The 115343-nt window shown below is 38.6% G+C and carries 121 protein-coding genes, 2 tRNA genes and 1 pseudogene (2 of these 124 only partly in view); 55 read left to right on the plus strand and 69 right to left on the minus strand.

The window, feature by feature from the left end:
• On the minus strand, positions 1–187 hold the start of the coding sequence (locus HCN_RS07875; RefSeq protein WP_014667164.1) for a D-2-hydroxyacid dehydrogenase. Its footprint begins 734 nt before the window's first position; 187 of the gene's 921 nt are visible here — the first part of the coding sequence; it begins with the start codon at positions 185–187; its stop codon lies beyond the left edge, outside the window.
• 64 nt (positions 188–251) lie between these two features.
• Between HCN_RS07875 and argB the strand changes: the two genes are divergently transcribed.
• Genes argB through HCN_RS07890 form a run of 3 tightly spaced genes read left to right on the plus strand, consistent with a single transcriptional unit; the run spans position 252 to position 3273 of the window.
• Positions 252–1124: an acetylglutamate kinase gene (argB, locus tag HCN_RS07880; protein WP_014667165.1), complete on the plus strand. Its 873-nt coding sequence runs from the start codon at positions 252–254 to the stop codon at positions 1122–1124.
• Positions 1121–1588, plus strand: a complete 468-nt coding sequence (locus tag HCN_RS07885) for a hypothetical protein (protein WP_002955467.1) — start codon at positions 1121–1123, stop codon at positions 1586–1588. Before argB ends, HCN_RS07885 begins: the two co-directional genes overlap by 4 nt.
• 20 nt (positions 1589–1608) lie before the next feature.
• Complete coding sequence (locus HCN_RS07890) at positions 1609–3273, plus strand: hydrogenase small subunit (protein ID WP_002955468.1); 1665 nt, start codon at positions 1609–1611, stop codon at positions 3271–3273.
• Between the two features lie 4 nt (positions 3274–3277).
• Here HCN_RS07890 and HCN_RS07895 read toward each other — a convergent pair whose 3' ends face one another.
• From HCN_RS07895 to HCN_RS07905, 3 genes are read right to left on the minus strand one after another with little or no spacing between them, the layout of a single operon-like run.
• Positions 3278–3793 (minus strand): phosphatidylglycerophosphatase A family protein, encoded by a 516-nt coding sequence (locus HCN_RS07895; protein ID WP_041309541.1) that lies wholly within the window; start codon positions 3791–3793, stop codon positions 3278–3280.
• 9 nt (positions 3794–3802) lie between these two features.
• The gene (locus HCN_RS07900; protein WP_014667167.1) at positions 3803–4702 is read right to left on the minus strand and encodes a response regulator; all 900 of its coding nucleotides are present in this window, start codon (positions 4700–4702) and stop codon (positions 3803–3805) included.
• A 24-nt stretch (positions 4703–4726) separates the two neighbouring features.
• The gene (locus tag HCN_RS07905; protein ID WP_014667592.1) at positions 4727–5932 is read right to left on the minus strand and encodes a bifunctional 2-C-methyl-D-erythritol 4-phosphate cytidylyltransferase/2-C-methyl-D-erythritol 2,4-cyclodiphosphate synthase; all 1206 of its coding nucleotides are present in this window, start codon (positions 5930–5932) and stop codon (positions 4727–4729) included.
• Between the two features lie 178 nt (positions 5933–6110).
• Between HCN_RS07905 and thiC the strand changes: the two genes are divergently transcribed.
• Both thiC and HCN_RS07915 read left to right on the plus strand, forming a co-directional pair.
• Complete coding sequence (thiC, locus tag HCN_RS07910; protein WP_002955472.1) at positions 6111–7490, plus strand: phosphomethylpyrimidine synthase ThiC; 1380 nt, start codon at positions 6111–6113, stop codon at positions 7488–7490.
• A gap of 26 nt (positions 7491–7516) precedes the next feature.
• A complete protein-coding gene (locus HCN_RS07915; RefSeq protein ID WP_002955473.1) occupies positions 7517–7810 on the plus strand; it encodes a YciI family protein in 294 nt (97 codons plus the stop codon).
• 86 nt (positions 7811–7896) lie between these two features.
• On the opposite strand, the gene HCN_RS07920 is transcribed toward HCN_RS07915, so the two are convergent.
• The 7 genes from HCN_RS07920 to HCN_RS07950 form a co-directional block, all read right to left on the minus strand.
• Entirely contained in the window at positions 7897–8643 is a 747-nt protein-coding gene (locus HCN_RS07920; RefSeq protein ID WP_014667168.1) for an energy transducer TonB, read from the minus strand.
• A gap of 25 nt (positions 8644–8668) precedes the next feature.
• Positions 8669–9655 carry a flagellar biosynthetic protein FliO gene (locus tag HCN_RS07925; protein ID WP_230197809.1) on the minus strand — a complete coding sequence of 329 codons (987 nt, stop codon included), beginning with the start codon at positions 9653–9655 and terminating at the stop codon, positions 8669–8671.
• Between the two features lie 31 nt (positions 9656–9686).
• Complete coding sequence (fliN, locus tag HCN_RS07930) at positions 9687–10037, minus strand: flagellar motor switch protein FliN (protein WP_002955476.1); 351 nt, start codon at positions 10035–10037, stop codon at positions 9687–9689.
• A gap of 61 nt (positions 10038–10098) precedes the next feature.
• Positions 10099–10503 (minus strand): chemotaxis protein CheX, encoded by a 405-nt coding sequence (locus tag HCN_RS07935; protein WP_002955477.1) that lies wholly within the window; start codon positions 10501–10503, stop codon positions 10099–10101.
• Positions 10504–10570: 67 nt separating this feature from the next.
• On the minus strand, positions 10571–11242 hold the full coding sequence (gene nth, locus HCN_RS07940; protein ID WP_014667170.1) for an endonuclease III: 672 nt from the start codon (positions 11240–11242) through the stop codon (positions 10571–10573).
• 8 nt (positions 11243–11250) lie between these two features.
• Positions 11251–11484, minus strand: a complete 234-nt coding sequence (locus tag HCN_RS07945; RefSeq protein WP_002955479.1) for a FeoA family protein — start codon at positions 11482–11484, stop codon at positions 11251–11253.
• A 99-nt stretch (positions 11485–11583) separates the two neighbouring features.
• Positions 11584–14601 carry a DUF3971 domain-containing protein gene (locus HCN_RS07950; protein ID WP_232501859.1) on the minus strand — a complete coding sequence of 1006 codons (3018 nt, stop codon included), beginning with the start codon at positions 14599–14601 and terminating at the stop codon, positions 11584–11586.
• A gap of 91 nt (positions 14602–14692) precedes the next feature.
• Between HCN_RS07950 and mltG the strand changes: the two genes are divergently transcribed.
• From mltG to HCN_RS08015, 13 genes are all read left to right on the plus strand, one after another.
• Complete coding sequence (mltG, locus tag HCN_RS07955) at positions 14693–15622, plus strand: endolytic transglycosylase MltG (RefSeq protein WP_002955481.1); 930 nt, start codon at positions 14693–14695, stop codon at positions 15620–15622.
• Positions 15623–15740: 118 nt separating this feature from the next.
• Positions 15741–16688, plus strand: a complete 948-nt coding sequence (locus HCN_RS07960; protein WP_002955482.1) for a malate dehydrogenase — start codon at positions 15741–15743, stop codon at positions 16686–16688.
• Positions 16689–16897: 209 nt separating this feature from the next.
• Positions 16898–17209, plus strand: a complete 312-nt coding sequence (locus tag HCN_RS07965; RefSeq protein WP_002955483.1) for a 4Fe-4S binding protein — start codon at positions 16898–16900, stop codon at positions 17207–17209.
• Between the two features lie 9 nt (positions 17210–17218).
• A complete protein-coding gene (locus tag HCN_RS07970; RefSeq protein ID WP_014667593.1) occupies positions 17219–18343 on the plus strand; it encodes a 2-oxoglutarate synthase subunit alpha in 1125 nt (374 codons plus the stop codon).
• Position 18344: 1 nt separating this feature from the next.
• The gene (locus tag HCN_RS07975) at positions 18345–19172 is read left to right on the plus strand and encodes a 2-oxoglutarate ferredoxin oxidoreductase subunit beta (RefSeq protein ID WP_002955485.1); all 828 of its coding nucleotides are present in this window, start codon (positions 18345–18347) and stop codon (positions 19170–19172) included.
• 1 nt (position 19173) lies between these two features.
• Positions 19174–19728, plus strand: a complete 555-nt coding sequence (locus HCN_RS07980; protein WP_002955486.1) for a 2-oxoacid:acceptor oxidoreductase family protein — start codon at positions 19174–19176, stop codon at positions 19726–19728.
• Between the two features lie 279 nt (positions 19729–20007).
• A complete protein-coding gene (locus tag HCN_RS07985; RefSeq protein ID WP_014667173.1) occupies positions 20008–20325 on the plus strand; it encodes an ATP-dependent Clp protease adaptor ClpS in 318 nt (105 codons plus the stop codon).
• Between the two features lie 10 nt (positions 20326–20335).
• Positions 20336–22588, plus strand: coding sequence for an AAA family ATPase (locus HCN_RS07990; protein ID WP_014667594.1), 2253 nt, complete (start codon positions 20336–20338; stop codon positions 22586–22588).
• On the plus strand, positions 22585–23379 hold the full coding sequence (locus HCN_RS07995; protein WP_014667174.1) for a DUF815 domain-containing protein: 795 nt from the start codon (positions 22585–22587) through the stop codon (positions 23377–23379). The genes HCN_RS07990 and HCN_RS07995 overlap by 4 nt, the downstream gene beginning before the upstream one ends.
• A gap of 71 nt (positions 23380–23450) precedes the next feature.
• Complete coding sequence (locus tag HCN_RS08000) at positions 23451–24116, plus strand: DUF305 domain-containing protein (protein ID WP_014667175.1); 666 nt, start codon at positions 23451–23453, stop codon at positions 24114–24116.
• Positions 24079–25056, plus strand: coding sequence for a S1-like domain-containing RNA-binding protein (locus tag HCN_RS08005; RefSeq protein ID WP_230197811.1), 978 nt, complete (start codon positions 24079–24081; stop codon positions 25054–25056). Before HCN_RS08000 ends, HCN_RS08005 begins: the two co-directional genes overlap by 38 nt.
• On the plus strand, positions 25053–25808 hold the full coding sequence (locus HCN_RS08010) for an SDR family NAD(P)-dependent oxidoreductase (RefSeq protein WP_002955492.1): 756 nt from the start codon (positions 25053–25055) through the stop codon (positions 25806–25808). The genes HCN_RS08005 and HCN_RS08010 overlap by 4 nt, the downstream gene beginning before the upstream one ends.
• A 54-nt stretch (positions 25809–25862) precedes the next feature.
• Entirely contained in the window at positions 25863–27203 is a 1341-nt protein-coding gene (locus HCN_RS08015; RefSeq protein ID WP_014667177.1) for a class II 3-deoxy-7-phosphoheptulonate synthase, read from the plus strand.
• Positions 27204–27409: 206 nt separating this feature from the next.
• Here the strand turns inward: HCN_RS08015 and HCN_RS12410 are convergent, their stop codons facing one another.
• The 11 genes from HCN_RS12410 to HCN_RS08070 all read right to left on the minus strand — a co-directional run bounded on the left by HCN_RS12410 (position 27410) and on the right by HCN_RS08070 (position 38385).
• The gene (locus HCN_RS12410; RefSeq protein ID WP_373277354.1) at positions 27410–29389 is read right to left on the minus strand and encodes a methyl-accepting chemotaxis protein; all 1980 of its coding nucleotides are present in this window, start codon (positions 29387–29389) and stop codon (positions 27410–27412) included.
• Positions 29390–29707: 318 nt separating this feature from the next.
• The gene (ruvB, locus tag HCN_RS08025) at positions 29708–30760 is read right to left on the minus strand and encodes a Holliday junction branch migration DNA helicase RuvB (RefSeq protein ID WP_014667179.1); all 1053 of its coding nucleotides are present in this window, start codon (positions 30758–30760) and stop codon (positions 29708–29710) included.
• Positions 30761–30768: 8 nt separating this feature from the next.
• On the minus strand, positions 30769–31563 hold the full coding sequence (gene panB, locus HCN_RS08030) for a 3-methyl-2-oxobutanoate hydroxymethyltransferase (protein WP_014667595.1): 795 nt from the start codon (positions 31561–31563) through the stop codon (positions 30769–30771).
• Positions 31564–31585: 22 nt separating this feature from the next.
• Entirely contained in the window at positions 31586–31927 is a 342-nt protein-coding gene (locus tag HCN_RS08035; protein ID WP_014667180.1) for a DMT family transporter, read from the minus strand.
• The gene (locus HCN_RS08040) at positions 31911–32348 is read right to left on the minus strand and encodes a DMT family transporter (protein WP_002955499.1); all 438 of its coding nucleotides are present in this window, start codon (positions 32346–32348) and stop codon (positions 31911–31913) included. The genes HCN_RS08035 and HCN_RS08040 overlap by 17 nt, the downstream gene beginning before the upstream one ends.
• Complete coding sequence (lgt, locus tag HCN_RS08045) at positions 32345–33235, minus strand: prolipoprotein diacylglyceryl transferase (protein WP_014667181.1); 891 nt, start codon at positions 33233–33235, stop codon at positions 32345–32347. The genes HCN_RS08040 and lgt overlap by 4 nt, the downstream gene beginning before the upstream one ends.
• Positions 33235–33555, minus strand: a complete 321-nt coding sequence (locus HCN_RS08050) for a hypothetical protein (protein WP_002955501.1) — start codon at positions 33553–33555, stop codon at positions 33235–33237. Before HCN_RS08050 ends, lgt begins: the two co-directional genes overlap by 1 nt.
• 141 nt (positions 33556–33696) lie before the next feature.
• A complete protein-coding gene (locus HCN_RS08055; RefSeq protein WP_014667182.1) occupies positions 33697–34233 on the minus strand; it encodes a hypothetical protein in 537 nt (178 codons plus the stop codon).
• A gap of 8 nt (positions 34234–34241) precedes the next feature.
• Positions 34242–35840 (minus strand): methyl-accepting chemotaxis protein, encoded by a 1599-nt coding sequence (locus HCN_RS08060; protein WP_014667183.1) that lies wholly within the window; start codon positions 35838–35840, stop codon positions 34242–34244.
• A 73-nt stretch (positions 35841–35913) separates the two neighbouring features.
• Positions 35914–36501 carry a Holliday junction branch migration protein RuvA gene (gene ruvA, locus HCN_RS08065; protein WP_002955504.1) on the minus strand — a complete coding sequence of 196 codons (588 nt, stop codon included), beginning with the start codon at positions 36499–36501 and terminating at the stop codon, positions 35914–35916.
• 36 nt (positions 36502–36537) lie between these two features.
• Positions 36538–38385: a hypothetical protein gene (locus HCN_RS08070; protein WP_014667184.1), complete on the minus strand. Its 1848-nt coding sequence runs from the start codon at positions 38383–38385 to the stop codon at positions 36538–36540.
• Between the two features lie 74 nt (positions 38386–38459).
• On the opposite strand from HCN_RS08070, the gene murJ reads away from it, so the two are divergent.
• Both murJ and cysS read left to right on the plus strand, forming a co-directional pair.
• Positions 38460–39944 carry a murein biosynthesis integral membrane protein MurJ gene (murJ, locus tag HCN_RS08075; protein ID WP_014667185.1) on the plus strand — a complete coding sequence of 495 codons (1485 nt, stop codon included), beginning with the start codon at positions 38460–38462 and terminating at the stop codon, positions 39942–39944.
• A complete protein-coding gene (cysS, locus tag HCN_RS08080; RefSeq protein ID WP_172583202.1) occupies positions 39944–41455 on the plus strand; it encodes a cysteine--tRNA ligase in 1512 nt (503 codons plus the stop codon). Before murJ ends, cysS begins: the two co-directional genes overlap by 1 nt.
• On the opposite strand, the gene HCN_RS08085 is transcribed toward cysS, so the two are convergent.
• Genes HCN_RS08085 through HCN_RS08095 form a run of 3 tightly spaced genes read right to left on the minus strand, consistent with a single transcriptional unit; the run spans position 41456 to position 43555 of the window.
• The gene (locus HCN_RS08085) at positions 41456–42322 is read right to left on the minus strand and encodes a bifunctional riboflavin kinase/FAD synthetase (RefSeq protein WP_014667596.1); all 867 of its coding nucleotides are present in this window, start codon (positions 42320–42322) and stop codon (positions 41456–41458) included.
• Positions 42291–43013, minus strand: coding sequence for a 23S rRNA (cytidine-2'-O)-methyltransferase TlyA (gene tlyA / locus HCN_RS08090; protein WP_014667186.1), 723 nt, complete (start codon positions 43011–43013; stop codon positions 42291–42293). The genes HCN_RS08085 and tlyA overlap by 32 nt, the downstream gene beginning before the upstream one ends.
• Positions 43013–43555 (minus strand): hypothetical protein, encoded by a 543-nt coding sequence (locus HCN_RS08095; RefSeq protein ID WP_014667187.1) that lies wholly within the window; start codon positions 43553–43555, stop codon positions 43013–43015. The genes tlyA and HCN_RS08095 overlap by 1 nt, the downstream gene beginning before the upstream one ends.
• An 81-nt stretch (positions 43556–43636) precedes the next feature.
• Between HCN_RS08095 and HCN_RS08100 the strand changes: the two genes are divergently transcribed.
• The 9 genes from HCN_RS08100 (at position 43637) to HCN_RS12415 (ending at position 54183) form a co-directional block, all read left to right on the plus strand.
• Positions 43637–44539 (plus strand): aspartate carbamoyltransferase catalytic subunit, encoded by a 903-nt coding sequence (locus tag HCN_RS08100; RefSeq protein WP_014667597.1) that lies wholly within the window; start codon positions 43637–43639, stop codon positions 44537–44539.
• Between the two features lie 447 nt (positions 44540–44986).
• Positions 44987–46318 (plus strand): outer membrane family protein, encoded by a 1332-nt coding sequence (locus HCN_RS08105; RefSeq protein WP_014667188.1) that lies wholly within the window; start codon positions 44987–44989, stop codon positions 46316–46318.
• A gap of 122 nt (positions 46319–46440) precedes the next feature.
• Entirely contained in the window at positions 46441–47439 is a 999-nt protein-coding gene (locus tag HCN_RS08110; RefSeq protein WP_014667189.1) for a phosphatidate cytidylyltransferase, read from the plus strand.
• A gap of 12 nt (positions 47440–47451) precedes the next feature.
• Positions 47452–48555, plus strand: a complete 1104-nt coding sequence (dxr, locus tag HCN_RS08115) for a 1-deoxy-D-xylulose-5-phosphate reductoisomerase (RefSeq protein WP_014667190.1) — start codon at positions 47452–47454, stop codon at positions 48553–48555.
• A gap of 23 nt (positions 48556–48578) precedes the next feature.
• Positions 48579–49766, plus strand: a complete 1188-nt coding sequence (locus HCN_RS08120) for a M20 metallopeptidase family protein (RefSeq protein WP_014667598.1) — start codon at positions 48579–48581, stop codon at positions 49764–49766.
• 72 nt (positions 49767–49838) lie between these two features.
• Positions 49839–50666 (plus strand): hypothetical protein, encoded by an 828-nt coding sequence (locus HCN_RS08125; RefSeq protein ID WP_232501860.1) that lies wholly within the window; start codon positions 49839–49841, stop codon positions 50664–50666.
• A 295-nt stretch (positions 50667–50961) separates the two neighbouring features.
• The gene (locus tag HCN_RS08135) at positions 50962–53133 is read left to right on the plus strand and encodes a TonB-dependent receptor (protein WP_014667192.1); all 2172 of its coding nucleotides are present in this window, start codon (positions 50962–50964) and stop codon (positions 53131–53133) included.
• A gap of 498 nt (positions 53134–53631) precedes the next feature.
• The gene (locus HCN_RS08140) at positions 53632–53892 is read left to right on the plus strand and encodes a hypothetical protein (RefSeq protein WP_014667193.1); all 261 of its coding nucleotides are present in this window, start codon (positions 53632–53634) and stop codon (positions 53890–53892) included.
• Between the two features lie 165 nt (positions 53893–54057).
• Positions 54058–54183, plus strand: coding sequence for a hypothetical protein (locus tag HCN_RS12415; RefSeq protein ID WP_002955561.1), 126 nt, complete (start codon positions 54058–54060; stop codon positions 54181–54183).
• A 252-nt stretch (positions 54184–54435) separates the two neighbouring features.
• Here HCN_RS12415 and HCN_RS08145 read toward each other — a convergent pair whose 3' ends face one another.
• The 14 genes and pseudogenes from HCN_RS08145 to HCN_RS12655 form a co-directional block, all read right to left on the minus strand.
• Positions 54436–54615, minus strand: a complete 180-nt coding sequence (locus HCN_RS08145; RefSeq protein ID WP_002955559.1) for a DUF1653 domain-containing protein — start codon at positions 54613–54615, stop codon at positions 54436–54438.
• Entirely contained in the window at positions 54612–54974 is a 363-nt protein-coding gene (locus HCN_RS08150; RefSeq protein WP_002955558.1) for a hypothetical protein, read from the minus strand. Before HCN_RS08150 ends, HCN_RS08145 begins: the two co-directional genes overlap by 4 nt.
• Before the next feature lie 177 nt (positions 54975–55151).
• Positions 55152–55844, minus strand: a complete 693-nt coding sequence (locus HCN_RS12130) for a hypothetical protein (RefSeq protein ID WP_014667195.1) — start codon at positions 55842–55844, stop codon at positions 55152–55154.
• Between the two features lie 115 nt (positions 55845–55959).
• Entirely contained in the window at positions 55960–56220 is a 261-nt protein-coding gene (locus HCN_RS08160; RefSeq protein ID WP_014667196.1) for an ADP-ribosyltransferase-containing protein, read from the minus strand.
• A gap of 34 nt (positions 56221–56254) precedes the next feature.
• Positions 56255–56686, minus strand: coding sequence for a hypothetical protein (locus HCN_RS08165; RefSeq protein ID WP_230197819.1), 432 nt, complete (start codon positions 56684–56686; stop codon positions 56255–56257).
• A 76-nt stretch (positions 56687–56762) separates the two neighbouring features.
• A complete protein-coding gene (locus HCN_RS08170) occupies positions 56763–56993 on the minus strand; it encodes a hypothetical protein (RefSeq protein ID WP_231900430.1) in 231 nt (76 codons plus the stop codon).
• Positions 56994–57039: 46 nt separating this feature from the next.
• Positions 57040–59343 (minus strand): putative barnase/colicin E5 family endoribonuclease, encoded by a 2304-nt coding sequence (locus HCN_RS08175; RefSeq protein ID WP_014667198.1) that lies wholly within the window; start codon positions 59341–59343, stop codon positions 57040–57042.
• Positions 59344–59354: 11 nt separating this feature from the next.
• Positions 59355–61679, minus strand: a complete 2325-nt coding sequence (locus HCN_RS08180; RefSeq protein ID WP_014667199.1) for a PBECR2 nuclease fold domain-containing protein — start codon at positions 61677–61679, stop codon at positions 59355–59357.
• A gap of 414 nt (positions 61680–62093) precedes the next feature.
• Complete coding sequence (locus HCN_RS12135; RefSeq protein WP_231997540.1) at positions 62094–63272, minus strand: hypothetical protein; 1179 nt, start codon at positions 63270–63272, stop codon at positions 62094–62096.
• Between the two features lie 47 nt (positions 63273–63319).
• Complete coding sequence (locus HCN_RS12140) at positions 63320–63553, minus strand: hypothetical protein (RefSeq protein ID WP_014667201.1); 234 nt, start codon at positions 63551–63553, stop codon at positions 63320–63322.
• Between the two features lie 73 nt (positions 63554–63626).
• The gene (locus HCN_RS08195) at positions 63627–64583 is read right to left on the minus strand and encodes a hypothetical protein (RefSeq protein ID WP_050982848.1); all 957 of its coding nucleotides are present in this window, start codon (positions 64581–64583) and stop codon (positions 63627–63629) included.
• Between the two features lie 17 nt (positions 64584–64600).
• Positions 64601–64798: a hypothetical protein gene (locus HCN_RS12145; protein ID WP_014667203.1), complete on the minus strand. Its 198-nt coding sequence runs from the start codon at positions 64796–64798 to the stop codon at positions 64601–64603.
• A gap of 177 nt (positions 64799–64975) precedes the next feature.
• Complete coding sequence (locus HCN_RS11300) at positions 64976–65284, minus strand: hypothetical protein (protein ID WP_014667204.1); 309 nt, start codon at positions 65282–65284, stop codon at positions 64976–64978.
• 366 nt (positions 65285–65650) lie between these two features.
• Positions 65651–67407: pseudogene (locus HCN_RS12655) on the minus strand (portal protein).
• Positions 67408–68015: 608 nt separating this feature from the next.
• Between HCN_RS12655 and HCN_RS08215 the strand changes: the two are divergent.
• Entirely contained in the window at positions 68016–68198 is a 183-nt protein-coding gene (locus tag HCN_RS08215) for a hypothetical protein (RefSeq protein ID WP_041309544.1), read from the plus strand.
• A 541-nt stretch (positions 68199–68739) separates the two neighbouring features.
• Here HCN_RS08215 and HCN_RS08220 read toward each other — a convergent pair.
• Positions 68740–69504, minus strand: a complete 765-nt coding sequence (locus HCN_RS08220) for a hypothetical protein (RefSeq protein ID WP_014667208.1) — start codon at positions 69502–69504, stop codon at positions 68740–68742.
• Complete coding sequence (locus tag HCN_RS08225; RefSeq protein WP_014667209.1) at positions 69491–70708, minus strand: hypothetical protein; 1218 nt, start codon at positions 70706–70708, stop codon at positions 69491–69493. Before HCN_RS08225 ends, HCN_RS08220 begins: the two co-directional genes overlap by 14 nt.
• Before the next feature lie 437 nt (positions 70709–71145).
• Between HCN_RS08225 and HCN_RS08230 the strand changes: the two genes are divergently transcribed.
• The gene (locus HCN_RS08230) at positions 71146–71376 is read left to right on the plus strand and encodes a hypothetical protein (RefSeq protein WP_002955533.1); all 231 of its coding nucleotides are present in this window, start codon (positions 71146–71148) and stop codon (positions 71374–71376) included.
• 2 nt (positions 71377–71378) lie between these two features.
• Here HCN_RS08230 and HCN_RS08235 read toward each other — a convergent pair whose 3' ends face one another.
• The 16 genes from HCN_RS08235 to msrA all read right to left on the minus strand — a co-directional run bounded on the left by HCN_RS08235 (position 71379) and on the right by msrA (position 77976).
• On the minus strand, positions 71379–72113 hold the full coding sequence (locus HCN_RS08235) for a hypothetical protein (RefSeq protein WP_014667210.1): 735 nt from the start codon (positions 72111–72113) through the stop codon (positions 71379–71381).
• Between the two features lie 297 nt (positions 72114–72410).
• Positions 72411–72614: a helix-turn-helix domain-containing protein gene (locus HCN_RS08250; RefSeq protein WP_002955530.1), complete on the minus strand. Its 204-nt coding sequence runs from the start codon at positions 72612–72614 to the stop codon at positions 72411–72413.
• A gap of 406 nt (positions 72615–73020) precedes the next feature.
• Complete coding sequence (locus HCN_RS08255; RefSeq protein WP_002955528.1) at positions 73021–73455, minus strand: hypothetical protein; 435 nt, start codon at positions 73453–73455, stop codon at positions 73021–73023.
• Between the two features lie 39 nt (positions 73456–73494).
• On the minus strand, positions 73495–73839 hold the full coding sequence (locus HCN_RS08260; protein WP_002955527.1) for a hypothetical protein: 345 nt from the start codon (positions 73837–73839) through the stop codon (positions 73495–73497).
• Positions 73840–73911: 72 nt separating this feature from the next.
• Entirely contained in the window at positions 73912–74181 is a 270-nt protein-coding gene (locus HCN_RS08265; RefSeq protein WP_014667212.1) for a hypothetical protein, read from the minus strand.
• The gene (locus HCN_RS08270; protein WP_002955525.1) at positions 74178–74546 is read right to left on the minus strand and encodes a hypothetical protein; all 369 of its coding nucleotides are present in this window, start codon (positions 74544–74546) and stop codon (positions 74178–74180) included. Before HCN_RS08270 ends, HCN_RS08265 begins: the two co-directional genes overlap by 4 nt.
• 16 nt (positions 74547–74562) lie before the next feature.
• Positions 74563–74754 carry a hypothetical protein gene (locus HCN_RS08275; protein WP_002955524.1) on the minus strand — a complete coding sequence of 64 codons (192 nt, stop codon included), beginning with the start codon at positions 74752–74754 and terminating at the stop codon, positions 74563–74565.
• Positions 74755–74997: 243 nt separating this feature from the next.
• Positions 74998–75438, minus strand: coding sequence for a helix-turn-helix domain-containing protein (locus tag HCN_RS08280; protein WP_014667213.1), 441 nt, complete (start codon positions 75436–75438; stop codon positions 74998–75000).
• Between the two features lie 21 nt (positions 75439–75459).
• Positions 75460–75582 (minus strand): hypothetical protein, encoded by a 123-nt coding sequence (locus HCN_RS12420; protein WP_267891737.1) that lies wholly within the window; start codon positions 75580–75582, stop codon positions 75460–75462.
• 116 nt (positions 75583–75698) lie between these two features.
• Positions 75699–75974, minus strand: coding sequence for a hypothetical protein (locus HCN_RS08285; protein ID WP_231900405.1), 276 nt, complete (start codon positions 75972–75974; stop codon positions 75699–75701).
• A gap of 174 nt (positions 75975–76148) precedes the next feature.
• Positions 76149–76529, minus strand: coding sequence for a hypothetical protein (locus HCN_RS08290; protein WP_014667215.1), 381 nt, complete (start codon positions 76527–76529; stop codon positions 76149–76151).
• 3 nt (positions 76530–76532) lie between these two features.
• Complete coding sequence (locus tag HCN_RS11480) at positions 76533–76679, minus strand: hypothetical protein (RefSeq protein WP_014667216.1); 147 nt, start codon at positions 76677–76679, stop codon at positions 76533–76535.
• A gap of 2 nt (positions 76680–76681) precedes the next feature.
• Positions 76682–76834 carry a hypothetical protein gene (locus tag HCN_RS11670; protein WP_002955521.1) on the minus strand — a complete coding sequence of 51 codons (153 nt, stop codon included), beginning with the start codon at positions 76832–76834 and terminating at the stop codon, positions 76682–76684.
• A complete protein-coding gene (locus tag HCN_RS12425) occupies positions 76831–76962 on the minus strand; it encodes a hypothetical protein (RefSeq protein ID WP_267891738.1) in 132 nt (43 codons plus the stop codon). Before HCN_RS12425 ends, HCN_RS11670 begins: the two co-directional genes overlap by 4 nt.
• A 25-nt stretch (positions 76963–76987) precedes the next feature.
• Entirely contained in the window at positions 76988–77149 is a 162-nt protein-coding gene (locus tag HCN_RS11675) for a hypothetical protein (protein ID WP_002955519.1), read from the minus strand.
• Positions 77150–77469: 320 nt separating this feature from the next.
• Entirely contained in the window at positions 77470–77976 is a 507-nt protein-coding gene (gene msrA, locus HCN_RS08295) for a peptide-methionine (S)-S-oxide reductase MsrA (protein WP_014667217.1), read from the minus strand.
• A 104-nt stretch (positions 77977–78080) separates the two neighbouring features.
• Here msrA and selA point away from each other — a divergent pair, with 104 nt between their 5' ends.
• The 7 genes from selA to HCN_RS08330 are packed head-to-tail and all read left to right on the plus strand — an operon-like array spanning position 78081 to position 87552.
• Entirely contained in the window at positions 78081–79496 is a 1416-nt protein-coding gene (gene selA, locus HCN_RS08300; RefSeq protein ID WP_014667218.1) for an L-seryl-tRNA(Sec) selenium transferase, read from the plus strand.
• On the plus strand, positions 79489–81498 hold the full coding sequence (gene selB, locus HCN_RS08305; RefSeq protein WP_014667219.1) for a selenocysteine-specific translation elongation factor: 2010 nt from the start codon (positions 79489–79491) through the stop codon (positions 81496–81498). Before selA ends, selB begins: the two co-directional genes overlap by 8 nt.
• Positions 81499–81500: 2 nt before the next feature.
• Entirely contained in the window at positions 81501–82589 is a 1089-nt protein-coding gene (locus tag HCN_RS08310) for a cysteine desulfurase NifS (RefSeq protein ID WP_014667220.1), read from the plus strand.
• Positions 82590–82634: 45 nt separating this feature from the next.
• Positions 82635–83870, plus strand: coding sequence for a molybdopterin molybdotransferase MoeA (locus HCN_RS08315; RefSeq protein ID WP_014667221.1), 1236 nt, complete (start codon positions 82635–82637; stop codon positions 83868–83870).
• Positions 83871–83901: 31 nt separating this feature from the next.
• A complete protein-coding gene (locus HCN_RS08320) occupies positions 83902–84318 on the plus strand; it encodes a universal stress protein (protein ID WP_002955572.1) in 417 nt (138 codons plus the stop codon).
• Positions 84319–84350: 32 nt separating this feature from the next.
• Positions 84351–85997, plus strand: coding sequence for a conjugal transfer protein TraF (gene traF, locus HCN_RS08325; RefSeq protein ID WP_041309547.1), 1647 nt, complete (start codon positions 84351–84353; stop codon positions 85995–85997).
• 1 nt (position 85998) lies between these two features.
• The gene (locus HCN_RS08330) at positions 85999–87552 is read left to right on the plus strand and encodes a glycosyltransferase family 2 protein (protein ID WP_014667223.1); all 1554 of its coding nucleotides are present in this window, start codon (positions 85999–86001) and stop codon (positions 87550–87552) included.
• Positions 87553–87555: 3 nt separating this feature from the next.
• On the opposite strand, the gene HCN_RS08335 is transcribed toward HCN_RS08330, so the two are convergent.
• The 5 genes from HCN_RS08335 to rpsU form a co-directional block, all read right to left on the minus strand.
• Positions 87556–87768 (minus strand): hypothetical protein, encoded by a 213-nt coding sequence (locus HCN_RS08335; protein ID WP_231997542.1) that lies wholly within the window; start codon positions 87766–87768, stop codon positions 87556–87558.
• The gene (locus HCN_RS08340) at positions 87737–88615 is read right to left on the minus strand and encodes a glycosyltransferase (protein ID WP_014667225.1); all 879 of its coding nucleotides are present in this window, start codon (positions 88613–88615) and stop codon (positions 87737–87739) included. Before HCN_RS08340 ends, HCN_RS08335 begins: the two co-directional genes overlap by 32 nt.
• A gap of 138 nt (positions 88616–88753) precedes the next feature.
• Positions 88754–90523 carry a phosphoethanolamine transferase gene (locus tag HCN_RS08345; protein WP_014667226.1) on the minus strand — a complete coding sequence of 590 codons (1770 nt, stop codon included), beginning with the start codon at positions 90521–90523 and terminating at the stop codon, positions 88754–88756.
• On the minus strand, positions 90520–92490 hold the full coding sequence (locus HCN_RS08350; RefSeq protein WP_014667227.1) for a phosphoethanolamine transferase: 1971 nt from the start codon (positions 92488–92490) through the stop codon (positions 90520–90522). Before HCN_RS08350 ends, HCN_RS08345 begins: the two co-directional genes overlap by 4 nt.
• A 216-nt stretch (positions 92491–92706) precedes the next feature.
• Positions 92707–92919: a 30S ribosomal protein S21 gene (rpsU, locus tag HCN_RS08355; protein ID WP_002955579.1), complete on the minus strand. Its 213-nt coding sequence runs from the start codon at positions 92917–92919 to the stop codon at positions 92707–92709.
• 127 nt (positions 92920–93046) lie between these two features.
• On the opposite strand from rpsU, the gene HCN_RS08360 reads away from it, so the two are divergent.
• The 3 genes from HCN_RS08360 to HCN_RS08370 all read left to right on the plus strand — a co-directional run bounded on the left by HCN_RS08360 (position 93047) and on the right by HCN_RS08370 (position 94192).
• Positions 93047–93123, plus strand: a tRNA-Arg gene (locus HCN_RS08360).
• A 48-nt stretch (positions 93124–93171) separates the two neighbouring features.
• Positions 93172–93828, plus strand: a complete 657-nt coding sequence (locus HCN_RS11485; RefSeq protein WP_014667228.1) for a hypothetical protein — start codon at positions 93172–93174, stop codon at positions 93826–93828.
• A 16-nt stretch (positions 93829–93844) separates the two neighbouring features.
• Positions 93845–94192, plus strand: a complete 348-nt coding sequence (locus HCN_RS08370; RefSeq protein ID WP_232501861.1) for a hypothetical protein — start codon at positions 93845–93847, stop codon at positions 94190–94192.
• A 61-nt stretch (positions 94193–94253) separates the two neighbouring features.
• Here the strand turns inward: HCN_RS08370 and ftsZ are convergent, their stop codons facing one another.
• The 5 genes from ftsZ to HCN_RS10865 form a co-directional block, all read right to left on the minus strand.
• The gene (gene ftsZ / locus HCN_RS08375) at positions 94254–95393 is read right to left on the minus strand and encodes a cell division protein FtsZ (protein WP_002955582.1); all 1140 of its coding nucleotides are present in this window, start codon (positions 95391–95393) and stop codon (positions 94254–94256) included.
• A 10-nt stretch (positions 95394–95403) separates the two neighbouring features.
• Positions 95404–96777 carry a cell division protein FtsA gene (gene ftsA, locus HCN_RS08380; protein ID WP_014667230.1) on the minus strand — a complete coding sequence of 458 codons (1374 nt, stop codon included), beginning with the start codon at positions 96775–96777 and terminating at the stop codon, positions 95404–95406.
• Positions 96778–96785: 8 nt separating this feature from the next.
• Positions 96786–98276, minus strand: a complete 1491-nt coding sequence (locus HCN_RS08385; protein ID WP_014667231.1) for a peptidylprolyl isomerase — start codon at positions 98274–98276, stop codon at positions 96786–96788.
• A gap of 292 nt (positions 98277–98568) precedes the next feature.
• Positions 98569–98645 (minus strand) — tRNA-Ile (locus HCN_RS08390).
• Positions 98607–99749, minus strand: coding sequence for an FtsW/RodA/SpoVE family cell cycle protein (locus tag HCN_RS10865; RefSeq protein WP_014667232.1), 1143 nt, complete (start codon positions 99747–99749; stop codon positions 98607–98609). The genes HCN_RS08390 and HCN_RS10865 overlap by 39 nt, the downstream gene beginning before the upstream one ends.
• Before the next feature lie 42 nt (positions 99750–99791).
• Here HCN_RS10865 and HCN_RS08395 point away from each other — a divergent pair, with 42 nt between their 5' ends.
• From HCN_RS08395 to HCN_RS08445, 11 genes are all read left to right on the plus strand, one after another.
• On the plus strand, positions 99792–100871 hold the full coding sequence (locus HCN_RS08395) for an RluA family pseudouridine synthase (RefSeq protein ID WP_014667233.1): 1080 nt from the start codon (positions 99792–99794) through the stop codon (positions 100869–100871).
• Positions 100801–102057: a fibronectin type III domain-containing protein gene (locus tag HCN_RS08400; RefSeq protein WP_002955587.1), complete on the plus strand. Its 1257-nt coding sequence runs from the start codon at positions 100801–100803 to the stop codon at positions 102055–102057. The genes HCN_RS08395 and HCN_RS08400 overlap by 71 nt, the downstream gene beginning before the upstream one ends.
• A gap of 21 nt (positions 102058–102078) precedes the next feature.
• Positions 102079–103362: a tRNA (guanosine(46)-N7)-methyltransferase TrmB gene (trmB, locus tag HCN_RS08405; protein WP_014667234.1), complete on the plus strand. Its 1284-nt coding sequence runs from the start codon at positions 102079–102081 to the stop codon at positions 103360–103362.
• Between the two features lie 3 nt (positions 103363–103365).
• Positions 103366–104034, plus strand: a complete 669-nt coding sequence (locus HCN_RS08410) for a cell division ATP-binding protein FtsE (RefSeq protein ID WP_002955589.1) — start codon at positions 103366–103368, stop codon at positions 104032–104034.
• Positions 104021–104830, plus strand: a complete 810-nt coding sequence (locus HCN_RS08415) for a hypothetical protein (protein WP_014667235.1) — start codon at positions 104021–104023, stop codon at positions 104828–104830. Before HCN_RS08410 ends, HCN_RS08415 begins: the two co-directional genes overlap by 14 nt.
• Positions 104830–106041, plus strand: coding sequence for a murein hydrolase activator EnvC family protein (locus HCN_RS08420; protein WP_002955591.1), 1212 nt, complete (start codon positions 104830–104832; stop codon positions 106039–106041). The genes HCN_RS08415 and HCN_RS08420 overlap by 1 nt, the downstream gene beginning before the upstream one ends.
• A 126-nt stretch (positions 106042–106167) precedes the next feature.
• Entirely contained in the window at positions 106168–106497 is a 330-nt protein-coding gene (locus HCN_RS08425) for a FlaG family protein (RefSeq protein WP_331709127.1), read from the plus strand.
• A gap of 59 nt (positions 106498–106556) precedes the next feature.
• Positions 106557–108605: a flagellar filament capping protein FliD gene (gene fliD, locus HCN_RS08430; RefSeq protein ID WP_014667236.1), complete on the plus strand. Its 2049-nt coding sequence runs from the start codon at positions 106557–106559 to the stop codon at positions 108603–108605.
• A 17-nt stretch (positions 108606–108622) separates the two neighbouring features.
• Positions 108623–109006 (plus strand): flagellar export chaperone FliS, encoded by a 384-nt coding sequence (gene fliS, locus HCN_RS08435; RefSeq protein WP_002955594.1) that lies wholly within the window; start codon positions 108623–108625, stop codon positions 109004–109006.
• Entirely contained in the window at positions 108990–109226 is a 237-nt protein-coding gene (locus HCN_RS08440) for a hypothetical protein (RefSeq protein ID WP_002955595.1), read from the plus strand. Before fliS ends, HCN_RS08440 begins: the two co-directional genes overlap by 17 nt.
• 148 nt (positions 109227–109374) lie before the next feature.
• On the plus strand, positions 109375–109662 hold the full coding sequence (locus HCN_RS08445) for an HU family DNA-binding protein (RefSeq protein WP_002955597.1): 288 nt from the start codon (positions 109375–109377) through the stop codon (positions 109660–109662).
• A 21-nt stretch (positions 109663–109683) separates the two neighbouring features.
• Here HCN_RS08445 and HCN_RS08450 read toward each other — a convergent pair whose 3' ends face one another.
• Both HCN_RS08450 and HCN_RS08455 read right to left on the minus strand, forming a co-directional pair.
• A complete protein-coding gene (locus tag HCN_RS08450; RefSeq protein ID WP_002955598.1) occupies positions 109684–110616 on the minus strand; it encodes an NAD(P)H-dependent glycerol-3-phosphate dehydrogenase in 933 nt (310 codons plus the stop codon).
• Positions 110617–110651: 35 nt separating this feature from the next.
• Entirely contained in the window at positions 110652–111365 is a 714-nt protein-coding gene (locus HCN_RS08455) for a hypothetical protein (protein ID WP_231900439.1), read from the minus strand.
• A gap of 187 nt (positions 111366–111552) precedes the next feature.
• Between HCN_RS08455 and gatB the strand changes: the two genes are divergently transcribed.
• The 3 genes in view from gatB to HCN_RS11315 are tightly spaced (each overlapping or abutting the next) and all read left to right on the plus strand, a layout consistent with a single transcriptional unit that may run on beyond the window.
• Complete coding sequence (gene gatB / locus HCN_RS08460; protein ID WP_014667599.1) at positions 111553–112980, plus strand: Asp-tRNA(Asn)/Glu-tRNA(Gln) amidotransferase subunit GatB; 1428 nt, start codon at positions 111553–111555, stop codon at positions 112978–112980.
• Positions 112977–113297, plus strand: coding sequence for a DUF7149 domain-containing protein (locus tag HCN_RS10775; RefSeq protein WP_014667238.1), 321 nt, complete (start codon positions 112977–112979; stop codon positions 113295–113297). Before gatB ends, HCN_RS10775 begins: the two co-directional genes overlap by 4 nt.
• Positions 113251–115343, plus strand: partial view of a type IIG restriction enzyme/methyltransferase gene (locus tag HCN_RS11315; protein ID WP_014667239.1) — the 5' portion only. Its footprint extends 1735 nt past the window's final position; only the first 2093 of its 3828 coding nucleotides appear in the window; its start codon is at positions 113251–113253; its stop codon lies beyond the right edge, outside the window. Before HCN_RS10775 ends, HCN_RS11315 begins: the two co-directional genes overlap by 47 nt.

Below are 115343 nucleotides of genomic sequence, written 5' to 3' on the forward strand. Positions count from 1 at the left end.
CCGGCAGTTGTGATAACACAGATTCATCAAGCATAACTTTATTTGTCAGCACCACATCTGCCCCAGCACATCGCTCTATCCGCTGGTGTGGGAGTGTAACCCCATAGCTTACAAACTCGCCTAGGGCTTTGAATCTGCTCAAATCGCAATCGCCCAAAGTATTTGCATCAAGCAAAACTATTTTCATCATATCTCCTTTTTTGCGTATTTTGGGATATAATACATTTCATCTTTGAATAAGGGGCAAAATAATGCAAAAAAATGCAAGGGTTGTGAATATATTGCTAGATTCTCTGCCATTTATTAGAATCTTTAGGGGGGAGATTATCGTCATCAAATATGGCGGAGCAGCACAAAGTAGCCTAGATTTAAAAGAGAAATTTGCCCTTGATATTGTAATGATGTATATGCTTGGATTAAAGCCTGTGATTATCCACGGCGGGGGCAAACGCATAAATGAAATGCTTGAAAGTCTAAAAATCCCAAGTGAATTTAGTAATGGCTATCGCGTAACTTGTGCAGATTCTATGCGGGTGGTGGAAATGGTGCTAAGTGGGGAGATTAATAAGGAACTCACTGCATTTTTAAACTTCCACGGTGCCAATGCAGTAGGCATAAGTGGTAAGGACGCAAACCTACTTCAAGCAAGGGCAAAGGATAATGGTGTATTAGGCTATACCGGGGAAATTACAAAAGTGAATCCGGAGTTTTTGCTTAAAACTATCAATGAAGGCTTTGTGCCTGTTATCGCCCCTATTGCTAATGGCGAGAACGCAAGGCATTTAGGCTATAACATTAATGCTGATTTATGTGCGTGTCATATTGCTAAAGCGTTAAAGGCTAAAAAAGTCATTTTTCTAAGTGATATTCCGGGTGTGCTAGATGAAAATAAAGAGCTTATCTCTTCGCTCACACCAAGCGAGATTAAAAAGCTTGAATCTAGGGGTGTAATCAGCGGTGGTATGATACCCAAACTTGAAGCCTGTGTGGATTGCGTGGAAAATGGTGTGCAAAAGGCTCATATTATTGATGGCAGGGTGGAGCATTCCTTGCTTTTGGAGCTTTTTACCACGCAGGGTATCGGCACGGAGATTTGCAATAACACGACAAAAGAAAACAAATGAAACTAGAATCGTATCATTATGGGTTTTTAGAGCGGCTGTGGCTGAAGCTTGAAGCACGATCAATGGACAAAAATATAGAACGCATTGTAATACTCCTGCCCGTGCTACTTTTTATGCAGAAAGAGCAGGTTGAATCTTTGCTTGATGAACTGCCAAAGATTCTAAGCTCCTATCTTAAGCCCCATTTGGTGCAACGCGTCTTTGCCCACATTGTGCTAAAACTCAAAGAATACACCAAAAACGAGCAGCTTTTTATCCAAGAGCGACAAAAAGCATTTGAGTGTTTAGCTGAAAATATTCAGCTTTATGCGATTGTGCTTGATATGTTTGATAACAATAAAAGCCCTGATAGCCTTGATTTGATTGAACAAATCGTGCGGAAAAAGTTTGATAAAGACTATCAATTAGATAAAAAGAATCTCCGCCTTTTGAGCTACCAAGAAAAGCATTGCGGTGCTAAATGATTATACCTAAAGGAGATGCAATGGATAAAGCACAGATTTTAGAGCGGTTAAAGACACATTTGCAACAGCTTAAAAACACACACAAAGCCCCACGAAACGAAGTGAGCATCGAGTGGGTTACACAAATATGCAATCTTATTGGAATCCCAAAAGACTATGCTCCGCTTTGTGAGCAGATTCTATCATATAAACCGCTTACACGCCTTGTATGGCTACATATGGCAGAATGCACCGGGTGCAGTGAAAGCTTTTTGCGACTTGATAAGCCCGGGGTGGAATCTTTGCTTTTAGAATATATCTCACTTGAATACCACGAGACTATTATGGGAGCGGTTGGCTTCAATGCGAAACAATGCCTACACGATACGCTTAAAGAGGAGTTTATACTTGTGATTGAAGGGGGCGTGTCTTTGGGGGAGAATGCGTATTTTCTCACTTCCGGGGCTGATAGCACAAATGGCGAGAATGAATGCCTTGAAGTAGCGCGACACGCACAAGCCATTTTTGCCATTGGCACTTGCTCTAGCTTTGGCGGGGTGCAAGCTGCATATCCTAATCCTACGCAATCTCAAGGCATTAGCACCTTTTTAAGACAACCCATTGTGAATATCCCGGGCTGTCCGCCTAGTGAAGCCAATATGATAGGCTCACTAATGTATTATATTTTGCTCCAAGAGATTCCGCCTTGTGATAGTCTAAATCGCCCTTTATGGAGCTATGGTAAGAACCTGCACGAGATGTGCGAACGCAAGGCAAAATTTGAATCTGGGGATTTTGTAGAATCTTTTGATGATGAGCGTTTGCAAGATGGTTATTGCTTATATAAAGTGGGTTGCAAAGGACCTTATGTAGCAAATAACTGCCCAAAAGTGAAGTTTAATGCTAAGACAAGTTGGCCTGTGCGGGCGGGACACGGCTGTATTGCTTGTAGTGAGCCTGATTTTTGGGATAGCTTTGGCAAGATTGAAGAGCCAATCAATAATGCCAATGCTTATATTAAAGACAAAAAGCCCCTTAAATCTCTACCCTTAGTCCATAGGCTAGATGATACCCTATTAGATTCTACACTATGCCTTGAGCTTGATAGCTTGAGTGATACGCGTATTTATAGTCAAGAGAAGCAGAATCTCAATCTGCTTGCTGTGAGTTTTTATGCCAATCTCTCCGCACTTTTGCCATATTTAGCGAGTAAAAATAAGCTTGGAGCAAGACTTGTGGAGAACTACCACAAGTGGCGTTTAAAAGAAGAGTTAGAATCTGTGCTAGATTCTGAATCTGCTGAAGATTCTATCTCGCATAATGCAAGTGATATGCTAAAACTTGTTGGAATGATGTTTGGTAAGAGTTTAAATCACGCTCAAGTTTTGGACTTAGCCCAAAGCTACTTATTTCCACATATCAGCAAACTTGATTTTAAGCTCACTACAAAAGACAATGGCGGTTGTGAAATTGAAGTCAATAAATCCTTGCGACTACCACTGTGCTACTTACTTGGTGGGCTAGAGATAGAGGGTGTGGCATATAGTGTGGTAAGCTCAATCTGTGAGATTTTAGCCCTTGCTCTTGTGGAGCTATGCAAGATTTACAATATCAGTCAAGTGGCGTTTAAAGGCGATCTTATGCAAAATCCGCTTATACAAGATCGCCTTGCTACCTATTTGCCAAAGTGGCTTAAGGTTGTGTGAGTTTTTAGACGAGATAGGGCTGTATAAATTTTAAGCTATCTATTGTGTTTGAGAGAAATACTAAACCTTGAAGTGTCAGCACACTACAGATTCCAGCTAAGATTCCAGCTAGGGCATCATCGCCTACAACGCCTAGTCCGCCTTTCCATTCCCTATCAATTTTGCCAATAAATGAGGGTTTAGACACATCAAAGATTCTAAAAAACACAAAAGCTAAAAGGCTGTGTGCCACCCCAAAGCCTACAATCGCCATAGCTAACCACATACCCACAAACTCATCAATCACTATGCTTTTATCATCGTGGGTTTGTGTGGTTTCTTCGTATTTATCAATATGCTTAATGGCAATAAACCCTATAAGAATGCTTAGCAAAAAAATGCTCTCTTGTGAAAAATACACTATAGGCAACCCCAAAAGCAAAGCCACCACACTCCCCATAGTGCCGGGAGCCTTAGGCGAGTAGCCGCTATAAAATAGGCTTAAAAACAAGTCTTTAATCAATTTTTGTTTTTTAGTCATTATGGGTTTTTAGGGATTAGTCTTATTTTTGCGGATAATGCCATACTTCTTGCGTTTTTCCCACAAGCTTTTGCGGCTCATTCCAAGCTTTTTAGCAAGCTCTATATCTGGATAGCGACTTTCATATTTGGTAATAATAATCTTTTCATACTCTTTGACTGATAGAATCTCTCCGCTTAGCTCTACGCTATTAGACTGCCGAGAAATATCAATCACTTGTGGGAATGCAACCTTTTCGCTTGAAACAATGCTAATAATCACATTGTGCTTTAACGCCACTTCAAGGAAATCCTTTCTATCGCTCTTTTTTAGCTCTTCAAGGTTGGTGATGTAATAAATCTCATTCTTTTTTGGTGGCACACTGAATATACTTTTCCAAGTATCCTCTTTTAGGGAATAAAATTGAAAATGGACGCGTTTTTCCCGTGCATACCGCATAGCATAAATATCCGCTGCTCTCTGCGTGTTTGTCTTAATCACAAATGGAGGATTATACAAAAATGGCTCTGGTGTGCCTAGCTCTTTTTCAATAAAGCTAAAATAGCTTCTATAAAAGCTAATCTCTTCATTAATCTCCCTATACGCCTTGTAGTGTGTGATTTTACGGATAAGCTCATCAACGATAAAAGGCTTAACAATATAGTCTGTTACGCCATTTCGCAAAGGCTTAATCACGGTATCATCATTAATATACGCAATCATTAAAATAATAATGGCTTGTGGATAGGCTTTACTTAGCTCTGTGTAGCCCTCATTAATCGTGCCAAATGAGGCTAAAATCACATCATAATGATCCTTTTGCACTTCTTTGAGTGAATGTGCGATAACGCACTCCAAGCGTGAATCGCTAAGCTTATTTGCAATACTTTGAGCGAGATAAATCTCATTTTCAATGATTAAAACTTTCATTTTCTCTCCCTTTTTAAATATGTCCTAGTCATTCTCTCCCTTTAAATTATGATGATTTAACTCTCCGTTTAATATCTCTTGCCAAGGGGCAAAGCCCATACTCACACTTGCCTGAACACACACGCCCTCTTTTCGCCCTACAAAGCCTAGAGATTCAGTTGTAGTTGCCTTAATATTCACACGCGATTTTGGCAAATGTAAGATTCTAGCGATACACTCACGCATTTGTGATTTGTATGGGGCGATTTTAGGCGTTTGTGCCATAATGCTTATATCCACATTATGCAGTTCATAGCCGACACTTAAGACAAAATCATAAATGTGCTGCAAAAGTTTTTTGGAATCTGCGTTTTTATACGCTTCATTAGAATCTGGAAACCACTGCCCTATATCGCCCCCACCAATAGCACCCAAAATCGCATCACTTAATGCGTGAAGTGCGACATCGCCATCACTATGGGCTTTAAACCCAAATGAAGATTCTATTTTCACCCCACCAAGCCACATTTCTTTATTATCTTCAAAGCTATGCACATCAATGCCATTACCTACAAAAACACGCTTTGAAGGGGCTTTGAGATAGGGCATATGAGTGAGTAAATCGCCCTTAAAGGTAAGCTTATTCATAAGAGAGCTGCCTTTTATAAAAGCTATCTTTTTGCCAAGCTTATGAAGTGCGGAGCTTTCATCACTAGAATCCGGGCTAGATTCTAGAGCAAGTTTCAAATCCTTTGTCTTACTAAGCTGTGGCGTTTGGATAAGCTTAATCTCATCGCGGTTAAGATACCCTCCATTATAAAAGCTCGTATCGCTTACCTTTATATAAGGCACGATACAAGCCGTGCTTTCATCAATCTCATCTAGTTTAGCAAATAACGCCCTAAGCACAGAATCTTGAGTATTCCACCTTGCTACATCACTCACAAGCACAAAGGGCGTATCTACATATTGCATGGCATTACGCAAGGATTGTGCACGACTATCCCCACCCTGCACAACTTTAAAAGGACTTATATCAGCCATATAGGCAAAGTCATTTTTTGAGGCGGTAATAAGAATCTTTTTAAAAGAAAACTGCTGTGTTATCTTGCGTGTAGCTACAAGCCACAAAGGCTCTTCACCAATGCGAATCCACTGCTTTTTACAAGCAAAGTCATCGCAAAAACGCGTAGAATCCCCAGCTGCCATCATAATGAGTGAGACATTATCTAAAACCGAATATAAAGCCAAAATCTTTCCTATAAAAGTGCGTATTTATTTTTGAAAATCCGCATTCTACCATAAAAAACAAAAAATAAGCTAAAAATTGTTACTTAAATTCCCATATTGTTTAACTATTTTTTAAATAATCAGTGTATATTTTGCAAGTTTAGATAGCGTAAGCACAAAAAATAAAAAAGGATTTTCTATGAGAACACAATGGGTGCAAGAGAGATTGATGCAAGAACGCACCAAGGATTCAATCCGCACACAGCTACACTACGCCAAAAAGGGCATTATCACTAAAGAAATGGAATATGTCGCTAATGTCGAGAATCTAAGCCCAGAGCTTATCCGCCAAGAGATTGAGCGGGGGCGGCTCATAATCCCAGCAAACATTAATCACACCAACCTTGAGCCTATGGGGATTGGCATAGCCACACGCACGAAAATTAACTCAAATATCGGTAGCTCCTCTCTTGCAAGCTCCATTGAAGAAGAAGTTGAAAAGGTTAAAGTTTCTATCAAATATGGTGCGGATACGATTATGGATCTAAGCACGGGCGGGGATTTAGATGAGATAAGAAAAGCAGTTATCAATGCTTCAAGTGTACCTATTGGCACGGTGCCTATGTATCAGATTCTCTATGATGTGAAAAATGATGTCTTAAAGCTAGATATACAAACTATGCTTGATGTGCTAAGAAAACAAGCCAAACAAGGGGTAAGCTACTTTACTATCCATTGTGGATTCTTACTTTCACATATGCCTTTTGTGGCGAAGCGAAAAATGGGGATTGTCTCACGCGGTGGAAGCCTTATGGCAAGCTGGATGATGCACTATCACAAAGAGAATCCATTCTATGAATATTTTGATGAGATTCTAAAAATCTGCCAAGAGTATGATGTGAGTTTGTCTTTAGGGGATTCTTTGCGTCCGGGCTGCTTGTATGATGCAAGTGATGAAGCACAATTTGCTGAACTCAAAGTGCTAGGGGAGTTAGCAAAAAGGGCGTGGGAAGCTGATGTGCAAGTAATGATAGAAGGTCCCGGACATGTGCCGCTTAATCAAATTGAACGCAATGTAGAGTTACAAAAGCAATACTGCAATCAAGCACCCTTTTATGTGCTAGGACCGCTTGTTACAGATATTGCTGCTGGGTATGATCACATCGCAAGTGCCATTGGTGCGTGTGTGGCGGCGTGGAAAGGTGTAGCAATGCTCTGCTATGTAACGCCAAAGGAGCATTTGGGGCTGCCTAATGCTAAAGATGTAAGGGAAGGAATCTTAGCTTATAAAATTGCTGCTCACGCCGCAGACATTGCTAGAGGACGAATTGGCGCAAGAGATAGAGATGATGCGATGAGTGATGCGAGATATAGCTTTGATTGGAATAAACAATTTGAGCTCGCCCTTGATCCTGATAGGGCAAGGGAATATCACGATGAAGCCTTGCCACAAGAAGTCTTTAAAGACGCGGAGTTTTGCTCAATGTGTGGTCCAAAATTTTGTAGCTATAAAATCTCACAAGACATTTTTAAAGCCCACAAGCAAGATGAAAAAGAGCCTATGGCAGTAAATGAATGAAAATTAATAATTTAGAAGGAGCTAAAATGACACTTTTTGTTTGTCTCGTGCATTATACAAAGCCTTTAGAGCAGGTTACGGAGCGTTTGCAAGAACATAGGGATTATCTTAAAAAAGGCTATGAAAAGGGTATTTTACTCGCCTCTGGTCCTAGAATCCCAAAAGATGGCGGCATTATCATCGGCAAGTTTGCAAATAAAGATGAAGCTTTAGCATTTGCAGCAAATGATCCTTATGTGCATTATGATCTAGCAAAATATGAAATATTAGAATTTGAGCCTGTGCTGCACGCAGAGATTTTAAAGGATTTTTTGAAATAAAAAACCTTAAGGACAATGAAGATTCCAAACCCATTTTTCAAACAAAAACGCCTTAGAATCCTTAAGCTTAATGCAGAATCTAAAGTCTAATAGCCATAATAATAAATCCCATAGGTTACAAAAATGCGGATTTTTGTCTTTGTGATTGGGCGTGGGTAGTCCTTGTAGGCAATCTCAATGGTGCGTTCGCTATTGCGGTCTAAAAGCATATAATTTGATGAAACAATAATCTTTAGTCCGCTAATGTCGCCATTTGGGTGCAGATAAAACTCCACTGCACTAAGCCCCTCTTGCCCCAGCCGTATGGCACTTGCTGGATATTCTAAATACTTTTTTGTGATGCGTCCAATATCCCGCAAATTATTGACTAAAAATTCCTGCTCTGCTATGCCATAGTCTCCAAATTCAGCCCCATAAAGCTCCTCTATATCTCTCCTTGTTACCTCATCAACACCCGGAAACTTCGCAAGGGCTTTAACTCTGCTTCTCTGCCTTGTGGTTTGCTGATGTTTGCCCCTACCATCATAAAGGCTTAAAGATGAGAGATCAAGCTCATTCGTATTGCTTTGGGTTTGCTTAGGTGTTGGTGGAGTGGAGCTAAATTTGGGTGCGACAAGTTGATTATGCGTATCCTGCTTAGATTCTAGCTCCCCATCACCTAGAATCTGAAAGCCCGCCACTTTCATTTGCGGATTTGTAGAAGTGCCTTTTTTAAACTGCATTTGTCCAAAACGCACAAACAAAATGCCAAGAATCACACAATGGATAAGAAAAGATATAAGTAACCACGCCCAAAGGCGAGATTTATCCTGCGTTTCAAGCGGATTTTTCATTTCTTAGGGCTTCTCTTCTCATTTTTTAATCCCTCTCATCGTTGGGATATTGAGAATTATGGAGATATTTAGAAAGTCGCTCTTGCTTTTGCTCTAAGAGCTTGGCAAATTGATCATCAAAATGCAGTTGCTCTGCTGTGCTAATACTCTGCGGGATAGGATAACGATCAATAAGTGTTGTGCTTGTTGCACCAATGAGTATCAAATACCGATAGCCATTAGATTCTATAGTTAGGATTCTGTGTTTTGAATCTAAATTTTTCTGTGAAACAACCTCAATTTTCGTTGGGTCAAAGACTTCCTGCTTTTGGGCAAAAGATGAAAAATATCCGCCAAAACTCCTTTTTGCCCCTACCCTATTGCTCCCTGCTTTATTGCCGCCTTTAGCAGCAACATACCGCTTCACATAAAATAGCACAAACACAAGGGCTGCCATAACAAGCAAAACAGCCACATACCGCCAAGTATCAATCCCCATATCCGTTTTGAAAGCAAGGGGATTTTGTGAATCTACCGCTTGAGATGAAGTATTTTGAGAGGGTTGAGTTTGAGCTGTGGGGGCTTGTGTATTTTGACTAGATTTTATCTCAAGGTTTGGAATCTTATGTATCGTTTGGGGCGTTTGCAAAAGTGTGTCAAGCTCACTTTTTGGAGCTTCTATCTTGTTTAGCACCACTTTAATGGCCTTACTTGATTTGCTGACATTTACGCCAATCACACGCACATCGCCAACACCTATGACATACAAATCATTTTGGATATTAAAGACCTGCACTTCACTGATAAAGGAATTTTTCAGGCTTTGATTTTTTGATTTTGCTTGAAGATTTGGAAATATCACGCCTTTATAGCCATCTTGCTCAGTTAGACGCGGGGAGTTTTCATAGCTAGATTCTAAATAAAGCAGCACTTCAACGCTATCTTGCTTTTGTGAAAACTCAATCCCTGCTACATTAGAATCTGCCCCATACAAGGAAGCAAAACACAGCAACACAAAGGCAAATATTCTCATTTTATTCCATCAGTTTTATTCTCTTAGATTCTTACTTCTCACGCGTCAAATAATACACAATCGCATTAGAATCTAAAATCTCATTGATACGAATAGCAAGATTACGCTCATACACCATAACTTCACCCTTGCCAATCACACGACCATTGATAAAAGTCTCTATACTCTCCCCCGCTGGTTTGCCAAGATCTATAATAGAGCCTTTCTCAAACCGCAGAATTTCACCCAAAGCGATTTTTGTATTACCAAGCTCGGCATTAAAAATCACTTCCATATCAAGCAAACCGGTATAGTTTTTCATCATATCTTCAAGATATGTCGCAAGTTCAATTTCCTTTGCGGAGTGAATCCGTTGTTTGTCTAAGATACTCTCTCCTGCCATTTATGCCCCCTGATACAATCCTAACATACCTAAAGTCCCAACATCACTAATCATTTGATGTCTAATGCACTCTCCGCATATAAATGCTACATCGCCCCTGCTTTAATCTAAAATGCAATCCGTGATCGTAGTTTTTAATCAAGCGATGTCCCAAATACTCGGGTGTTGAGATATTAAAATGCTTACCAAGCTCCTGTGTCATCACTTTTGCCCTACCCACGACAAGATTAGCAAGTTCCTTTGCCATATCTTCCAAAGCTTGTTCGCTTGGATTCTCTTCACCCAAAAAATCCACACAAAAAATCCGCAAAAATGCCTTATTAAAAAGCAAAAACACATCATTATGTGCACCTACCATACTAATCCTGCTCAAATATCCCCTTTTAAGCGGCATAATAGAATCATGCGGGGTTTTACTAATGCTCTTTTGCACGACATCAAAAAAGCTATTATGAATAATATCCATTACAGCACCTTTAAGTTTTGATTTTGCGTATTATACTACATTTTTTGGCTACACATTTTTAAACTTTTCAACTTGGCTTAAAATTGCTTTTATTTTGACAATATGCATTGACAAAGCACTCTTCACAAAGGGGTTTTAACGCCTTACAAGTATATCGCCCAAAAAGCACAAAAGCTTGATACAGCACTGAAAGATCTGTTTTAAGCAGAGCTGTTAGCTCCTTTTCAGTCTCAATAGCACTTCTAGCCCCACTTAGTCCTAAACGATGAGACACACGAAAGACGTGCGTATCAACTGCCATATAATTTTGCTCAAAAAATTCTATCAGCACGACATTAGCCGTCTTTTGCCCTACACCTGTTAAAGTCTTTAACTCCTCTTGCGTGGTTGGAATCTCCCCATTAAACTCGCTCATTACCTGATTTGCCATACTGACAAGGTGCTTTGCCTTGTTATTGAAAAACGAAACAGATTGGATAAATTCTTTTACATCTGCAAGGGAGGCTTGGGATAGAGCCTTGACATTAGGATAGGCTCTAAAAAGAGCAGGGGTTACAAGATTAACGCGTTTATCCGTGCATTGGGCTGACAACATAACACACACGAGCAGTTCATACAAATTATGATACACAAGCTCTGTTTTAGCATTTTTGTAATGTTCTAAAAACAAAGCCTTAATAATGGGAATGTTTTTCTTTTTTGCTTTTTTAAAACTTGGTTTTGGGTTAGGCTTAGGCATTTAGAATCCTAAGATTCTAAAGGTTCAACAATAATGCTCTTTGCCTCTACATCTCGCAAAGCTATCTGCGTGCCTTCCACTATCACTGCTACTGCTAAACGCCTGATAGAGTGGCTCACCACGCGACACACCTTGTCTTTTACAATCCCAAAAGACATAAATCTATTTTTTAACGCATTATCTTGCGTTTCAAAAGCCACAATTTTACACTGCTTACCCACATCACAATCATAAAGTGTCATTTTGCCATATTCCTTATTTTTTATTTTGGCGATTATAGCTCAATTTTAGATAACAAGACTGATTTTTATCTTATCAACTCATCTTTGGCAGATTCTATTTTAGGATTTTTCCTTCTCATCTTCCTTTTCATTCTCTTGCAAGTCTTGTTGTGGGAGATTTGGCTCTATATCTTTATCATATTCTGTCTCATTAGCCTCTTGTGTTGGCTCTATCGTGTCTTGCTGCTGCATCTGCTCTATCATAGGATTTGACATAGAATCTTGTGCTTCTTGTTGCTCTTTTGTCTCTTTAGGCTTTGGCTCGGCGACATTTTTATCAATAGCATCAGCCAAGCCGCTTAAAAGATTATCCACCGGCTCTAAGATTCTACCCACCATTTCAAATGGACTAAGTAAAATATCCTTTGCCACACTCACTTCACTTTTTGGCTTCTCAAGTGTGCCTTTCATCACAATCCCGGTTGTAAATTTCCCATCACTTCCCAAAATCACATAATCAACAAGCGGGATCTTATCAATAATGGATGCCAAAGTCTTAAGCGTTGAAGCTTTGAGAACAATATCAAGCTCCTGATTTTTAAGATTGACTAATCCCCCACCCTCCACATCAATAGAACTTCCAACTAGATTAATATTTTCAAGCACCAAAAATTGATCATTAATGACAAAATCCACCTTGCCATTTTTGACCTCATAGCCCTCTGCTCCAAGTCCGGGTTTGCGGAATGTCAGCAATGCCGGGATTGTATCAATGAGTGCGAGAACATTTTGCACAATGGCTAAGTCTCTATAAATCGTATTTTGCATACTGATTTCACCTTTTAACGCTCCCTCGTCATATATGCCCTTAAAGTTAAACAACCCGCCTTTAAAAATCTCTCTCCCCCACACGCGATTTAAAAACGCTGCACTAAAATTACTCAAACGCAAATTCGCACGAGAATACGCCACATCCACATTTGCCACACCATTACCATAAGTAACATCAGCCCGAATCACGCCATCGCGTATAGATACAGACGCCACATCTGAAGGGATAACATAACCACTCAAATAAAAATCCATATCCTTTGCTTCAAGGTATGTGATATGAGGTGAAATCTTATGCTCCCTTTCATATCGCTGCTTGGCTTTGATAAATGCCTCTTGTTCCGCCCTCTGTGCTGGAGTGAGTTTTTCTGTAGATTCACTTTCTTTATTAAGCTCCGCAAGGATAGGAATCTTACTTGAAAACACCTCATCAATCCGCAAATTATAGCCATCAAGAATAATTTTACTAATGTTGCCATCTTTGACAAATAAAAACTTCTTGTTTTTTGAGCTTATGCGGATTCCTTTTTTATCAATCACACCTTCTAAAAAATACCGACTAAGTTTTTTAGCGTCTTTATCATACAGCGGATACTCAAGGTTACTCACCTCGCCACTTAAACTAAAGCTTTCAAAATCACTACTTTGGAGCTTAAGATTCCCACTTGGGATTCCAAAATACTGCAAAATAGGTGAGTAGGGATAAATCTTTGCAATATCACTAAGTTCAAAGACATTGAGCTTATCATTAAGAATAATATTAATGGCAAAATCGGGTAAAGTGATGATTTTTTCCTTGCCACCAAGATATCCATCTATTGTAATTTTTGGCATTTGTTTGGGATTTATTTTTACAATCTCTTCGCTAAAGCCTTTTTGAGATTCCTCATAAATGGCTTGAATAATGCGTTTTGTCAGCTCATCGCTATCTTTTGGGATAACAGGTGGTGTGGAGCTTTGCGACAGGGCTTGTGAAGTCAATGCAAATGCGTCAATAGCTAAATCCCCTTGGAGTTTAGAGCTTTTAAGATTCCACATCATATTAAGTGTGCCTTTAACACTCTTGGCATAATTTACCTTTGTGTTTAGAATCTGTATATAGGCTTTTTCAGGCGTATTTGTGAGATTAAGATTAAGATTATTCACACTAAGTGGAAAACTCCCTAGATTCAAAGTTGTTTGCGGGGCATTGATATTGCCATTAAGAGAGACTTGCGTGTGTTTATTTTTATTCTCTATATTTATATCAAGATTCACACGCAGTTTAGAATCCGCACTCCGTAGTGGCACACTCACACCATACACCTGCAACAAATCATTTAAATCATCACTCATCATCGCATTTTGAGAGCGGATAGCTATTTTGACACTAAGAGGTGGGGTGAAAACATTGCTGATTTTGACTTCCGAGCCATCAAGCTTGATATTTGTAAAAAATGGATCTTTAAGCAAAAAGGTGAGATTCTCATCTCGCATATATAAAATGATACGCGTCGCTTCAATAGGCTTAATATGCGGAGCGAGATAGACTTTTGGTGCTTCTATGGCTAAATCAAGTGCGAGCGTTTTTTGAAGTTTGGCAAAAAACTGCCCATCAAGTGTGCTTTGGAATCTTAATGAGTGGAGCTTTAGCACATCATATTTAATGTTTTTAAAAAGCCAATCATTCAGTGCTTTTATCTTTAGCTTTTCCACATAAGGCTTAATAGCGTCAAGATTGTAAAGATGAGAAGTTGAAGCCTCTAAGTCAATTTTATAAAAATCTGTAATGCTCCGCACATATAATGTCGGCTGATCTAGTGGCGGCTCCACTTCTTCATCGCTTGTTTGAGTATCACTTATTTGATTTGGAGCTTTTGGCTTTTTAGGCTTTGGTGTGGGCTGCTTGATTGGCTCTTTTGGCGAGATAGCTATATCCATTTCAAGTGTTTTTTTCAAAGATTGATATACAAATTTCCCTTGCACCTGCAAACCAAGACTTAGAATCTCAAGCTCGTGGATAAGCAACTCTGTATCTTTGTTACTTTCCTCTACATCAAAATACGCTAAAAACTCCGGAGCATTGATTCTATACTCGTGTCCGTCATAATGCACACTCCGCTTTTGCTCATCGGCAAAAACGACATTTTCAATATCAAGCTTCTCAAAATATGAGATGACAAATAAAAACTTTTTAATCCACCCAAGTATATCTTTAGGATCTAAGGGCGTATCATCATCTGTGCTTTGTTTGTCTTGTTTCTGCAAGGCAGAGATGTCAAGTTTTTCAATATTTAAAATCAGCTTGTTATTTAATCTAAGATACAATCCCTCAACTTGAATTTGTCCAAAACTGATAGAAGGGCTGTAAATGCCATTAGATAGAGTTTTATATCCCATCAGAGAAAGTGTAAGTAAAATGCCCAAAAAAACGACAATACTCACAATATGTTTTGATCTTTTTTTCATCATCGCCATAACCATTTTGTTTTATTTGCTTCAGCCTGTGCAAACGGAGCGGATTTTGAATCTGCCCAAAGGCTCGTTGCCCAAAATTATAACATACTTAAATGAAAATGGGGGGCATTACAACAAGCTAGATTCTCTTTTTATCCGTCTTTTGGGGCAACCACAAAGTGGGTTTATTGATATGAAAGCGGGAGTGTTACCTAAAGGGGCATTTTTCAAAGCTCTTGTCAGCTCAAAGGCAGCCACAAAAGATGTAACGCTTATTCCGGGCGAAACGATGTATTTTTTTATCCGCATTCTTGCAGATACTTTTAATCTCTCACCCGAATCTTTGCAAGTAGCCTATGATAAGTATTTTCCCTACCCTGACGGTATGATTTTCCCCGATACTTATAGTTTGCCTGTTGGAATAGATTCTGATGAGCTAATGAAACTTTTATATGATATATCTATAAAACGCCACGAGCAAAACGCCATAAGACTACTTGGAGCATACAATCAAGAAGAATGGTTTAAAAATGTTAGCATTGCTTCAGTGGTGCAAAAAGAAGCTGCAAATAATCAAGAAATGCCTATTGTGGCAGCGGTTGTATTCAATCGCTTAGAAAAAAATATGCCCTTGCAAATGGACGGCTCACTTAATTATGGGCAGTATTCACACTCTAAAGTTACGCCTGAACGCATACGCAATGATGATACGCCCTACAACACATACCGCAATAAAGGCGTCCCACCCTACCCTGCTGGAAGTGTGAGCATACAAGCCATAGAAGCCGTGCTAAAGCCCGCTCAAGTGGATTATCTCTATTTTGTGAGAGACAGAAGCACCGGAACGCATAAATTTAGCAAAACTTACGATGAACATCGCAGTCATTTTTGATTTTAATTTGCTTTTAAGTTATTTTATCCCATAGTTAGCAAGTTAAATTTTTTTTTAACTTTTTGTGTTTTGAGTTAAAAACCTTAAATGCAAACAAGCTCTCAAATCAAGGAAAAAGATGTTTGGTAAAATTGCTATCATTGGCGGTTCCGGTAATGTCGGCTCTCATATCGCATTTTTAGGTGCGATGAAGGGCATTGCCAAAGAAATTGCACTTTTTAGCATTGATATACCTCGTTGCAAAGGTGTGGGACTTGATATATCTCAAGCCGCAGCAGTTTTTAATATCCCTACACATATTAAAGGCTATGAATCTTATGAAGGACTAAGTGAAAGTGAAGTAGTCATCATCACTGCTGGAATCCCCCGCACTCCCAATATGACACGCGATGACCTGCTTCTAAAAAACGCACATATTATGCGAGAAGTTAGCCAAAATGTCGCCAAAATCGCACCTAATGCCTTGCTTCTTATCGTGTCAAATCCCCTTGATGCAATGTGCCTTGTGGCAAAACACGCAAGCGGATTTGATAAACAAAGGATTATAGGTATGGCAGGCGTGCTTGATGGAGCAAGATTAGGTTATGAAAGCAAAGTGTTGTTAAATGACTTTCAAACACCAATCAAACCTTATGTGATAGGATCTCACAGCGATGATATGCTGCCACTCTTAAGACATTCTTTGTATGGGGCAGAAAATCTCGCAGATAGGCTAGATTTAGACTCACAACAGAATCTCATTAGAGAGACAAAAAATGGTGGGGCAAAGATTGTGAGTTACTATCAGCAAGGTTCGGCGTATTTCGCCCCAGCGAGTGCTGTTGTCAAAATGCTGGAACTTATTGCAAACCCACAAGATGAAGAAGTTGTATGTAGCGTATATATACAAGGCGAGTATGGTTTGCAGGGCATATACATTGGGCTTCCCATTAAACTTGGCAAAAAAGGAGTAGAAAAGATTGTAAATTTGACACTAAATAAGCAGGAACAAGAGATATTAAAAATCTCCGCACAGGGCATCAAAAAACAAGTTGAGATTCTCAAAAATAACGGATTGTTAAATTAGAGAATCTAAGATTATATTGAATTCCAAAAATAAGAAAGGAAAGGAGTAGAAAAGATTGTAAATTTGACACTAAATAAGCAGGAACAAGAGATATTAAAAATCTCCGCACAGGGCATCAAAAAACAAGTTGAGATTCTCAAAAATAACGGATTGTTAAATTAGAGAATCTAAGATTATATTGAATTCCAAAAATAAGAAAGGAAAGGAAAATGGGTATCAAACAAGCACCAGAGAATGTGCCGGTATGGGTTGATGAAACGCGTTGCAAAGCGTGCGATGTATGCGTATCACTTTGTCCAAGCGGTGTTTTAGGTATGAAAAAAGATGAGCACAAGATTCTAGGGAAAATTATCTCTGTGGCTTATCCGGAAAGCTGTATTGGGTGCAGGGAGTGTGAGCTACACTGCCCAGATTTTGCTATCTTTGTAGCAAGTAAAGATGAGTATAAATTTGCCAAAGTTAGCAAAGAAGCACAAGAGCGTGCAGCAAAAATCAAAGAAAACAAATTTATGGTGATATAAGGAGAGAAAATGCGTGAGTTAATTACAGGAGGAAACGAGCTTGTCGCGTTGGCTGCGATAGAATCAGGTTGTCGGTTTTTTGGTGGCTATCCTATCACCCCTTCAAGCGAGATTGCACACGAAATGAGTGTGGAGCTGCCAAAAATCGGGGGGAAATTTATCCAAATGGAAGATGAGATTAGCGGTATTGCTGTTGCTTTAGGTGCATCAATGACAGGCGTTAAAGCAATGACTGCTACTTCTGGTCCGGGTATCTCGCTTAAATCTGAACAAATCGGCTATGGCTTTATGGCGGAGATTCCACTTGTTGTCGTTGATGTTATGCGTGGGGGACCTTCCACCGGACTTCCCACACGCGTTTCACAAGGCGATATTAATCAAGCCAAATCGCCAACTCACGGGGATTTTTGCTCTATCGCACTTTGTGTTGGGAATCTGCAAGAAGCCTATACGCAAACAATTCGTGCTTTTAACCTTGCTGAAAAATATATGACACCCATTTTCTTACTGCTTGATGAAACCATAGGGCATATGCACGGGAAAACTTTAATCCCAGATTTTGAAGAGATTAAACCTACAATCTGCAATAGAGAAGAGTTTAAAGGCGATCCTAAAGATTATCAACCCTACGGCGTGGCACAAGATAAACCTGCTGTGTTAAATCCTTTCTTCAAAGGCTACAAATACCATATCACAGGACTTCACCACGGAGCGAGTGGATTCCCCACAGAAGATGAAAAGCTCTCTCAAAATCTCATTGATAGGCTTTTTAACAAAATAGAATCTCATATTGATGATATTGTTGAGTTTGAGGAATATGAGATGAATGATGCGGAGATTCTTATCATTGCTTATGGCTCCGTCTCGCTATCCGTCAAAGAAGCAATCAAAGATTTACGCAAAGATGGAGTAAAAGTTGGGCTATTCCGCCCCATCACATTATGGCCTAGCCCCGCAAAACAGCTTAAAGCTTTGGGTAAAAAGTTTGAAAAGATTCTAATGATTGAGCTTAATAAGGGGCAGTATAGACAGGAGGTGGAACGCGTTATGCAAAAAGATGTTGTGTTCTTAGGCAAAGCAAATGGACGCACAATCTCACCTGCTGAAATCATTACAAAAATCAAGGAGATGTAAGATGGCTTTTAATTACGAAGAATATCTGCGAATGGATAAAATGCCCACCCTTTGGTGCTGGGGCTGTGGCGATGGTGTGATTCTAAAAAGTGTTATCCGTGCTATTGACGCACTTGGCTGGAATATGAATGATGTTTGTATTGTCAGTGGGATTGGCTGCTCTGGTCGCTTTAGCTCGTATGTGAATTGCAACACCGTGCATACCACTCACGGGCGGACAATGGCGTATGCTACGGGCATTAAACTTGCTAATCCGGATAAAAAAGTCATTGTCATATCCGGCGATGGGGATTCTATGGCAATCGGTGGGAATCACACAATCCACGCTTGTAGGCGAAATATTGATCTCAATCTTGTGATGATTAATAACTTCATCTATGGACTCACAAACTCTCAAACCTCTCCCACAACGCCAAAAGATTTTTGGACGGTTACAGCGCAATATGGCAATATTGATCCAAACTTTGATCCTTGCGAAGTAGCAAGTGCGGCAGGAGCGAGTTTTGTAGCACGAGAGAGTGTGCTTACACCTAAAAAACTTGAAAAAGTGCTAATGGAAGGCTTCACTCATAAAGGCTTTAGCTTTTTTGATATACATAGTAACTGCCACATTAACCTTGGACGAAAAAATAAAATGGGTGAGGCAACTTCTATGCTAAAATGGATAGAATCTCGTCTTGTGAGTAAAAGTAAATTTGATACACTTTCAGCAGAAGAAAGGGTAGGTAAATTCCCAACCGGTGTGCTTAAACATCAAACAGATAGAATGGAGTATTGCGAAGCCTATGAAGGCGTAATCAAAAAAGCTCAAGCTAAAGGGGGACACTAAAATGCATCAGTTACGATTTACAGGTGTAGGCGGACAAGGGGTGCTTTTAGCGGGAGAGATTCTAGCAGAAGCACAAATCAAAGATAAAGGCTATGGTGTCAAGGCTGCCACTTACACAAGCCAAGTGCGTGGCGGACCAACAAAGGTTGATATTTTGCTAAGCCAAGAGGAGATTCTCTATCCTTACGCACACGAAGGCGAAATTGAGTTTATGCTTTCCACCGCACAAGTGAGCTATGATTCTTTTAAAAGTGGTGTCAAAGAGGGTGGTGTGATTGTCGTTGAGCCAAATCTCGTGCGACCAAGTGATGAGGATAGAAAAAAGTTTAAAATCTATGAGATTCCAATTATTACCATTGCTAAAGAAGAAGTGGGCAATGTCGTTACACAATCTGTTGTAGCCCTTGCCATTACAACAACTTTCACACAATGCGTGGATAGAGATCTTGTGTTTCAAACAATGATAGAAAAAGTCCCTGCCAAAGTCCAAGAAGCCAATAAAAAAGCTTTTGAACTCGGCGAAAAATACGCCAAAGAAGCAATGGTAAAAGCCTAAATATTTATAAGCCTAGCTTAGAATCTAGGCTTTTTCTTTCTTATAATAAAAATCTCATTTATAGATTCTACTCTTGGTAACGATTTTTTACTCTCATTTTATAATTCCAACAACCTAAAATCTCCAAATCTGAATACAATATAAACTTTTTAGCAACACTCACCATTTCTTAATCAATTAGTCAAGCCCTATTATATTATTTTTGCTAGAATTTTGGCTTCTAACATTTTTAGTAAATATAGTAAAATCACTTTACAAATCTTACAACAAAGGATTCTCGTGGCATTTTCATCTTTTGATACATCTTTTGAATCTTGGACACATACAGGGACAATGCTAGAAGAGCCAAAACTTTATCGTGTTTTACTCTTAAATGATGACTGGACAGCTATGAATTTTGTCACACATATCCTTATGGAAGTGTTTGATAAAACCAGCCAAGAAGCTAGAGCTATAACGCTCAAAGTCCATAACGAAGGCAAAGGCGTTTGTGGAATCTACCCCTATGATATTGCCGAGCTTAAAACCCAGCTTGTGAGCCAAAAAGCAAAAGAACAGGGCTATCCTTTGCGAGTAATCACAGAGGAACTCCACTAAAGGAATAAAAATGATAGGACAAAATCTCACGCTTATTTTTAATGAATCTATTGATATTGCTAAAGAAATGCACCATAATATCCTTACAACCGAGCATTTATTCCTTGCCACACTCAACAACACTCAAGGCATATCAATCCTACAAAAATGCGGCGGCAATATCCAAGAAATGCGACAAATGACAAATCTATATCTCAAAAAATATATCCCATACTCACAAGAAGTCAGCAAAAGTCCAAAGCAAACCCCAGCCCTTGATAGAATTATAGAATCTATGGTGAGCCACGCTCAAAGTAGCAACCGCCAAAGCATTGATGTAGGCGACTTACTTGCTTCAATAATGGAAGAAAATCAAAGCTTTAGCACACAGATTCTCAAATCTCAAGGTATTGATAGACTAAGCGTGCTAGAAGTCATCACGCAACAAGAACAAGATTCACAAACAAACGAGCAGGAAAGCCACGAACAAAGCTATTTAAAGCAATATACAAAGAATCTTACCCTTCTAGCAAAAGAGGGTAAGATTGACCCCGTTATCGGTAGAGAACAGGAGATTTGGCGTGTGAGTGAGATTCTAGCTAGGCGAAAAAAGAATAATCCCATTTTAGTTGGCGAACCCGGCGTGGGTAAAACCGCCATTGCTGAAGGATTGGCATTAGAGATTTATCACAAAAAGCTTCCAAAAGCCCTGCATAACGCACAGATTTTTGCCCTTGATGTGGGGGCGATGATTTCAGGGAGTAAATATCGTGGCGATTTTGAAAAACGCCTTAAGGGTGTGCTAGAAGAAATGGCACTTATTAAAAATGCTGTGCTTTTTATTGATGAGATTCACACCATTGTGGGAGCAGGGGCTACTTCTGGCTCAAGCCTTGATGCCTCAAATCTGCTTAAACCATCCCTTGCTAATGGCACACTGCGTTGCATTGGTGCAACAACCTTTGCGGAGTTTAAAACACATTTTGACAAAGACAAGGCTTTGTCTCGCAGATTCAGCAAAGTAGAAGTCAAAGAGCCAAGTTTGCAAGACTGCTATGCGATTATTGAAGGATTAGCCCCCATTTATGAAAAATATCATCAAGTAACATATACCAAAAATGCACTCAAAGCCTGTGTAGATTTATCTGCACGATATGTGAGTGATAAATTTTTACCCGATAAAGCCATAGATTTGCTTGATGAAGTTGGGGCAAATACAAAAATCTACCACACCAACAAGCCAAAAATTGAAGTAAAAGATATAGAATCTATTCTCAGAAAAAGTGTGCATATCCCCAAAAGCACCATAAGTAGTGATGAAAGCAAGATGATGAAATCCCTTGCAAATAATCTTAAAAAGAAAATCTTTTCTCAAGATTCAGCCATTATGGAGCTTGCACGCGTGATTAAGGCAAATAAGGCAGGGTTAAGCGAGAGTAATAAACCCATTGGTAGCTTTGTCTTTGCTGGTCCTAGTGGCGTTGGTAAAACAGAGCTTAGCAAGGAACTTGCCAAGCTTTTGGGCATTGCTTTTATTAAATTTGATATGAGTGAATATATGGAGCCACATTCCATTTCAAGGCTCATTGGCGCACCTGCGGGATATGTGGGCTTTGAGCAAGGGGGGCTGCTTGTTGATGCGGTGCGTAAAAGCCCCTATTGTGTGCTATTGCTTGATGAGATAGAAAAAGCCCATAGCGATATTTATAATATTTTGTTGCAGATTCTAGATTCAGCAAGTTTGACTGATAATCTCGGCAATAGGGCGGATTTTAAAAATGTCATTGTGATTATGACAAGTAACGCCGGGAGTAAAGATAGTAACACGCTTGGCTTTAATGCGAGCTTACAGCATAAAAATGACACTGCTATAAAGCTACTGCTTTCCCCGGAGCTAAGAAGTCGCATTGATAGTATTATTTACTTTAATCCTTTGGGATTAAAGGAGTATTTGCTTATTGCTAAAAAATACATTGATGAACTTGCCACTTCTCTTAAATCTCGTCATATTGAACTTAAGATAGATTCTAAAGCATTGCATTTTCTAGCTTCACAGAGTGTGGATACAGCCCTTGGAGCTAGAGAGATAAAAAAAATCATTGATAGTGAGATTAAAAATAAATTGAGTGATGAGATTTTATTTGGCTCACTTAAAAAAGGTGGAGAATGCCTTATCTCACTTGCCACCAAACCACAAGCACACATTGAGCTAATCTACAAAGAGACGCAAAAAAAGCTCAAAATCAAACCAAGCACAAACTTCACTAAAGAAAAAGCAAAATGACACCGCCATTTTATAATCTCTCCACCTTTTCCAGCTTCCCGTGGGAGAGTGAGTTTGCTTGTATTTATCGCCATATCCCAAGCCAAGAATATGGACATTTTAGCGGATATTTTAAAGCAATTAAGGATTTTCATAGAGATTTTACACTTATTGGGCTAGATAGCCAACTCAATGCCCTAAGCAAAAATACCCAAGCCTTTATCAATGGCAAAAAATCATCTAATGCACTCCTTTGGGGGGCTAGGGGCTGTGGTAAAAGCTCGTGTTTGCAGCTTGTTTTAAGCTCATTTTTACACAAAGATTCCCCCTTGCGTGTTATTGAACTCTCTATGGAATGCCTTTATCTTGTGGGATTTGTGCAAGATGTTGTGCGGGAGCTGCCTTATAAATTTATTATTGTATGCGATGATTTAAGCCTTTCACCTAATGAAAATAGCTACAAATCCCTAAAAAGTGTGCTTGAAGGTTCGTTTGAAAATAAGCCAACAAATATACTTTTCTACACCACTTCAAACCAACGCCATCTTATAACCGAATCTTATCCACAAGATACCTTGCATCTCAATGACGCTAAAGATGAGATTCTCTCCCTTAGCGATAGATTTGGGCTTACTCTGGGATTCTACACGCTTGGGCGTTTAGAATTTTTAGAGCTTGTAGCAGAGCTTTTAAATACCCCCTTAGATGAAGAGGCAAAACACAAAGCCTTGCAGTTTAGCACACTGAAAGGTTCAAACGCTCCGCGTATCGCACAAGAATTTTGCACTCTCTACCATAATAAAATAATATAAAAATTTTATCGTTTAGAAAAAATACAATTTTTTTAGCTAAGATTAAAGCACATAAAGCTAAAGGAGATGAAATGAGAGTTTTTATCGCTGTGATTATGCTTTTAACCCTAGCCTATGCCAAAGATGACACCCACACAGGCTCTTCCGCCCCAGCACATACTATGCAACATCATCAAGAAATGCTAGAAGCACAAGCTCCCCTTGCCCTATCTGAAGAAATGTTAAATCTTATGCACGAGCCGATGATGGAAGAGCCATTTTTGGAAGATGATAATTTGGATTTAAACTTCCTTACAAATATGATTCCACATCATCAAGGTGCCATTGATGCTTCAGAGTTTCTCCTAAAACACTCCAAAAACAAGCAGTTGCGCACCATTGCCACACAGATTATTCAAACGCAAAAAGCCGAAATTGATGAGTTTAATGCCATTATCTCCGAACTCAAAGAGCAAAAAAAGCTTTATAGCCCAAAGGAAGTAACGCTTTACAACCAACAAGCCAAAAAAGATATGGAGACTATGCACCAAGAGATGTCAGGACTTGCCCTGACAGAGCATTTAAACCACGACTTTTTGTTGAGTATGATTCCTCACCACGAGGCTGCTATCAAGGCTTCAAAGGAAATTCTTATCTACACGCAAAATGAGCAGATAAAAGCCATCGCACAAAAGATTATCCAAGTCCAAGAGCAAGAAATTGAAGATTTCAAAGCCCTACTCCAAAAAATCCACTAACACCGCAGAATCTGCCTCCATTCTTATGGGCAGAATGCAGACATTACGCATTATGCGTTTTAGCAAAAATGGTGCATATCTTAGCACAACTCAAGCTACACAAGATTCGGTTTCAAAAGTTTCACACACACAAGATTTGCAAAGTTTGCACCCCACAAAATCCCACGGCAAAAGCCCTAGCCATTCACTCCAAGAAGTGCTTTTACCCAATAAATTTTTAACCCCACAAAATGCCATAGGCGATATGATAAAAGTCTTTGTTTTGACAGATTCACAAGATCGCCCAGTGGCTACCACGCAACAGCCAAAGGCACAATATGGGGATATTGCTTTGCTTAATGTTGTTAGCCACTCGCCCTTTGGTTGCTTTTTAGACTTAGGCGTGGATAAGCATATTTTTATGCCTTGCAAGAATCCGCAAAGTTTTACCCTTCATCAAAAGCTGCTTGTTGCCATCACACTTGATAAACAATCTCGCCTTATTGCCAAACAAGGGATTAAAAAATACCTAAAGCCCGTGCCAAAGCTTCACGCAGATTCTGTAAGCCCACTTCAAGCCTATATTTTTGAAAAAACACCGCTAGGCTTTGGCTGCGTGGTAGAAAATGCTCATTTTGGATTACTCTATGCTAATGAGCTGCCCAAGTCTTTTACCCCGCACTTTTACACGCCCATTGAAGTGTATGCTAAGGGCATTAATCACGCTAAATTTGATCTTACGCTCTATCCCCCACTTCAACAAAATCATAAGCAAATGCTGCTTGATTCTATGCCTTTGGCGTTAAATTTTTCTGCCTCGCCAGAGAACATTTTTACATCTTTTCATATAAGTAAAAAGCTTTTTAAACGCCTTATTAATGAGCTTGTAAGAGAAGGAAAAATATATTTTGAAAAAAAAGAACAAAGCTTTAAGCTCATACAAAAGGAGAAAACATTATGACAGCACTTATTACAGGGGCATCTTCGGGCTTTGGGGAGGCAATTGCTAGAACTTTTACGCAAAACAACCACAAAGTTATCATTCTTGCACGCAGAAAAGAGCGATTAGATTCTTTGCAAAAAGAATTAGGTGGCTTGGCTCAAAGCATAGTGTGCGATGTCTGCGATACGCAATCTATCGCAAAAGCCTTATCACATCTCCCTAAAGATTTTCAAAACATAGATGTGCTTATCAATAATGCCGGTTTAGCCCTTGGACTAAGCAGTTCGGATAAGGCAAGTATTGCTGATTGGGAGCGTATGGTAGAAGTGAATGTCATAGCTCTTATGAGGCTTACACATTTGCTTTTGCCACAAATGGTAGCACAAGGACACGGGCATATTATCAATATCGGGTCAATTGCAGGGAGCTACCCTTATCCGGGTGGCAATGTCTATGGAGCAACAAAAGCATTTGTGAAGCAATTTAGTTTGAATCTCCGTGCAGATTTGTATGATAAAAATATCCGTGTGAGTGATATTGAACCCGGACTTTGTGGCGGGAGTGAGTTTTCTTATGTGCGGTTTAAGGGCGATGAGAAAAAAGCTCAAAGTGTATATGAAGGCACAACGCCACTTATGCCTGAAGATATCGCACAAAGCGTGTTTTGGGTAGCCTCCCTACCACAACATATAAACATTAATCGCTTAGAGCTAATGCCCACCACACAAGCTCCTGCCGCCCTTAATGTGTATAAAAATGCTAAAGTTTAATAAGTTTAATCCGCTTAGCTACAATGCGATTTTAATTTAAACAAGGAGAATCCTATGCAATGGCATACAAAAAGTTGGCGTGATAAGCCAATCAAACAGCACCCAACCTACAAAGACACAAAACTTTTAGAATCTGTGGAATCGCAGCTCAAATCCTATCCACCGCTAGTATTTGCCGGGGAAGCTAGGGCATTGCAAGAGCGATTAGCTCAAGCTTGCAAAGGGGAGGCATTTTTATTACAAGGGGGGGATTGTGCGGAGAGTTTTTCGCAGTTTAATGCAATAAATATCCGCGATTTATTTAAAGTCATTATCCAAATGGGGGCGATTCTAACCTTTGGTGCGTCCTGCCCTATTATCAAAGTAGGACGCATAGCCGGGCAGTTTGCTAAACCCCGCTCAAGTGATTATGAGATTCAAGGTGAGATGAGTCTGCCAAGCTACCGCGGCGATATGATTAATGGTATGGAGTTTGATTCTAAAGCAAGAGAACACGACCCAAATCGCTTGATTCAAGCCTATAATCAAAGTGCGGCGACACTCAATCTTTTGCGTGCGTTTGCACAAGGGGGCTTTGCGGATTTAAATCAAGTGCATAAATGGAATTTGAGCTTTGTAAAAAACAATACCTTTGGGCAGAAGTATGAAGAACTTGCCTGTGCTATTACTCAAGCCCTTGATTTTATGAAAGCCTGTGGGATTAACTCCAAAGACTTGCCAACCTTGCGTGAGACGGAGTTTTACACCTCACACGAAGCCCTTGTGCTAAATTATGAAGAACAACTTTGCCGAGAAGATTCTCTAAGTGGAGAATGGTATGACTGCTCGGCACATATGCTATGGATAGGCGAACGCACAAGGGGGCTTGATGAGGCACATATTGAATTTTTGCGAGGTGTTAAGAATCCTGTGGGTGTGAAGATTGGACCAAGTGCGACTAAGGAAGACATTATGGGAATCTGCGATAAGCTCAATCCGCAAAATCAAAGCGGTAGGCTTAATCTCATCGTGCGTATGGGGGCGGAGAGTATTAAGAAAAACTTCCCTACATTATTAGAATCTATCAATAAAGAAGGGCGTGAGATTCTATGGAGTTGCGATCCAATGCACGGCAACACAATCAAGGCAAACAATGGCTACAAAACGCGTGTGTTTGATAGTGTGCTAAGTGAAGTGAAGAACTTTTTTGAGATTCACAAAGCCTGTGGAAGCTATGCAGGTGGGGTGCATTTGGAGATGACAGGAGCTGATGTTACAGAATGCGTGGGAGGATCACAGGCTATCACTGAAGATGGACTAGCGTTCAACTATAACACACAATGCGACCCACGCCTTAATGCTACACAAGCCATTGAAATGGCATTTCTCATAGCAGATATGATTAAAAACCGCTAGTGCTTTTTAGAATCTAGCCTAACAGATTCTAAAAAATAGCACAATATTCAGCGATACCCACAAAATGCTTCAAAACAACAAGCAACATTTTAGCTTCTATAAAAGATTAATTTTTGCTTTGTCAATGGAGTTAAAGATTCTAAAAAAGATAAGAATCTAAAAGAGATTTGCAACAAGCAAAAGGCTATCTTGCTTGTTGTGTGATGTTAAAATTTCTTTTTCTTCACATCTTCTAGGATTTGTCCAGCTATATCATCAACAGCCTTAGAAATATCTTCAGCGTGTCGAGTAACCTCAACATTCTTATGCGTTACACCCTCAAGGCTAATCACCGCTTCATTAATCTGTGTAATACCAAGCGTTTGCTCATTAATAGAATCTGCCATTTCATTAATGCTTTGCACCAAGAGGTTTGTATTTGCCTCAATCTCGCCTAAGGATTTTTGTGTCCTTTCAGCGAGTTTCCTTACTTCATCGGCAACGACTGCAAAGCCTCTGCCGTGTTCTCCAGCACGAGCCGCTTCAATCGCAGCATTAAGTGCGAGGAGATTAATTTGATCGGCAATATCACGGATAATACCAATGACATTTTTAATATCATCACCTTGCGAAACCACTTCAGCTGTTCGCTCACGCATACTTTGCATTGATGAAGTAATCTCTTCAATTGCACTTGCTGTTTGCTCCAAGCTACTAGCCTGTGAAGTAGAACCTTGTGCAAGGTGAGAAACCGCCTCTTCTAGCTCACTTGCCCTTTGTGCAAGTGTTTGAGCAAAACCACTTGAAACGCGTAGCATTTGTGCGATCTCTTGCCCCAACACATTTGCTGTAATCTCAACATTACCCTTGGCATCTGGAATAGAATTTGTAAAATCAAGTGTCTTATACTGCTCAAAAATGTCGTGGATAAGATTCATATCTGTCCCCACTCGTCTTTGTAAAACATCAAGAAGTTTATTAAGAATCTCTTGGAGTTTAATCAACTGCGGATTATTTGGTTTAACATTCAGCCTTACACTCAAATCACCCATCTCAACCTTATGCACAGATTCTATGGCTTGTTCAATAGCAATGTTATCAATACGCGTATGCTCCTTAATATCCTCAACGGCGTCATTAATGCGTTTTGCCATTTGCCCTAGCTCATCAGTCTTATTCATATCAATACATTCAACATCATTGGCTTCGTGTTTTAAGAATCTAAAGAAACCTTTCAAGCCTTCATAGATTTTTTTAATATCTCTTTGGATATAGAACTTCACATAGCCAATAACCACAAGATTTACAAGCACCATAACAACAAGTAAGACGATAATAACGCTTTTCTCAACAAAACGCAATTCTGCAAGCAACTCATCATAAGGAGCAAAGTTAAACATCGTCCAATACACACCATTCCAAATTTCAAAATTATAGATGGCAGCTACTCCCTTGTATCCAGCTCTTGAAGTCGTCTCAACAATATCACTTCCAAGCTTATGCGTTGCTTGCAATTCAACAGCCTTTTTCACACCCTCTGTATTATTAATATCTAACAGCTTTGTACCAATCTTATCTTCCTCATAATACATTGTCAAAAGCCCATCATTTCCAAGAAGCAGTCGCACAGAGTGTTCAAACGGATTAGTATTCTTTGCTAGGATCTCATCGCTTAGCTCACTCATATTGATAATAGCCCCTACGACGCCTACGCGTTGCCCTTCGTTATATATAGGAAAAGCCATACTGATTGCTTTAATTTCCTGCTTATCATACACAATTGTCGTGGGGTTAGAGAGCATAATCTCCTCTGTCCCAGTCTTTGTTACAGGCACATTCGCAAAGCCATCTACAAGATTCTTGCCATCTTTTGTCTTTATGTCATTCAGTGAAGCTATCCTTACGCCAGAATCGTGCTCATCAGGGTCATCATCAACAAGCGTAAATCCAGCCCTTGTGCGTTCATCATACGCAGGGTGATCAATCTTAATATATGTTGCCACTATAGCTGGATCATAATCCACTACATACTCAAGTAGCCTACTAAGAGCCACTGAAGACATCGCACTTGCATTGCGTCTTAGATTTGTACCTGCGACTTTTGCCGCCGCCTCAAGTCCAGCTCCTGTAACATTGAATCGTGCCTCTACAGCACGAGCATCATTAAATGCACTTGCATACAAAAATTTCTTTGCTTCTTTCACCATACTATCTTCAATATTACTTGAGACGAGCACCACTGCGCCGACATTACCAACTAATAAAATCAGCGTCAAAAGCCCACTGATTTTATTACCAATACTCAAATTGCGAATGTAAGATAACAAAATGCACTCCTTGAAAATTATGAATTAAATCCGTTTCCGTTTTTGTGAAACATTGAAGCAATATTTTCAACTTTACAATAAACTTCTGCATATTATAATGTTTTTTGGCAAAATCAAGCTAAAGCCCATTACAAAAAAAAAAAAACGCCTTTTTTTACACACAAAACGACTTTTAGTTGTAGGAATGATTATTCCACCCTAAAACAGCCCTTTTTGCTCAATAAATGGAATCTTTAATAGCTCATAAGTCTTAGGTGTGGCGATTCTGCCTTTTGCGGTGCGTTCAAAATACCCATTTGCCAATAAATATGGCTCTATGACATCTTCAATAGTCGCTTCATCTTCGCTCATCGCCGCAGCTATGGTATTTAGCCCAATTGCCCTACCCCTAGATTCAGCTAAAATGGCTAAATAATGCAAATCTAGCTCATCAAAGCCTAGCTCATTAACGCCTAGCTCATTTAACGCATAATGCACACACTCTATATCTATCTCGCTTTGTGAATCTCTCACATCAGCAAAGTCCCTCACTCGCCTTAAAAGCCGCAGAGCAATACGCGGAGTGCCTCTAGAGCGTCTAGCAATCTCATTAGCTCCTTCTTGTGAAAGGCTTTTTGAAAGTTTTTTTGCCGCAGTCTGCACGATAAGAGCGAGTTCCTTTGGCTCATAAAATTGCAGTCTAAAGCTCATACCAAACCTATCACGCAAAGGGTTTGAAAGCATACCCGCACGCGTTGTCGCGCCAATGAGCGTAAAAGGGGCTAAATCAATCTTAAGCGTTTGAGCAGCAGGACCAGAGCCAATGATAATATCAAGCCTAAAATCCTCCATTGCCGGATAGAGAATCTCTTCAATGGCTGGGCTAAGGCGGTGAATCTCATCAATAAATAAAATATCCCCCTCATTGAGATTTGTTAAAATTGCTGCTAAATCGCCGGATTTTTCAATCATCGGTGCGGCACTCACCTTGATATTACAGTCCATTTCATAGGCGATAATGTGGCTTAGTGTCGTTTTGCCAAGCCCGGGCGGACCAAAAAAAAGAATATGATCTAAGCATTCATTGCGTCTTTTACTTGCTTCTATAAACACTTTGAGATTCTTTTTTATCTTTTCCTGCCCGACATATTCTTCCCAAACACTTGGGCGTAAAGACAGCTCTTGGCTAGATTCAAAGCTGAATTTTTCAACTTCCACAATACGATTTATTTCAGTGGTTTCTTTTGACTTTTCTAGCGTGATTTTCTCCATTTTCACCCTTAATAGCTTTCATTTTCACTAGGGAATTGCAGGGATTTCACATCTTTAGCGTATGCTCTTATGGCGTCTTTTAGCATTGCTCTGCCATCACAATATGTCCGCACAAATTTTGGCTTAAAGGCTGAAAAAAAGCCAAAAGCATCACTCCATACTAGAATCTGCCCATCACACGCATTCCCCGCCCCTATGCCAATGGTAGGCACGGATAAAGCTTTTGTGATTTTTTCTGCCACTTGTGATTTTACCCCTTCAATCAGCACGGAGCAAACCCCCGCTTCCTGCATTGCTAAAGCACACTCTAGTAGCTCTTGAGCTTCTTTTTCACTCTTGCCTTTGACTTTGAATCCCCCATCAAAACGAGCAAACTGCGGCTTTAACCCAATATGTGCTACAACGGCAATGCCCTCTTCACATAACGCCCTAACAATAGGCAATTTTTGTATATCCACTTCAAGTTTAATCGCGTTAGCAGCGGTGTTTTTATAAAACTTAAGCGCATTTTTAAGAGCGAGTTTTTGCGTAGCATAGCTCCCAAAGGGCATATCCGCTAGGATAAAGGAATGCTTCACGCCCCTGCAAACCGCCTTTGTATGATAGAGCATTTCTTCCATACTCGCCCCCAATGTCTCATTCTCCCCACCAAAGCTAAACTTCAAACTATCGCCCACCAAAATAACATCAACTTCAGCATCAAAAATCTCCGCCATTAACGCGTCATAAGCCGTAATTGCCGTAATTTTCTCCACACCTTTTTTTGCTTGTAAATCTGTAATACTCATCTTTTTTTCTAGCATTTTTTATCCTTTTTGGTAGATTCTAATCACCCCAATTTAATAGCACCACCGCACATACAACCATAGCAATGCCTATGTAGCCAAGTGTGCCGAGATTCTCTTTAAAAAATATATAGCCTCCAAGGGCTGTGCCAATAATGCCAATAGCCCCCCAAGTCGCATACGCTGTGCTTAAAGGCAGAATCTGTATCGCCACAGCCAACGCACTAAAAGCCACCCACACCATCACTACACACGCAATCGTATAGCCTTTATGTGTGAAGCTATTTGACTTTTTCAAAAATAAATTTGCCACAATATCAAGCAGTGCTGCTACAAGCACAAACACCAACGCACCCTCTTTTGTGCTAAAAAGCCAAGTCATTTTTCACCCCATTATCTTTTAAATCTCTAGCCGTTGTAGAATCTTTAGCAGCCACAGAATCTTTAGAATCTTCGTGGGCTTTAGCATTTCTTAGCTCCGCAATATTAATAAGAGCAATGCCACAGAGTGAAAGACAAATACCTAAATACTCCTGCCATTTGAGACTTTCCCCAAAGTAGAAAATCCCTATACATACCACACACAACACACCCAAAACTTCCCATAACGCATACGCCACACTAATAGATAATCTTTTAAGCGAAAGAGCCATAAAGTAATATGACAACACAAGCAGTGCATACATCGCTATAAAGCCAAAGATTCTATTGCCAGATTCATCTCCGGCTTTCATAAAGCTTGTGGCTAGCACTTCGGTCAAAATCGCAAAAGTCAGCAAAATATAGGCTTTTTTGAAACTCATTTTTTTTTCCTTTTATGCTTATTGAGTGTAGCGGTAGTGAGTTTAGAATCTGTATTTCGAGCAAACACTACAAAGGCTAAAATCACACTGACAAGGAGCATTACACCGCTTAGAATCTGCCCCATTGACAAGCCAAAAGCATAATAGCCAAGCTGTGAATCTGCCTCTCTGTAATACTCACATACAAATCGTGCTATGGCATAGAAAAATCCATACGCTACAATCAAACTGCCCGGCTTTTTAGCATATCGCCAAACTATAAGCAAAAGCATAAAGACAACAATGCCCTCCATAAATGCTTCAAAAAGCTGACTAGGGTAACGCAACTCGCCATTTACAAGTATGCCTATGCTTCTGCCAAACTCACTTTCATCTACCAAACGCCCAAATAACTCGTGATTAAAGAAATTTCCCAAGCGTCCAAACACATAGCCTAGCGGAATGGAAATAGCCGATAAATCCATAAATATCCAAAATGAAAGCTTTTTAACATAACAAAACAGCAAAGCAGTAAGTAAAAATCCAAACATCGCTCCGTGATAGCTAAAGCCACTAATACCGACAAAAACGCCATTGTAGTAGGGGTTAAAAATCTCCCAAGGTTGTGTAAGGTATTCCCACCTGTGCGGAGAGTAAATCAGCACATAGCCTAATCTCCCACCTAAAATCACGCCAATCTCTACCCAAATAAAAAATGAATCTAAGCTCTCTTGCGTAATAGGAAAGCGTGTATTGTTATACTTCACAAATGCCTTAGCAATAAGCAAGGCTATAAGCATTGCCCCAACATACATAATGCCATACCAATGCACATTTATGCCAAAAAGCTCAAAGGCTATGGGATCAATATACTCATAGATTCTATTCCAAGTGCTATACTCTTGCATTACACCTCCATAATCTTAATCTTAAACTCATCTACCATATCAATTTCTTCAAAAAACATAAACAATCGCAAGTCATCAACAACAATTTCTATGGGTATCCTATCCACACTCCTTAGTTTAAACAAAAAACCAAGCACATAAGAATTAATCGGGTAAGCTTGAACAAAATAGATTCTTAAAATACTTTCAGCGCTAAGCAGAATCTCTGGCAAAAGATTTTCTAGCTCAATTTTAAAAGTCAAAAACGCATCATAAGTCTTAAGTTTTCCTGTGCTACGCACCATTTGTAAGTCATTGATTGTTTCAAGATGCAACGCCATATCACTCCTTTTTTACAAGGCGTGATTATAGCAGAGTTTATTTTTAAGAGATTAAATAAGGCTAGGAATGAATGTCTCAAACTCTTTGTAATCGTGTGTTGATGGTATTTGTAAAGGATTATTTCCTTACACAAAAACCTTTTATATTTCCACACACAAAGATGAACGCACAAAAGGTGTCTTTGCTCTTTTTATCACAACGCGACTTTTAGCTCCCATAAGATTTAGAATCTTCTTGCCCTTTTTGCCTATTTTTAGTTCATCTCTTTTGTAGCAAGACTTTGGCGTAAATGGATAGCAAGATTCTAGGATAAAATGCGTTGCTCTAACTTTTAGCACACATTCTATATATTTTTTTCTGGCTTTCATATTGTTTTTATATCCATTATAAAGCTGTGTTTTAGATAAGCACAAAATACTATGCTCTATAATATTCCCCACATACTCACATAGCACAAGGGCGATTTTATCCTTGCCTTTTCTTAGAATCTTAATACTATTTACTTTTAAATCTGCTTTAGAATCCGCTACTAAATCTCGCTTCAACCCCCGCTCAACGCCTTGTGGCTGATGATATAGCTTAGATTCTCTCATAATAATATGAGATTCTACCCACGCGATAATTGTATCAATGCTATTAAAATCCGCTTCAAATCTCGCTCTATACACATTAGTCATATGAGGCACTATGTCCTAAACTTCGCCATCGCTCCATCTAGCTCCTCTGCTTTTTGCGACATATCATTGACAACCTTTTGGATATTATGCCCCACACTTTGCGTAGATTCAGAAGATTTAGCAATATCTTGCATCATACTTACCAACTGTTTTGTGCTTTGAGAGATTGAGCTGCTTATCTCTGTCAAACGAATGGAATTTTGCTTTGTAAGCCTTAGCTTTTCGTGCGTATGATGTGCCTCATCAATAAGCGGTGAAGTCTTTTCGGTAATATGTATCATATCTGCCGCACTCTCTTTAATGGTTTGCCCCATATCATCAATGCTTTGGGTTACAAGATTCACATTTGCTACTATTTCATCTAAAGACTTTTGTGTCCTTTCAGCGAGTTTCCTTACTTCATCAGCTACCACCGCAAAGCCTCGTCCGTGCTCCCCTGCACGAGCTGCTTCAATCGCGGCATTGAGAGCTAAAAGATTAGTTTGATCGGCTATGTCATTAATGATTGATAGCACAGATTTAATCTGCTCTGCGTGATTTGTAAGCTCCTCTACACTCTCTAAAATATTTTGCTGACTTTGGGCAGAAGTGATGATAAGCTCAATAGAATCGCTAAGATTCTTAACAAACTCTTCTAAAATACTCTCCGTTTGATTAATATCATCAGTCGTAGCAGTAGCTGAATCTTTAGCCACTTCAAGATTCTCACTCACATTTTGTGCAAGTGAATTAACCCTATCTACAAGCTCAAATTGCTCATCAGAATTGCGTGAAAGCACATTTGACATATCTAGTAATCCCTTGCAAGTATGCGTATTTTCTAGGCTCACGCGTTTGCTTAGAGAAATAGTCTCTTGTATAGTTTGGATAAATTTATTGACATAGTTTGAGGTAAGCCCCACTTCATCTTTGCTTTTAATGGCTAGTCGCTTTGTCAAATCCCCACTACCGCCATCTGTCAAGTCTTTTGCCATATCTCGCAAACGATTAAGCGGTTTAACCAGCTCTTTTTCAAAAAAGACATAAAGCCCAAAGAGTGCTAAAACCCCTGCCACAAGCATTGTGAGTAAAAGATAATTTTCACTCTCATCAATTTGGTCATAAAAGCTTTGCGTTGAGATTTTAAGCTCAAGCACACCTAGCACATCACCTTCTTTAACCTTTCCATCTTGATGACATGCCATACAACCTTCATCTGCAATCAATGGCTTTTGAAACAAAACGCTATGCTGATTGTTTTCATTGAGTTCATCAAGTTTGGGAAGTTTATTTGTAAAAACTTCTTGAATCTTAGGATCATCACTCACAGAATCAGGTAGATTAAATAAATCAATCACGCTTTGGGATTTATAGATTGTTACAGATTCTACACCCGGTATCTTACCCGCATCAGCTAATCCCGTATCAATCATCTCTCTAATCCCCATATTCATACTCATACGCACGGTTTGAAAAATAGAATCTCCAAGCATTTGCGCACTTCTTTTCCCCTCTTTCACCGCCATACTCTCATACCCAGATGAGATGATTTGATACAACACACCAAAACCTATGATAATGAAAACAAAAAGAGTGAAAAGCACTTTAGAGCGAAATGATTGTAGCATTACGACCCCCTTTTATTTTGTGAGATTCTAGGTATCTGTCTTAATTTTTCTCGGCATATTGTAGCACATTTATTTAAGCTAATTTTTTTAATGCCAACTTCACAAGCTCTGATACACTCTGTGCCTCTATGCCTTGAAGTGCCTTTTGAGCATCTGTGTTTTTAAAGCCAAGTGATTGCAAAGCTAGAAGTGCTTCATTCTTTAAGCTATTTTCTTGAGAAAGTTTTCCATCAGCAAGACTTGTATCACTGATAAGACCAGCAAAGAATCCCGCCACATCAACCATAATCTTCCCCGCTCCCTTTGCCCCAATACCCGGGACTTTTTTCAACGCATCGACATCTTTATTGCTAATGATTTTGGCAAACTCCATTGGCGTATAGGTAGATAAAATGGCAAGGGCGACCTTTGGACCCACACCATTAATCTTAATAAGCCGCTCAAAAGTCTGCTTTTCTATCTCCTCTACAAAACCAAAAAGCAAATGTGAATCTTCGCGGATAATTTGTGTGCAGATAATCTTTACTTCCTTGCCACCCTCTCCCCTAAGCTTTGAAGTAGCATTAAGCGACATTTGCACTCCATAAATCACACCACCTACATCAATATCTATCATCATAGGCTCACTTCTTATAATCACTCCCCGCAATCCAACAATCATACTTTTTTCTCTCCTAATAAGAATCTTTGCCTAAATCTATGAACGAACTTCCCGCACAAGCTTCAAACTCTCTTTGTCAATCCCAATATCCACTTCCTCGCCGTGGCTTAAAAGCATAATGTCCTTTACTTCTGGGAAAAAGCTCTCATAGACAATCTCATTGTCATTTTGCCAAGGGGCATCACTTGTGATTTTAGCATTTTGCGTTTGCAAGTCAAGATTCTCTAAAGCCGAGCTAAAATCCTTGCTTTGAGCTTGTAATGTCAGCAAACGCTCTTTTAAATATTTTGTCCTGCGTAAAAGCACCACATATTGTGCCACACTTTCAGTGATACTGCGTTCATTGGGCTTGTTATTTTTCTTATTTTCCTCCATAATATGCTTGATTTTCTCCACAATGGGCTTTGTCTTACGCACCCTTGCCAAGTCCTTGTTTAGCACTGCTAAAAGCATATTCATTTCTTTGATATTACGCTCAATCTGTGCGTTAAAATGCTGCACTTCTTGCTTTGCTTTGAGTGAAGAGCGGGAATTAATGCTGATATGATTTTCTCCTCCGCTCATTACTTTAATATACAAATGCTCCGAAACGCCAATTCTCGTATGGGAATGCAATGAATTAATCGTAATTTTCCTTGCCTCAATGCTCCCGCCATTGGCTTGTTCAATCACAATCTCTTCACCCTCCACATTGCCAAGCTCCAAGCGATTAATGCGAATCTTCTCTCCAACCGCACTGCCCTTATGTATATCAATACTCATCTCATCTGCTTGAATCACAGCACTTTGGTGTGTTTGCCCATTAATCTCAAGCTTTTTTGCCACCACTTTGGCATTTTCTGCCACAGAGCCATAAATTTTTATATCTTGTGCTTCAAGCACAATACTCGCTCCAATCGCATCTTGATTAGGATCAGCACAGGTTACTTCAACAACAAAGCCCTTTTTGTCCCCACCTAGCAATGAGCCACTTTTACGCAAACTCACTTCGGGGAAATTAAAATCAAGTAAAATCCGTAGCTCCCCCTCACCCACAGACACATAGCCATCTTGTGTTGCATAATATAGCACCTCATCTTCTTTCTCTTCTATGCTAAACTCGCTATCCTTGAATCTTAGCTTTTGTATCTTATCATCGCTTTCACTCTCTTGCTTTTTGACATTGATAAAATCTCCCTTAAGATTCCGCCCACTCATTCCAGCTTGATGTTTTAAGCTTATACCTACGAGTTCGCCACTTTTTGCCGCATAGGAAGCAAATTCAATACTTTCACTATGCGTTTTATTCCACTCTTCTTGTAAAATGAATCTAAAACTTGCCTCCATTTCCGGGATAAAACTCGCCTTTGCAATCACAAGGCTTTGTGCAGATTCTAGCACACCACTTATTTGCAGCTGTGAGAAAAGCTCTTTAAGATTTATAATCTCTTGTTTCACTCCGCTATCAAACAACCTAATAACGACATTGTGCATAATCTTTTTTCGTGTAATCTCCTCATAAAGTGCCTGAAAAAAACTCTCATCATTTTTTACTTCTAGCCCCGCCTTAAGATCTAAGCTCAACTCATAGCAATGTGAATCTAGCCTAAGATCAACAAAAGGAGCTAAGTCGTTTTTCCTTAATCCACGCAATGTAATATCATACACCTGCCGTATTTCAAAGTCATTTTTATTATATTCCGCATCATTGCTTAGAATCTTATCTCTCTCTTCAGGGCTTAATGAAGTAAAATCTTTCTTTTTTTCGCCACGATGAAGGGTGTTAATCTGCAAAATATCAAAGCTAATCATTTTTTCTTCAAGTGCATACAACTCACTGATTTTTTTAATCTCCGCACTTACATCAGCACAGCCCTTGACTGATACAGGCTCAAATAATTGCATAACAACCCCCGTAGCTTAAAGTTTGTTTATTGTAGCTATAATTTTACACTTTCAATCTTTAAAAAGGCAAAAATTTGATTAAAAAAGCATTTTTGACAAATAGCAGTGGTATTCTGCTTTCACGCGTAGCTGGTTTGGTGCGTGATTTATGCACGGCAAAGATTCTAGGGGCTGGAGTATATAGTGATATATTTTTTGCCGCCTTTAAATTGCCAAATCTTTTTAGACGCGTCTTTGGAGAGGGGGCTTTCACGCAAAGCTTTTTGCCAAATTTCATTCGTAGTCGCAAAAAAGGTATGTTTGCCCTCATCACTTTTCTTATCTTTGCTTTTGTTATTCTACTCTTATCGCTTTTTGTGGTGTTTTGCAGTGGGCTTGTTACAAAGCTTTTAGCGTGGGGCTTTGATGAAGAGACAATAGAGCTTGCAAAGCCCATTGTGGTGATTAACTTTTGGTATTTGGAACTTGTGTTTATCGTTACTTTTCTCTCATCTCTTTTGCAATACAAAAACTGCTTTTGGGTCAATGCCTATAATACTTCACTTTTAAATATTGCTATGATAGCAGCCCTGCTTTTAGCCCACGATAGGCAGTCTATACAAGTGGTATATATGCTAAGCTATGGCGTGGTGTGCGGTGGAATCTTGCAGATTCTACTGCATTTCTATCCGCTGTATCGTTTGAGATTTTTTAAGCTTTTGTGGGTGGGCGTGATTGAGCTTTGGCAGTGGTGTAAAACAAAAGAGCCAGATTCTAAACTCAAAGCTAAAATCACTCAAATAAAAAGTGAGTTAAAAACCTTTTTTAAGCAGTTTTTCCCCGCTATGTTTGGTAGCTCAACTGCTCAACTTGCCACCTTTACTGATACGCTTTTAGCCTCATTCCTAGCTGCTGGAAGCATTAGCTCACTCTATTATGCAAATAGAATCTTTCAATTCCCCCTAGCCATTTTTGCCATTGCTATATCCACAGCCCTTTTCCCCCTTGTAGCAAAGGCGATTAAAAACAACGAACAAACAAAGGCTTTACAAGCCTTAAAAAAATCATTTTGGTTTTTATGCGTCATTTTATGTGCTTGTGTGGTGGGTGGAGTAATGCTAAGTGAAGAGATTATTAGCCTTTTATATGAATGGGGGAATTTCACAAAAGAAAATACCATAATCGTAGCAGGGGTGTTTAGTGCCTATATGATAGGACTTGTGCCTTTTGGATTAAGTAGAATCTTTTCCCTTTGGCTTTACTCTCATCAAATGCAAGGCAAAGCAGCTAAAATCTCGGCTATCTCCTTACTATGTGGCATCGGCTTTTCACTCATTCTTATGCACCCATTTGGAGCTATGGGCTTGGCATTTTCAGGCAGTTTAAGCGGATTTGTGCTTTTTGTGCTCACCATTAGAATCTTTGGCTTCAAGCAATTCTTAGCTATAATAGCCCACACAAAAGCGTGGCTACTGCTTGTGATAATTTTAAGCGTTGAAGTGCTGATTCTATGGTTTCTTAAGCCCTATATCAGCGACCTCGTCAATGCCATTCATCTTTTTGTAAGGAATAATGTATGATTACCCTTTTTGATAGTATCAAGAAGCAAAAGCTCAAGTTTGAGCCTATATCGCCAAAACAAGTGCGAATCTATGTCTGCGGACCAACGGTGTATGATGACGCACATTTAGGACACGCGCGAAGTTCTATTGCGTTTGATTTATGGCGGAGATTATTTTTATTCCTTGATTTTAAAGTCATATTTGCTAAAAACTTCACTGATATTGATGATAAAATCATTAAAAAATCCTTGCAAAATGGCATAAGTGTGGAAGAAGTAAGTGAGCGATATATTGAGCTGTATTTAAACGATATGCACGCTTTAGGTATCTTGCGTCCCGATCTTGAGCCAAAAGCTACAAGTAATCTACCTCAAATGCACGAAATGATAGAGCAACTTTTGCAAAAAGGCTATGCCTACAAGGGAGAAAATAACGATGTGTATCTAAGCATTGCTAAAGATAAAGCCTACGGCTCACTCTCTCAACGCACCACACACGAGCAGAATCAAAGTCGTATCACAAATGCCAACGACAAACAAGAAGAAAGTGATTTTGCGTTGTGGAAAGGCTACAAGGGGGAAGATGACATTGCTTATGATAGCCCATTTGGCAAAGGGCGTCCGGGTTGGCATATTGAATGCTCGGCAATGATTGAAAAGCACCTTGCCTATGATATGCGTGAAAAACAAGAATATGAGAAGCAGGAATTTGCCATTGATATACACGCAGGTGGGGCGGATTTGCTTTTCCCCCATCACGAAAATGAAGCCTCCCAAACCCGCTGTGCCACAGGGCGAGAACTCGCAAAATATTGGCTACACAATGGCTTTGTGAATATCAATGGCGAAAAAATGAGCAAAAGCCTTGGCAATAGCTTTTTTATCAAAGACGCACTGAAAGTCTATGATGGCGAGATTCTAAGAAATTACCTGCTTGGGGTGCATTACCGCTTGGCGTTAAATTTTAATGAAGAGGACTTATTGCAAAGCAAAAAGAGGCTTGATAAAATCTATCGGCTCAAAAAAAGAATTATGGCAGAACGCATTGCAGATTCTATCCCACAAACAAAAGCCCTAGATTCAACTGAATTAGCCGATCAGCTAGAATCTTTAAACACTCTTAAAACGCATACCAAAAACGCACAAGATTCTTTTATAAAGCCCTTGCTTGAAGCCTTGAGTGATGACTATAACATCTCAAAAGCCCTTAGTATTATTGAAGAAATGCTTTCCATAAGCAATGACTATCTTGATAAAAATCCAAAAGATAAAGCCTATAAACTTGCCATTAGTGGCAACCTTGCGTGTATAGAATATCTGCTTGGGCTCGGGGACAAAGACCCTACTTTATACTTTCAGCTTGGGCTAACAGAGCAAGAAAGGCAAGATATTGAATCTAAGCTACAAGCACGCACAGAAGCTAAAAAACAGAAAAATTATGTCCTTGCTGATAGCATACGCGATGAGCTAAAATCTCAAGGTATCGAGATTATGGATACTCCACAAGGTAGCACTTGGGAGAAAATCTAGCTACATCTCCACAAATGCCAAAGAAGCAGAATCTAAAATATAATGAGCTTGTGAAATGTCTTTGGCAATGCGAGATTTTAACTCGCCTAAATCACTAAAAGTGCGGTTATCGCGGATTTTTTCAATAAAACATACACTTACAGAATCTACACTTATCCTATCTTCTGCCACAAAGTCCTTATCAATGATATGCGTCTCTATGCTAAATGCCCCATCTGTGCTAAGACGATGTCCCACAAAACACACGCTTTTATAGATTCTATTTTGCAACTTTGTGAAACTCGCATATACGCCATTTTGGGGCAAAACATACCTACTAGTTTCTATATTTATAGTCGCATACAGCTGTGTTGAGCCAAGATTCTGCCCTTTTACAACCCTGCCTTGTATATGATAATACCGCCCAAGTAACGCTTTTGCATTTTTCATATCGCCTTGCTTAATGGCTTGTTTTATCACGCTTGAATGCACCACTTGATCTTTGATACAAAATTCCGGCACGATTATCACTTCTCCACCAAACAAATCCGCCAAGTCCTCCGCATTCCACGCCCTATTTTTCCCAAAGCAAAAGTCATAACCCACCACGAGCTTTTCTAACGCCCTAAACTTTTCTTTTAATTTTTTTACAAAATATGCCCCATTCCATTCTTTAATATCGCTAAATTCCACAAAAATCATCTCTTTATCGCAATATAGCTCTTTATCTAGCGTGAGTAGCTCCCCGCCACTTTCAATGCAAAGCACCGCTCCGCTCTCCCCTAAATGCTTAAAAAGCTCCTTGTGAGCCAAGTGCATACCATCAAACTTCCCCAACGCAAGATGAGTAATACGCCTATCTTCTGGCATAGACAAAAAACTCTTCATTCCCTTCCTTTCCACTTACTACACTTTTTTCACTCGCTATAACACTAAAATGTCGCTTTTTTAGATTCTCACAAAACTCATTTGCTGCCTTTTGCCCTAAACTTTTATCCTTTAGCACCCCTTTTTTATTGCGTTTTGCATTTAATCCCACTTCAAATTGTGGCTTAAAAAGCCAAATATACTCTTTTACATTCAATCGTTCAAAACTCTCCATTAGCTTATACAGCGAGATAAAGCTCACATCACACACCATTAAATCAAACTCTCTTTCATCGCTAAAATCTCGTATATCACACTCTTCAAACACACTCACCCGCTCATCTTGTAAAATGCTAGTATGGAGCTGATTTTTCCCTACATCTACGCATACCACAGAATCTATGCCAGATTCCAAAAGCACTTGAGTAAAGCCCCCTGTGCTTGCTCCAATGTCAATAGCTTTTTTATGAAAGAGATATGCCCTATCCCACAGCCCCTTTTGTACTAAAGATTCTATAAATCCCCGCAGTTTATACCCCGCACGAGAAAGCAGCAAATCTTTGGAATCCACACCCACTTCATCATCTTTTTCAAGCAAAAATGAGCCTTTTTTCACCACAGCACCATTGACTTTCACACAGCCAGATTCTATAGCTTCTTTTGCCTTTGTGCGGGAGCTACACAAAGATTTCACATATATATCAAGTCGCATTATTGTGTAAGCTTACTTTCACGCTTTGCATAGCCAAAGTCAAAGCTCATACGCCCCACACCCTTTATCTCCGCAAAAAGCTTCAAAGTATCCCTACCACGCTCTCCTATACGCTTAAAACTCACAAGATAGACATCATTATAAGCAATATCAGGGGTAAAAGTGCCAAGATTCTTAGAATCTAGCTTTTCTATTTTGCTAGATTCTACGCTATTGTAGGCAGTTTTTAAGCTAAATTTCATATTTTTTTCACTTATCTCATCAAGCTTATCATACACTTCTATCAAAAACACCTCGCCACTTGTATTTTCTAGCCACTCTTTATTAACCTCATTGACATATCGGGCTATCATCAAAACCCGCGTGTGATTATCCTGCAAAATTTGAGATTTTCTCATCGCTTGAATCTCACGCTCTTTTATGGATTTTTCATCTTTTGGCTTATAATAGGCTGAAGCGATATGCACAAAATCTTTTTTATAAAAATCACTACACGAAGTAAGCATAAACGCCACGCCCACGCACACCGCAAAAAACTTCACATCTTTCCTTTATTCTTGTTATTTAAATATTGTATCACAAACTTTGCTACAATGCCTAAACCCAAAAGCAAAAGGATTTGTATGCAAACGCCCACCCTAGCCCCAAAGCACCTACTCCGCACAAGCGACCTTAGCCTATCACAAATTGAATCTATCTTAAATAAAGCCCAAACCTACAAAGATATGCACCACAGGGAGATTCTCAAAAACAAAACCATTATTACCATTTTTTTTGAAAACTCCACACGCACACTTTCTAGCTTTGAGATTGCCGCTAAACGCTTGGGGGCTGATGTTATCCGCCTTGATGTAAGCAAAAGTTCCACGGCTAAGGGGGAGAGTATGTCAGATACCGCGGCAAACTTAAATGCAATGAAGCCAAATGCCATTATTATCCGCCATAAAAACGCTGGAGCAGGATACTATCTCAAGTCCCAAGTGAGCTGTCCTATCATCAATGGTGGCGATGGTGCACACGCCCACCCTACTCAAGCCCTGCTTGATTTGCTGACTTTAAAAGAGCATTTTGACAATGATTTGCATAATCTTAAGGGCAAAAAAATTGCCATTATCGGCGATATAAAAAACTCGCGTGTGGCAAATAGCAATATTGAATTGCTTTCACGCTTTGGTATGGAAGTGATTTTAGTAGCCCCACCGCATTTTCTCCCGCCTACCACCTTACGCACCACACATAATCTCCGTGAGATAGCCAAAGAGGTTAATGTCTTTATGAGCTTACGCACACAGACAGAACGCCACGATAAGCAAATCTATGGCTCACTCAAAGACTACGCCTCACAATATTGCTTGACTTTGGAGATTCTAGGTGATACAAATGCCATAGTTTTGCACCCCGGACCTGTGCATAGGAATATTGATATTGATGATGAATTGCTGAAAGATTCTCGTTGCAAGGTGCTAGAGCAGGTAACAAATGGGGTATGTGTAAGAATGGCGGTGCTAGAATTTTGCTGTGCTTGAGAGCATTAGAAAAAACTGATATAAATCAAGTAGAGAGTAGGATAAGACTAACGCGACCCCTTGAACAAGTCGCGTTATGGCTAAATCTTAGCTACACTTGACTACTATTACGCATAGTAGTATAATCGTAGCCAAGATTTTCTGGTAAATCTTATCCATTGTAACCTCCTTTGTAAAAGTAGGTTACGCTAAGAGAGGTTGCGACTCTCTTAGGCAACCTCTAAGCCACATTATATCACATTCCTAGATTTTACTTTAAGCATTTTATCAGTCTTAATTTTTGTGTTATTTTCGGCTACATCTTATCTCCGCACTTATGATTAAAAGAGAATTAATTAATTTTTGATTAAGTTTTTATTTTTTACAATGTCGCCCTTGTATTGTAAAAAATACATTTACTTTGTGTTAAATCTAGCACAACACCCACAAACAAAATAAGGAAAAAAAATGAAAAAGATTCTATACTCAAGCGTGGTTTTAGGGCTTGTAGCGACAAGTGCAAGTGCCTTTGACTACAAGGTAAGCGGCTCGGCGGAAAGCTTCACAAAATGGGGTTTTAACAATCAAAAGCTTAACCAACAAAGTGGTGCAGCTCCTACTGAAAGCTTTACGACAATCTTTTCACAGCTTAATCTCAATCTTGACTTAGGTGCAGGATTCAAGGCTGGATTTGGCGGGGCTATCGGTGGCTTGGCTTTTGACTCCACAGATGGAAAAGATCCAAATCAGCCTTTTAGTGCGGTGCGTAACGCGTATTATGGCGTTTCTTGGGATAGAAATAATAACAATGGCAAGATTCAAAACTACATGTTTCAAAATGCCTTTGTAGAATATGATAATAACACATTCTATGTCAAAGCTGGTCGTTATGAATCTGGTAAGGTTGGCGAGTGGTTTAGCGGTTACAATCAAGGTGCAGAAGCTGCCCTTAATATCAGTGCATTAAAAGTATGGGGCTTTCTCTCAAACCGCCGTGCATTTGCGTATGATAAATGGTTTAATGACTTCTACCGCGTTCACGGAAAATATAATGACAGCATTGCTACGCGAAACACCTATGCAGCCGGGCTTGATTTGAACTTTGGCGGACTGACTATCGGTGCGTTCTCTTACTTTACACCGGGGCATTTTACTGCACCGGGTGCAAATGTAACCTTTCAGTCAAATCCAAGCTTTGAAGGACAAGGATTCAACGCTACGACAAAAATCCGCTTCCTTGCACCGATTGCTGATGAAAATAAAATTGGCACACAAAGCGGTAGAGATTGGGGCGAAATCGGCAAATACTCCTACACACTTTATATTGATCAACGCTTTGATGTAGATAAGCTCTTCTTTGGTGTGGGCTATTATCAAAACTTTGGCAATGCTAATGAGCTTATCGGGCGTTGGGGGAATCCTATCGGTATAGATATTTGGACAGCTGGAGCGTATGATATAGGCAATGCGTTAAATGATATTATAGGTAGAAATGCCATAACAGGCTTTGGATACCTTGGGGCGAACTATGGTAGCTTTGATTGGAAGTTTATCGGGCGTGGGACAAACAGCCCAAGAAGTGCGGAGCAAAGCGTAGCCTTGCTTCTTAACTATCAAATTAGAGAAGACATTGCCATTGGTGGTAAGCTAGAGTGGTTTAGCGATACCACAAAGGCTGGATACAAATCAATCGTATGGGGTGATGCGAAACAGAGCGAATATGGTGGAGGCAAATCAGATACAAAAAAACGCACAGATGATAGAAGCCACGCATTCTTCTATATCCGCCATACTTTTTAAAATATTTTTGCAGTTAGTCTAAGGGCTAACTGCCCCTTGATGTCTTAATTTCCCCACAACTTCTTAAAAACTCACAAACTTTATGCTACAATGCACCCCCACAAACACAAAAAAGGACACAAATGAAAGAACATACCACACAAGAAAATAGCGTAGAATCTACACAAATAGAATCTACAAAGCAAGATTCTGCCCTTGAGATAAAGCAAGATTCAAAAAAAGTGAAGCAAAAATCAAAACAAAGACCAAAAAATGTGGAGCAAGATTTAGCCCATAATACAGATACAAAAACAGAGCATTCCCACACTTTGCAAGATACGCTAAAAATGAAATTCCTAGCGGATAAAGCACGATTTATTACCGCCTTTATCCTTATTGGAATCTTAGCCCTTGTGCTGATTATAGATTCTCCACTGCTTACTTGCGTGGTGCTTGGAGTGTTGTGCCTTGTAGGTGTGCAAGAATCTTTGAGCTTATACAAGCTAGAATCTGCTCCGCATTATTATATTTTTACCTTTTTTATTTGGGTATTAGCCTATATCAATGAACGCGTTGTAGAATCGGCTTTTATCGTGCTTGTGATGTATGCGTCATTTTTAGCCTATTCTAAAAAAATCTCACCTAAAACAATGCTGCCTTTTATCTACCCTATCATTCCATTTTTGAGTATTTATGCCCTATATAAAGACGCTGGGGGAGCTGGAATCTGGGTGATTGTGTGGCTTATTATCATCGTGGCATTTACTGATACAGGTGCGTATTTTGGCGGTAAAGCCTTTGGCAAAACGCCCTTTTGTGAAACTTCGCCTAAAAAAACCATAGAAGGCGTGATTTGCGGTGTGGTATGTGGCGTGATATTTGGCTCACTTGTGGGGATTGGCACTTGTGGGAGCTTTTTATACTCTATGATGATTACTTTTGTTGTCTCAATCGCTTCCGTCTTTGGCGATTTGTTTGAAAGCTATCTCAAACGCGAAGCGGGGGTAAAGGATAGTGGCTCACTGCTCCCCGGACACGGCGGTGTGCTTGATAGACTTGATGCGGTGCTTTTTGGTGCGGTGGTAATGCACTTTTTGCTGTATTTTCTGCCCGGTTATAGAGAAATGGCGATAGTGTTGTAAAAAAAGAATCTTATGATACTCCTTGGCAGCACAGGTAGCATAGGCACAAACACACTTGAAGTCGCACAGACTTTTAACTATGAAGTAGAATCGCTCTGTGCTGGGAAAAATATCGCTCTTTTAAATAAGCAAATTGACATTTTTAAACCAAAAAATGTTTGCATTGCTGATAAGGCGGATTCTCACAAGCTCATCGCTGGGGATTATAGGCTATTTTTTGGGGAGAGTGGAATCTTAGAGCTTATAGAGCATTCAAAATCCCCCCTTGTTGTGAATGCCTTAGTGGGCTTTGCAGGATTAAAACCAAGTCTAAAAGCGTTAGAATGTGGCAAGAAACTAGCCCTTGCAAACAAAGAAAGTCTTGTCAATGCAGGCTGGCTTTTTAGGAATGCCAATCTCACGCCCATTGATAGCGAACATTTTAGCCTGTGGTATCTCTCTCACACTCGCCCTATTGCAAAGCTTTATATCACTGCAAGTGGTGGGGCATTCCGCGATTATCCGCTTGAATCTATCCCCACAGCTTCCATAGCGGACGCACTCAAACACCCAAATTGGCAAATGGGACATAAAATCACCATAGATTCCGCCACAATGGCAAATAAACTTTTTGAGATTTTAGAAGCAAGGTGGCTTTTTGACACAAACGATATTAATGCCTTTATAGAATCTAGCTCCACAGCCCACGCCCTTGTAGGCTTTAAAGATGGCAGCCTTACAATGCACTTAAGCCACCCTGATATGAAGCTCCCCATTGCCTATGCCCTAGATTCTACTCTAGCACCGCTCACGCCCTTTGTCCCCGAGCTTGACCCACTATCATTGCATTTAGAGTTTAAGCCCATTTGTGAAAAAAGGTATCCGCTTTGGGCGTTAAAGAGTGAGATTCTAAGCACACCACAAAAAGGCATTATTTTAAATGCGAGTAATGAAGTGGCGGTGAGTGCCTTTCTACAAAACAAAATCAATTTTGGCAAAATAAGTGAGCTAGTATTAAAGCTTATGAATGACTTTGCAGGTTTTGACTTCACAAGCTTAACGGATATAGAATCTATTAGTGCTTTAGATTCTAAAGTGAGAGTAAAATCGCAGGAATGGATAAATAAAAATACATAGCAACGCCACAATAAAGGAGTATTATGCAAGATTTTATAATAGATTCTAAACTTTTAGCTATGAAAGAGCTTGGCGAATCCTTCCGCCATAGTCTGCATAAAATCCCAGAAAGCTCTGGGGCAGAGTATAAAACAAGTGCATTTTGTCAAGATGTGCTAAAAAAGGCGGGGTTTAAAATCACCACATTTGAAGGCTACACTGGCTTTTTAGCGGATTTGGATATAGATTCTAAACTCCCACGCATTGCTATCCGTGCGGATATGGACGCCCTAGAGATGAATGACTTAACCAACAACGAGCATACTTCCACACACAAGGGCTTGGCACATAACTGCGGACACGATTTACATATGGCAATCGCCCTTTTGAGTGCGTGTTTTATTATTCAACATAAAGAAAAGCTCTCCTGCAATGTCCGCTTTATCTTTCAAATGGCAGAGGAAAAAGCCCATATCCCCGGGGCTAATAAAATGGTGGAACTTGGCTGTATGGAGGGGGTTAATGAAGTGTATGCCCTGCATAATGACGCCTCACTGGAATATGGCAGTGTGAAAATTAATAATGGCATTATGAGTTCTTTTGGCACGATTTGGAATCTTAGCATTCAAGGCAGAGCCGCTCATAGCTCCACACCACACAAGGGCTTAGATGCGATTTATGAAGGGGCTAGAATCCTAATGGATATGGAGCATATCATCGCTAAAAAGACAAGCCCATTTGCTCCAGCGGTGTTTTCTTGTGGCGTGTTTCAAGGTGGCTCTATCCCCAATGGCATTGCAGAATCCGCCTTGCTTAAAGGCACAATTCGTGCTATGGATAAGGAAACTGATGAGATTTTAAAAAATGCGTTTAAAGAGATAGAAAAGCAAAGTGCATTGCGGGGCTTTAAGACGCGGTTTAGCTATGATGGGTATCCGGCGATTTTTAATCACGCTGTGTGTGTGCAACGCCTTGTAGAATCTGCACAAAAAGTGCTAAAAAACCATAATATGCTTTATCAATCCTGTGAGCCGATGAGTGCGAGTGAGGACTTTAGCTATATGATAGAAGCGTGCAGGGATAAAAAGGGGGCGATGTATTTCCTAGGCAGTGGGAATGCGAAAAAGGGCATTTGTAACTATCTGCATTCAAACCCCTACTATGTGGAGGATAAAGCCATTCTTGTTGGTGCACAAATATGGATAAATCTTATTTTGAGCTTTGGCAAATAGGCTTTGTGTGGGCTTTGGTGCTATGCTAGATTCTAGTAAGTTTAATAGGCTGTGTAGGGAGCAATTGCAGATATGATGATATTGCTTGTTATCCTTGGGGGTGTTGTTTTACTCTATGTGATTTTGCCCTTGCTTGTGCTTTTGCTCCTTTATTTTTTTATTTCCAAACTCAATAGGTATTCTCTCAAGACTAGGCAAAAGCGTTTAGATTCTACTCATTTAGCACAAAGAGGCCAAATGCCCCTGCATATTAGAATCTTTGGCACAAAGCTATGGACTAAGAGTGAAACAATCGCTTATTGTTTGGTGCTAGAATGTGCTTTGGCGATTATGCTTTTTAGCCTAGATTCTATGCTAAGGGTGCAGTGGCATAGTGGCTATGAGCGGTATAATGAGCTTTGCAACATTGCTGAAGGGCAAATGGATTTCCCCTTGCAAGATTCTCCGCAAAAATACAGCCAAATTTTTAAGCTAAAACATCTCTTTTACTCCACGCAGCTTGAGAGATTAGATAAAGATGAAAAAGAAGCCTTTTACTTAGGACGCTTGAAGTTTAGTCCAAAAACGATAACAGAGAAGGAGTTTTTAAGCTATCTTGACCCAAATAAGCCAACATACCCACCTAGAGGCAATCCAACGCTATATAGCTGGGAATTTACAGGCAGCGAAAGTGAGCTGAAAACAGAATCTAGCGTGTTGCAAAGGCTTTTATTTGGAAGCTTTAGCATTTCTTATACGCTTTATGTCTCATCACATTCGCCAAATATAAGCAGTATGCGGGATATTAAGACAATGCGTTTTGGTGTAAAGTGGGAGTATAGGACTTTGCTTCACACTTATTTTGTAGGTATTTTAAGCAATGCCAATAAAGGTGTGCAAACTTGTGGCAAAAAGTGGTGAAAGAGCGTTGTAAATTGAATGATACAAAGCAATCTAGCACAACTAGGGCATTAAAAAGCTAGAATCTAAGGTGGTTTAGGCTTACTTTATCGCAATAAAACAATAAAAGCAAAGATTCTAAGGTGTTTTTTGTTTCATTTTTACCCACACTTCTCTTGCCTTACTCTTTTGTTTATTTTGTTTATAAAATAAAAATAATTCTTATATTTTTTATTTAACTTTAAATTTAGAATATTATACTTCCACTCCATAAATCTAAAAAAAGATTTATATACCACAATACAAAGGAAATATGATGAAAAAGTATCTCTTGTTTTTTGCCGCATTGTCTTCTTTGGCACAATATGCTTTTAGTGATGATTTTAATTCTCAAAATGAAGCCCAAAAAGAAGCTCATAAAAAAGTTAAGCTTGATACTTCCATAGTCAAAGCCACGATGATGAATTCCAAGCTTGATGAGCTAAACCGCAATGTGTATGAGATAGATAAAGAGAGTATCACAGACAAAGGCTATCGCTCAACTGAAGATATTTTCCGCTACACGCCATTTGTGGGACTTAGCAATGTTGGGCTAGGAAGCAACCTTGACTTACGCGGACAGGGCAATCGTGCTAACACCTCCGTGCAGGTGCTGATAAATGGAATCTACTCCAATATGCTAGATTCTAGCCACGGCGTTACTCCGCTTAATACCCTATCCCCCTCAAGTATAGAATCTATTGAGATTCTGCCCGGTGGCGGGGCGGTGATGTATGGGAATGGCACACGCGGCGGAGTAGTCAATATCATCACGCAAAGGCGGTATGAAGAGCCATTTTTCACAGCGGGGTTAAGCTATGGCAACACAATAGCTTCAACTGGACATAGCTACAATGCCGATGCGAAGTTTGGCACAAAACTTGGAGATAGGACTTATATTTCACTAGGAGCAGCTTATATCAATCGTGGCGGACCTAGAAGTGGAGATAAAACAAGTGGCGCACAAGCAAATATGGGGTTAATGTATGATATTACACAGGGGGGGGGGGAGCATAGTGTGAGCTTTGATGTGGATTATTTTAATGGCATTATCCGCACAAGCCCGAATAATTCCTTTATGGATATTAAAAACCCAAGTAAAGATGATAGGAAAAGCCCCGGCAATGGCAGTTTGCATAACACACAGCAACGCCTTGATGTGAGCCTTGGCTACAAGGGCGAGTTAAGCGAAAACTCAAAGCTTGATATAAAAGCCTTCTATCATCTCAATCGTATCAACTATATAGATTCTCTTACAAGGCTAAGTTCATTTAGCGCTATGGGTCAAGTGTCTTACAATGCTTCAGCAGATCAAAGTGGCTCTCTCTTTGATGATCAAAAAGCTGGAATCACCGCAAAATACGATCTCAAACACACAAATGGGCTTTTTATCCTAGGAGTACAATCTATTTGGAATCGCGGCAAACGCACGATGGATCAAATGATTAATGCAGTGGGGGGAAGCTACAAACATAGAATCCTTGTGCCATTTGTTGGCACAAAATGGAGCAATGCCCTTTATGCCTTGGAAAAATACGACTTTAGCAAAAGCTTCTCGCTCACAGGCGGGGCGAGATATGAATACGCGTATTATGATATAGATGTAAGCTATTTTAGTGATATGACTATATCTAATACTACTAATACTACTAATACTACTAATGGCTCACTTACAGACTCACTTCATAACTACGCCCTAGAGCTAACGCCAAGCTATCGCTATTCAGATTCTGGAAATATGTATGCTAAGTATGAGAAAGGCTACTTCTCCCCTAGCCCAAGTTCTATGCTTAGACGCAATGGGAGCGGAAGCGGGGCTTCCTACACTGCCACAAATCTCAAAAAAGAAACATATGATACCTTTGAGCTAGGCATAAAGGACTTTTTGGGAGATTCTGTAATGTTAAGTGCAAGTGCGTTCTACACATTAACACATAATGAATTTTACACGCAGGGCAACGCCCACTCTGTCAGTGGTGTAACTTATGGTAACTATGACAAAACCCAGTGTGCAGGCTTAGAGCTATTCGCTGAACAATATCTCTTTGGTGGGGGCTTAAGTTTGAGTGAAAGCTTCACCTATATAGATGCAAGAATCTTACAAAACAATGGGGCAAGTGCAAATCTCAAAATCCCCTATGTGAGCAACTATAAAGGCACAATCGGTGCAAATTTAGCCCTTGGCAGAATCTTTAGCCTTTGGAGCCAAAATACATTTTTTGGCACAAGCTATGACATTACGCAAGAAAAGATAAAGCCTTATAGCCTTACAGACATCGGGCTAAATGCGAAGTTTGGCGATCTCTCTTTGAGTGCTGGGGTAAGAAATGTCTTTGATACTTTCTATTATAGCTACTATAACCACGATTCTAAAGACCAAATCGCCGGATATGCTTTCCTTATCGGGCAGGGGCGAAGTGCGTTTATTGAGGGACGATATACATTTTAAGGCTTTAGTAGAAACTAGATTCTGCGTTGTGGAATTTTAGTAGAATCTAGATTCTACAAACACCAATTCTTAATCGCAAACCCACTTCCAGCAAAACCCCTAAAATTCCTAAAATAAGGCTTCTTTCATCAGGCTATAAAATTATAGGCTATTTATCATTTTTCACGCTTTACGCTTCGCACACAAGGCATTTGGCACAAAACTTGACACACTTTTCAAAAAACACGATTCCTTAAATCAAAATCGCCGCAGTCATACCACAAATTTGCCACTTTTTGCAAAAATCTCACAAACAAACCGCACAATACCCTTACACTCGCTATTCCAAAGGCTAACATTTCTGCCACCATTACGCATAATCCAGCCTATCCCACCACTTCACACATCATTAACACACTACGCACAAGCACAGCCCAAAGCCAATAAACCACGCTACAAACGCTATTTCAAGCACACTTCAAACCCTAGAGCAAAGCCCAAAAACGCCAAATCGCATTTTTGCATTTGCAATTTTTTTCACAAAAATCAAAAATCTTTGCAAATTATTCCACAATCCACGCAAAACAAATTATTTTAAAAGCAAAAACATACACGCCAAAAATCCCCACCACTTCAAATGTGGGTGATGTGGGCGGAGTGAGAACGGACAAAGCAAATGTGGGTGGCGGACAAAAAGGGCAGCAAGACAAATCAAGGCGAGGCAAGGCAAAATGTGGGCGAGATAGAAAAAGCGATGGTGAAAACACAAAGCAAATGTGAGGCAATACAAAAACACCAAAGCGGGGTAAAGCAAATGTGGGGCAGGTGCAAAAACACAAAACAAAGGTAGAAAAAATGTGTGGGGCTGGGCAATCACGCAATGCAAAAACGCCAACGCAAAGCAATGCAAACAGAGCTAATTAAAATGTGGGTGGGAGCAGGTCAGTGAGTGTTAGAAAAGTGGGGCAAATCAACCAAATGGTTCAAAATGATGGAAATAGGGAAGTTTTAAGGAGTCCGCAAAGATTTAGTTACCAAGAAAAACTCGGCAACTCAAAACAAGAGCAATAAGGAATTGTCTAGATGCTAACAGAGATTTTAGAATCACGCTTTACCTTGCTTCATTTTCTGCTCCTGCTTCTAAAATTTCTCCCAAAGTAATCTCAATATCGTGTATCACTTTATGTAAATAAATAATCTCATCTAGTGTTTTGTTACTTTCTTTTATCCTTTTTATTTTTTCATTTAATGCCACGACAATAGATGCAATAGATAATGTCAAGCACACAATAATGATATTTCAAGCTATATCACACATTTTTTCTACTCCTTAATCTTACTAAATTTGCATATAAACTCCCTTAGCAAACGCACATACAAAACACCATATCTATCAGTATATATCACACAAAGCAAGTCCTGCGTATCGCTTTTAAACTCTGCTAGATTCACCACCTTATACCGACCACCTTTTTTGTTGTGCGTATAAAAATCACCTATCATTCTTTACTCTTATCTATTTCAAAAGCCACCCTAGAGCAAAATATCCAAATCCCAAGCCAAAGATAAAGCTTACAATCATAGCAGTATAAAAAATCGCCCTTTCCGCCTTTTGCACCTGTGAATCTGTGTAGGTTTTCAAGTCTTTTTTTTAAGTGTATTTTATAATTGCCATAACCATCTATAACGCAATCACTTATGGGATAATACCCAACTTCTGCGTATTTTTGCACTTCTGCAACAAAACATTCTTTATTGCTTTTTTCTATTGTGACAAAGGCTTCATTGCTATAGATAGAACGCAAGATAATCACAGCTATAAACAAGGCTATTGCTAAAATTACAATTATGCCTATTATCATACTCTATTACCTTCTTACTTATTTGTTAGAATTTTGTTAGAATCCGCTCCGCCTATGCTAAAAGCGGGGCTTATGGGTTATGATAAACACCACAAGGAAGCGTGTTTATTGTATAAGTATTTTTGATAAAAAAGGAGGGTTAAAATGTGAAAGATGTGTGCAGGTGGTTGTTTTTGATTAATTTCTTATTGTTTTTATAATTTTTTCTGCAAGTAGGCGGTATCTATTAAAGGAATCAAGCCTAGCCATATCATTTCCTATACTGCCATATTCTTTTGCACGAATTTTGTGTAGTTCCTTTTGAATGCTGTTGTCTTGGTCTAAACTTTTATTTTGTTCTTGTAGTATAAAAAAATCTTTAACAATTATCTTGTATAAATCAAGTGCCCCTCTTTTAAAATGATTACAAGCTCTTGCAAGATTTTCTTGCTTACCTGATTTGTAGTAGCGAGAATAGATATGGGATATTGCGTTGTGAAATTCCATTAAAAATTGTCTCGGAATCACCATTTGCTCTAATTTAATCATTTTTTTTTCCTTTGTCTGTTCTAAATATTTGTTGTAAGCCTTTATCTCTTTCTTATGTTTTACAAGGTAGAGATACAATACTTTTATTCTCCGCCTACTATCATACTCCAAAGCTGATAGGATTAAGGTGATAGGCAAACACACCAAAAAGCTCACGCAAGATAATAATTTTAGTATGCAATCCTTGACTTCTAGCAATGGTGAAAAAATATGTCTTAGATTATTTCTCACACTCACTTTTGGGATAGCTCTGTGGTAATGCTCTATCCTATACTCACCAAGCTCATCTGTTTCACCCAAAGCTTCTGCAAAGTCTTTGATTGTGGATTCTTTAAGTTTCATTGTTGCTCTCCTTTTTTTCTTTAAACATCTTGCTCACACACAGGGGCATTATAAAAAAATGGATTTTGAAAACAAAAGGGTTAAATGGTTTTATTGGGGGGTGGGTGTGAAAATATTATGGATTTCTGCTTTTTTTAGATTCATTAAGCGGTGCATTCATTGAAAAAGGATTTTTCATATTCAAAAAGACTTTATAGAGACTGCCTTTATTGGCAGATAATGTGTCTATAGTGTATTTATCAGCAAAGGCTTTATTATCACTAAACCAAAATCCTATATCAAATTTGCCTTTTTCTTGTCTTTCAAATATTTCAAAGCCTTTTTCTTTGCTTCCGTGATAAAACACTTTAGGCACTCCATTTTCATCTTTTGTCAAAGGGCTTGAGTCCTTATGCCATTCTAGTAAGTCTTTAGCTTTTTTGCGGATTAAATTTAAATTTTTCTTGCACCTTTAGTATAGGATTTTTAAATTCCATTTTGTCTTTAAGGTTTCTATCACTATAAAATGTTATAATTTCTTCCGCGGATTCAAGGTGTGAGTCGGAGGTTGTGCCACCACCTTGTATCTTGCTTACTAGTCTAAATCTAACACCCTCTTTGTTTTCCCACTCGTAGATTCTAGCTTCTTGTCCGCTTTTTTGCTTTTCTACAAAAGGCTCATAATCTTTTAAAAAAGTTCTTAAATCTTTCCCTAGATTCACCAACTCTAAATCTGTAACATAGCCCTCTTTTGTAGAATCTTGTAAATGTTCTATTTTGATATGCTTTGCACCCTTTCTCTTTTGTGAATGCTCTAAATGATAGCCTTGCGTCAATTTTAGGGCTTCATCTACCGCTCTCAAATCCTTTTGTATCAAAACAGCATTTTTCCCATTGAACGCTACATTATAGATTCCCTTTTGCTCTTTTTTCTCTAGCTCACTTTATCATCACTTTTGCTTGGACTATTCTACCCCTTTCATTTTGGATTATATAGCGTGGTTCTAACGCACTTAAAAGTGGATATTTTGCCTTTGCTTTATCAAAGCCTTGTGCTAGAGTATCGGCTAGTTCCCTTGCCACCGCTTCTTTTAGCTTTGGATTATTTTTTAAGTATGTAAAGCCTTGAGTAACTGCCTTGCTTCCTATCACTCCACCTAGCAATCCCAACGCAAACTTTTCAGGGCTAAAGGTTAGATTACCATTTTCATCACTCTCAATTCCCGCTCACACTTCCACCCACCAATCCACTGCCTAAATGGGCGTTAGATTGATAGATATTAGGACTAGATTCATTAAAATACTTGCCATTTACGCCTTGATTATCAATATGCTTTATTTGATTGGAATCAAAGACTACAATCGTGTCGCCTAGCTCTTTTATCCCATCGTATCCTAATTTTTTCAGTTCATTTTTAAATACTTCTGCTTTGCTTCTATATCTATCAAAATTTGTATCCTTTAGTATATTGAAAACATTAATTTCATTTCCCCATTTTTGCAAGGTATCCAGCTTAAACTCATAATCCTCTTTGCTAAAAATCTTTTTAAGCACTTCTAAATTTTTCTCATCATTGAAATCAAATATATTTTTTGCTTTGAGAAAAACTTCATATCCGTGCTTCCCTGCTTGATTGCCTCTAGCCATAGCGTATAAATCTGCATCATCCGCATTACTGCTAAACCAAAATTCCCATTTTGTTTGGTCTTTTTCACTTAAAAATACTTCAAAAGGTTTATCAGTTTCGCTTCCGTGATAAAACACTTTAGGCACTCCATTTTCATCTTTTGTTAAAGGACTAGAATCTTTATGCCACTCTAGCAAGTCTTTAGCTTTTCTCTCATCGTAATTAAACTTTTTCATAGTAGATTCTAGGGTTTGTTGTGGTATAATGGCGTTAGAGTTTAAAGGCAGAGTCTCGCCTTTTGTAAAATCGCTAGAGTTGATGGTCTTAGCCATTTCTCTTTCATCTTTATAAGCCGTAATAATCCATTTATTTTGTGTAGGTTCGCCTTTCCAATTTCCTTTTAGTCCTACTTTAAAAATCTCACCATTTTCTTTTGTGTATTGTAAAGTTGCCCTATCGCTATTTTTTACCACTTCCCCATTTTGTATAATCTCATCTAGCTCTTTTGCTATATCCTTAAACTCACTCCCGTGCTTGTCTAAAATATGCTTTAATCCAAAGTTAGAATCTCCCCATACTAAATCAATATCCCCTAATTCTTTGCGATAAAATGCCCCGCTCACTTGCCCTTGTCTTTCTGCTAGTAGCTTTTGTATTGCAGATTCTCCACTATGATAATGTTCTGCATAATTTGTGCCAAATTCTTTTAAAGGTTTAATGTTTAACTCTTCTTGTATTCTTAGCCTATTTTTACGCAGTGAGTTTATAGCAATATGTTCGCTTAAGTCTTGTATGTCCCCTTTTTTAAGCCTTGCTTGAAACTTCCCAAATGCCACTTTAAAGCTAGGTTTGTTTATATCCAGTTCTTTAAAGCCAAGCTCTTGTGCTTTATCTCTAAGGGTATTAAACAATAAAAGCTCCGCGTGTTTGGCTGTATTTTTAAAAGGCTTGTCTTTAAAGTCGTTTAAAAGCTGTGTTGTAACTTCTTGTATTGTATCTGTATCTTTGACATAGGCTTTTAGCTCATTTGCTAAGTGTTGCTCATATAGTCGTGGGAAATCTTGTATAAGCTCTTTATACTCTTGTGGCATTGCTTGATTGAAATATTGCTTTTCTAGCTGGATTATTTCATCAGGCTTGAAAGCGTGGTGTAAATACTCTTTATCAGGATTCTTACTCTTTGCGATTTGTTGCCTTGACTGCTGTATTTTTGTTTGCAATGCACTTAATTGCGGATTGTCTTGTATAGAATCTTTTATGGTTTGTGGCTTACAGAATTCATCAATAATGCCTTTTAGCATTTGATGTTCATCACTGCCTAAAACCTTTGCGTTGTTATGAAAGCCACCCATTAAAATACGCTTATTTTCTAGCTCTTTATATTGTGGCATTTTACTTTCATATATATTGAGTATATCTTGTTTATGTTTGAGCAAATCTTTTGCTAGAGTTTGTTGGTCTTGTGGGAGAGTATCATAATGCTTTTTTGCATAATCTAAATATTCTCTTACTTTTGACAAAGAGTATTCAACATCATATATATTTGTAAGATCTAGCACTTGATTTATCTCGCTTTGTTTAAATCCTATGTCTTTTAATATTCTGCTAAACTCATCTTTTGCGGTGTTGTGCAAGGCTTCATTTGCTTCTTGTATTTTCTCTTTTGCAAAGTGTGAGAGATAAATCGCACTCGGTTCGTGTCCTTCAAAATATTCTAATGCTTTAGGATAAGCCTTTACAAAATCATCTTTAAAATATTGAAAAGTTTTTGCTGGGTCGCTATTATCCTTTGGCATTTGTGGTATAATGGTGTTAGAGAACGGCACTTGATTTGTCTCTGTGAATGCCCCAGATGTCGGTAAGGCTTCCGCATTTTCCGCTTTATATATCATTTTTCCATTTTTTAGCTTATTTGTATTGTTTTATCAGTCTTTGGTGAGTTGCTAATGATAGTTATATGCGTATCAAAGTCTTTCCCTATGCTTGTAAGATATAAATCATCTTTTATTTGCTTAGCAAAAATAAACTCACTTTCATCTTGTAGGACAATCTGTGGCTTCTCTAAAGTCTCTTTTATTTGCGGTATATACTGCTCCCTACCTTTTTCTATAATCTTATACAAACTCCCTTTTGTTAGCTTAATTTCGTTACCTATGGCTTCTTGTAATTCTTGCGATAGTTGTGGTATGTAGCTTTCATCAAGGCTTTTAAGATTAAAAGTTTCTAACCATTGCTGTTGCACTTCTTTTGTAAGCGTGTGTTCTTTACCTTTTGTATCAGTAAAAATAATGTCGCTAGAATCCACTTTTTGCGGTGTAGATTCTAAAGTGTCAGTTTCTATGACTTTAGCTTCTATGCTAGATTCTACTTTGGATACACTGCTTTGTGGATTAGCTATACTTTCCCTTAGCTCCCTTAAGCGTGGCATTAGTTGGCTTAAAGCACTTTGACTTTGGGTAACCTGCCCTTGATTGATAAGATATTCTAAAAAGTCATATATATCTACTTCACTTAAAGCCTTGCCCTGTGTAAAAAATGTTGGCTGTGTGGCAAGTTCTAAGGCTTTTGGAGCTTCTTTTAAGCACTCATATAGAGCAGAGCTTGGATTCTCCTGCCTTGAAAATTTTGCTAGGGCTAATCCAAAGGCTTGAGCGGTGAGATTTTCTATTTTGTTAGAATCTAGCACAAGGGCATTTTTTAAAGCTTCTTTGTCTTTTGCGATATTTAAAAAGCTTTCAATATCACTAATCAAATGTGTATAATCCACTTCCCTTGTAGGATTTTGCTTTGCGGTGTAATACATCGCATCGCTTAATATATCTCTAAATTCTAAGTTTTTAAAGCTAGGATTATTGGCGAGATTATAAAAGCTTCCTGCATTATCTACATACATATTGATGATTTTATTTTTATATTCACTATTGCCTTTTATGGAATCTAGGCTTTGTAAGATATTGCTATTTTTTCCATTTCTCGCTAGGCCTGTTAAAAGGGCTAGATTTGGCTCAAAGGTATTAAGCCCATTGCCTTGCTTATCTATATGTTGGCTCACAAGGCTTTTTAGTCCATTGACATTTTCACTACTCAAAGCTTTTGGCAAGGTAGCGATATTTTGTCTATAAAGGCTAAGGGTGGAGAGAGCTTTTTCGCCCATTGTGCTTTCTCTACCGATATTTGAGCTAAAAGCAAGTTGAAGTATTTGCTTATCACTCATATTTTCTTTTAATCTTCGCACGATGATTTCATCATTTTCTAATGCCACGCCGAGAAACTCTTTTGCCCCTTGCTTATACTTTTGCTGTGCAGTCTCTGCATTATGTGTTTGTGCGTTAAAAATCTGCCTTAAGGCTTCGCTTCTGTGATTCCTACTTACGACCTTGCCATCTCTTGTGATGATAGGCACTCCATTTACTCCGCCCTCTTGGTAGAATATAAGTTCAGGTTTAAAGTCATTAACAATATTTGCTATTACACTCTCTTGTTTGATAAGTCGCCCCTGCGTGTTTGAGTTATCAAAGTTTGGCTTTATATCACTAAGTTTAACTACTGCAAACTCCGCTTCAAATGGAGCAGTCTCATCATTTAGCACTATACTTGTATCTCTTATGGGCTTGTAGAGTATATCCTGCCCCTTATCTAATGGCACTTCATCAGCATTTTTGCCAAGTCTAGCTTCTTTTAGAGCGATAATCTCATCTCTTTTAGCTTGAGTTTGTGCAAAATACTCTGCCATCTCTTGTTGTGCTTTGGCTTCTTTTTGTATTTGGCTTTGTATTTGTGTGGAATCTAGCTTTTCTATTCCAGCTTTGCTACTCTTTTGTGGTATAATGTTCTTATCGGTTGCGTTAAAAGTCTGTAACGCATTAAGGCTTTCAGCAGAAATAGTTTTGTTAGCACCGATTTTTTCTAACTGCGAGATAGATTCTATTTGTCTAGCAAGTTTATTTTCTAGCTCATCTTTGGCAAACTTCTCTAAGCTTTCTTGTAAGATGAGTTCATCATAGCTATTTACTTGCTCTATGTGATTGCTTTGGATATAGACATTTTCTAGCCTATCTTTTGAAAGTAGGAGTTTTTCTCCATTATCTAGCTCTACTACACTGCGTAAAACATTCCCATCTTGTTGCCATTTTAGGTTGTTTGTGGTAGAATTTGTATTGCTAAGGTGATATTGTTGTGGGTAGCCCTGCTCTAAACTAGGATTAGAGATAGATTCACTCTTTGCCACTTCATCTGCATTGTGCGGATATGGGTTAGCCTTAGCATTTTTGAGTAAAACCTCCTTATTGTAATTTCCCTTAGTTTTCCATAGACTTTAAAAATGAGTTTATCCTGCCCTAATAAAGCTTCCTCAATGGCTATATGATACCCATTAATTTGTTTTACATAAATCACGCTTTTATCTGTGAAAAATTGCTCGTCATATTCTTGCGTAATGCGTGGGTAATTTGCTTCTATATCTGCCCTTGTAATAGCGATATTACCCCTTGTGATTCTTTTGTCTCATCGCCGTGTGATTTTAAAGCGTGGGCGATTTCATTTTCTCGCAATTCTCTTAAAAGTGGTTTTTTGTTTTTAAAATTAAAGTGTTTTTGAAGTTGCTCTGCTTCGTGTAGCTCAACTTCAAAAGTTTGAGTAGCTTTTAAATTAGCAGATTTACTTTTATTCCCCCACTTTCCACCACTTCTTTTAACTTCTCCACCTGCTCTTTATTGACCTTGCCATTACCTATGGTGGTATAAATGAGTGTATCATCATTTATAGCTTTAAGGATATTTTCATCACTTGACGGGGTTAGAGCATTATTTAAATCATAGCTTTTAGCCCTATGTTTTAGCTCATCGGTTAAAATCTTAGGATTTGACACATAGTTTTGTATATCTTTTGCGACATTCTCATTGATATAAGCCTCTCCATTAGGATTGCTTGGGCTTTTTGGATTTGGGCTTGTAGCTTTGGGATTATTGAGCATATCAAGTGTAATAGCTCGTGGATATTTCAGCTCTTGGACTGCTTTTTTAAGGTGATGAAGCAAGGCATCTTTATCGCCAATGTAAGGCACTCTAAAAAATAATGCCTTAAAAAGCCTGTTTGTCATAAACACCTGCATTCTGCCTTCCAGCGTAGTGCTTAAAGCTCCATTACCTGCCCCACTTTTAAAGCCTTTAGCTCTGCTTAGCTTTTGCATAAACTCATAAGTTTGAGCGAGTTCTTTAAAGATATTTAGGGCATTTTGAGCTTTTGGGTGCAGGGGCAGAGATTCTAACTGCTCTATATCTTTTAGGGCTTTGCTTAAGTCTATAAATGCAGAGCCGTCCTTTTCTTTAATATGTCGCTCTAGGCTTCTAAAAATAAGCAAGGTTTGCGTATGCTCTTGCATTCTAGGGTCAAATTTGGCAAAGATTGTATTTTCTAGCCCCACTATTGAATCTTGCCATTGTTTATCTAGCACAGCTTTTTTCCACTCATCTACACTCCGCATTGAATTAATCGTGCTTTTGCTTGGCTGGTTCATAAAGATAGCTTTTGTGAGTTTATCATTGAGCCTTTGTTTTATATCCGCATAAGCGATGTTTGCTTCTCTAAACTCTTCTAGCACAGCTCTTGCAGATGTATCTAGCTCTCCTTTAGCTATACCGCTTTCAATGGCGTTATGAATCTGCGTATCAATGGCATTTTTAAGCTCACTAGCATTATCTTGGAATCTAAATTTTTTTAAGGCATTTGGGTTGTCATTGTAGTTTCTAATAATGGCATTTATATCTTTTCTTTTTTCTAGAGCTTCTTTAATGGTGATATTTCGTCCTTGCAAATTATTCACTTCATTGATTAAAGCTCTACTTATTTCAGCATTTACTCCAAACTCTCTTATGCATAATCTGCTACATTTTTAAAAGGTGTGAGTAAGTCAATGCTTTTGTCTTTGAGTGTAGATTCTAGTTTGCTCACACTTTGTGCGTATTGAGATTTGACATTATGCTCGGCGATTTCTATGGCTTTTTGAAAGGCTTTTGGCAGACTAGGATTTGCTTCATCTTTGAGTATTTCTTTGGCGATTAAGTTTTCATAGCTTTGGCTTAGGGCTTTAAAGTCTTTTGCCATTTTGGCACTTGCTTCACTTAAGATTCTAGCCTCTACATCATCAAGTTGCCCAGCAAGTGAGTCGGCTAAGTCTTTATTCCTTAGAGCCGTGCTTAGTAGCTCTTGGCGTTTTTTGTGCTAGTGAGCTAGGCTCATTGCTTTTTTTAAAGGCTTTTGGAGCATAAGCAGAGACTTTATTTAAGATTTTTTCCGTCAAACTTTCATTTTGAAAGTCTTTTTTTATTAGCTCATCACTTTGTGATTCTTGGAAGCTTTTCAAAATACGCGGGATTTCATCTTTTTTAGCTTGTTTGCTTAAAGCCCTATCAATCGCACCCATATTTTGTCCGCTTAGAGCGAGTTTAGCTTGATTTGTGGCTTCTTTTAATAATCCCAAGCCTTTATCTGTTTTTACCATTCCACCTTTGATTGCCTTATAAGTGGTGGAGATACCTTTAAAGACTAAATCCCCCGCGATATTTAGTCCTGCTTCTTGTGAGCCGTGTATAAGGGCTTGAGCTATATCAAAGTCTTTACTTAGCTTTGCATCTACAAGCAGTGAATCTAATGCACCACCAAAAAACGCTCCTCCAGCTCCATCAAGCACCATATTGCCAAATCTAGCTTTAGCACTTGCTCCCTTGTTTGCTCCATACATCGCTCCTGCTATACCTAGCCCAAAAGAGCCTTTATTATCATTCAGCACACCTAAAAGCTCTTGGTTAAAGTTCTGCTCTACCTTATACGCCCTTTCATCTTTTATAAAATATAGCCCATTTTTATTATAAGCCACCGCTTCAAAGCCCAAAAACTCCGCTACACTCTCAAAATTCTTTATCTTTTCTTGTTGCTTTTCGCTTAAAGATTCCGCATTTGAAAGCAGTCCAAAAAACTGCTCATCTTTTAGCACATTTTCTAAGCTTTTTGAGAGTTTGACATAGTCATTTGTCTGCTCCCTTGCCCTTTGTATATCCATAAACATTTTTTGTTTTTCTTTGCTATCTTTAAAAAGAGAGCTAAAAAAGCCTAAATCATTATCAATTATCGCCATTTGTTCTTTATTTAAAATCACTTCTTTTTTTCATTTTGGGCTTGTTTGATTGTTTCATAGAGTTTAAAGGCTTCTATTTCATCTTGCAAACCTTTTTCGGCTTGGCTTAAGTGGAGATTGTTTTTTAATCCTAGCTCTTTGGCGGCTTCTTTGCTAGGTCGTGTCAAATCACTCACCAAATCATCAGCGGCTTCAAAAAAGTTTTTTTTGTGCACTTTGCCCTAAGTTAAGATATTCTTGTATCTCTTTAAAATGCGGGATATTCTCTACATCTTTTCCTGTCCTTTTTGCATAGAGTGCTAATTCCTTTGTGTCTTTAATCAGCTCTTTTATCTCATCACTCTCATAGCCAAAGGTGCTTATTACACCTTGAATATTTTTGCTTACACCATTTAAAAGCCCTTGTTTGTGTATTTTTCCTTAAACTCGTCTGCCTTTTTGTTTAAATCCCATTCTGCTCTATGTCCGTATAAGCCTTTATTTGTGGCATTGTCTAAATCAAACTCTACTTTTAGATTTTGTTTAATATAGTCGTATTGTTGCTCTTTTGGGAGATTAAGCGAATCTATCTGCTCCCATTGTATATTTGTAGGATTCTTACGCAAAAAATCAATGCTTTGAGATTTAAACTCACTCTCTCCTAAGTTTTTGCGTTGATTTTGGTTACTTTGCTCTAGTTTGTCAAAGTTAAAAATTGCCATTTTATTTCAGTCCTTTTTGGATTCTTTTGCTTTGTGTTATAGTATGTTTTTAAGAGAGAAATTTAAAGGGTTAAAAATGGATTTAAACTTTATTTAGAATCTGCTTTGTCAATGGTAAGAGAAAGGGTATTAGTCTGCCAAGAATGCGATAAAATATAACAAACACAAAATGTAAGTATATGTAGAAAATGGTATAATAATTTGCCCCAATTTATTTGGGGCAATACCACTTAAAAGGCGTTCCTATGAAGCGACATAGCAAACGCTTACTTGTATTATACATTAATTTTAGGCTTTTTAGGTTTAAAATTAAGTTTAAATACAAGCCTTAAGCGTAAGGGGGATTTCCCCCGCCTTTCAAAGTGGCTAACGCATATCCTTCACACTAATTTGCATAGTTTTCTTTGCCATTTTTTGAGCATCACTTTGTGTAGTGGAATTTTGTGGATTATTTGCTTCTTGCTTCATTTGTTCTTGCATTTGCCCCATCACTTTGCTTTGAGATTCTAGCTTTTGGCTTTCTTTTTGGAGTTTTTCTATTTGTGCTTGAAGTTTTGCCATTTCTGGCTCTTGCATTTTTTGACTTATGGGCTGATTTACTTTGTTTGCTTCTTCTTGTGCTTTATCGGCATTTGCTAGGACTTCCTCTATATCCTCTATGATTTGAGAATCTGTATCTTTTAGCATTAAAGGCAAAAGTGAAGTAACAATGTCTGGTCGTATGCTTGAGATAGTTTTGAAAATTTCACTCCAATGAGCAAATCGCTCCTCTCTCCCTTGCTGTTTGAGCTGAGATTTAAAGTCTAAATCAAAATGCCCTATCTCTATTTTATTACTCTCATCAGTATTAATGCTAAAATACCTATCCACTTTCTTTTTATCCGTCATCTTAAACATCTGCGGTTTAGTGAAGTAGTGCTAAATGAAACTTAGCACCTTTTCATATAAAAGCCTATCGGCATTATCCGCAGAATTGACATAATATTGCAGTCCCAAAAGTCCCGTTTCTCGCCTTTGAGCGATAGCTATGCCACTTTGTCTATTTGTCGCCATAGCTAAGGCTTCATCGTTTAGCCCACTTAGGATTTTAGCCATATTTTTCTTTTGCTCACTCTTTTGAGAGAGGGCGGCAATATCTGCGTGGTGTTGCACAAATTGTATTTTATTCTCTTGTAATGCCCCGCTTCTTACACCCACTACGGCATTATCTTGGCTCACTCCCTCTACAAATTCATCTATGTCTTCTACGGCATCAAGCTCATATAATGCCTTAATCGTGCCTAGCATATTCCCCATTTTAATTTCAGCAAAATTAATATAATCCTGTATGGGCTTAATATCTCTAAATAATCCATACCAATTATGCTTTTCATCTATGTTATACCTCGCTATAATAAAAGGGCGTGTGTTATTCTTAAAGGGGCGTTTTTCATATTTGTAGATTCCACCGATGGTATGCCACAAATAGCGATTCCAGCTAAATTTTTCTTCCACTTCTTCATCATATTCCCTTATCCAAGTTTCTATTATATCTACGCGATTATCTACGGTAGTGCTGCCATTTTGAAAAATATCTACATTTTCTCCCAAAAGTAGCCTTGCTTCTAAATAGCTGAGATTCTGCTTTTTATGGAAACGATTAGAATCTAGGGCATTTTTATCCACACTATAAGTATCCACTAAAAAGCTTTCATTATTTAAAGCCTTTAAAGAGATGTGAAAATCGCCTTGTTTGTCTTTATTGACCCAAAGTTCTATCACACTTTGCCCCATAAGCAAGTCAAAATCTCTTTTATAAATCTCTTTTTCATAGTCTTTTTGTGAGTTAAACACCGCAGTAAATCATTTAAAAGATTAGCCAAAGGCTTATCTTGCTCTTGTCTGCCGCTGACTTTTATCTCTTGCAAACTTTGAATCTTATAGCCCAAAATCTTATCGCATATCATTTTATAGATATTTTCATAAATGGGTATTTGCCATCGCCTTGCTAGTTTTTCTAGCTCTTGGGCGGCAAGTTGATGTCCGTGATAGTAAGCCTTAGCTTCTTTATACTCTTTTAGGGCTTTATCATTTGCTAGAGAATCGTTAGTAAGCATTGTGTTGAGTTCATATATTGTTAGCATTTTTATCCTTTTTGGTTGTCGGCTTAGGCTTGTCTCTTTGGTTTAAATCGCAGATTCTACATTCGCCAACGGCGGCACTTACCTTAAGTAAGCTTCTTGTTGGCTCACTTGAAAGCTACGATTTAAACTCAAAGATACTTCGCCCCCTTGTAGTTTTATTATTCTTACTTCCGCTTTGTGTTGTGTAAGTGAGTAAATCGCTCACAAAATGTTTGCATTGTTAGCTTTCCTTGTAAAAAAAGAAAAAAGGAATTACGATAAAGCACCCCTAGCCTTAAAAGCTTTTGCCACCAAACAATAAAAGCATTAAACACAAAAACAAAGGGATTTTAAAGGGTTAAAAGTGAAAAAGCATTGACTTTGTAACGATATTATGTTATAATTACGCTAATTGAATCTTAGATTCAATCGGTAGGCGGTAGGGACAACTTTTTAAAGGATTTGGAATGTTTAGTTTCAAGTTCAAAAAGGTTGTGAGATTTAAGCTTAAAGTCCTTATTCAAGTGGGCAAACTGAAAATAAGGATAAAAGCTTAAGTCTTATACACCTAACCCCACTCTTTGTGGGGTTAGGTGTATTATATCTTTTTTAAGAATCGGAGTCAAACTATGTCAAATATGCTTTGTCCGCATTGCCATAAACCCATCAATCCAGCCAAGCTACTTAAAACACAGGATAAAGAGACAAAAGAATGTATCGTGTGTGGCAAAAGCTTCACGGGGAGTAAAAAGAGTAAGTTTTGCTCAAATGCGTGTAGATGCAAAGCCTACCAACGCAAGAAAAAAATCTAGTTAAAGTGTTGTCTTTACGGCTAAAATCGCGGATTCTACACTTTTTGTTCGCTCACTTACGCTTAAGTAAGCTCCGCTCACAAAAAGCTTGGTGCGTGATGAAGTCAAACCCGTCCCACGCAAAAGCCACGATTTTAACTCGTAAATACTTCCGCTATGGTTTTAAGTAGTGTTAGCAAAACACAAAATAAAAGAATTCTAAAATGCTAAGTGCCTTTGTGATTTTTATCATCTTTACAATCTCTGCATTTGTAGCAATGTGGCTAGGGAGTAGAAAAAATAAGTGATAAGCCATTATTTAGTATTAAAAAAATAATGTGATATAATGCAGTTTGGAGGTTGCCTAAGAGAGTGCGACCTCTCTTAGTGTAACCTGCTTTTCGCAAAGGAGGTTACAATGAGTAAGATTACGACAAAAATCTTAGTTATTATCTTACTATTATGTTTATTAATAGTCAAGTGTTACTAAGATTTATCCATAACGCGGCTTTTTAGCTCAAGGAGCTGCGTTAGTCTTACTCTACTCTCTTACTTGAGCTTTTTACTCCACTTGTCTATTACATAGAATCTTAAAGCTTCTCTGCATAAACTCTTTAGCTAAAAAGTCTTTGCATTGTAGCATATAGGTATAAAGCACATTTTGTGTGATGTCTTTGTAGCTTATAGGTTGGTAGTTGTATTGTTTTTGAAGTTTTCCTAGATAATATGGCTCATCGCAATTAATATATCCACTATTAGGAAATATTACAGGATACCAATAAGGTTCGTAGTTATCCCCAGTCCATTTATACCGCCACTCGCCTATAATATAACTCTCGCAAAATATTGTAGAAAATATCCCATAAGGCACAAAGATATGAGACTTGTTTTTAAGTGTATAATAATTTCCTAAATCCTTATAGAAAAAATAAGGATTTCTTATTTCAAATCTCTCTTGCTCTGTATAATCACTCACTTCTAGCATTTCCCCTTGAGCTATAAAATACTGATGCACGACAGATTCTAAAAACCCCGCTTCTATTGCCTTTCCTACCCAATCGCCTATCTTGTTATCATCTATGGCTTTTAAGGCTAAGAGATACTCCCAATATTTATCTAAGCTAAGGCTCTCTAGCATTTTTCTTTCACTTTGCTTCCATTCTGCCTTGCTCTTATCAAATTCGCCATTTTGCTCTATCCATTCTTCCATATCGCCTAATTCTTGCCTTTCCTCATAAAAAAAGTTTCTTATACAATCCTCATATACAGCAATAGGGTCGCTAGGAGTTTGCTCAATACTCGGCTCATTTACATCAATATTTGGCACATCTACCTTTTTTGCTTACCTTTATCCATTTGCGTTCATCAATACTGCGTGAGTAAAACTCCCCCTTAAATCGCAGGGTTTGATTATATGTTCTCACTTGATTGATAAAGTCCTTAGATTCTACATAGTCACAGTAGGTGCGATAGTTGGCATTATACACCGCTTGTATCCACTCCCCTGAATAATACTCCTCATTGCTTCCTGTAAATTGAGCCAAGTGAGAGTATCCCTCTATAAGCCTTTGATTATGCTGTTTTAGGAAGTTTAGCTTATATTCCATATCATTATCTAGCTCTTTTATTTTTTCTAGTGGGAATAGGGCGAGTTTATCCATGTAGCCATCATTTCCAGCTAGGTTATAATGAGCTCTCCCCTGTGTGTGTTCATCAATGTTATCTAAGGTTTTATTCTGTGTTTTGTGCAAAGGGGCGAAGTTATGTGTAGGATTATAAGCTTGTGTGGGTTTAAAGCTCTCACTCCCAGCAGTCTCTGCCTGATAGCTTTGTCCATTTGCAAAAATCTCATATCCACCATAAAGCAGTGAATCTTTTCCTGCTTGTAGCTTTTTATGGCCCATATAGTAGTTTGAATAACTTGCATAGGAATTGGCTACTTTGTGAGATATGACTTCATATTGCAAAGATTGCAAGGCTGCATCATCGCCTAGCTTTTTGATATAAAGTAGCATACTCATCACCGCCGCTACTAGCCCCATATATGCCGCTGCGGCAGTGCTTACACCGATAGCCTGCATAAAAGGAATACAGCTTAAAGCAATGCCTAGCAAATACCCCGCAACAATCCCCGCTATCACAGCAGGGTCTATTAAATCTATGGCATAGTGCGTTTCACTCCTAGCTTTGAGTTCAGCTAAAATATCCGTATAGTGTTTTAAGCCCAGCTTTGTGATCTGCACATAGTTTTCAGGCAAAAGGGCAAAAGCCACATCATCATAAAACACCACCCTTGAGCTACTCCCATAGCCATCTACAAGCTTTATGGTGTTTCTTAAGCTTTCTCTATCTTGTTGTAAAAGTGTCCTTTCCTTATCAGTCAAAGGACGGGCAAAAGTCTCATCATATAAAGGCACTTGCAGTTTGTATTTTTCAATCACCTTTTTGGCGTTGTTAAATAGCTCTATTCGGTATTGATTGCGTTTTTTATAATACTTTGAGCCGTTGAAATAGTCAAAAAATCCCGCCATCTTGTGCCTTTATATTGTTTTCATTGCCGTGAAGTTTTGCCAAAACTTCACTTAAGAGTGCTTTTGTCATTGCGAGATTTTGCAAAGCAAAATCGTGGCAATCTATGCACTCATCAACTCGTTTTTATTCGTTATCATTGTGGTATAGTTTAATAAAAGCATAAAGATTCTAAAAGGGTTAAATGTGTATTGAGCAAATATTTATATAAATAAAAATATAATAACGCTAATTGAATCCTTTATGGGATTCAGTCGGTAGGCGTAGGGAATCACTTTGAAAGGCTTAAAATGAAAGGTTTTAAGTTTAAAAAAGTGGTTGTGAAGCTCAAAGCTTGGAGTGTGTCCATTACTTTCAAGCTTGAGTTTCAATAATCACCATTCCTCTTGCATAATGCAAGGGGTTGTGTGATTATATCCTTTTACAAAATGGAAGTCAAATGCAAGAAAATAAGCCCTTTTACACCACTTTAAGCTTTGAGCTAGATTTAGATGAGTTTAAGTCCCTCTACAAACAAGCAGGATTTAAAAACAAAAATGAATTAGCAAAGTTTTTAGACTTAAGCCACACTACTATAAATATGTGGGGAAGTGTAACCCCCTTTCCACGCTACATAAAGCCCCTTCTAGTCTGTATGATACAAGCCCAAGAGAATCTCAAAAGCTTCTAGTTTTAGCCCTTTTGTGTGTTGATATTTAGATGTTGATAAGGTTGCCATTTAACTTGTGAATTATTAAGTGATGGGCCTTGCACATTGTGCAAGAAATTATCTTTATGGTTTTGTGCGGTATAAGCATCGTTTATTTGTTGAGATATATCTCTGCTTTGTCCCATTCTCTTTGTCATAGGGTCGTTTTTGTCATTATAGGCTTGATAAGTTTGCGGAGTAGATTCTGTATTTGGCGTATTTGGCGTTTTTGGACTTTGTGTTTGGGGCGTGGGGTTAGATTCTGCGTTTTCTTGTGGCTTGTTGTTTTGAGTGAGAGATTTAAGCTTATCCCACCCAGCTTTTGCTCCCATAGCCAAGCCTCCCACTGCCATTTCTGCCAAGCTATAGTATTTTGTGTTGCTTTTATAGCCACTTGCTGCACGATGAGCTACCAAGTCTTTATCCATTTGCTCTTGGACTTGTTTATCACTCATTCCGCTATCTTTGTAGGCTAACATACGCGTAAATGAATTTTGCTGAAAGCTGTTATCTATGGCTTGATTGCTAGCTATATCGTTTTTCTCTCTTTCAATGGCATTTCTCTCACTCTCACGCAAAGTTTCATTGATTGCATTAAGCGTGTTTGTATTGTTTTGCATTGCAGCTTTATGTGTCTCCATTACAAGCGAAGCAGCGTTATTTGTGTTTGCTAGAGCTTGTTGTATGCTGTGGTTGTAGGCTTCTAGTATATTTGCCATTTTTGCTCCTTTTTTACCTAGCGTTGTCTTTTTGGCTAGAAACGGCGATTGTTCGCTCACAAACTTTGGCACTTACGCTTAGTAAGCTTCTTGCTTGTTCGCTCCAAAACGCCGTTTCTATCTCAAAAATACTTCCGCTATTTGTGCGTTACAAAATTGAATACGCAAACTCTAAATCTTGTTTGTGTGGTATTGCCGATTTTGTTTGATGTTCTTAGAGAATTAAACACAAAAAGCAAGGATTATAAAAGGGTTAATTTTAAAAATTTTGAAACAAGAAGCAGGATAAGGCTCATCTCACTTATATTTCTCTAGTATCTCTAACAAGGAATCTAGCTTTTTGCTTTTCTCATAGTGAAACAAAAAGCACTCCACCCATAAAGGCACACCTTTTTGCTTCCAATTTGCCACAGAGTTATAGTTCATACCCACCATTTTGGCAAAATCATCTCTACTTAAGCTCAACGCCTTAAGTTGTAAAGAAAAATCATCATAGCTCATTCTTACCCCTTATAATTAACTTTTTATGTATTTTAGTATAAAAAATATAATAAATGATTAAAAATACTATTGACTTTTTTAAATTATTAGTGTAAAATATGGCGTATTTAAGGGAGCGACTGCCTTTTGGTATAAAGAAAGGGGGTTGTTGTATGGTGGAAGTAATTATATTACTCTTGCTTCTTATCCTACTTACAAAAAGCCTAAAAGACTTTAAGCAAGCAAAACTATTTCTAAACAAACGCATTTTAGTAAAACCCCGCTAGTTTTGCCCTTAAACACAAAAATTTATACCACTCGTGCGAAGCACTAGTCCATACTTGCAAAAAGGGCGGGGCTTTTGGCTTTAAGTGTTACTTTTTAACCCACTTGCCTATCGCAGAATCTTAAAGCCTTTGTATGCACTCTAAGCCACTTCCGCTTCAAGTCGCTCTAGCTCATCTATCAATGCTCTTATTTCAGGCATTGCATAGATTTCTACATAGCGGTTTCGCTCATTCTCAAAGCTGTCTTTATAGCCATTTACAGAATCAAAAAAACAAACGAGCATAACTTTAAACTCATCTAATGTATAGCTCATTCCCTTGCCTTGCAAATCTGTATAAATCTCGTTGATATTTTCAATCTTAGATACCCACCTAGCCATAGTGATATTCAATCCTGCTTCACTTTCAAAATTTTGACTTGCAGGTATATCATCTAATCGCGTGAGATTAAGTGGATCTAAAATCCACTCTCTAAACCACCCATAAACAATTTGTCCTTGTTCTGCTATTCCTACTATTACTTCATCGCTTAATAAAGTCTCAAAATACTCTTTAAATCTCAAAAACTCACTCACTAACGCATTTTGCTTTATCTCCTCTATTCGTGCGAGTTTCTACTCTTGGGTTTGTGGCTCTTGTGGAGCTTCCACTTCAGGCGGTTCAGGTATCACAGGGGCAATTTGTGGGATAAAGCTTAAACTCACACTGCCATTAAAAAGTGTGTTGATAATATTAGCTCCACCGACAAAGACTATTTTTAGCACCTCTCCAGCTCCTAGATTTAGGGCAAAGCTTTTAGTATCTCCGCTTCCACCTCGTGGAAAAGCCCTATTTGTATAAGTCCAATCATACACATCTCTACTACACCATTTTACCCCGCTTTTTTTAAGGATTAAAAAGCTGCCAATAATGTTTATAATGTCGCTTTTGGCTTTAATCTCAGTAATGTTTTTAATCATTAAGAATCCTTTCTGTATTCATAAACAAGCAAATTGTTTCTACTCACAAACTCCAAATACTCATTGATTACACTAATCAAATAAGCATTCTTGCTTAATTTCTGCTTTCTTGCATTTCTGTTTATACGCCTTATATTTGACTCTCTTAGTAGGAATTTTTTTTTTGTTTTTTTTTGGTTTAATTTTACGCTCCGCATTATCAAATCCTTTCTCTTTTCCAAACACTGCCCTTTCAACAACTATACTTCTACTGACACCTAGAATCTCTGCAATCTCATCTATGCTTTGCAACAAGGCTGTTTCTAAAAAAAAGCTTGAAGTGTGGATTTTTGCATTTTTCATTTTGTATCCCCTTGCAGAATCCAGCTAAGCCCTAATTCTTTTAATCGTTGCTTTGTGAAGCAGTCTTTTAACAATTCCTCTTCCTCAAACCTTGTGCCTTTAAAGTTTTTTATCCTTGAAGTTGTGTATAAAAACTCAGCTTGTTTTTTTACACAATCAAGCAATATGGAGAAAAACTCGCCCACATAAATTCTTGCCTTAGCATTGCGATTGAGACTTAGCACAAAAGATTCTAATAACCCTGTATCTTGTGGATTCTCATCACTTAGTCGTTTGAGAAAAAAATTCACTTGATTAACAGCGTAATCTGTGAGTTTTATTCTCTCATCACTCTTGATTTCTGCAATAAATTGCTCTTTTACCATTGCTTACCTCCTTTGCTTACTGCCCCAATCTTTCAAGGGGATTGTGCGTGGATTGTAGTTTATGGGCGTAGTTTTTGCCCCACACATTTTTAGAGCGTGGCTTGTTAAAGCTTTCATAACGCATTAATGCTTCTTGTGCTTTTAATAAGCCACTCCAACCACGATTAATGCAAGTTTCAACGCAAAGCACAATATCTGCATTTTGCATTTTAAGCGTCTCAAAGTCTTTGATTATGCTATTTATCGTGCTTTTTGCTAAAAAGCCTTTTTCCTTGCGATAGGCAATAAAGTCTTTATAAGCTTGTAGCTCTTGCTCTGTGTAGGATTCTAAACTTAGGCTTTCTTTGAAGTTTGTGCGTTATGCTTTTAGTATCTTTGAAAGACTTAAAGCTTTGAGTGATTTTCAAAAACAAAGCAGTTGGCTTTTGTGTCTTATTAGAGTCGTTTTTACTTAAATTATTATATTACTTAAGTCGCTAGAATATCCGTATGCGGATAAATGTTTAAACGGATAAGACTCCACATTTTCCGTATTTGTAGCTTCTTGTTCTACCAAATCTAGTCTTTCAACTTTCTCACTCACATATTGAAAATCTACAACTTCTAGTGTATTAAAAGTATAAACACTCTCTTGGGTGAGTTTGCCTTTTTCATCTCTTACTTGAGAGTAGGCTAAAAGACTAGCATTGACAAGCTCATTTCTAAACTTTCTCACACTCGCTTCACTCACATTTAAAAGCTTGGCAAAATGCTTAATGTTGATGTTCCAATCATCACTGAAGCTTTGGGCTAGGGCATAAAACATTCTAGCCCCCATACTTAAACTTTTATCATGGAGAATATCGCTAGAAAGTATTGTGAAGTTATTCAGTTGTTGGTTTTTTTGAATCATTTTGTTACTCCTTTTTGTGTTTTATTTTTTAAGATTCAGCTTTTGCAAATTTGCGTTTCGTGCTTCGGCACTACCGCTTAGGTAGCTTCTCGCACGGAAACGCAAACTCCCCAAAAAGCACCTTAAAGACAACGCATTTCTCATACCTCTACTACCTCCAAATCTCTATAATTCTGCTCACTTTCATACATACTAAACTTACCTAGCTCACTATTGAAATTTACTCTTTCTTTATAGTGTTTGCCTGTTTGCTTGTTTTTTTAAATGACAATTCGTGAATCCTCACTAAACTCTCTCACGCTTTCATTTTTAGGTTTATCGTGTTCTATGCGGATTGTGATACTTGATTCGTGTCCGCCCTTTTTGCTCCCCATAGGATTATCTCTATCGCCTTTACTCGTTTGCACGATGAGAAAGACTAAAATCCCTAAGCTATGGCATAATCTAGCAAGAGTTGAAAATTTAAGGCTTTCTTCCTCTTCTATATTCCTACCATTTGGGCTAACTAATCGCATTTGCGAATCTATTAAAAACACTCTCACACCTTGCTTGTAAAGCGTTTTGATATTTTGAGCCACTTGATAAATCTCATAGCCATCATCAATGATGATGAGATTTTCTCTTTTGAGTATATGGGGAATTCAAAGCTAAAAAAACATACTTTATTGGTTTTTGCCATAAATTCTAGCGTCTGCAAACCTAAAGTTGTTTTACCTGTTTCTGGGTCGCCACTGGTTAAAACAAGCTGGGCAGATTCTATCCCCCCCATCAAAGACAGAATCTAAAAAGTTAATGCCTGTTTTATACTTTGGCATTTTGGGCAATGTATCATAATAATCTTGCCATTCCTGCATATTCTTATGAGAGCAAAAATTCACATTAGGGATAAGTGCGTTCATATCAAGCAGAGCATTATTCTCACTTGCTTCAAGGAGCTTTAGTCCTGCTTCTTTTTGCTTTAAAAAGCTTTCATAAAAGCTTTGCGTTAGTCGCACCACATTGGCATTTGGGATATGAGAGAGAATATCTAAGAAATAATCTTGCTCCTGCTCTTTTTTACTTAGCTTACCTACAAAAGCGTTTTTACTCACGCTTTAAGATTCTAAAAGCTCTATTAGAATCTCAAGCGTTCTTTGTCCTTTTTGTGTAAAGTACTCTTTAGGGATTTGGGCTAAAAACTCATCAATTTGTTGTGGATAGGCTAGAAATGAAGCCATAATCTCTTTTTCTAATTCAATCATTGCTAAACTTCTATGATAATATCTTGCCTATTATCACATTCACTACATATACAAGACACAGCCTTTTGGCTATTGAGTTTTATTTGTATATTAATCTCTATACAATCCACTTCATTGATATAGCCACATTCCTTACAAACATACCAAAAACTCATAGGCTATCCTTTTGTGTAGAATGTGTTTTTAGTGTGAAGTTATCTAAAAATGACGCTCTTTTTTTGTTTTGTGGAATGTATTTGACATAATGTTGAAAAGTTGTTTGCAGTGATTTATGTCCTAGCATTGAGCTAACCCACAAAGGCTCTTCACTATTTACTAACTAAATCTTTTGCACTTAGCAGTGTTTTTGCCATATTTTCTTTTGTATCTTTGAGTTTGGTGCTGAATCTCACTCTGCCGATTTCTGTTAGAGTAGCATCTATATAGATGATACCATTCCTTTTGTAGAGGTTTGTGTGTTTGACTTCCATTTGTTCTCCTTTAAAGATAGCCCCACATCAATGGCTTGAAGTGGTGTGATTTTTCATTGCAAAATATGTTTTTTAAAGAAGTGTGTAAGGTTTGTAAATGAAATGGATTTTGTGATACGGAGTAGTGATATGAAAGGGGATTTTCAGGGAGTAGAATAAGGGTGTAAGGTCAAAAAATCAAAAATTTTATAGATTTTGACACAAAATTTGACACACCTATTGGGATTCTTACCCCCAAAATGTCAAAAAATAACCTAAAAAGCCCTAAAATAGAAAGGTTTTAATTATTGATGAATATTTTCTTTCGCAGAATCTAGATTCTACTTATCAAAGCCTTGAAAGGAATGCAGGGCGGATTCTATATCAATATGACAATAGCCATTGGGATTTTTCTCTAAATATTTTTGATGATAGCTTTCTGCTTCATAGAAGTTAGCTAAAGGCAGAATCTCCGTAACCGCCTTGCGATTCTGCCCTTGCTCCCATTTTTTGAGACACTCTCTTATCACGCTTTCACTTTGTGAATCTTCATAATACACGCCGTTGCGATATTGTGTGCCTCTGTCATTACCTTGATAATTTAACGCGCAAGGATCAATAATGGATAAAAACCGCTCTATAATCTCACGCAGGGACAGAGCAGATTCATCATATTCTAGCTTCAAAGTCTCTACCGCCCCACTTGCCCCACTGCATACAAGATCATAGCTTGGATTAGCGATCTTGGAATTTGCATAGCCCACGCTAGAATCTAGCACACCTTTAAGCCTATCAAAATAGCCCTGCATTCCCCAAAAGCACCCACCAGCAAGATAAATCACCGCCATTTTTGCCCTTTCATACAATGAAATTATTTGAAATGTTAAGTATTTGAGATAGAATCCTACTTACATTGTTTGCACAAAGCACAAACAGGTTCAAAGGATTTTCATTGCAACACATATCAAAAGACACACGACAAGACACATTACAACCCACGCAAAAAGCCCTGTTGCGTTCTATCCCTAAAGTTGATACGCTTCTAGCCCACGCTGATTTACAAGACTTTGATAAAGCCTTTATTCTGCCCCTAATCTATGAGTATTTACAAACTTTGCGAGATTCTATCTCGCAAGGAAAAAGCCCAAATACAGATTTAAACACACACGCTAAAACGATAAAAACTAAGGCAATGCAAGCTCAAGCCCCCACAATGCAAAGTGTGATAAACGCCACAGGAGTGGTGATTCACACAAACCTTGGACGCAGTGTCTTTTCACAAGAGATTATGGAACAAATCACCCCACTACTCACCGCCTACAACACGCTAGAATACGATTTGCACAAGGGCAAAAGGGGGGAGCGATATATCCACGCTACGCAGATTCTAGCTCAAATGTTTGGCGTAGAATCCGCCCTGCTAGTGAACAACAACGCCGCAAGCGTGCTTTTAATCCTAAATACCTTTGCTAAGGATAAAGAAGTCATCATCTCGCGTGGGGAGCTTGTAGAGATAGGCGGGAGCTTTAGAATCCCAGAAGTGATGAAAAGTGCTTCAAGCATTTTATGCGAAGTGGGCGCGACAAACAAGACGCATTTACGCGATTATGAAAACGCCATAAACGAACAAACAGCGATGATTATGAAAGTCCACCAAAGCAATTTTAAGCAAATTGGCTTTACCAAAGACTGCCATATAAAAGAGCTTATCACTCTCGCAAAAAAGCATAATCTCATTGATTATTTTGACTTAGGCAGCGGACATTGTGGAATCTTAAGCCTTAAAGATGAGCCAAGTGTGAGTGAAATTTGTAAATACAAGCCTTCACTGCTTAGCTTCAGTGGCGATAAGCTTTTTGGCGGACCGCAGCTTGGCATTATCCTTGGCAAAAAAAAGCTTATAGACAAGCTCAAATCTAATCAGCTTTTACGCGCCTTAAGAGTGGATAAGTTTAGCATTCTTGCCCTTATTGCGACACTTCAAGCCTACAAAGACAAAGCCTATCACAAAATCCCAACCCTTAATATGCTTTCACTCCCGCTAGAAAAGCTAGAATCTAGGGCAAAAGTTTTACAAAGCAAGATTGCTCAATCTCGCATTAGCCAACAAATGCAAGTGGAAGTCTTAAGGCTATCTTCACTTGCTGGGGGCGGGAGTGTGCCGCATATTGAGTTTGAATCTTGGGGAGTGAGTTTGCAAAGCAAGATTCTAAATGCCAAAGCGTTTGAAGAAAAATTGCGTTTGCAAGGGCTTATCACCTGCATACAAAAAGATAAAATCCTGCTAGATGTGCGGACTTTGCTCCCGCACGATGAAAAAAAGATTATGATGATTTTAGAATCTGTTTTGGGGCAAGGCAATGACTAAGCAGCCCATAGAGCAAAATCACAATGACATTCACAATGATGTTATAGTAGGACTTGCTGGGCATATAGACCACGGCAAAACCACGCTTATAAAGGCTTTAAATGACTTTGATGGCGATAGCTTAGAGCAGGAAAAGCAAAGGGGCATTACGCTGGATTTGAGCTTTTCAAACCTTGAGTTTAGAGTCCGCAATGTCGCTTTCATTGATGTCCCCGGGCATAGCAAGTTAGTAAAAAATATGATTGCTGGGGTGTTTGGCATTGATGTGCTTTTGCTTGTAGTTGCGGCAAATGAAGGCATTATGCCTCAAAGCAGGGAGCATATACATATCGCTAATTTACTTGGCGTAAAAAGCTGTATTTGCGTCATCACTAAAATTGATAAGCTTGAAAATAAGCAAAAAGACTTAGCAGACTTAGAATCTACAATCAAAGATTTTTTTAAGCCCCTTGATATGAGCTTAGATTCTATCTTTGCTTTGAGCTTATGCCCCACGCCTAGCACACAGGAGATTGAAAATTTAAAACAAAGGTTAGAATCTATCCCCAAACCGCCAAAAGATGACTATGGAGTTTTTTTGTATTACATAGATAGGAGCTTTGCTATTCAAGGGGCGGGTTGCGTGGTAACAGGCAGTGTGCTAAGTGGGGAATGCCATATTGATGAAAAGCTCTATATTTATAATAAATCTAAGGAAGTGAGCTTAAAAAGTATTCAAGTGCATAAGCAAAAGGCGTTAAAAGCCTATCCCTCACAACGCGTTGCACTCAATCTTTCCGCGATAAGTCATAATGAGCTAAAGCGGGGCTATCTCATCTCAAAAAAAGGCTTTTTGCGTGGATTTGATAGCATTGATGTGGGGATTTTTGGGGAAGTTAGGCACAACGCCACTTATACGCTTCATATCGGTAGCTTTAAACTCAAGGCTAAAGTTTGTGTGCTTACCACGCATAAAGATTCAAAGTTTGCGGATTCAAACGCCACAAATTTAACAAATATGGATTCAAAAGTTATAGTTTCACACGCCTTTGGTAAAGCCCCGCTTACCCTTGCTACACTCAAAACCGATACCCCCATTTTTGGTATCTACTCCCAACGCTTTGTCTTACGCAATGATAATGACACGCTTTGTGGTGGCGTGATTTTAAACCCCATTGCCGATCCTATCAAAAAACACACTCGTTTAATCCTTTTAGAATCCCTAGCAAAAAAAGACTTCAAACAAAGCTTTTATCTCTTAACGCAGATTCACAAAAAGGGCTTTGGACTTGTTAGCTCCACGCAAAGATTCTGCCTAAGCCACGCTCAAAGCCTAGAGATTGCTAAAACTTTAAATCTTTTCCTTGATGAAAAAGTCCTAACGCTCTATCCGCTCTCCCAAGTAGAGACACTCAAAACGCATATTGTAGAGATTTTCTCACGGAATAAAAACGCCCTTATATCCGCTCAAAGCTTAAATACAAAGCTCAAATGGGCGTCCCCTGCCCTGTGTCAAAGGGCATTAGATGAGCTTTTAAAAGAAGGGCAGATAAAAAATCAAAATGGCTTATATCTCTCTCAATGGTGTCAAATACAAAATATCCACACTTACGCAGAGCAAAGCATTTTAGAATCTTTGGCAAATCAAGGCTACGCACCCCTAGCACCCTATAATCTCTATGAAGAGCTAGAGATTGATAGGAGTCTAGGCGATAACGCCCTAAAAGCCCTAACTCACGCTCAAAAAGTCGTGCGTATCACGCATAATCTTTTTATCACCACAACCGCCCTACAAAAAATTGTGAGCTTAATGCGTGAGATTTTACAGACAAATGGCTATATTGATGTGAATCTGTTACGAAACCACACACAATTAAGCCGAAAATACCTTATTGCCTACTTAGAATACCTTGATAAATTTGATGACATTGTGTGTAAAGATAATAAACGCAGTTTAAAATACGCCCCACAAAACCGATACTACAAAGATTCTAGTAAAGATTCCAACCAACCAAAAGGATAACAATGAAACAAGAAAAAGAAGTCCGCCTTGATTTTTTAGCCAACTTCCCACAAAATCACAAAGCAAATACCTTGCTTCATTCACAAAATGTCCCTAATCCAAACACGCTTGATAGCACATATCTCTCACAATTAAGCCAAGATTCTAAAAACCTTGCCTCACTTTTTTCTAAAACCCACGCTCATAGTTTCAACTACACAAGCAGTGATTTTTTCACCCTTTTTTCCATTTTGCAAACACATCATTTTCATATAATCCTTAGTGTCAGTCTCCACCAGCAAAGCCTTTATGCCGCGAGACTTTGCCAAAATATCACGCTTATTTCCCCAAACCAACAAGGCATTATACAGAGCATTCCGCCACTGCCAAATAAAAAGAATCTTGCTTTTTTCCTGCCCTTTGTCAATCAAGATATTTTGACGCAAAATCCCATTGAATCTCTGCTTGAAGTGATTTTGCACACTTATCCAAATGCATTTATTTTCCTTGATATTTCACTCCTTGCAAGTGTGCTAGATTCTACACAGCTCAAGCGTTTAAGCACACTTAGCCACCCGCAGATTCTCTTTTTGTGCAATGCTGAAAGCATAGGTTTATCCCGCCCTAGCGGATTTATTTTAAGTGATTTGAATAAGCTAGAAAACAATCATATTTTAGATGATTTTTTTCAGCTCCAGCTCCTGCGTCCTAATCTCTTTAAAGCCGCATATATCGCCCTGCAAGATATACTTCAAAGCCTAAAGCCCAAAGATAGCAAAAACGAGTTTTACACAAAGCTTAAAAATCTTTTGGGAGAAAATCTCTCCCTTTTTACCCCATTAGAATCCACCCTGCCAAATGCCCTGCCCCTGCGATTTTCCCATATCAAAGCAAGGCTTCTCTTGCAGGCTTTGAGTGTGGAGGGCATTTTTGCCATTAATGGACAGGATTGCTTATTTGGTAATGCAAAACCATCTTTTGTGCTTGCTTCTCAAGGCTATGATGAGCCAAGCACACGAGAGCTTTTAAGCATAAGCTATAATGATGAAATAAAGCTAGATTCTATTACGCAACGCCTAAGCAATGCGTATTTACAACTAACACAATTTTGAATCTTGCACAATTTTAAATCCCACATCATTTAAAAAGGAGTAAAAATGATAAGTTTCACTCAAGCCCTAAAGCTTGGCACTACCCTACCACGCACAAATCGCACACATAAAATCAAGCTTTTTAACGCTCACAACGCCATTTTAAGCCAAGATATTTTCGCTTCTAGGGCGATTCCAGCGTTTGATAACTCCGCAATGGACGGCTATGCGATTTTACTGCAAGATTATGATAAAACTTGTATCAATCGCGGCAAGATTCTAGCCGGGGATAATAGCACGCATATCACGCTGACACAAGGGGAAACCTACAAAGTGATGACAGGCTCAATGCTCCCGCAAAATACCCAAGCGGTTATCCAAATAGAAATGGCACAAGAGCAACAAGGCAAAGTCAGCTTCCACAGCCTAAAACAGCCCTTGCATCAAGGGCTAAATATCCGCTACAAAGGCGAAGAGATACAAGCAGATTCACTTCTTTTACGCAAGGGAAAAAGGCTTAATCACCTTGATTTAAGTATCCTTGCTTCACAGGGTATAAGCGAGATAGAAAGCTTTGTGCCGCTAAAAATTGGAATCTTTTCAAGTGGCGATGAAGTCATTGAGCCACACCAACACGCTAAAGCGTATCAAATCTACAACACAAACGCCACAAGCCTTTATACACTTTTAGCTTCTCGTGGCTTTGCGTGTAGCTATCAAGGGATTTTACAAGATGACAAACTTGCTTTGCATAAGAAAATAGAATCTTTTCAAAGCTTTGATGTCGTCATTACAAGCGGTGGGGCGAGTGTGGGCGATGCGGATTTGATTAAACAAGCTTTGCTTGAGCTTGGGGCGAAATTTATATTTGATGGAGTAAATGTCAAGCCCGGACGACATCTTGGCTTGGCTACTTTGGGAGATACTATCATTATTTTGCTACCGGGCAATCCCTTAGCCCTACTTTTACATACACATACTTTAATCCTGCCGATTTTAGAATCTTTACAAGGGGGCAGTGCCTTTTACCCAAAAGCTTTTACTTTTGAGCTAGATTCAGATTTAAATCTTAAGGCGAATACCACTTCAGCCCTACTAGGCATAATAGAATCTTCTCGCTTCCTGCCCTATAACAACGGCAAAATCGGCTCAAGCTCCCTTGCTACAATGTGGAAAAACAATGCCATTGCCCTTTTTGATAATCCTAGCCCAAAACCTATGAGCTACGCAAAGGGCAGTGCGATTAAGGTAATTATGTATAATGCCGATTTTTGTGATATAATGGATTTTTTCAATGATTAAAACCCCAATTTAAAACTTCATAGGAGTGAATATGACAAAACTATTGTTTGGAGTGAGCGACACACAAGAATGCAGGAGAGCTATTCAAACTATTATCCGCTTTTTTGGCAATAGAGATGAAATTGAGCTAACACTCTTACATGTCAATCCTGAAATCATCGTCTATGCGGAAAGTGGGATTGTGGATTATGGCACGATTGAAAATATTGAGAATGAAAAGTCAAATGCAATGCTTGATGAGTTTGAAACGGAGTTTAATAAACAAGGCATTACTTGCCAAAAGATTCTAAAAACCGGTAATCCCGTTGATGTCGTGCTAGAAATCATCAATGAATATGATTTGCTTGTGATTGGTGCGAGTGAATCTTCACTTTTACACAGAATCTTTAACTCTCATCAAAATAGCTTTATTAACTCCTCTCCTATTCCTGTTTTGGTGGCAAAATAAGGTAAATAAATAAAGGTAAATTGGGTAGGTTTATGAAAAAAATCGTTGCATTCACTATGCTTGGTGGCTTGTTTTTAAGCCGCCTTTGTGCCTTGGAATTTGGCTCAATGGGCAATACTTCTGCGGCAATGGGCGGAGCAGGAGTAGCACTCAAGCACTCCGCTTGGGGGCTATACTACAATCCCGCCCTTTTAAGCTCTGATCCAAAAATCAAGCTTGGCTACTCGCTTGGCGTAGGCTTAAGAGAGCAGAATCTTGCCAAACTCACTACTATTGATATAAACAATATGACTAGCACCGCAGAGCGACTGGTAGCGACTTTTAGTGGTGGAAGCGGCACATCAAGTACAGGGGGGATAACAGATATTATAAAAAAGGGATTGCAAACAGCACTTAGCCAAAATGGAGGTAGTGGAACCGGTAGCACTAATATACAAGAAGACTTAAAAAACTATATAAACAAGAACCCTGATGGTAATTATAGTAGCCTTATTTCTGGAATCTTAGGGGCAGTCAATAGTGATCAAAATATCTCGCAGGATCAAAAAAATTTACTTGGCAATATCGCAGGAAATATTGATTATAAGAATCTTAACTTTAGCAATGGAACGAGTGGAACAAATGCATTATTACAAAATATCACTATAAGCAAAGGCGGAGATAAAGGCTTAGATAAAGCCGTAGAAGACATTAGCTCAATGCAGGAGATTCTAAAAGATAATAATCTTAATATTGTTAGCCAAAATGGCGTGATTTTGCAAATCTCAAGTAAAACAATGAATGAAAAGCTAGGCTCTTTGGGCGTGGCGTATTTTGCTTCAGCCTATTCTAGTATGTCTATCAATGCAGATTCTAGTAAAATGCGACTTATCATCAAAGGCGGAAGTGGTTACTATGAGCTTGTAGATAATGGCGGGAGCTTTAGCTTCAAGGTTTCTGACGAGAATAATTATAACACATACTCGCTTATTGCTTCGCTAGAAGGCAATAGTGATGCACATAAGCTTGTTACCACAGCCTTTATGCTCTCTGAAGTGCCAATCGGCTATGCAAGGACATTCTACCTTAAGCACGGCAATTTGAATCTTGGCATAACCGGTAAGCTAATGAATGCTATCAGCACACAAAAGCAGATTAATATCAATAAAAATACAGATTTTCAAAAGGAGCTTACAAGCCTTGCTTCACTTGAAAATACTATTTCATCAAATAATTTTGGCGTAGATGTGGGAATGCTCTATGAGCTTGATTTGCCAGAGTTTCGCTATCTCACTTTTGGGCTTGTGGCTAAGAATCTAAACTCGCCTACTTTTGAATCAAGTCTCAATAATATCACCATTAAGCCGCAATATCGTATGGGGCTAGGCTACAACTCTAAGTTTTTAAATGTCGCTTTTGACGCGGATCTAACTCCAAATGATTTACTTGCTTTTAGCAATGTCAAACAACAAAGCCAAATGATTGGCGGAGGCGTGGGCTTTGATCTTAAGGCTATGGATTTAAGGCTAGGTGCGATGAAAGACTTGCGACAAGATACCGGGCTTATTCTTACAGGTGGGCTAAATGTGCTGGGATTCCTAGATATTGCCTTGCAAGTAAGCACAAAGACTACTAAGCTTGATGGAATACCCATTCCGCAATACATTAACCTCCGCCTAGGCGGCAGCTTTAGCTTCTAAAATGCAAAAGCTCCCCATAAGCGTTACAATTTTAGTCAAAAATACCAAAAGCACTTTTAGCGAGTGCTTATCGGCATTAGCTGATTTTGATGAAGTGATTGTGCTTGATAATGGCAGTGATGATGGCACTCTTGATATTGCCAAAAAATTTGCTAATGTCAAAATCTATCAAAGCGAGTTCATCGGCTTTGGTGCGTTGAAAAATCTCGCCATAAGCTATGCTACACACGATTATATTTTAAGCATAGATTCAGATGAGATTTTAGAATCTAGCACTTTAGAGCAGATACGCTTAGCCCTAAGCTCCATACAACCCCACCACATCTATGCTATGCCACGCAAAAATCTCTACAATGGCGAGTGGATAAAGGCGTGTGGGTGGTATCCCGACTATGTATGGCGACTTTTTAATAAAACTTTTACGCGTTTTAATGATAACATCATACACGAAAGCATTATGCTACCTAAAAACGCCAAGCTTATTAAACTTAAAAGTGGATTAAAGCATTATGCCTTTAGGGACATTTCACATTTGCTTGATAAACTTCAGCGTTACTCAAGCCTGTGGGCTAAGCAGCACAGCTTCAAACGCTCAAGTCCGCTAAAAGCTCTTAATCACGGGCTATGGACTTTTATAAGAAACTATTTTTTTAAAAAAGGAATCTTATATGGCTACAAGGGCTTTACCATAAGTGTTTGCAATGGTTTGGGAGCGTTTTTTAAATATCTTAAACTTTATGAGTTAGGGCAAACACCGCCAACCTGCTCCCTTATCATCACCACCTACAATCAAAAAGAGCGATTAGCCCTTGTGCTAGATTCTGTAAAAAATTTAGCCTTTTTGCCAAATGAAGTGCTTATTGCCGATGATGGTAGTCTCAAAGACACAAAAGAGCTGATAGAAACTTATCAAAAAAGCTTCCCTTGCCCCCTTAAACATATTTGGCAAGAAGATGATGGCTTTCGCTTAAGCGAAATACGCAATAAAGCCATCAAAGCAGCAAGTGGAGCGTATATCATCATCATTGATGGCGATATGATTTTACATCCGCATTTTGTGAAAGATCATTTACACTTTGCAAAAAAAGGTGTATTTATACAAGGCTCTCGTGTTATCTTAAATGAAAAGAATACACAAGAAGTTATGGATTCTCTCTCCTATCATCTAGCTTTTAAATATGGCGATATGAAAGCTAAAAAAATCCCGCTCCTAGCTAAAATGATTTGTGCAACTTCCACTATCAAAGCATCATATTTTGATAAAAGAGATTTTATCAAAGGCATTCGTGGGTGCAATATGGGCTTTTATAAAGCTGATTGTGTGGCTATCAATGGATTTAGCGAAGAATTTATCGGCTGGGGCAGGGAAGATTCCGAATTTGTAGCGAGATTTTTATTTAATGGTGGAGAGATGAGACGATTAAAGTTTAGTGGCATTGCCTATCATCTCTATCATAAGGAAAACACCCGCTCAATGCTAGAATCTAACCACGCTATCTACCTGCGAACAATCCAAAACAAAAGCACATTTTGCCAAAAAGGGCTAAAAAGCTAGAATCTACAATAAAGATTCTAAACTTTTAGCAGCCTTGGCAACGCTAAAATATTGTGAATGCTCTAAGGCTTTAGCTTCAAGCTCATTTCTCCTTGTTTCTTGGCTATAAATTTCTTGCATATTTTGAGCTAAAGATAAAGCATCACCACTGACAAAAAATGCTCTACAATCGCCCAAAACTTCATTATGTAAAATTTCCTTGCTTGTGGGTATCACTAGCAATAATTGCCTTGCCCAGCACACAAGCTTCAGCTAACACAAGACCATATCCTTCATAATATGACGCCAACACCATACAATCACACATTTTTATGTAAGGGTAAGGATTCTCACAAAAGCCTAAAAACTTCACATTTTTAACCCCCTGTGCTTCTATCATAGAATCTAGCTCTTTTTTATACCGCTCCCCTTCGCCTAAAAGCCATAACTCATACTCTAACCCCTTATCTTGCAATACCTTGTTAGCCTGAAGTAATACATCTAAACCTTTTTGGTGCGTTAGTCTGCCTACTTGCAAAAATGTGAATCTTTGCTTGACTTGAGAGAGTGGAGCTTGGGATTTTTGCAAGATTAAATCCTTATCAACAGGATTATGAATAACCTCTATATGCTTATGTGCTAGCTCCGGATAAAGCTCTAGAAGTGATTGCTTCACATAGTGTGAAACACAGATAATGCTATCAAGCTCTAAATACGCCTTCGTCTCACGCTCATCGCGTTTGTTATTGCGGATTTCTTTCAAAGAAATATGAATGTAGCCTATCTTTTTGCCCCCTTGTTTTTGGGAAATATATATCGTGCTAATCCCCTCTAAAAAGCCAATATTAACATCATATTGCTCTTTAATAAAATAATTAATCAATTTTGGATTCTTCAAAACGCGTCTTTTCCAAAACTTATTTAAAAACCGCACCTTGCCAAAAATATGTGGAAAGCTAAAAACCTTATGGAGATTCTTTTCGCACCATTGCAAATACACATCTTGTTTTTTCTTTTCAATAAGGAATAAATCTATATCTGTTTTAGGATTTATACCCCCCCCCCCTCGCTTTGTTTTTGCCAATAGCTCAAAAAATCAATCAAAACGCGTCAGCCCCACCACCACCAATGCCTAGGTTACAAATAAGTATTTTCATCGCTTCTCCTTGTAATTTTGACTAGATTTTGACTAGATTATAATTGTTCGTTTCTAAATTCTCCATTATTTAAAGTAGTTTTTCACAAGCTCCTTATCATAATCTTTGCGATATTCATCATTTCCTACAACCCTTGGACGCGTTTGCAAAAACTCGTTATCACTCAAAATACTCCGCTTTTTATCATAGTCTTTTATCTCAATGCCTAACATATCTAAAACACTATGCAACAAATCATCATTCATATAGCGTTGATTTTGTGCTTTTTGCAATCGCTTATAAAGCTCTGGGTGCTTATCAATAAACGCATCGCTTACATAAATAATAAATGGAATCTCCACTATAAAACGCGACATTTTGGAATTACTATGTCCAGCAAAATCTCCATTCTCATACACCTCTTCTCCGTGATCACTAAAATACAGCACTAAAGAATCTGAATATTCAAAGCGTTTAATAATCTCTCGTAGCACAAAATCCCCATACAAAACACTATTAAGATAAGCAGACATTTTATTTTTATCGCCAAAATCCTGCCCTATATCCTTTGGACTAAAAATATCAAACTCCTTTGGATAGCGACTTTCATATCGATCGTGGCTCCCCATAAGATGCAGGGCAAAAAACCGCAAAGGCTCATTGTGGGATTTAGAATCCACCAAACTAAATTGTTGAGATTCTAACGGGGGGGGGGGCGATACATTGTATTGCTTAAGATAAGTATCAAGCACTCCTAGTAGCTCCTCATCAAGCCTTGTTAAATCAAAACTATCGCCACAATTTAAGTATTTCACCTCATCCGCCCTATTTAAAATTGTCGCTACACCATTGCCAAAAAAGCTCACTGCCTCTTGATTTGAAATAATCGTGGTATGATAACCCCCAAGACGCATAGCATCAATGAGATTTAAATGCTCATACCATTGCGAATTTTGAGCATTTTCCTGATTTGCAAAGGTTAGCACTTGCGTGAGACTTTCATAGGTTGAGCCTTGAGATGAAATCACATCATTAAAAGCAAATAGATTCTGTGGTTTTTGCTGCTTCAAACTCCCTAAAAGCGGGGTAGTCGGCAGCTCATAACCATACAAGCTCATTTTGCCCCTTTGTGTGCTTTCCCCAATGACAAGCACAACATTTGCAATCTTTTCCTTGCTAGGTTTTACTTCAAATCCTTTGGCAAACTCATCAAAATGTGTTTGCAATCTTTTATACTCCTGCATAAATGCAAGGGCGTATTTGAGCGATTTTGACAAAGAAGTATAGCTATGATACAGCACATCACTAAACCGCAAAGACGGGCTTGAAGGACGCACACTCACAATATGTAGCACCATAACAAGAAGAAGTAACAACACATACACAACTTTTAGCTTCAATGTATTGTTTCTCACGCATTTTGGCACTTGAATCTTAAAACACAGCCAAATACCTAAACCAAAAAGTCCATACATTCCAAGCAATTTCATATCTATGTATGTATGTAAAAATTCAAAACTCTCTCGCATATTGCTTTCAAGGGCAATGCTAATCACATAAGAGTTTAAAAGAGTAGAGAAGTTATAAAAGCAAAAAATTTCAGCCATCATACACAAAACACTAAGAGCCACCACCACAAAAAGCAATAGATTCTGTAAAGACTTCCATTTCAGCATATAAATAATGCCAAACAACGCACCATAGCTGACAATAAACATCATCTCTCTATACGAAAAAGTCAAAAAATAATACATATCAAAATGCGTATGCAAAATAGTCTGCTGAGACATCACAATAAGCAGAGTGTTCATAAGCCACAAAAGCACAAAAGTGCGGAAAAATCGTGTATCACTCATTCTTGTTCCTTTGTTTTTGTAGAATCTGCCCCTATACGCTCATCGCTTTTGCACAATCCCTGCTGATAGTAGCTTTTTTGAGCTTTCAGCTCTTTGTCATAATCTTTTATACTTTTTTTCTCACCAACAAGGCGGATTCTGTTTTTGAGTAAAGTTGTGTCATTACTTATTAAACTCTGCTTGGATTCAAAGCCCTGCATTGTAATCCCTGCAATATCAAGCAAAGTATGGATTAAATCATCATTCATATAGCGTTGATTTTGTGCTTTTTGCAATCGCTTATAAAGCTCTGGGTGCTTGTCAATAAATACATCACTTACATACATAATAAATGGAATCTCCACTATAAAACGCGACATTTTGCTATCGCTATGCCCTATAAAATTCCGCCAATCATAAATCTCTTCTCCGTGATCGCTAAAATACAGCACTAAAGAATCCGAATCTTTAAACCGCTCTATAATCTCATTTAGCACAAAATCCCCATACAGCACACTATTATCATAGTGCATATTTTCTTCCACGCTTGTGGTGGCTAGATTCTCCACATCATTAACACGACAAAGCATATCTTCAGTGCTAAGTTTTGCAAAGCTACTTGGATAGCGGTTGTAATACTTCGCGTGATTGCCCATAAGGTGCAGAGCGTAGAATGTCGGCTTAGAATCTTTAGAATCTGCTATGTTTTGTGGCTCTTGTGGTAGATTCTCGCTTGAGCTTGTAGGCTTAGAATCTACATCGCTAAAATCCTCTTGTAAATCGCCCTGTTCCACGCCTACGCCTAGCTCCTCATCTAAAATATCTAAAATTGCTTCATCAAACTTTGTGGTGCTCATCTTGTCATTGACATTGACAAAATGTGCTTCATCAGCACGCTTAAGAATAGTCGCTGCGGCATTACCAAAAAGGCTAATAGGCTCTTGATTAGAAATAGCAATGGTGTGATAGCCCCCAAGCTTAAAAGAATCAATGACATTCATATACTCATACCACGACTTTTGAATCTCGCTGGGCTTGGTGGATTTTGCCTTTTGCTTGGACTTTATCGTCTCTATACCTTGCGTGTTATCTTGATTAGCAAAGGTGAGACTTAAGCTTAAAGATTCGTGGGTTTGCCCGTGAGAAGCGATAACATCGCTAAAAACAAGTAGATTCTTAGGATTATTTTGTTTGATAGAATCTAGATTCGGCGTGGTGGGAAGCGGATAGCCATAAAGGCTTAAGCGGTCTCTTTGAGTAGATTCACCAATGACAAGCACGATATTTTGGATATTGTTTTTTGCTTTTTTTACCTGAAGTGTGGTGGATAGCTCATCAAACTTACTATTTAGCCGCTCATATTCTTTCATAAAGCCATAAGTGCCTTCAATCGCACGATAGAACTGCTTTGTGTAATTATAAAGCATATCGCTCCAATCTTCATTTAGAGGCTTAGTGTGAGTGAAAATCATAGTAAGCACAATACACACACTCACAACAAACCACATATACACAAACCACATACATTTCTTAAGCTTAATGGAAGGCTGCAAAAGTGGAATCTTAGCCCACATCAACACAGCAATGATAAGAAAAAGGGCATATACGCCAATCAAACCAAAATTCACATAATTATGCAAAAACTCCGCACTCTCTTGTGGATTTGTCTCTAGAGCTACGATGACAAGGTAGGAGTTAAGATTCGTATCAAAAGTGTAGAGCAAAAATATATCTACCACAAAACAAATAATGCTTATGCCAAAGATAGCCCACGCCACATACACGCCAAAAGGCAAGAGTGAAAGAATCCAAAATACGCCAAAGTAGCTCACACACAGCAACAACTCGCGGTAGAAAAATGAGCTAAACCAATACAAGTCCCAATGCTTGGTATAGACAAAATATTGTGAGCCAAAAAGAATAATGGTGTTTAAAAAAATAAGTAAAATAAAAATCTTAAAAAGCACAGGGTGGGTGAAAAGCTTCATTGATATGTCCTGCTTTGATGAAAATATAATGAGATTCTGTTAGAGCATTCTAACTAAAAAGGGCAAGGCTTAAATTAACATCGCTTTTGTTAAGTCATTTAATATAGTAAGGGAGTTTAATAAGGTGAAATTGAAAAATGTTTTAGAAGTATTGTGTGAAGTCTCTTAAACCTCCAAAGCTTAAAGCCTTGAAAGTTTAAGAATCTTATTAGAATCTTAGAGTTTTGACTCGTAGCGTCTTAACATATATAGACGCTTAAGCATTTTTTTCTTAGCGTTAATTTTTTGCTTTTTGCGTTTTTCAGTCTTAGATTCAAAGAATCGTCTCGCCCTTAGCTCCGTTACAACAAGGTTACGATCAGTTTGTTTTTTGAACTTTCTGTACGCTTCTTCAAAAGATTCGCTTTCTTTCACTTTAATACCCGGCATAAGCTCACCCACTTTCTTGTAAAATTTGAAAGCGATATTATAAGGAAAATTTATTTAAAAATGCTTAAATCTGCATTATATAAAGTGAGTTTTAAGGATTTTTAGCTAGAATGCCGACTTTACTTTTGTGCTCGTAGCTCAGCTGAATAGAGCAACAGGTTGCGGTCCTGTAGGTCGGGGGTTTGAATCCCTCCGAGCACGCCATTTGTAACTTTTCAGCAACATCAATTTTTCAGTAAAAGGTTTCATATTATGAAATTTCTAGCACAATATATCTATCAACTTCTCTTACACACAAATAACAGAATCTTAGAAAAATTCTTACTCTTAGCAAGAAAGCTTATCCTTAAAATTTCAAATCCTATCATTACCTTAAGCTACAACAACATCAAACTTGCAATGCCATTTTCCCACACCTTACCACTCAATCAAAAAATATATCCAACATATGATATGCAGCTTCATTCCATAGCTCATCATATCTACACAAAAGATGGCAAACTTAATATGATTGATGTGGGGGCAAATATAGGCGATACAGCCGTTTTGACAAATATGCCAAATGCCTCTTATTTGCTGATAGAGGGCGAAAAAAGTTATGCCAATTTAATCAAAACTAACATTTCTTATAATTTTCACAAAGCAACTATCAGAGATATAAGTATCCCCCCCCCCCCCCATAACAAGAATCTTCCGCTAAATCCTGCTGAAGCTCTCCCATTATTTATCATCTCTCACACTTTTTTGGGTGATAATGATGAGCAAAGTGCATATACCATTTCCTTGCAAGATGGAAGTGGCAAACTTATTAACGACAAACATAACTACTCTAGCGTTCAAATCCAAACTCTTGATTCTGTTGGTGTCAAAGGCAGATTTCTCTCCAAACTTTATAAAAATAGATACTGATGGTTTTGATTTTAAAGTGCTTCGTGGAGCTTTCAAAACTTTAACATATTTTAAGCCCACAATATTTTTTGAATGGGACAAAAATCATCTCCAAGCACAAAATGAAGATTTTCTATCCATATTCCCTAGTCTTAACAAGTTGGGATACGAGCAATTACTCATTTTTGATAATTTTGGCGTGTTACTTTGTGTTTTGCAAAGTGATGATTGCAATAATTTAAAATTACTTATGGACTACACACAAGATTCTAGGCAAAATATTTACTATTATGATATTCTTACCTTTCATAAAGACAGCTCTTTCAAGCTCACAGAGTGGCTTAAAGCCAGAAAAACAGAATCTAAAAATCTCACAGATGTGTGAGAGTGTGAAAACCAAAAAAGTAAGATTCTACACTCACACTTCAATACTTACAAGATATAAATTAGTCCTTTTGATTGCGGAGATAAGTTGGGACTTCAAGGCTTTCATTGTCAAACAAACCAGTATCACCCCCAGAGACCTTTCGTGCAAGACGCAAACTTTGGCGAGACTGCTCCAAACCTTGTTCATCACGCATTTGCGGTTGTGGCTCTGTGCTTACAACTTCTCTTTCAAAGCCCGTGGCAACTACAGTTACCTTGACATAGTCTTTTGCTGCATCTGCAAGTGTGCGTGTCCCAAAAATCACGTGAGCCTTATTATCAACAATAGATTCAATCATATTCATCGCTTCGCCTATCTCAATGAGCGAGTATCCATTCATCTCAAAATTCACAAGCACACCCATCGCACCATTAATAGAAATATTGTCAAGCAATGGAGATTCTATTGCCATACGCACAGCTTCACACGCGGCATTATCACCTATGGCTTCGCCAATACCCATAAGTGCTAAGCCCTTGTGGCTCATCACCGTTTTCACATCGGCAAAATCCACATTGATGTCATTTGGACTATGATGTAATATCACGCCTGAAATCCCATTCACAGCACGAGCCAACACACCATTTACAACTTCAAAACTCTCTTGAACACCATAACTTTTAGGAATGATAGATGAAAGCCTATCATTTGGAATAACAACAATACAATCACTTTCTGCTTTTAAATTACGCAATCCCTCTTCAGCAAGTTCAGCGCGTCTGCCACCCTCCCATTTAAAAGGCTTAGTTACAACAGAAATAGTTAATGCCCCAACTTCTCTTGCTGCTTTAGCTACAACGGGAGCTGCCCCTGTGCCTGTGCCACCGCCAAGACCCGCAGAGATAAATACAATATCCGAGCCACTTAGCACAGCTTTTAACTCTTCATAAGTCTCTAGTGCCGCCTTTTCGCCTATATCTGGCTGCATACCCGCACCTAAGCCCTTTGTAAGTTTCTCGCCAAGTTTCATTTTGATATTTGCACTTGTAGTTTCTAAATGCTGAATATCTGTATTTGTCGCTATAAGTTTGATAGATTTGTGCGGACTTGTCCCCACAAGATGATTAATCATATTTGAGCCACCGCCACCAACGCCAACAGCGGTAATAACCGCACCTTCCTGTCTCACTTCTTGAATGTCTATTTCAATATTTTCCATTGTTACTCCCTTAAAATAGTTGGCTAACCCACTTGTAGAATCTCATAAAGATGTTATCGTGCTTATCCTCCTGTGTGGTTTTAATCCCAGATAAATCACCTGTGTTTTGAGTGATTTTCAAGCTACCCAAATCCGCTTGTGAAGCGTCTTTGGACAGCCCAATACTACCTACATCATTGTTTTCTATAACACTACTTCTTTTATAGAGAATCTTTTTATCAAAATCCATCTCATAGTTTGTGTGTTGCCCCGCTCCGTGTAAAACTAAGCCAACCGCAGTGGCACTCTGCGTGCCTTTTAACCCATCAAAAAGCCCGCCCACAGACATAGGCTTAGAGATTCTCACCGGCTTTCTAAAAAAGATACTTGAAGCAAACTCCTGCATTCCAACAAGATTTGCCATACCGCCAGTAAGTGTAATACCCGCACCGATCTTATCTTTTAATCCACTCTGTTCAATGCTTTTTGCTAAAAGTTGTAAAGTCTCCTCCACTCGTGCAGATATAACTGCGTGGACAATTTCTAAGCTTACATTCGTTGTTGCATTCTCACCTGCCATTACAGGCACTTTTATGGACTTTTCCTTATCCTCATCTGTAAGAATGAGTTTTCCATATTCGGTTTTAATCTGCTCTGCCGTACTCGGGTGAGCGTTAAGAGCAGTAGCCAAATCAATCGTAATATTATGCGAACCAACGCTTAGAAAATCACTATAACGCATAGAATATCCGCTATAAATCATTAAATCACAAGTCTGCCCACCCATATCAATACACGCTACACCAAGCTCTTTTTCTTCATTGCTTAGCACTGCAATAGATGACGCATACGCACTTAGCACAATATTTTCAATCTCCACGCCACTTTCACGCACGGCTCGTTTAAGATTCTCAAGTGCTGTTTTCTTAGCCGTTACAATATGCACAAACGCTTCCAACCTTGAGGCACTCATACCCATAGGATCTTCAGCGTAGTTTTGATCATCTAATCTAAACTCATAGGGCAATGCGTGGATAAGCGTGTGATCTTCTGGAATCACAGCATTATAAATAGCTGTTTGCATTACGCGATTAATCTCTTTTAGTCCAATCTCACTATTTGGCACATTGACAACTGCGGATTCTCTAATGCTTTTGGTATAAGCACCTGAAAGAGAGATGATAGCCTTATCTACCCTTTCCCCCGATACCCTAGCAGCGTCATTAACCGCACTTCTTATAGCACGTGAAGCAAGCTCAATATTTGTAACCGAACCCTTTTTAATCCCATCAGCCTTATGAATCCCTGTGCCTATGATATAAGGTGAGCCATCGTCTTTCACCTCAGCAACAATCGCACAAATCTCACTAGAACCAATGTCAATACCCAATATAATCCGACTCACCCTAGCCCTCACTTACTCACATCAATATAAATAGTTGTCTTATAAGTCTCATTCAAATACTCCGCCAACGCATCAAGCACTGCTTCAGACTTCATACTCTTAAATGCCATTGCATCGCCTTGTTTCGCATTCAAAACAGACTGCTCTACTATACGATACAGCACAGCCTTATCTTCAAGCATTACATAACCCTCTTTTTGCTTAGAAGAAAATAAATGCGAGAGAAAACTCATCTTCTGTCCATCATCAAGTGTGAGTATCGCACCATTATAGAATCTATCCACAAACCCAATATCTGTGCCTTGAAAATTTTTTACCCTTTCTTTAGCAAGGGCTAAGAGCTTTTCCCTTTTCTTACTGCTTTCAAAAAGCACTTTTGCTTCAGCCTTTGCCTCTTCAAAGCTTTTTTGCACACTTGGCTTCTTATCAAGAATCCTAAGCGTTACAAAGCCTTTATCAACCTCAATAGGCTTTAGCACCTGCCCCACTTGTGCTACCTTCATATCTTCAATAACCAAATCCACTCCATTTTTCACAAAAAACCGCTCATTCTCTTTTAGACTTAGAATCTCGCCCTTTTTACTTTTATTTTTCAAATCACGATACTCACGCTTTGCCACACTCTCAGCCTGAATCTTTTGCACATCTTTAATAAGCTTTTCCTTACTCTCTTCAAAACTTAGCAAATTCCCATTCTCATCTAAATAATCACTCTTAAAATCCTGATAATGCTTTGTCAAATCCTCATCTGTAGGATTCTGCGAAGCAAAAGGCACTAAAATATACTCTACTTTAAACTCCATAGGGCTTTTCCAATTTTCCGCATTTTTTTCCCAAAATGCCTTTAGCTCATCATCTTTAATTTCAATATTCACCTTATCCATAGGCAGAATCTCCACCCTTAGCCTATCTCTCACCGCATTTGCCATCTCTAATGCCGCCATCTCGCTTGATGAAATAGGCAGCATAGGACCTACTTGAGTGATGTTCATAACGCTAAAAAGCTTTTGTGTAGTTAGAATCTTACGGACCATCTCTTCAAACTCACTCGGACTCATACCCTGCTCTTTCAAAGCCTTGCGATACACTTCTTGGCTAAACTCACCCTTATCATCTACATACACTTTTGCATTGACTATCTCTTCACCTACTTCCTTATCACTTACAACAAGCCCTAAATCATTGGCGAGATTGAGAATCTGAACTTGCTGAATAAGCCTTTGTAATGCCATCTGTGGTATGCCAAACTGCTTTGCTTGAGCTTCATCTAGCATTCCGCCAAATTGCGAGATTTGACTAAACTCATTTAGAATCCTTGCATACTCTCTTTGAAACTCCGCAAGATGTATATCAATATCTCCAACACGAGCAACCTTATCATTACTTGATCCAAAGCCATAAGAACCCCAATTCACCATTCCAGCACCAATAAACGCAATGGCACTAACCCAAATAGTAACAATAAGCCATTTCTTATGCTTCTGCATCCAAGTAATCATTAATCTAGTAACCTTTTTTGTAGTAAAAATCTAAGTGAGTGTTTTAAAAATGCCTATTGTAGCACAAAACTTGCTAAAAATATGCTAAATAAGCTTAATTTTATCAAATTTTTCCCTAAATCAGCCGATTTGTGGGAATTTTCTCTCAAGATATTCCATCTATCTGCTTTATCAAACCCTTAACTCAACATCATTAAATAATAAAAGCATATCTCAAGCCTAACATTAATGGAATTTTATGGATTTTATTCTCATATTTTGTAGCATTTAAGAAAAAGAAGAAAAACGCAAATGGTGGACCTTGCAGGATTCGAACCTGCGACCAATCGGTTATGAGCCGAGTGCTCTGACCAGCTGAGCTAAAGGTCCCCGAGCGTTAGGGGTGGAATTATACTCAAAAACAAACTTAAAGGCAAGAATGTTTTCAAGAATTGCAAAAAGTGTCATAAATGTAATAAAGCTTGTGCCACCATAGCTCATTAACGGCAGGGGAATCCCAACCACAGGCGCTAAACCTATTACCATACATACATTAATCCCTACATATAAAAAAATCAAAATAGCTATATAGCCCGTTACCGCACGCAGGAAATAATCCCGTTCATACACAAACCCAAGACTTAGCACATACACAATCAAGCAAAAAAACAATGCAAGTAAGCCAAAAGCCCCAAATAACCCAAATCGCTCCACAAAATACGCAAAGATAAAATCCGTATTCGCATAAGGTAAAAATTTAAGCTGGGATTGTGTCGCTTCATCTTTTGACTTCCCTACAAGCCCACTTGCGCCAATAGCAATAAGAGCTTGATTCACCTGATATGGATATTTATCTGATACAAAGTCCATAATACGCTTTTTTTGATAATCTTTCAAAGGATCTACGACATACGCCACAGGTGCGAGAAAAGCAACAACAAGCCCCAAACTTATCCAAATCTTTTTATTCACACCAATTAAAAAAAGTGTGCCAAATCCGGTAAGCAAAATCACCATAGCCGTCCCCAAATCCGGCTCTTTGAGAATAATCACAAAAGGGATAAGGATAAAAGCACTAATGATACAAAACTGCTTGACCCCATAGCCATCTTTTGGGGGAGGATTAGTCGCAATATATGAAGCTAGAAGCAACATTAAAAAAATCTTCATAATCTCACTTGGCTGAATGGAAAAGCTTGTAAAAGGAATATCCACCCAACGCTGTGCCCCAAGCTTTTGTGTGCCGATAAAATGCACCAAAATCAACAAAACAAGACAAATTACATAAGAGACAGCGATAAAGCTTTTTAACTTCCTAAAAGGCACAAAAAAGAGAAAAAATACTAACCCACAGCTCAATGCAATATACTTCACCTGTTTAGAAAACAACACAAAATCTAGCTCATTAATCAAAAATAAAGATAGCCCAACCAAAGGCAAAATAAGAAGCAACAAAATATAATCAAAATGTGCTAGAATCCGTCTGTCAATCACAAAAAACTCCCAAAAATTTAAAAACTTAAATATGGCGGACAAATGCGAGAATCTCAAATACAAAAGTTCATTGTAACAGAACTTGACTTAAATAATGGCAAATTGCGGCTTGATTCTTTCCTTACCCTAAAACTGCAAATGAGCAAAAATCAGATTCAGCAACTTATCCAAGCCAACAATATCACGCTAAATGCCCTGCTTTGTGTCAAAAATGGCACTCTGCTTAAGCTCAATGATGAGATTCATATCACATTCCCAAAGCCTGATAGTTTAGATTCTAATACCCAAAATATAAGCCCATCTTTGCAGAATCTCTATGAAAATCTTAGTATTGATATTTTATACGAAGATGATGATATACTCATTATTAACAAGCCACCACATCTTGTTATCCACGATGCCCCAAGTGTAAAAGATTTAACCCTAACTCAATGGCTAAAGCTCCACGCCCACACATTGCATACGCTTAGTGGAAGGGAACGCTATGGCATTATCCACCGCCTTGATAAACAAACAAGCGGTGTGCTTTGCATTGCTAAATCACTTCTTGCCTACGAGATTCTTCCAAATCAGCTAAAATCTCGTCAAATGGGGCGATACTACCTAGCCATCATTGATACACCCTTAAAGCAGAATCTCCAAGTGCAATGCTTTATGGGGCGATGTCCCACAAACCGCTTAAAAATGAGTAAGATTCATATTGACGAAAATGAGAATCCGCCAAAAGGTGTGCGAGATTCTAAAAGCTCTTTTGTCAAACTTACCACTTCAAATGATGGCTTACTTGAACTCATTGCCATAAAGCTTCATACCGGCAGAACGCACCAAATCCGCACACATCTTGAGAGCTTATCCCGCCACATTTTAGGCGATAGTCTCTATGGCTACAAGCCAAGTGCAAAGAGCTTTTTTTATGAGGGGAGAATCTTGCTTCACGCTTACATTCTCTACCTAGCCCACCCTAAAAATGGGCAAAACCACACTTTTAAAGCCCCCATTTTATTAGATATGCTAGAATTTATACAAAACCACTTCACAAAGGAGCTACCAAATGGTTGCAAAGATGTTATGGAACTACTTGAGATTGATAACATTACCCGTGCTTTTGAGTGTTTTTCTTAGTGCGTGTTTTTCAGCTTTTAATGCTAACTTGCAAGAAGATTCATCACTGCCACGGCTAGATTCTGTCAATACGCTCGTTGATGTCTCATCTGTGGGCTTTGAGTGGAAGTTCATTAATGATGAAAATGTCAAGGGTTATGTCATCTACCGATCTGAATCTGGCGGAGGTAAAGGCTTACAACAAATTGCTACAATCAAAAATCGCTTTGCAACACATTTTTATGATATTAATCTATCCCCCCAAACAAAATACATTTACGCCTTTGCCGTCCTTGGGGAAAATGACACAATCTCGCCAAAAAGTGAGCCTATACATATTCAAACCTCCTTTATAGATCCGGTGGAGAGTGTCTTTGCAATTAATAATCAGCCAAGAAGCATTAAGCTTATATGGTCGCCCCACCCAAATCCTAGCGTAGATTCTTATCTTATTGAGCGATTAAACAAAGCTGGGGAGTTTAAAACGATTAAAACAATCCCGCATCGCCTTGAAGTCGAATACTTTGATGAAGATTTAAAAGATGGCGAAACCTACACTTATCGCATTGTAGCTAAAAGCCACGAGGGTGTGAAATCTAAGCCAACACAAGGCATTAGTGTAAGCACCATTCCCCAACCCGCACCTATTGAAAATATACAAGCTTCAAGTGATTTGCCCCGTAGCATTCACATCACTTGGGAAGCTGCACCAGATTCTTCGGGGGTAAGCAAAAAATACTACAAGATTCTATTCTCATCAAATGATAAAGACTATAAAGCCATAGCTACTACAAATCAAACAAACTACACACACAAGCTTCAAGCCAAAGATGATGGAGCGACTTATTATTATCAAGTTGTGCTTTTAGGCGATAATGGCTTGGAAGGGCGAATGAGCAACAATCCTGCTAAAGGCTCTTCACTTCCACCGCCTAGCACACCCACACAATTTGAAGGCAAAATGATAGATGGCAAGGCGACACTTTCTTGGCAGATTCCAAGTGATGATCGTATTGTAAGCTATATTGTCTATCGCAAAGAGGGGGCGTTATGGACGCAAAGTGCGAGATTCATTGACATTCACGCAAATAGCTTTAGTGATAAAGAAATGCAAAAGGGAAAAAAGTATAGTTATAGTGTGGTGAGTGTAGATAAGCACGGGATAGAATCTAAGCCCACACAAGAAATTGAGCTGATACTTGAATAAAATTTTGGAATAAGGATCTTTGTGCCACATTTTTTAGCCCCAAGCATTGCTTTACCAAGCCTACCCTTTATAAGTGGAGAGTATGAATTTGCCTATGAAGCTAAATGCAGGGTAGATTCTCATCAAAGCCTTATTTTGGTGCGGTTTAAAAAAGATGATACTTTGCAGAATGATACTTTAGGCGATGAGTTTTCACATAATGATTTTTTTTTGCGTAAAGTGGAGCGATTAAACAAAAATAATAGCATTATCAAATGTGAAAAAAGTAGTAAGTCCCAGCCAACAGGCATTATCAAAAATGCCTTAAAAGCCCTTATGGAGCAGCAAAGCAATCAACATCTTATCACGCACAATCTCAATAATAACTCCCCAAGACAGAATCTCCAATCACCCTTTTTTAAATCGGTGCAACATTTTTTGGATTTTTCTCAAAAATATCCACAAAAATGCTTAATTGAAGTGGGCTTTGGCTCGGGGCGACATCTCTTACACTTAGCACAGAGTAATCCACATCTTATGTGTATTGGTATTGAGATTCACAGCCCTTCTATTGAGCAGATTCTAAGACAGATTGAGCTTTTAGGGCTTACAAATCTCTACATCATTCACACCGATGCTAGAATCTTGCTTGAGATTTTACCCCCTTGTATTGCTTTAGGCATTTATGTGCATTTTCCTGTCCCTTGGAATAAAAAGCCCCATAGGCGTGTATTTTGCAAAGCTTTCTTAGAAGAATCTTTGCGTGTGTTAGATGACAATGCACTATTACATTTGCGAAGTGATGATGAGACATATTTCCGTGATGCGTTAGATCTTGCTTTGTCTCACAAACACATTAATTTGCAAGTGCAAAAAAATCACAAAAATGCCATTGTCAGCAAATATGAAGCAAGGTGGGAGCGACAGAATAAGGATATTTTTGACTTAAAGATTTTTAAAACCACAACACAAGGGCAAGATTCTTGCATAGAATCAGCAAAAAACACACAAAATACAGAAAAAACCTTTATTTTTGATAAGATTCTAAGAAAAAATTTGGATAATTACACAAATTTTCCATATAAGAAAATCACTAAGGATTGGTTTTTACACATTGATAATGTGTATTATACGAAAGATGTGTATGTTTTAGCATTGTGTTTTGGAGATTTTAATCAGCCACAAAATAAATTTTTACAAATTTCTTTTGATACATCTTGTAGCACACATTATGTCGGTGGCGATCCTATTCCAACAAAAGCAGCACATAAGGCACATAGGTATTTAATGGAGGTTTTAAGTGTGGATTCTAAAGACAAGGAGTGAAAGTTGAGTGCAATCATAGAAGCGAAAAATCTTAGTCTTGGCTACAATGATGAGCTTGTGATTAAAGAGGCGACATTTAATATTAATGCTAAAGAGTTTGTGTTTATCACCGGGGCTTCAGGAAGTGGCAAAAGCACGATTCTAAGCTCATTTTTTGGGCATTTGGGTGTGAAAAGTGGGCATTTAAATGTCTTTGGTGTGAGTATGCAAAAAGCTTCAAAAGCTCGCATTAATCATCTCCGCCGAAATATTGGCATTGTTTTTCAAGACTACAAACTCATCAAAGAATGGAATATAGAACGCAATGTAATGCTGCCTATGGTGATTAATGGCTACAAAAAAGAGGTGTGTAAATCTCAAGTAGAAAAGCTTTTGGTGCATATTAAGCTGTCCCACAAGGCAAATAAGTTTCCTTTAGAGTTGAGCGGTGGAGAGCAGCAACGCGTGGCAATGGCAAGAGCCTTAGCTCATAATCCAACCATAATCCTAGCCGATGAGCCAACGGGTAACCTTGATGACTATTCCAGTGAGCTTATTTGGAATCTGCTTAAAGGTGTCAATGAACAGCTTGGAATCACCGTTGTTGTCGTAACGCACAGAATGCCAGATAGGCTAAATATCCCTTATAGGCGACTACATATTGAAGAAGGAGTGGTATATGAATTTGCTTAGGAGACATTTGGCACTTATTATTCCGCTTCTTGCACTGCTTTTTAGCCTTGAAAGCATTATGCTTGTTAATCGTGCGGTGGCAAAGCACGAAAACAAACTTTCAGATAATTACTCCATTGTCATTGCATCAAAAAATGCCCTCACACTTGATAAGATAGAGAGCTTTATCCGTGAGGCAAAGGAGCTAAAAGCAATCACACCTGATTATATGATGAATGAGTTAAAAAAAGACCTTAGCCGCGAGAGCTTAGAGACATTGCAAAGGGAGTTGCCATTTTTCTATTCACTAAAACTCTCCATTTTCCCTGATGAAGAGCGTTTGCAAAAGATAAATGCCACACTCTCAAAGCTTAATGGCGTAACAAAAGTAGAATCTTTTAGCAAAAGCCACTCACAAGTGTATAAGCTATTGCTTATTATCAAAAGCTCCATTGTTGTATTTGCCTCACTCATTGCAATTTTAAGCTACATTCTTATGGTAAAACAAATTGAAATATGGAAATTTGAACACAGCGATAGAATGGAGATTATGGCATTTTTGGGTGCGCCAGCGTGGATGAAAAATGGCATTTTATTCCGCCTTGCACTTATAGACTCTATTATCTCAACCATTGCCATTATCACGGGTATGACCTATCTTATCAATAGCAGTAGAATGCAAGGAGTGCTTAGCACACTTGAAGTAACAAGCGATATTTTCCGTATGGGCAGTGATTTTATCATTTTGCTTTTCACATCTATACTTGTATCTATCGTATCAGTTGTGTTTGTTATCATTAAGCAAAAAGACCTCTAATGAAACAAGGCTTTGCCTCTCTTACACTCTGTGCTATTATTAGCTTATCTTTGGCAAATATTGATAAAGACATTGCAAAAAACAAAGATAAGCTAACAATAGCACAGATCCAAGAGCAAGCTATAAGCAAAAAACTTGATGAGCTAGGCAAAGCCATTAATGCCAAAAATGCCGAGCTTACAAAGCTAGGCAAACAAATAGAAACACTCTCAAAAGACATAAGCCAAAATCAAGGCAAATCCCAAAGCCAAGAAAAAACACTTAAAGATTCACAACGCAAACAAAATCTTCTGCTAGAACAAAAGCGTGAGCTTGAATCTCAAATAATTAAGCTTCTCACACAGGGTATCGCCTTTAGTATGATTATGGAGCGTGAAAAACAACTTGATTCAATAGATAGTGTGGTAGAATATGAAATTTATAGAATCCTGCATAAAAATGCTAAAGATTCTATAAAAACACTCAATGCCAAACAAAGCATTCTTAATAATGAAATTGAAAAAATCTCAAATAATATCTCGCAGATTCAAAACTCTATTAAGATTCAAACAAATAAAAAGGATAGTCTCCAAATCGCTAAAGAGCAGCAAAAAGCCACTTTGAGTAAAATGCAAAGCGAGCTTAAAAGCTATGATGAACAGCTTAAAGCCATAGTCAAAGAGCGAAAAAGCCTTGATGAGATTCTCTCTCGCCTTAACATTGTAAAAGAGCAAAAATCCCAAAGCAAGAACCAACAAGCCTTTATTGATAATCAAAAAAATCCAAACAGCATAAAAGCCCCAAAACAATTTGGCACTTCATACCGCGATGTACCAACAATCGCTTACAAAGGGGCAAAGACTATTCCGCCCCTTGATAGCTACACAATTGAAAAAAGATTTGGACCATATTTTGATCCTGTGTATAAGTTTAAAATCTTTAATGCCGCTATTATGTTTAATCCTAAAAACAGCAATGCTAGTGTGAAGAGCGTACTTGATGGCAAGATTGTCTATGCTAAGGACGCTCCGGGGCTAAAAAAAGTCATTATCATTGAGCATAGCAATGCCATTCACACCATTTATGCATATTTAGACAAAATAGAATCTAATATTAAAGTCGGCTCAAGTGTCAAAAAAGGTGCGATTATAGGCAAAGTCAATGAACGACTAAGCTTTGAAATCACCCAAAAAGATAAGCATATTAATCCAGCAGATTTTATAAAACTCTAATTAAAAAATTTTTTTTTAGCCGATATGTCTTTTGCTTTATTTTAGAACTTCAAGGAGGAAGCTATGATTAATAGTATTAATAGTGTTGAAAACAATAACGATGCTGTTAAGAATCGGATCGTAAATATGGTAAATGCGAGTGGAAGGGCGATCACGGAAGACACCCGTCCAACTGAAGTGCGTTTGCAACAAGAAACTGCACAACACCACGACAAGGAAAATAAAAAACAGCTTGAAAGTGAGTTGCGTGAGTTGAGTAAGAAGCTCAATGAGGAGATGAAAAAAATTGGCACAGATTTGAACTTCTCGTATAATGAAAATATTCCGGGACTTATGGTAACGGTTAAGGAATTTAATGGCGATAAAGTCATTCGGGAGATTCCATCAAAAGAAGCTATTGAGCTTATGAAAAGAATGCGTGAAGTGATTGGCGTGATTTTTGACAAGCAGGGTTAAAAAGAGAGATTAAATAAACTTAAAGATTCTAGAATCTAAAATTTGCGAAAGGAGGTTGTATGGCACTTGGTAGTTTGAGCTCTCTTGGGCTTGGAAGTAAAGTCTTAAATCACGATGTGATTGACAAGTTACGAAAAGCTGATGAAAGCACACATATTGATCCTATTGATAAAAAGATAGAACAAAATGTAGAAAAACAAACCGAGCTTGTTACCATCACCTCAACCTTGCGAGATTTGAAATCAAGCGTAAGCAAACTTGCTGATTATTCAACCTACTTGGGACGCTCAAGCAATATCATTGGCGATGCACTGAAAGCTACCATTTCCACTGGTGTGCCAACCCAAGATATCAAAATTGATATAGATTCAGTGGCGACTTCGGATATTAATGAGATAGGATCAAAATATGAGAGCAGAGAATCTGCATTTAGTCAAAAAGATTCCACACTCAAATTTCACTATAAGGGGCAGGACTATAAGATTGAAATCAAAGCAGGTATGGAATTAGCCGAAGTTGCACAGCTCATTACAGACACCACGAAAGGCGAGGTTATGGGGATTGTGATGAAAACAGGTGGCTCAAATCCCTATCAGCTTATGATAAATTCCAAAGATACGGGCGAATCCTCAAGGGTGTATTTTGGCTCAACTGCTACAGGCTCTGTTATCCCAAGTGGGGCTTTTGAACTTAATGATGGGGATTTTAACATTACTTTAAAAGATAAAAAAGGTATTGTTAAAACCCTATCTATCAAGCTTCCAAAGACTGCCACTGAATCTAAAGCACAAGATAACGCACAGGCTTTAAAAGAAGCTGTGATTGCTACCATTAAAGACAATGCTGATTTTGAAGGATTGCTTGATAATGACTTAAACATAGGCATAGGTGGGGCTAATAGCGATATGCTGACCATCAACGATAGGCGGGGCTATGGCATAAAGGTAGAAGGTGCAAAAGCTCAAGCCTTAGGTTTTGGCGAAGATAATAAAAGCACACAAAAAGAAGATCTTATGGTAGCCACCAAAAGTGTGGGTGCTGGGCTACTCACAGGAACGATTAACATAGGCAGTGTCCCACTTGATCTCTCAACCTTAACAAACAAGAAAAATACCGCCAAGCAAAACGCACAAGCCATTGCTGATGCCATTAACAACATCGCTGGAATCTACGGCTCTGTCAATGATGAAGGCAAGCTTGTGATTAACTCCGATACCGGCGAAGTCAATATTTATGCCAACAATGACGCTGAGAGCAAAAAAGCACTAGAAGATTTAGGCTTGAAATCAGGCACAACAATGGACTATGCCAAGACACAAGAAGATTTATTCAAAATACGCAAAGTGCAGACCGCTGAAGATGCGAAATTTTCATATAATGGAATCTCAATGAGACGCCCTACAAATAATATTGATGATATTGTGAGTGGCGTAAATATTGAGCTGCTTACCACAACAGAGCCGGGCAAACCTGCGGTGATTAGTATCACACGCAATGATGAAGAGATAATAGAGAGTGTGAAAAGTTTTGTAGAAACTTACAACGAGCTTTCACTCAAGCTTGATGAAGTAACACGCTATGATGAAGATTCTAAAATCGCTGGAATCTTTAATGGCAATAGTGATATTCGTATGATACGCCCAACTCTCACTAGAATCTTTTCTACAAATATTCCAACTGAAACGGAGATTAAAAGCCTTGTAAAGTATGGACTTGCCCTTGATGAAAAGGGAAAAATGAGCCTTGATACAAGTAAGCTTTCAATGGCTCTAAGCACAGATCCAGAGGGGACACAAGAGTTTTTCTACGGGAGTGTAAAAAGCACAGAGTTTAAGGAGGTGCAAACTGATGGTGTATTCAAAAAGTTTGATCAAGAGCTTGATAAATTGCTTAATGGTGGCAATGCGAGACTTAAGCTACTTGAAGAAAGTCTTACTAAAGATGATAAAAAGCTGCGTGAAGACCGCAAGAAGGCAGTTGAGCAGCTTAACATCCGCTATGACATTATGGCACAGAGATTTGCAGCCTATGATTCTCAAATCTCAAAAACCAATAATGCCTTTAGTAGTGTTCAGCTGATGATTGACCAATCTGTGGCAAAAAAATAAATTCTAAGGAGTAAGCAATGTATGGTAACAACGCGTATAATTTGTATCAACAAAATTCAGTTTCAGTAGAATCTCCAGTTAAACTTATAGAAATGCTCTATGAGGGTATTTTAAGATTCTGTGCTCAAGCAAAGCGGCATATGGAAGCAGAAGATATTGAGAAAAAAATCTACTACATTAACCGCACGACCGATATTTTCACAGAGTTACTTAACACCCTTGATTATGAAAAAGGCGGTGAGGTGGCAAGCTATCTTACAGGACTTTACACACATCAAATCAAGCTCCTTACCCAAGCCAATGTTGCCAATGATACTGCCAAAATTGATATTGTTATCAATGTTGCCAAAGGACTTTTGGAAGCGTGGAGAGAGATTAATCAAGATGAATTGGCACGATAAGCTAAAAGTTGCTCTCCTTAACCAAGATGATAAAAGTGCTTTTGCCCTAGTTAGCAATCTCCCAGAAAATCTCGCCCAAGCACCGCTTGAAGAGAAACTTCAAGCTTTAGAGCTTATCTCTCAAACCAAACGCCTTTTAGAATCTAAACAGCTCCAAGTTAGAATCAATATGGAGCAAATCAAGGCGGCTAAAAAGTTCCTTGAAAACTCTCATCAGTAAGCAATACTTCCGCTCTCAAACCCCAGATATTCCCTATTATATGGCTTTTTTGCAACAAATTTCCCAAAAAATCCGCACATATCCTTGACTTCAAGCCTAAAATCATATAGAATGGGTGCGTTCAAAATTTTAACAACAAGGAGTTGCAATGAACAAGGCAGAATTCGTAGAATTAGTAAAAAAAGTTGGCGAATACGATACAAAAAAAGATGCTGAAAAAGCAGTAAATTCTTTTGTAGATGCTATTTCTCAAGCTCTTACTAAGAAACAAAGCGTTGAGCTTGTAGGTTTTGGTAAATTTGAAACAGCTGTTCAAAAGGCTAAAACAGGTAAAGTTCCCGGAACAAACAAAACTTACAAAACAAGTGAAAAAGCTGTGCCTAAATTCCGCCCCGGAAAAGGTTTAAAAGACCAAGTAGCTAAGGCTAAAAAATAATCTCTCTCATAGCCTTTTAGGCTATGACATTAACTTCTTAAAACTCTCACTTACACTTTTTCCATTCAATATTAAGCTAATCTCTTTTGCAATAGGCGTGTAAATATTTTCTCTCTCCCCAATCTCTGTAATAGCCCTTGCTGTGATAACGCCCTCAGCCACTTCGCCAAGCTCACGCAATATCTCGCTAATAGGCTTTTGCTTTGCTAGTCCAAGTCCTACGCGATAGTTACGCGACATCGTAGAGCTTGAAGTCAAAAATAAATCTCCAGCCCCAGAAAGCCCCAAAAATGTCTCCATTTTCGCCCCAAAATGCTCTCCAAAACGGCATATCTCCACTAGTCCTCTTGAGACCAATGACGCCTTAGCATTTGCCCCAAGATTCAACCCATCACAGATTCCAGCAGCAATGGCAATGACATTTTTATACGCCCCAGCGACTTCTCCGCCCACTACATCAGGGCTTACATACGCTTTAATAAACTTTGGCATTAATGTGCCAAATTCTCGGCTCAAAGCAAGATTGCGTGAGTGAATGACTAACGCACAAGGCAAGGACTGCACCACTTCAGAAGCAAAGCTAGGACCGCACAAATACGCAAGATTCTTATGCCAAATCCACTCTTCCATAATATCACTTACAAACGCTCCACTTCCAGATTCTATCCCCTTGCTCGCACATAGGACTTTTATATCTTTTGGCAACTTCACACGCACAAGCCACTCTCGCAAAGCACTTGTAGCAATCGCCATAACAAAATATTGTGAATCTAGCCCATCTTTATAATCTACCTGCATAATCGGTTTAGAATCTTGTGCCAATAAACGCTCATTTAAAGGTGCTAGAAGTGAGCTAAGATCTCTCCTTGAGATAATCCGCACATCATTTTTTTCTGCCAATGCAAAGGCTAACGCCCTGCCCCACGCTCCACCGCCAAATACACTTATTTTCATTCCCCTATCCTTATTCATCAAAAATATATCAAATGCTAAAATGTATAACTATATGTCAAAAAAACCTGTGTTGTCAGCACATAAGGGTTCGCATTCACAGCAGTGTTTGAAGCGACATTGCCTACAATAGGCATGCCACTCACATTTGGTGGCATAGTCTGCAATGGAGCTTGTGGCATACCTTGCGAAGCACTCATAGCCAAAAGTGCGTCATTAGTGGAAAGCTGTGTTTGCTTTAAAGTCAGCATTATGCGATGAGTTTTCAAAATCGTAATCGTCATACCTATGCTATTCACCCACGCAGGATACATAACCTTATTACCATAGTTATAGGCATTTTCCTCATACCTTTGCACTGTGTCATACGCCTTTATCTTACCACCCCTTCTTTGGGTATTAAGCTCCACCGTGTTAGAGACAAATAGCTCTAGCTCCACACGGGAATCTGGCTTTACAGAATAGTTTAGCTCCACTCCCGCCCCATAGCGAGACATCGGCGTATCAAGCTCGTTAAGATTTGCTTTGCCGGTTTCAAGCTCCATTTCAGAATATCCATCATTGACAAACGCATCAGCCTTTATGGAAAGATTCTTGCTGACTTTCGCTCCTTGATTCTCTTCACTCTCTTTTTTTTCAAGCTGTTTTGTAAGCGGATTTGCAGGAGATTCTGTATTTGTCTCGTGGAGGACAAGCTCTTCAGCCCCACCAAAAACAAGCACAAAGCCCAATACACACATTATCTTTTTCACGCACCGCACCTTTAGCTATCACTTCCCATTAAATCGGCTTTTTCTGCCACTTTTTGTAACCCTACCCAGCCCCAAAAATCATATTTTCATTTTATCTCAAATCTTTTTAAGAATTTATAAATGTTTTATACGCTTTTGCCTATACTTGCAGTCTTTATTCCTAGATTCCACTAAATAAGGTTATAGAATGTCAGCGTATGAAACTATTATCGGGCTTGAAGTCCACGTCCAACTCAACACCGCCACAAAGATTTTCTGCTCCTGTGCCACAAGCTTTGGAGAAGAGCCAAACAAAAATGTCTGCCCCACTTGCCTAGGGCTTCCGGGTGCATTGCCTGTGCTAAACAAAGAAGCGGTAAAAAAAGCCATTAGCTTTGGAGCTGCAATTAACGCCACAATCAACCAAAACTCCATATTTGCGCGTAAAAACTACTTCTACCCTGATTTGCCCAAAGCCTATCAAATCAGCCAGTTTGAGATCCCAATCGTGGGGCGTGGGGAGATTGAGATTGAAGTAAATGGAGAGCAAAAGACTATCGGCGTTACTCGTGCCCACCTAGAAGAAGACGCGGGCAAAAATATCCACGAAAGCGACTTTTCAAAAGTGGATTTAAACCGTGCTTGCACGCCGCTTTTAGAGATTGTCAGTGAGCCAGATATGAGAAGTAGCGATGAAGCCATTGCCTATCTTAAGAAACTGCATTCTATCGTGCGATTTTTAGGCATAAGTGATGCCAATATGCAAGAAGGGAGCTTCCGCTGTGATGCCAATGTCTCTATCCGCCCTAGCGGAGATTCTAGGCTTTATACACGCGTAGAGATTAAAAATCTAAACTCCTTTAAATTTATCCAAAAGGCCATAGAATACGAAGTGGAGCGGCAGATTGAAGCGTGGGAAGATGGCAAGTATGAATCACAAGTCGTGCAAGAAACGCGCCTTTTTGACACCGCAAAGGGCGTAACCCGCTCAATGCGTGGCAAGGAAGAAGCAGCAGATTATCGCTACTTCCCTGACCCAGATTTGCTGCCTGTGTTTATTGATGAAGAGTTAATGAAACAGGGCAAACAAATCCCAGAAATGCCAGATGAAAAAGCACAGAGATATGTCAAGGACTTTGGCATTAAGCCCTATGATGCCGGTGTGCTGACTTCTAGCCTAGAGCTAACAAAATACTTTGAATCTATGCTAGATTTTGGTGCAAGTGCAAAAGGCTCTCTCACTTGGCTAACTACCGAGCTTTTAGGGCGGCTAAAGGGCGAAAACACACTGCAAACTTGCGGTATAGATTCTGCCACACTTGCCACACTAGTTAAACGCATAGATGAAGGCAAAATCAGCGGCAAAAGCGGCAAAGAAATCCTAGATGTGCTTGTGGAAAATCGCGGCGGCGATGTGGATTCTCTCATAGATTCTATGGGATTAGCACAAGTGAATGACGATGGTGCAATCCTAGCTGCCATAGATTCTGTGCTAAGTGCCAACCCTGATAAAGTCGCAGAATTTAAAAGCGGTAAGGATAAGCTTTTTGGCTTTTTTGTAGGGCAAGTGATGAAAGCAAGCAAAGGTGCAAACCCCGCTCGTGTCAATGAGCTTTTAAAAGAGAAGCTACAATGACTTATACGCTTATACCCTTAGAAGACTTTCTATCAAACGCCCATAGTCCAAGTGAGAGTGAGCTAGAATCTTTTAGCAAACATAGGGATAAGCTTTTACACACAAAAGAAAATGAGAGTGAAGAGCATCAAAAAATCGCTTTGATAGAGTTTCTAGCCAAAAGTTTTGCCTATGAATGCAACACAAAAAATCGCATTGATTTAAGCATTTATGAAGACAATAAAGCTAAAGTGCTTTTTGAAGTCAAAAGCCTAAGCAATAAGATAGAGTTTGTTTCTAGCGGGGGGGGGGGATACACTACTTTTACAAGAATATAGCCTAGAATCCAAAGCCTTTTCTGAATCCATTCTCTACTTTTTACGCGAGTATAAAACCCACAACAATAACGACATAAAGCACATTATCCTAACAAACACACGAGATTTTTATCTCATAGACGCTAGAGAGTATCTCACATTTGCCAAAGATAAAACAATCCTAAAAGCCTTTGATAACTGCGAGAAAAAGCAAGGCACAGATACAAGCACAGACAAGTTTTACGCTACACTTAAAGACTATTTGCCACATCTAAACTCCACACTAAAATTTACCCATTTTAATATACAGACTACACCCCTGCCCCTGCTATATCAAGCCCTAAGCCCACAAGTGCTATTAAAACAAAAAGCCTACATTGATGCAAACACACTCAATCAAAGCTTTTATGATGAGCTACTCTACATTCTAGGGCTAAAAGAGATAGACCAAAAAGGCAAGATTCTAATCCTCCCCACCACAGAGCAAAACACGCTTTTAGATTCTATCTGCAACAAACTAGGACTTGATAGAGACAAAGACTTTGAGACAATCTTTTCCCTGCTTACCACTTGGAATAACCGCATATTATTCCTGCGTTTATTAGAATCTATGCTTTTAAGTTTCAAGCATATTAAAAAGCCCTTTTTAGACATTGACACGCTACAAAACTTCACAGACTTAAACACACTCTTTTTTGACATATTAGCCCTTAAAAAAGAGAAGCGAAAAACCGACTTAAAGCTAAAAGATTCTATCCCTTATCTTAACTCAAGCCTTTTTGACAAAACAGAATTAGAAAAGCAAAATAACGAAATAAGCAAACTAGATTCTAATCATCTCGCCATTTTCAAGCACTCAATCCTTAAAAAAGACAAAGATTATAAAGATACGCAATCCCTGCCCCTTTTAGAATATCTCTTTAAATTCTTACACGCCTATGACTTCACCACCACGCCAAAGGACATTATAAACCACACCAAAACAAACCACGACAAGCTGATAAATGCCGCTGTGCTAGGACTAGTCTTTGAAAAGCTAAATGGCTACAAAGAGGGCAGTTTCTACACGCCTAGCTTTATCACTAGCTATATGTGTAAAGAGTCGCTAGAAAAAGTCGTTATAGAGAAGTTTAATGAAAGAAAATCGTGGGAATGCGATAGCTTAGAATCTTTAGCACAAAAGCTAGACAAACTCACAGATTCAAAAGATGGCTATAAAGAGGCAAATGCCATTTTTGATTCCATAAAGGTTTGCGATCCAGCCGTTGGTAGCGGACACTTCCTTGTATCTATGCTAAATGCTATGATAGAGCTAAAATTCCGCCTTAAGATTCTCTGCGAGATTCACATTGATGATAATGGAGAGCGAGACTACAAGCGATTAAAAGACATAAGATTACGCCTAGAAAATGATGAGATTTTAATACAAGATTCTAATAACACCCTGCATACTTATCAAACCCCAGCCCACGAAAATTTAGAATCTCACATAATCCAAAAAGCCCTATTTCACAACAAACGCATTTTGATAGAATCCTGCCTTTTTGGCGTGGATATAAACCCAAACTCTTGTGAAATCACCAAGCTAAGACTATGGATAGAGCTACTTAAATACAGCTTTTATATCTTTGATTCTAATGGTAAAAATACAGGCGATTTAGAAACCCTGCCAAACATTGATATAAATATTAAATGCGGGAATTCGCTTGTGAGCAATATCGCCCTAGATATGACAAAAGAAAGCTTAGAAAAAGATTTAAAAAATAGGCTAAATAATAACGCCACCCTAGAATCTGCAAATGAGATTCTATCTACAATCAATGATATACAAAATAAGCTCCCACATACTATACAAGATTACAAAAACGCCGTGAGTGCTTACAAAAACGAGACAAACGCCGAGCTAAAATCACTCCATAAGCAAAAAATCCACACAACACAAAGCTTTATCATCGCTATATTTCACAAAACAAGCAAAGCCTACCAAAACTTCAAAAATGCCCTATCTAGCTACCTGCAACGCTATGGCTACAATGGCATTGATAACGCCACTCTGCAAAACGAAAG

This window comes from Helicobacter cinaedi PAGU611, from assembly GCF_000284635.1.
Taxonomy (GTDB): domain Bacteria; phylum Campylobacterota; class Campylobacteria; order Campylobacterales; family Helicobacteraceae; genus Helicobacter_C; species Helicobacter_C cinaedi.

Bases quoted from the DNA above. Each gene is read 5' to 3' on its own strand.
- argB (WP_014667165.1), top strand. From the start codon at position 252: ATGCAAAAAAATGCAAGGGTTGTGAATATATTGCTAGATTCTCTGCCA.
- HCN_RS07885 (WP_002955467.1), top strand. From the start codon at position 1,121: ATGAAACTAGAATCGTATCATTATGGGTTTTTAGAGCGGCTGTGGCTG.
- HCN_RS07890 (WP_002955468.1), top strand. From the start codon at position 1,609: ATGGATAAAGCACAGATTTTAGAGCGGTTAAAGACACATTTGCAACAG.
- HCN_RS07895 (WP_041309541.1), bottom strand. From the start codon at position 3,793: ATGACTAAAAAACAAAAATTGATTAAAGACTTGTTTTTAAGCCTATTT.
- HCN_RS07900 (WP_014667167.1), bottom strand. From the start codon at position 4,702: ATGAAAGTTTTAATCATTGAAAATGAGATTTATCTCGCTCAAAGTATT.
- thiC (WP_002955472.1), top strand. From the start codon at position 6,111: ATGAGAACACAATGGGTGCAAGAGAGATTGATGCAAGAACGCACCAAG.
- HCN_RS07915 (WP_002955473.1), top strand. From the start codon at position 7,517: ATGACACTTTTTGTTTGTCTCGTGCATTATACAAAGCCTTTAGAGCAG.
- HCN_RS07920 (WP_014667168.1), bottom strand. From the start codon at position 8,643: ATGAAAAATCCGCTTGAAACGCAGGATAAATCTCGCCTTTGGGCGTGG.
- HCN_RS07925 (WP_230197809.1), bottom strand. From the start codon at position 9,655: ATGAGAATATTTGCCTTTGTGTTGCTGTGTTTTGCTTCCTTGTATGGG.
- fliN (WP_002955476.1), bottom strand. From the start codon at position 10,037: ATGGCAGGAGAGAGTATCTTAGACAAACAACGGATTCACTCCGCAAAG.
- HCN_RS07935 (WP_002955477.1), bottom strand. From the start codon at position 10,503: ATGGATATTATTCATAATAGCTTTTTTGATGTCGTGCAAAAGAGCATT.
- nth (WP_014667170.1), bottom strand. From the start codon at position 11,242: ATGCCTAAGCCTAACCCAAAACCAAGTTTTAAAAAAGCAAAAAAGAAA.
- HCN_RS07945 (WP_002955479.1), bottom strand. From the start codon at position 11,484: ATGACACTTTATGATTGTGATGTGGGTAAGCAGTGTAAAATTGTGGCT.
- mltG (WP_002955481.1), top strand. From the start codon at position 14,693: ATGCCCAAAAAAACGACAATACTCACAATATGTTTTGATCTTTTTTTC.
- HCN_RS07960 (WP_002955482.1), top strand. From the start codon at position 15,741: ATGTTTGGTAAAATTGCTATCATTGGCGGTTCCGGTAATGTCGGCTCT.
- HCN_RS07965 (WP_002955483.1), top strand. From the start codon at position 16,898: ATGGGTATCAAACAAGCACCAGAGAATGTGCCGGTATGGGTTGATGAA.
- HCN_RS07970 (WP_014667593.1), top strand. From the start codon at position 17,219: ATGCGTGAGTTAATTACAGGAGGAAACGAGCTTGTCGCGTTGGCTGCG.
- HCN_RS07975 (WP_002955485.1), top strand. From the start codon at position 18,345: ATGGCTTTTAATTACGAAGAATATCTGCGAATGGATAAAATGCCCACC.
- HCN_RS07980 (WP_002955486.1), top strand. From the start codon at position 19,174: ATGCATCAGTTACGATTTACAGGTGTAGGCGGACAAGGGGTGCTTTTA.
- HCN_RS07990 (WP_014667594.1), top strand. From the start codon at position 20,336: ATGATAGGACAAAATCTCACGCTTATTTTTAATGAATCTATTGATATT.
- HCN_RS07995 (WP_014667174.1), top strand. From the start codon at position 22,585: ATGACACCGCCATTTTATAATCTCTCCACCTTTTCCAGCTTCCCGTGG.
- HCN_RS08000 (WP_014667175.1), top strand. From the start codon at position 23,451: ATGAGAGTTTTTATCGCTGTGATTATGCTTTTAACCCTAGCCTATGCC.
- HCN_RS08010 (WP_002955492.1), top strand. From the start codon at position 25,053: ATGACAGCACTTATTACAGGGGCATCTTCGGGCTTTGGGGAGGCAATT.
- HCN_RS08015 (WP_014667177.1), top strand. From the start codon at position 25,863: ATGCAATGGCATACAAAAAGTTGGCGTGATAAGCCAATCAAACAGCAC.
- HCN_RS12410 (WP_373277354.1), bottom strand. From the start codon at position 29,389: ATGGTGAAAGAAGCAAAGAAATTTTTGTATGCAAGTGCATTTAATGAT.
- ruvB (WP_014667179.1), bottom strand. From the start codon at position 30,760: ATGGAGAAAATCACGCTAGAAAAGTCAAAAGAAACCACTGAAATAAAT.
- panB (WP_014667595.1), bottom strand. From the start codon at position 31,563: ATGCTAGAAAAAAAGATGAGTATTACAGATTTACAAGCAAAAAAAGGT.
- HCN_RS08035 (WP_014667180.1), bottom strand. From the start codon at position 31,927: ATGACTTGGCTTTTTAGCACAAAAGAGGGTGCGTTGGTGTTTGTGCTT.
- HCN_RS08040 (WP_002955499.1), bottom strand. From the start codon at position 32,348: ATGAGTTTCAAAAAAGCCTATATTTTGCTGACTTTTGCGATTTTGACC.
- lgt (WP_014667181.1), bottom strand. From the start codon at position 33,235: ATGCAAGAGTATAGCACTTGGAATAGAATCTATGAGTATATTGATCCC.
- HCN_RS08050 (WP_002955501.1), bottom strand. From the start codon at position 33,555: ATGGCGTTGCATCTTGAAACAATCAATGACTTACAAATGGTGCGTAGC.
- HCN_RS08055 (WP_014667182.1), bottom strand. From the start codon at position 34,233: ATGACTAATGTGTATAGAGCGAGATTTGAAGCGGATTTTAATAGCATT.
- HCN_RS08060 (WP_014667183.1), bottom strand. From the start codon at position 35,840: ATGCTACAATCATTTCGCTCTAAAGTGCTTTTCACTCTTTTTGTTTTC.
- ruvA (WP_002955504.1), bottom strand. From the start codon at position 36,501: ATGATTGTTGGATTGCGGGGAGTGATTATAAGAAGTGAGCCTATGATG.
- HCN_RS08070 (WP_014667184.1), bottom strand. From the start codon at position 38,385: ATGCAATTATTTGAGCCTGTATCAGTCAAGGGCTGTGCTGATGTAAGT.
- HCN_RS08085 (WP_014667596.1), bottom strand. From the start codon at position 42,322: ATGAAGAGTTTTTTGTCTATGCCAGAAGATAGGCGTATTACTCATCTT.
- tlyA (WP_014667186.1), bottom strand. From the start codon at position 43,013: ATGCGACTTGATATATATGTGAAATCTTTGTGTAGCTCCCGCACAAAG.
- HCN_RS08100 (WP_014667597.1), top strand. From the start codon at position 43,637: ATGCAAACGCCCACCCTAGCCCCAAAGCACCTACTCCGCACAAGCGAC.
- HCN_RS08105 (WP_014667188.1), top strand. From the start codon at position 44,987: ATGAAAAAGATTCTATACTCAAGCGTGGTTTTAGGGCTTGTAGCGACA.
- HCN_RS08110 (WP_014667189.1), top strand. From the start codon at position 46,441: ATGAAAGAACATACCACACAAGAAAATAGCGTAGAATCTACACAAATA.
- dxr (WP_014667190.1), top strand. From the start codon at position 47,452: ATGATACTCCTTGGCAGCACAGGTAGCATAGGCACAAACACACTTGAA.
- HCN_RS08120 (WP_014667598.1), top strand. From the start codon at position 48,579: ATGCAAGATTTTATAATAGATTCTAAACTTTTAGCTATGAAAGAGCTT.
- HCN_RS08125 (WP_232501860.1), top strand. From the start codon at position 49,839: ATGATGATATTGCTTGTTATCCTTGGGGGTGTTGTTTTACTCTATGTG.
- HCN_RS08135 (WP_014667192.1), top strand. From the start codon at position 50,962: ATGAAAAAGTATCTCTTGTTTTTTGCCGCATTGTCTTCTTTGGCACAA.
- HCN_RS08145 (WP_002955559.1), bottom strand. From the start codon at position 54,615: ATGATAGGTGATTTTTATACGCACAACAAAAAAGGTGGTCGGTATAAG.
- HCN_RS08150 (WP_002955558.1), bottom strand. From the start codon at position 54,974: ATGATAATAGGCATAATTGTAATTTTAGCAATAGCCTTGTTTATAGCT.
- HCN_RS12130 (WP_014667195.1), bottom strand. From the start codon at position 55,844: ATGAAACTTAAAGAATCCACAATCAAAGACTTTGCAGAAGCTTTGGGT.
- HCN_RS08175 (WP_014667198.1), bottom strand. From the start codon at position 59,343: ATGATATATAAAGCGGAAAATGCGGAAGCCTTACCGACATCTGGGGCA.
- HCN_RS12140 (WP_014667201.1), bottom strand. From the start codon at position 63,553: ATGGCAAAAGACTTTAAAGCCCTAAGCCAAAGCTATGAAAACTTAATC.
- HCN_RS08195 (WP_050982848.1), bottom strand. From the start codon at position 64,583: ATGGCGATAATTGATAATGATTTAGGCTTTTTTAGCTCTCTTTTTAAA.
- HCN_RS11300 (WP_014667204.1), bottom strand. From the start codon at position 65,284: ATGGCAATTTTTAACTTTGACAAACTAGAGCAAAGTAACCAAAATCAA.
- HCN_RS08215 (WP_041309544.1), top strand. From the start codon at position 68,016: ATGTCAAATATGCTTTGTCCGCATTGCCATAAACCCATCAATCCAGCC.
- HCN_RS08225 (WP_014667209.1), bottom strand. From the start codon at position 70,708: ATGGCGGGATTTTTTGACTATTTCAACGGCTCAAAGTATTATAAAAAA.
- HCN_RS08230 (WP_002955533.1), top strand. From the start codon at position 71,146: ATGCAAGAAAATAAGCCCTTTTACACCACTTTAAGCTTTGAGCTAGAT.
- HCN_RS08235 (WP_014667210.1), bottom strand. From the start codon at position 72,113: ATGGCAAATATACTAGAAGCCTACAACCACAGCATACAACAAGCTCTA.
- HCN_RS08250 (WP_002955530.1), bottom strand. From the start codon at position 72,614: ATGAGCTATGATGATTTTTCTTTACAACTTAAGGCGTTGAGCTTAAGT.
- HCN_RS08260 (WP_002955527.1), bottom strand. From the start codon at position 73,839: ATGATTAAAAACATTACTGAGATTAAAGCCAAAAGCGACATTATAAAC.
- HCN_RS08265 (WP_014667212.1), bottom strand. From the start codon at position 74,181: ATGAAAAATGCAAAAATCCACACTTCAAGCTTTTTTTTAGAAACAGCC.
- HCN_RS08270 (WP_002955525.1), bottom strand. From the start codon at position 74,546: ATGGTAAAAGAGCAATTTATTGCAGAAATCAAGAGTGATGAGAGAATA.
- HCN_RS08275 (WP_002955524.1), bottom strand. From the start codon at position 74,754: ATGCAAAATGCAGATATTGTGCTTTGCGTTGAAACTTGCATTAATCGT.
- HCN_RS08280 (WP_014667213.1), bottom strand. From the start codon at position 75,438: ATGATTCAAAAAAACCAACAACTGAATAACTTCACAATACTTTCTAGC.
- HCN_RS12420 (WP_267891737.1), bottom strand. From the start codon at position 75,582: ATGAGAAATGCGTTGTCTTTAAGGTGCTTTTTGGGGAGTTTGCGTTTC.
- HCN_RS11480 (WP_014667216.1), bottom strand. From the start codon at position 76,679: ATGATTGAATTAGAAAAAGAGATTATGGCTTCATTTCTAGCCTATCCA.
- HCN_RS11670 (WP_002955521.1), bottom strand. From the start codon at position 76,834: ATGAGTTTTTGGTATGTTTGTAAGGAATGTGGCTATATCAATGAAGTG.
- HCN_RS12425 (WP_267891738.1), bottom strand. From the start codon at position 76,962: ATGCTAGGACATAAATCACTGCAAACAACTTTTCAACATTATGTCAAA.
- HCN_RS11675 (WP_002955519.1), bottom strand. From the start codon at position 77,149: ATGGAAGTCAAACACACAAACCTCTACAAAAGGAATGGTATCATCTAT.
- msrA (WP_014667217.1), bottom strand. From the start codon at position 77,976: ATGGCGGTGATTTATCTTGCTGGTGGGTGCTTTTGGGGAATGCAGGGC.
- selB (WP_014667219.1), top strand. From the start codon at position 79,489: ATGACTAAGCAGCCCATAGAGCAAAATCACAATGACATTCACAATGAT.
- HCN_RS08310 (WP_014667220.1), top strand. From the start codon at position 81,501: ATGAAACAAGAAAAAGAAGTCCGCCTTGATTTTTTAGCCAACTTCCCA.
- HCN_RS08315 (WP_014667221.1), top strand. From the start codon at position 82,635: ATGATAAGTTTCACTCAAGCCCTAAAGCTTGGCACTACCCTACCACGC.
- HCN_RS08320 (WP_002955572.1), top strand. From the start codon at position 83,902: ATGACAAAACTATTGTTTGGAGTGAGCGACACACAAGAATGCAGGAGA.
- traF (WP_041309547.1), top strand. From the start codon at position 84,351: ATGAAAAAAATCGTTGCATTCACTATGCTTGGTGGCTTGTTTTTAAGC.
- HCN_RS08330 (WP_014667223.1), top strand. From the start codon at position 85,999: ATGCAAAAGCTCCCCATAAGCGTTACAATTTTAGTCAAAAATACCAAA.
- HCN_RS08345 (WP_014667226.1), bottom strand. From the start codon at position 90,523: ATGAGTGATACACGATTTTTCCGCACTTTTGTGCTTTTGTGGCTTATG.
- HCN_RS08350 (WP_014667227.1), bottom strand. From the start codon at position 92,490: ATGAAGCTTTTCACCCACCCTGTGCTTTTTAAGATTTTTATTTTACTT.
- rpsU (WP_002955579.1), bottom strand. From the start codon at position 92,919: ATGCCGGGTATTAAAGTGAAAGAAAGCGAATCTTTTGAAGAAGCGTAC.
- HCN_RS11485 (WP_014667228.1), top strand. From the start codon at position 93,172: ATGAAATTTCTAGCACAATATATCTATCAACTTCTCTTACACACAAAT.
- ftsZ (WP_002955582.1), bottom strand. From the start codon at position 95,393: ATGGAAAATATTGAAATAGACATTCAAGAAGTGAGACAGGAAGGTGCG.
- HCN_RS08385 (WP_014667231.1), bottom strand. From the start codon at position 98,276: ATGATTACTTGGATGCAGAAGCATAAGAAATGGCTTATTGTTACTATT.
- HCN_RS08395 (WP_014667233.1), top strand. From the start codon at position 99,792: ATGCGAGAATCTCAAATACAAAAGTTCATTGTAACAGAACTTGACTTA.
- HCN_RS08400 (WP_002955587.1), top strand. From the start codon at position 100,801: ATGGTTGCAAAGATGTTATGGAACTACTTGAGATTGATAACATTACCC.
- HCN_RS08415 (WP_014667235.1), top strand. From the start codon at position 104,021: ATGAATTTGCTTAGGAGACATTTGGCACTTATTATTCCGCTTCTTGCA.
- HCN_RS08420 (WP_002955591.1), top strand. From the start codon at position 104,830: ATGAAACAAGGCTTTGCCTCTCTTACACTCTGTGCTATTATTAGCTTA.
- HCN_RS08425 (WP_331709127.1), top strand. From the start codon at position 106,168: ATGGTAAATGCGAGTGGAAGGGCGATCACGGAAGACACCCGTCCAACT.
- fliD (WP_014667236.1), top strand. From the start codon at position 106,557: ATGGCACTTGGTAGTTTGAGCTCTCTTGGGCTTGGAAGTAAAGTCTTA.
- fliS (WP_002955594.1), top strand. From the start codon at position 108,623: ATGTATGGTAACAACGCGTATAATTTGTATCAACAAAATTCAGTTTCA.
- HCN_RS08440 (WP_002955595.1), top strand. From the start codon at position 108,990: ATGAATTGGCACGATAAGCTAAAAGTTGCTCTCCTTAACCAAGATGAT.
- HCN_RS08445 (WP_002955597.1), top strand. From the start codon at position 109,375: ATGAACAAGGCAGAATTCGTAGAATTAGTAAAAAAAGTTGGCGAATAC.
- HCN_RS08450 (WP_002955598.1), bottom strand. From the start codon at position 110,616: ATGAAAATAAGTGTATTTGGCGGTGGAGCGTGGGGCAGGGCGTTAGCC.
- gatB (WP_014667599.1), top strand. From the start codon at position 111,553: ATGTCAGCGTATGAAACTATTATCGGGCTTGAAGTCCACGTCCAACTC.
- HCN_RS10775 (WP_014667238.1), top strand. From the start codon at position 112,977: ATGACTTATACGCTTATACCCTTAGAAGACTTTCTATCAAACGCCCAT.